Here is a 115,343-nt window from a genome sequence, read left to right as displayed (position 1 = left end):
GGATGAACTGAATCAACATGGAAGACCAAAATTGAAATCGTGTGTCTCGCTCGTCATTTACAAATGTAAGATTCCAGAACCTTCTATATGCTTCTCCCATTTAACCCACCTCTTTTTGTTGTATTAACAATATTATACAATGCCTTAAAAAAAAGTAAATATTATTGTCAGAAAATACAGAAAAAAACTAATAAAAAAGACGCACTTTCGCACGCCCTTCATCACAGAAACTATAAATCAAGTATCTCTTCGAGTACTTTTGCGATACCATCATTATTATTATCATCAGTTACAATATCAGCAACCTGCTTTAAATCTGGATGCGCATTTCCCATGGCAACACCGATACCTGCATCTCTAACCATTTCCATGTCATTTAGTTGATCGCCAAATGCAATGACATTGTCTTTAGCAATATTTAATCCTTCGCAAATATGGTCGAGTGCACTGGATTTATTTACACCTTTAGCAGTAATCTCTAAATAAAATGGTGTTGACCGTATTGCACCAAAGGTATCCCCACAGATCGATAATATCTCTTCATCAATTTCATCTATACGGTCAGGATCTGCTGTAAGTAAAATCTTCATCGGATCAAAATCAAGTCTTTCATGTAAATCATGTGTGAGATTAAAATTAAGTCCATGATCACGATATTCATGAATGACATATTGATTATCTGCATCGTTTGCATATAAATCTGTACCGTTATCAACGATGTGGATAATGTTTAAATGCGCAATCGCTTTTAAGAAATCTTTAGCGTCCTGATTCGTTAATGACTGTTTATATTTCACTTCATTCGTTTCAATATCTATGACCATACCACCATTGTAAGCGCCGATTATGCCATGATGTTTATCAAGCGCTAACTGTTCTATCTCAAACTTAAATCCTGTTCTCGGGCGTCCTGATACAAGTGCTACCTTAATTCCTTTTTCCTGCGCTTTCATCAGCACTTTTTTCGTTCTTTCTGTAATTGTTCTATCGTCAGCTATTAAAGTTCCATCACAATCTAAAGCAATTAATTTAATTTCTTTAGCCATAAATACACACTCCTATTTGAAAATAAGGACTTTGACAAATGTCAAAATCCTTATTGTTTTAATTATAGTTCTTCACCATTTGTAGCAATAACGTTTTTGTACCAGTCGAATGATTTCTTCTTACTACGTTTCATTGTGCCTTTACCTTCGTTGTCACGATCAACATAGATCATTCCGTAACGTTTTTTCATTTCACCTGTCGTAAATGATACAACATCGATAATACCCCAAGGTGTGTATCCTAGTAAGTCTACACCATCTTCTAATACAGCATCTTTAACCGCTTCAATATGTGAACGGAAGTACTCGATACGCGTATCATCATTGATTGAACCATCTGCTTCAACCGCATCAATGGCACCAAATCCATTTTCAACGATAAATAATGGAATTTGATATCTGTTATAAAGTGTATTTAATACATATCGTAATCCAACAGGATCAATTGCCCACCCCCAGTCAGATGACTTAATATGTGGATTTTCTACACCATTCGATAATCCCCCATTAACAATATCACCGGTATTATCATTGTGAACATCGTGCTTAACCGTTGTAGACATATAATAACTGAATGCTAAATAGTCCACTGTACCCTGAGCTAAGATTTCTTCATCACCAGGTTCAATCGGTAGCGAAACACCTAATCGTTCTAGTTCTTTTAATGCATAGGCTGGATACTTACCTCTTACATGCACATCCGGGAAGAAGAATCTTTCACGGTTAGCAATTTCTGCAGCCATAATATCTTTCGGGTGACATGAGTATGGATAAACAGGTACATGCGAAACCATTGCGCCAATTTTAAAATCAGGGTTGATTTTCTTTCCGATAATCACTGCTTTTGCACTTGCTAATAATTGGTGATGTGCTGATTGATACATCACTGCACGTGCATCTTCTTCTGGTTGTACTTGAATCCCAGCATTCGTCCATAAGAAAAGTGGGTTATTAACGTCCATCTGGTTATTGATTTCGTTAAATGTCATCCAGTACTCAACTTTATCTTTGTATCGATTAAACACAACTTCCGCAAATCGCGCAAAGAAGTCTACTACTTCACGACTTCTGAATCCACCATATTCTTTCGCTAGGTGTAAAGGTATTTCAAAATGACTTAATGTAATAACCGGTTTAATATTATGCTTTAATAATTCATCAAAAACGTCATCATAAAATTGAAGCCCTTCTTCATTCGGCTCTAATTCGTCGCCTTTAGGAAAGATACGTGTCCATCCAATTGAAGTACGTAATACTTTTAGTCCCATTTCAGCAAACATTGCAATATCTTCTTTATAATTTGAATAGAAATCAATCGCCTCATGATTCGGATAAAATTCATTACCTTCTACTTTATCAGTGATTCTACGTGGTACACCATGTGCACCTGCTGTTAATACATCAACAACCGATGGACCTTTGCCACCTTTGTTCCAGCCACCTTCAAATTGATGTGCGGCAAGTGCGCCACCCCATAAAAAATCTTTGCTTAGTTTCGTCATTTTAAAATCCTCCTATTTAATAATTGTTATCATTCTATTTGAATTTGAAACCGACGTATTTGTATTGTCAATAATGACATCATTGTAGTTCATTGTATTTGTCACAACAACTGGAGTTACAGTTGAATAACCTTTTGATTCAATTGCTTTTTTATCAAAATGAATTAATGGTTGTCCAATTGAAACTTTATCACCTTCGTTTACTAAAAGATCAAAATGTTCACCTTTTAATTCAACAGTATCTAAACCAACATGTATTAAAACTTCAACACCATCATTACTCTTTATACCTATTGCATGTTTTGACGGTGTTGTCATAACAATCGAACCTTCAACTGGCGAAGATACAATACCTTCTGAAGGGTCTATCGCAAAACCTTTACCCATTGCACCACTATTAAATACCGGGTCTTTAACTTCATTCAATGGAATAAATTTACCTGATAACGGAGAAACAACCACTTGTTCTAATGATTCAGTAGTAATAATGTTATCCTCATCGTCAATATCTTCTGGTGTATCTAATTTCGTATCAACAGCTTTAGCTGTATCTTCACCATAACCAAACATCATAATTAATACAATCGGTAAAATAATTGCAATTGCAACGCCAATACATATTCCGATAAACGATGATGGGTTATCTTTACTGATACCATTTACAATTGTTAACGGTCCAGGCAATCCAGCATAAACGTAATAGTATGGATTAAAGAAACTTGCTACTACCGCACCAACAGCTCCTGATATACAACCTATAATAAAAGGTTTTTTAAATCTCAAGTTAATACCATAAATAGAAGGTTCAGTGATACCAAAAATACCAGTAATACCTGCTGATAATGCAACTGATTTTGTTTCCTGAACTTTTGATTTTAAGAATACACCCAATACAGCACCAACTTGTGCTATAACAGCGATTGTTTGATAAGCTTGGAAAGAGTCACGACCATAGTTATCGAAGTTAGCAAGGACAACAGGTGTAATACCCCAGTGAACACCAAAGATAACAAACACCTGCCAAAATGCACCAATAATAATTGCAGCTACTATTGGTAAATTCTCTGCTAAATAGTTATAGCCATCAGCTACACCATTTGCAAATAATGTTGATAATGGCCCGATTAATAATATTGTTAAAGGAACCATAATTACCATACACATTAACGGAACAAATAAAGATCTTACAACCTCTGGGAAAACTTTATTAAAGAACCTTTCAACATAAGATAAAATCCAAACTAAGAATAATGGAGGTAATACTGAAGAAGTATACACTGTTTGTGAAAGTGCAATTCCCATAAATGTTATCTTCTCTCCTTCAGCAATACGTCCTGCAATTTCAGCCCAAGTAGGACTTACTAAAGCCATAGCACAAACAACAGCAATATAAGTGTTGACTTTAAAATGTTTAGAAGCAGTTAAAGCAATGAAAATTGGTAAGAATGTGAATGGTGACCATGAAATGAAGCTAAATACTTCATAAGTTCCCGTCTTCGCAAAAGCTGGCCATGCTAAGTTAATTAATATTAAGATACCTTGTAAAATCCCCGCTGCTGCTAAGATATAGATGAAAGGTGCAAATACTGCAGACATTGTAGCAATGACTCTGTTAAGAATCGATCCTTTTTGCATGTTTTCCTCTGTATTATCTTCAACATTTGTAATGTTAGTAAATGCATCATATACTTCACCAACATGTTGTCCGATTACGATTTGAAATTGTCCGCCGTTCTCAACTACCGTTATAACTCCAGGCATTTCTGACACTTTCTTTTTAAATTCAGGATTCGAACGTTTTAATACCAATCTTAAACGTGTAGCACATCTTGCTACATTAACAATGTTTTCTTCTCCACCCACTGCCCCTAAAATATCATGAGCGAGTTGTTCATAGTTTCTCACTTGTTTTGCCATAATATCATCTCCATTGATTACGTTCTAATTTATTATACATTTTCATTTTAATTGAACCGGTTTAATTAAACAAGTGCGAAATAATATAAATAATGTATAATTAGTGACAAGTAGATATTTAGGAGTGTTAAATTTGAACAAATATGAAATTATCGCAGAAACTATTCAACAAAGTATATATGACCAGAAATTAGAACAGGGGACTAAATTACCAAACGTTGAATCACTCATGAAACAGCATAACGTTTCAAAAAGCACCATCACGAAAGCGCTCGATACACTTGAGAAACGTGGTGCAATATTTCAGCAGCGCGGAAGCGGGATATTTGTGAGACGTCAACGTCGTGAAGGATATGTCAGTTTGCTGACGAATAGAGGATTTACTGCAGATTTAAAGGAATTCAATATCACATCTGAAGTTCTGAAATTAGAAAGAATGAACGCAGATGACGAAGTAAAGATGAATCTGCATCTGGAAGAGAATGAAGAAGTTTATTACGTAGAACGTTTGCGAAGAATTGATAACGATATTTTATGTATTGAAGTATCTTACTTTCCGGTTAAACTTGTTCCATATTTGAACAATGAAATTGCTGAAGGATCCATCTTTAATTACTTAACAGATGCTTTAAAGTTTAATATTAGTTTTGCTGATATTTATATGCATATTGATGAACTCAATGACATCGATGCTAAGAAACTTGAACTGAAACAAGGTAATCCTGCTCTGTTTTTAGAACAAGTTGTCTACCTTGCAACAGGTGAGCCATTTGATTTCTCAAAGATTACGTACCACTATAAACATTCGAAGTTTTTTGTACAGGCTACAAACTATTAAATATACATTTTATGTTATAATGGAATAAAAATGTAGAAGGTGGTAATGTTATGGCTTGGTTTGAAGCATTGGTATCCATCGTAATTAGTCTTGTTCCTATTCTCATAGTCTTTCTTATCCTAATGGATGGTTACAGAACGAAATTAAATTCAGAGAAGATCATTGCACAAAACGAAGAAATCATCGCTTTGTTGAAGCAAAATAATAAAGGTGGAGGACAAACATTATGATGAGTATAACAGGATTAGTCTTTTCCTTGTTAACAATTCTTCTCCCTATAGTATGTATTATCCTAATTGTGAAGTACATCTATAAAAATTATCAGAATACATCACAGTTAATTAAACAAAACGAAGAAATCATCGCTCTATTGAAGCAAAACAGAAAGGATGATTTCTAATGGAATGGATTGGAGTATCTGTAATGTCCATCCTATACATCCTTATGTATTTGTTGCCTGCGCTTATCATCGGCTTCGTATTATCACATATTTACAACACACGCCAGAATACGAAATATATCATCAGACAAAATCAAGAAATGATTGAACTGCTTAAAGACATCAAAAATCAATCAAATATAAAATAAACACGCACAACCATCATGGTTGTGCGTGTCTTTATTATTGATATTTTTTCATAATTGCTTTCAGTTTAGATTGTGCTGCTTTATCTTTTGAAACAATCATATTGTAACCTTTACCTGGTGTGAATGTTCCGCCATATCCGTTATCATTATATTCACCAAAACCAGCTGAGAAACTCATATGTTCACGTTTTTTCTTCAGTTCATAAACTACGCCGTTATCACCCAGTACATATTTTGTAACATAAGTCTTAGGTTTAGCAATGTTAAAATAGCCCTCAGCTGTATACGTGTTATATCCGTCTTTAGAGTAACCATACTGATTATCTTTAGGACTATAGAAAGCTACGCCTCCGATAGCGTGTAACCCAAATGCATAATAGCCTGGATTATTAAAATCCTGCACCTGCATATGACCATGAGGTGTTCCAGCATACCAATCTCCTTTTCCTGCAGCTCCGTGATCAAAGAATTTAGTCGTCACAGCTTTACGTTCTTTCTTTGCCTTAACCGATGCCCATTTCACGAAGTCATTAGTAATTGCGTAACGTTCTGCTAAAGTAAATTTCTTCACTGCTAATTGCTTTTTCTTTTTATAGTTACCCGTTACAGTTACTTTCGTTTCGGGACTTTTTGTACCTTTAGCTGTCTTATAGAATACGCGTAGCACAGTACCTTTTTTCTGAGGTTGAATCGAAACATTAGCACTACCATATTTACCGACTTTCCCTTTACCTAAAGATTTTCCACCTTTATAAATATAAACCGTACTATTCTTTGCTGCATCTACATCCACAAACCCAGCAGTATTACTTACTTTCCAAACTATTTCAGGCTTCTTTAAAGCGGCATTTGTTTCTCCACCAATTAAGGATGACACTAGCGTTGCACCAAGCACTACAGGTAATAATTTTTTCATGATTTAAACCTCCAAGGTTAATTTTGTATTCGGTTTCATTATACACAAATTATTTCTTTATTACGCTCAGTCCGAAGGTTTATTTACAAAATATTTACAAATGAGTTGATATTAATATTCGCTGCCCTTTTTAAATGAAAATATACATAACATATAAAAGAAATAAATAATCGGCAGCAGTATAATAACGTAAAATATTATTTCTATCCATATCACATCTCCAGGTAAACCTTGCCCCATAATCGCAAATAATAAAATATAGAATGTATAACATACTGGAAAAAATCCAATTAGCATCGCATGAATACCCTCAATCTTTAAATCATTACATCTACGCATCATTAATGAGATGAGCGGAATTAAAAATACGACTACAATCAAAAGATGATATAACTGCCAGTTTAAATCGAATAACATCTCAAACAAAGGTGTCTTCAAATTAAATCCCAGTTTCGGTAATCCAAGCATCGGACCAATCGTAAATACTAAGATGATACATAAGATGTGTGGCCAGAACCCCATATTAAATTCTGTTCTGTTTGAACGACCTTTGAAGTTAAATGCATTTTTCCAGAAGTTGATATAAGCATCCATTGTATCACTCCTTTTATATTATTCTAGCATTATATATACTCATCTAAACCTTAAATTTACCTTAAATTTCAAATGATTCTCTATATTTTTACAGTTTTTCTTCTTATACTAAAAGAAAAAAAGGAAGAGGGGATAATTTATGAAAAATTTATTAAAAGTCGGAATTGCTTCAACACTTCTACTTGGTCTAACACCTGCTGTCGCTGATGCTAAGATACCTGTGAAGTCCTCAACGAAGACTGTTGCACCTTATTACAAATGGAATGGTTACACAGGTTACAGCCACAAATTCGTACTGGATAAAGATTTCAAACGTGCGTTACTGAACTCAAACGTAACGGTAAATGGTATGAAAGTAACTAAGAGTGTCACTGCTAAACAAGCTGATCCTGCGCTGATGGCATTAGCAAAATACAATGAACATAAAAAGTTCAACAGCAAATTATTAACTAAGAAATATGACACACTTGGTCTTAAAGCTGGTAAAGAGTATTTCGTTATTCAGATGCCAGTACAAAAAGGAAAAGTTTCATTAGCACAAATTAAGAAGTTGTATGGAAAATATGAAATTGAAGAAGGTCAACTAAAAGATAGTAAGACTAAAAAATTCTATACTGAATCTTATGTTATCAGAACAAAATCTGGTTCAGCAGAATTCCATTTCGATAAAAATGAAAAATTAAATAAAGTATATATCCTTTCTACAACTACGATTACTTTTGGATATTAATTTTTTAACAGCTGCTATTTACATAGAAAGTTACTATAGTTTACAGTGCTCACTGCTTCATTTGTGTTAGGAATTTTTCTTTATCAACTTGAACATTATTATGGCTTTGGACAAGTTACACATGCTTTCGTTGCAATCATTTTAGCTCTTATTAATATCTATGAAATAATTAAATTTTTCAAAGCACAGCACCGATATAGTTAAAAACGCCTATCCTTCTGGATAAGCGTTTTTAATTTATATTCTAGTTATACGGTGAAGCAAAATTTTTTATTTTTTTTTATTTAATGCTTTCTCTATCTCAATAATCTTATCAATCATCAGCTGTGCCGCTTCTGTATCACTGATATGTTTTGGAATGATGGTTATCTTATCTTTCGGGATTTCACTTTCGTAACCCTGAACATATTGCTCCTCTATAAAAGAATGAGACATAAGCTGCAATGCTTCCTTACTAATAAATAATTTATTGATATATAATACACTTTTACAATCATAATTATTGCCGAAGCTTGCCATACTCTCAATCGTGTCATCTCCCACATTTGAGAAGAATACTAAAGTATCCGTATCATAGGCATCATAAATGTAATCAAGGTCCCAGTCATCTAACGTATATGTATCATAGTCATCAAATTGATTGAAAAAGATATCTTTTTCTGCCAGATAATCTTTAATATCCTGCAAATCCTCGCTATCTTTAAAACGAGTACCTAAGTGAATACGATATCCTTTGTCATTTAAAGGTAACGCAAGCGCAAGTGGCATCGTATTTAAAATTTCAGACATACTGTCGGATGCTAATTTTTCTTTAAATACCTCTCCAATTACGAAAATCATACCATCACTCCTTCTTATGATAATCTTAGCTAAAAATAATTATATTTACACGTTATATAGAGAGAAATAATAAAAAAGAAGCCCACTATAAATAGTGAGCTCAATATTAATTAAAATATTGTCCTTCTGGCCTATTGATAAAAATCGGAACTGTCCCACCTGCATTTCCAATCACTATCTGGAAACCATTATTTTTATTCGTATTATATATTTTCACTGGTCCCAATAAGTCATCATTTACAATTTCAGTTGGTTCACCAAAAACTTTGTTAAATTCAGCATCAGTCATTTCTACACCTGGGGTTATGTAAATTGCACCGACTCTATCATCTTGACCCATCGCTAAAGATATATCACCAACTCTATCTAGCCCACCTTGATGCATATCATAACCTCGGTTCTTTTCAACCGGACCATATAATGCCTCTACTTCTTCTCGAGTCATACCAACCTTTATTCCTGCAAAATCTTCAGTATGCGCTTCATGGAAGAAATACTGTTTAAATGCAGGGTCTTTAATATCAATTTTCCCGTTTTCATCTATAAAGCTGTACTGACTTTTTGTTTTTGTCTTGTTTTCTTTACTTTTTGAAGTAGGTTTAGACACTGATTTACCTGCTAATACTTCTGAAGCAATCTTCTTAATTTCAGGATCAGTTGTTTCTTTAAATTCTGGCATCATATCAGATTCAAATCCCCATGATTCAGTGTATAGCGCAAAATATCCTAATCCTTGATTACCTTTGAAGTGATATTCGTATACTTTACCGTTATTCGCTAATAAATAAATGGTTGTATCAGAATCAGAAGTCATCATACCAGTGATACCTTCAGCTGTAACTGTATCATATGACGCGTCATGTTCCCCTATCGTGCCATCTTTGGCATCGTACATGACAACTCCTGCATCTGCAATAATATCGTGTACATCGGCACCTGGATTAAGCATCGTTTGTAATAAGATTAACCCATCCTCAGTATTGGTGAATATATCTGTCGAGATTCCTCCACCATGGTTTAAGTATCTGCCGGTAACAGCTTTACCTTTATCTTCTGCATAATTAATCATTGCAGATTTAAATTTTTCATATATTGATTTATCAGTTGCAGTATCATCACTTGATTCTTGCATACCTTTACCATCATTAATTTGAGCTAGACCTACTAAATAGTCGTTGTCATCAAAAGCTGCTCGAATTTTGAAACCGTTATTATCGTTATCATTGTATTCTAAAGTATTAAATGGATATACTGGCTCGTCACTAGGATTCGCATATACTCTTATGAATTCACTCTTTGTAATTTTCTTATTAGGATTAATGACAATCTGACGTACTTTATTTTGATTATCATAGTTTACTGCATATACGTCATATAATGCACTCGTCTTTAATCCATAAAGATCATTACCTTTACCAAGTGACGGACCGTAAATTGCTTCAACTTCATCTTTAGTCATACCAAATTTAATCTTATCCACGGCAAATCTATGATCATTTCGCATATACATCGAATGAAAAGACGATGTCATAATATCAGTTTTACCTGTTTTCTTTGCTGAAGACTTTGTAACAATCTTCTTTTCAGATGAATTTTTAGTTTCACTGTTCTTCGTATTCGTAGTATCGTTTGATGCATTATTACTTTCTATTTTTGTCGCACCTTTATCCTGAGTTTTTTCTTCTCCACATGCAGCTAATAATGTCGTTAAAGACAAAGCAATGATTAATGATTTTTTCATACATATCCTCCAGAACGATTTAATTACTTTTATTTTACAATTATTGAGCTATAATATGTAAAAATATCTAGAATTAATGTACATGTTTGAACTATTCTTGATTAGTTTTTACAATTGATAATATTTAAGGAAGATTAATGGCCGATATTTTCATTTTATCGGCCATCATTTTATGAAATCGGCCGAAAAATAAAATTCATGGCCGATATTTTCGTTTTATCGGCCATCATTTATGAAATCGATGGAAATCCAAGATTCATGCCGATAAATTCAATTTATCGGCCATGATTCACTCAATCACTTTATTTAAAATTTTTCAATTATCCGCTGACGGCACGCGCAACAATTCATAACGTTCACTCACTAACTCGTACCCTTGTCTTTGATACATTTCTCTTGGTGAGTCATTACCGTCAGCAATTAAGATAACCCGCTTACCAACTTGTTCTGCATAATGCCATATTGCTTGTTGTAATGCTGTTCCAACGCCCTGCTTACGCATTGCATCCAACACGTAGAAATCATCTAATTCCACATACTGCGCACTTTCCACCGCTTCAACTTTACCAGCTGGAAATCCATGCTGATACCCAACAAACTGCAGGATTTGCGGGTTCAATAAATCACGTCGATGCGTGCGCTCTTTCAGATCAGCAAATTCCTCACCATACTCTAAGTCCCCTTCACGACATATTTGAAGAAAGTCCAGGAATACATCATCATCGTTTAATACTTGAACAACTTCAATCTCTGAATCCTTTGATTTCGGCATCTCTTTCAATAAATAAAGCTCCATCTTTTCAACAATAAATCCTAAAGCCTTTGCTTCCTCCTGCAACGCATCATTCAGCACTTCATTCTCAGGAAATATAAACAGGGCATGTTTTTGTCCACGTTGTTCATGAAATGTCTTTTGCGTTTCATAGTCTGTCATAAAAGTATCAACATCCGGCGTCACTTTATATTGAAAGTAATTGGCATAATATTTAACGAGCTGGCTCGGTGTGTGGTAATGAATATATCTTTCGTTTTCTTCAAATACGTCAGCGTCATTATGCGTATTTGCAAAACTAGGTTGAATGACTGCTTTGTTTATATTTTGATCTCCCATGTTATTCTCCCCTTATCATTTTATATTTATCATACTAAAATGTACTAAAAAAGACCCGTATCATCTGCGATAAGAATCATTTTGTTGATAAGGATTATAGTATCTATCTTGCCTTATTGCTTTCGGATTTGGTCCCCATTTGTTTGTTCCAGGTTCAAAATCTTGAGCACACCACACGATGCACCATATAGTGAGTACTAAATTTACAACAAATGCAATAAGTTGAAAACTATCACTCTTCCTTTTATAACCATTTAAAGATATAATATACATAAAAAGTAAAAGAGGTGCGTTATGACTAAGAAGATTTCTTTAAAAATCCTCATGTTCACATTATTCTATCTCGTCTTAATGATATGGATGATTAATATCGGAATATATAAAGATCTCATATTACTTTCATTTATGATTCTTTATTACTTTACTTCAGTTAGACAATTAATTGCTGAGTATAAAACTAAAATGATAGATCCTGCCAACAAAATAGCAATTCATAAAGCAAATATAGTTAACTTTCGTAATAATATTATAGAAAGTACCATAATCTTTATTATTTACGGAACAATCATTTATTTTAGACATGAACCAGATTTATTTCTCAGTCCATATTTCATGATCATCTTTTATCCTGCAGCTAACATATTCGCTCAAGGTGTGCGCTACTTTATGGAGAAAGAAGAACTTCAAATTGCACTGAACAAAAGAAAAACCACTTCACATTAGAAGTGGTTCACTTTATTTCACAGCGATAATGATATTATCGCTGACTTTTTTATGTTTAAACTTGTCTGCATGTTCGAAATCATCATTGAAAATAATATGATATTCATTACCTTTTACAGCATATTTGAACTCGTAATCGATAATCGATTCATTAAATCCTGCAAGCGTAAATTTATGATAAATACCTGCTGTATTATCCTTTAAAACAGGAATCACCGTATATTCATCTACAGGACCATATTTATTTCTGTAAAAGAAAAAGGTTGCTTCACCATTATTCAACTTTGCAACAAGTTGACCCGTTGTTGACACTTGCTTCAATACCGCATTTGCTGCAGTTTGTGGATCATTATACTTTCTTAAAGATGCGTCAGTACCGATACGATTATTCTCACTATCCAGCCATTCACCGTTATTTCCGATCAACGTCACATCTTTTTTCAGTGTTTTATCCATTAATACCCCGCGCTTACCGTCATCACTCTTCATAAAGAGATGACCTGGATTATCACTTCTATCAATAGCACCAGATTGATAATCAAGTTTACCTGCAGGTGTATTAATCGACCAGGTATTATCAATAAATTTGTTATCTTTCATATATTGATGACTGATAACCTTCGGAAACGCCACCTTTGTCTTTCCAGTCTTATCAAATGTTAAGTAACTATTCATAATGTAACCAACTTTGTTTCCCATATATGTTCTTAAATTAAAATAGCTACCATCTTTTAATTTAAAGAAGTCATTACGCATTGATAAATCATCCAATTGTTCCATTGCAAGTTCATCAACATGTAATTTAGCTTCATCGTAATATTGATATGAATCTTTAATCTTTTTAATATCTTTCGTTGCGACAATAGATTGCTCTTTCTGCATATTATGAACTACAAAAAATGCTGCTATCGACAATAAAAATATCACAGCTAAACTGATTAATACACGTTTCATTTCATCACTCATCTCTCATTTACTTCCATCATTATACATTAACTTGATAAATATGTATATTGCCTATAAAAAGAAAACGCCCTATAAAGGACGTCTAAACTTTATTTATCTTGATCTTCTTTACTAACCTTCTTCTCACCAGGCTGTAATTCAAGCTGATCTTTAACCTTTTCGTTCATTTCACCATCAATAACTGATTCTGGCATGACTTCACGTCTGTTACTTGTTGTATCTTTATCAACGTTTGACATCTACATCGCCTCCACATTTTGATAGTTAACTATACCCTCAAATACGTAAAGTATACATAAATAGTATCATTCAAGTTATGCTTTCACTTTAAAATTATCTTCTAAACTTTTTAATATTTCATCTTTAGATTTTCCAATCTTGCTTTCAACAGCAGCTAAAAATGCACCTTCTACGATTGGATAGTGTGCGATTTCAATGTTTGGATAATCTGCTAATTCTAAAGCCATTTCAATGTTCATCTTACTTGATCCGATATCATAGAAACAAAGTGCATCGTCTGTCACACTTTCAAATAACGCATTGATATTATCAATCGAAGTACCAATGTCCCCATCTATACCGCCAGTGACTTTAATTGCAACACCATCAGCCATCTGTTCAAGCAATGCTTTAATACCTTGTGCGATTTCATGACTATGACTCACTATTAGTATTTCCATTAACGTACCTCCTCAAGTAATGCGTCTAAAATATACACTGCACTTTGAGCGCCTGGATCGACGACACCTTTTGATTTTTCTTTAAAGTAAGCTGCACGGCCTTTCGTCGCTTCAATATCTTTCGTATCTTCAGCAAATTGTTGTAACTCAGCACTTGTCGGAATATTACCAGCTTGAATTGCTTCACTAACGGGTTTCAATACGTCATACATTGTCTTTTCGCCGCCTTCAACTTTTCCGCGTGCTTTCACCGCTTCAGCAAATTCATTGATTAATTTTCCGATATTTTCTTTTGTAATTTCCTCTTCTGCAACTTGAGACATCTTTACAAATGAAAATCCGTATAATGGTCCTGATGCACCACCAACAGCACTCATCAATGTCATACCACATGATTTTAATATATCCGGTACTGTATCTCCAGTTAACTTCTCATCTACAGCTTTAAATCCTCGCAACATATTAACACCGTGATCTCCGTCACCTATCTCACGGTCTAAATTAGTTAACTTCGTCTCATTTTTTTCAAATTGAGATAATAATCCTTTTAATACTTCAGTCAATCTTTGTGCATCCATCATTCCCACTCCTAGTTAAAATATTTACTCTCTGTTTCACTTTCTAGAGCTGATAATAGCGCTTCATCGTATTTCAGTACTGTAATAGAAAATCCCTGCATATCGAGTGCAGTCATAAAGTTACCTACATAAAGTTTCTTAATCGCTTTTCCTTGTGCTTCAAAGTATTGATTTAAATAATATGCAGTAACACTCAGCTCGCTATCCGGTGTACCGCCCATACCATTAAGCATAACAATTGAATCATTAAAATCTAACTGACCTTCTATCTCTTTCATCATTCTTGCGATAATCAAATCAATTGATTCAATTTTTTCACGATAAATACCTTTCTCACCGTGAATACCAATACCAATTTCCATTTCATCATCAGCGAGATCAAATCCATATTGCCCAGTTGTTGGTACCATACAAGGTTCTATTGCCATACCTATCGTCGCCATATTTGATAATATCGCTTCTACTTTTTCTTTAACTTCTTCTAACGCCAATCCTTGATCAGCATAATAACCTGCAACTTTATGCACAAATACTGTACCAGCTACACCGCGACGTTGCTCTTTATTATCGATTGCAATATCATCTGCTACTATCACACGATCTACTTTAATGCCTTCCATTTCAGCAAGTTCCATAGCCATTTCGAAGTTCATAACGTCACCGGCATAATTTTTTACAATCAGTAGCACACCTTCATCCGTTGCAACTGCTTTAATCGCCTCTAAAATCTTATCTGGTGTAGGGGAAGTAAATATTTCGCCACATACTGCTGCATCTAACATCCCTTCAGCAACATAACCCGCATGTGCAGGTTCATGACCGCTTCCTCCTCCTGAAACTAATGCAACACCTTTTTCTTTACGTTCTTTCCTTACGATAACTGAATCAGCAATTACTTCATGTGCTTTGTCAGCAAGTGCTATTCCTTTTAACATGTCACTTACAAATTGCGTTTTATCTTTCATTAACTTCTTCATATTTTATCGCCTCCATTTAATTACATTATAAACCTGTTCAAATGATAACGCTAACAATAGCAGTGCCAACACTTCGCTAACAAATTCAAATATCACAAATGTTATAATATGAATATCATTAACTACGGAGGTCACCTCAATGGATTTTAAACAGCGCGCGGTAGAGATGTTACATGAAACATACGGAGCTGAAGCTAACTTTCGAGAAGGTCAACTGGAAGCGATATTAGCGGTAGTAAATAAACAGAAGACGCTGGTGATTCAAAAGACTGGCTGGGGGAAATCGATTGTATACTTCATCGCTACTAAGTTATTAAGAGAAAATGGTAGCGGTCCTGCTGTTATCATCAGTCCTTTACTTGCATTAATGCACAATCAAATTGATGCTGCTGCTAAACTTGGTTTAGATGTCGTAACGATCAATAGCAATAACAAAGATGAATGGGATGATATTTATGCACGGCTTAGTGCGGTTGATGCCATTATTGTTTCTCCTGAGAAATTATCTGATGCAAGATTTATTGAAGCATTATCACAAGTGAATGATATCGAGCTTATTGTAGTAGACGAAGCACACTCTATTTCAGATTGGGGTCATGACTTCAGACCTGATTATCAGCGTATTGTGAACCTCGTTAAAGATTTACCAGATTCAATCGCAATTCTTGGCACAACTGCAACAGCAAACGATCGTGTCATTGAAGATATTAAATCGCAACTCGGAAATCTCCAGGTATTTCGTGGTGATTTAATCCGTTCAAATATTTCGATTCAAGTGAACCCAGCACAATCGAAGGCAGAACGACTTGCTTTCTTAGCGGCATCTCTCACAGAGCATCCTTTTTTGAACAAAGAACAAGGTATCATCTATTGTCTTACGAAGAAAGAGTGTATTTCTGTAGCACAGTTCTTAATTGAACAAGGTATCTCGGCCGCACCTTATTATTCAGGTATGCAGAACGAATATGGCGAAGATACTAGCGTAACTACGCTTGAAGCATTTCATAACGGGGAAGTACGTGTAATTGTTGCAACAGTGAAGCTTGGTATGGGGTACGATAAATCAAATATCGGTTTCGTTATTCATTTCCAGCTGCCACAAAACTTAATTTCATATTATCAGCAGATTGGACGTGCAGGACGTAACGGTAAACCAGCGCTTGCAATGCTACTTCATGGTGATGAAGATGAAGCGATCATCAACGCATTTATAGAAAGTGCGAATAAAGACCCGAAATTATTATCAGAAATATTAACGCGCATTAGCCAGCATCCTGAAGGTATGACCAGAAACGATATTCTGCCTCACTTCAATATGAATGTCACAAAGCTTGGGTCGGTACTTAAATACTTATTCGTCCATGAATACATATTGATGGATAAGCGAAAGTACGTCATCAATCCAGATAAACCCTTTAATGCTGAAGAGAATGCACAATTACAGCAGCAGTTAAACGTAACGCGTTTACAGGAACTCGAGCATTTAAAGCGATTTATCAATTACGACGGTTGTTATATGAAATATATCGCTGACGAACTTGATGCACCAGATAAACAGGAAAAGTGTGGTATTTGTGCACATTGTAGAAATCGTGAATTCATAACGATAGATAAAAATCATCCAATGCTATCTATCGCAAGCCAGTATAAGAATAAATTACACGGGGAAATCTCACCGCGTAAACGCTGGTCGAATAATAAAAAGATTGATGAATCATTACAATTTAAGACAGGATGGACGTATACAACAGATGCCTATTCACCTGTCGGCCATAAATTTATGTATGAACGCGACAATCTTCATTTCTCAGAACAGACGACTTTACAGATCAGCCAATTCCTTAAAGACATGATACAAGAACATCAGATTGACGCTATCGTAGCAGTTCCAAGTTTGAGACGACCTAAGCTCACTAACAAACTTGCACAAGCTGTAGCTGAGTATAACCATATCGAATATATCGATGCAGTCGTAAAAATAAAGCCTGGTTACAAACAAAGCGAGATGCATAACTCAATCATGCAGGAAAGAAATATCCAGGAAACCATTGCTATTCAAAACGAAGATTTAATAGAAGACAAACACATACTACTCATTGACGATACCGTCAATTCCCGCTGGACAATGACAGTCGTCGCATCAAAACTTTTAGTTCATGCAAAAGCGGTATATCCATTCGCACTTGTGAATACGGGTGCCGGAGAATAAAAAAACTGCCTTTTTTAATACATTATATTAGTATTATTATATAAAATTCAGCAATATATTTAACAAATATATCCTATTTTGATTTATCCTCCAAAATTAAACAGTTATAATATAGAAAAATTATAAGGGGATAGATAGTATGATTCATTGGTATATACTATCTACTACTTATTCCCTTATTCGTATATGTGGATACAATTACTCAAATTAAACGTCGCTTCGAAAATGTGAATGCCCAAAAGCAGCTCATCAGTGAATGGTTATTATAAGATGCAGCAACATATTCAGGCTTTATTATCTTTGTCGTTATTACTGGGTACTTTGTCATTCACTTCTCGCCATATCACATCCCAGGATTAAATGCATTAATTGGCTTTCTTATTACATATACGCTTATCGCAATCGGAAAGTGGTTGAGATGTTTAGAAGATTATTTAGATAGAAAGCGTGGCAATCTTCAATGAAAAACAGTGCGCTGAATGTTTCAGCGCACTGTTTCTTCAGTTTCTTTTATTTATAGTTTAATGCGATATTGACAAACATTTCAAATGCTACTTTAAAGCTTGATTCATCTATTCCAAATTTAGGGTGGTGATGCGGATAATCAAATCCTTCACTGCCGCTTCCTATAAAGATATATACGCATGGCGCTACTTGTTGATACGCACTGAAATCTTCGCCTCCCATCATCGTTGGCTCAGAGACAACTTTTCCCGGGTAATTACATTCTGCAATTTCTCTTACCCATTGTGTATGTGCTTCATCATTATAAACTGCATCATATCCTATCGTATAATCTATTTTATGGGTTGCACCATTTGCCAGACATAGATGTTCTATTGTCTTTTCAATTTGTGATTTACATATTTCTCTATTTTCAGCTGTTGTTGTCCTCACTGACCCTGCCAATGTAACTTTATCCGGAATAACATTAGCACCATTAACATTGCCTGCTAAAAATACTGTATTCGATACGACTACGGGTTCAAATGGATCTACTTTTCTTGATACAATGCTTTGAATTTCATTGACGAAGTGACTACCTATCAGCAGCGGATCTATCGTTTTATTCGGCTGACTGGCATGTCCACCTCTACCTTGAATTTCAATTTGGTATAAGTCTGAATTGGCGCTTGCAGGACCTGATTTTATATCAATATACCCAAGTGGCAATGTTGCCCATATATGATGTCCATATATAAAGTCAAATCCTTCAAAATAGCCTGTTTCAACTAATTCACGTGCACCACCAGGAATTAATTCCTCAGCATGCTGAAAGATACAATGTATCTCATTTGTCAGTTCATGTGCATGATCATTAAAGTAATGTGCAGCACCGAGTAAGACTGCTGTATGCACGTCATGTCCACATGCATGCATAAGGCCATCATGTTGTGACATAAAGTCTAAATCAGTACGTTCTTCCTGTATCGGAAGTGCATCAATGTCTGCACGCAAACCAATTTTTTTATTACCACCTTTATTAAAAACACCGATAGTTCCCGTTTCAGTTAATTCAATTACTTCACAGTGTTCTAAACTACGAAGCACATCCCTTATATATTTTGTCGTTTCGTATTCTTTAAATGACGGTTCTGGATTCTGGTGTAAATGTCTGCGATATTGTATTACTTTATCTTCGTATTCCTGATAATCTATCATATTAATTTCCTCCTAAATGAATCGGTCCACCTGGTCCCACTGGAATGCCTAAGTAAAACCATACAAGTAATAGAATCGTCCAGAAGATACCGAATGCAACAGAATACGGCATTAATGCTGCAATCATCGTTCCTAAGCCGATATCCTTTTGATACTTCTGAGCATACGATAATAGCAATGGTAGATATGGCATCATCGGTGTAATCGGATTTGTTATCGAATCCCCTACTCGGTAAATAACTTGTGTAAATGCAGGGTGAATACCTAAAAGCATCAGCATCGGAACTAAAATTGGTGCGAGTATTGCCCATTTCGCTGAGGCACTACCTATCAACATGTTTATAAATCCAGACAAAATTAGTATACCTAGTATTAATACGATACCATTCTGCCCTTTTAGTAATTCAGCACCTTTAATTGCGATAATTGTTCCTAAATTACTCCACGTAAAGAATGCCAGCATCTGTGCAGCAAAGAATACGATCACAATAAAGCCACCCATCGAGCTCATTGATTCTGCAAGCATTTCAGAGAACTTACGTGTTGAACGCATCGTTCCAGCAACAATTCCATAAACCAATCCTGGAACTAAGAATAGAACTGTAATAATTGGTACAATCCCATTCATTAACGGTGAATCATCAATTAATGAACCTGTCTTTGCATTGCGTAATAAACCACTTTCAGGTATCGCTAAAAGTGCTACAACTGCCATTGCAACAAGTACACTAATATTGGCAAATAACATTGCTTTACGCTCTCTATCTGATACGTGATTCTCTTCGGCACCTTCCTCAATATGTCCTGTGTACTTACCAAACCTCGGAATAACTATCTTTGACGTTACAAACCATGCTACAAATAATAACAAGACCGTTGATGCACATAAGAAATAATAATTCATTGCAGCATTCACTTTCACACTGCCATCTATAAGTTTTGTTGCAGGTTCTGTAAATGACACAGCTAGTGCATCAGTCATACCTATTACTAAACTTGCAGAGAATCCACCAAGCGCAGCTGCATATGCCATTACAAGTCCCGCAATTGGGTGATAACCAAGCTTTATAAACACTAATGCTGCAATAGGCGGTAAGACGATTGTTGCTGCATCTCCTGCAGCATTTCCCATAATACCTACAAATATAATAATCGGAATTATAATTTTGCGTGGTGTCTTCTCAATCGTATATTTCATTAACGTTTCAAAGTATCCTGTCTTCTCAGCAATACCAACACCTATCATCACGACAAGTACTAATCCTAAAGGTGGAAAGGCAGCGAAATTCGGGACCGCTTCTGAAATAATTTTCGCAATACCATCAGGCGTTAATAAGTTAACTGCTTTCACTACTTTTCCATCGGTAGGATTCTTTGCTGATAGACCAAAGAAACTCGCTATTGTTGATGCCACTAAGATAATGGCACAAAGACTAATAAAGATAACAACTGGATCAGGTAATCTATTACCGGCTTTTTCAATCATGTCTAAAAACTTGTCCATCATACTTTTCTTTTTTACATTCTCACTCATTACATCTCCTCCATTTAATTATTAGAAAATTCAGTTAAGGATAACTTAATTACTATAATATCGATAATATTTAGTGATTTCAAATCATTTAATACGATATCGTACTAAAGAGTATTAAATGATTGCTGTCACTTAAGTTAAAAAAACCGAACAAAGTATCTTTGTCCGGTAGTTATGCGATGACTGCACCTTGTTCTGCATCAAAGTATTTAATTTTATCTTGTTTAATACGAACATGAATGACATCTCCAATATTCAATGGTAATTGCTCATTGAATTTGGCGATACATTTCTCATCGCTAATATTAAAGTTCACAATTGTCGTATCACCTAATATTTCACATGCGGTAACTGTTACTGCAGTTCCATTTTGATCAATGTACACATCTTCAGGTCTAAACCCTACATCAATCGTTTGATGATTAATCGTTGCAGGGAGACTGAAATCACCAAACTTAATCGCGTTATCAATTAAATGTCCTCTAACAATATTCATTGCTGGACTTCCCATAAAGTTTGCTACAAATTTATTGGCGGGATTATTGTATATTTCTAACGGTGTACCGATTTGTTGAATATGACCGTCATTTAAGACCATAATGCGATCACTCATCGTCATTGCTTCGACTTGATCATGTGTAACATAAATCATCGTCATCCCCAGTCGTTGCTGTAACTGACGTAGTTCTACACGCATTTGGCCTCTCAGCTTTGCATCTAAGTTAGATAATGGTTCATCCATCAGACATATCTTTGATTCACTTACAATTGCACGAGCAAGTGCTACACGTTGACGTTGTCCTCCTGACAGTTCACCTGGCTTCTTCTTTAAATAACTTTCTAATCCAACAAGCTTTGCCGCTTCCATCATCTTTTGCTGACGATCACTTTTAGGCACTTTTCTATTTTCCAGGGTAAATAATATATTCTTCTCTACCGTCATATGAGGATAAAGCGCATAGTTTTGAACTACCATCGATAGACTTCTATCTTTCGGATGTAAATGATTTGCTAACGTATCATTTATAAATAACTTACCTTCAGTAATATCTTCTAATCCTGCAATCATCTTAAGCAGAGTACTTTTCCCGCAACCACTAGGTCCTACAAGTACAAAGAACTCACCAGCAGCTACTTCAAAGTTAATATCTTTTAAAACCCATTGCTCTTTGTGATATCTTTTATTTATATTTTCTACTTTCAGCATTAAAATCCCTCTTCCCAAATCAATTGGTCGTCTTTAATTAATTCTGTCACATCATTTAATATAATATCTGCTTCGTGCAAATGTTCATGCTTACTCGTCCCACTTAATACACCTATCGTAAGTCCAATATTGCCATTCTTACCTAACTGCATATCGATAGGTGTATCACCAACCATAATCATTTCATTCGTCTTAATTTGATATTTTGCTATAAGTGAATCCAGTATTAAATGATTAGGTTTTTGCACAGGGACTCTGTCACTTGTGATAATTTCATTAAAGTAATGGCGAATATCAAACTTTGTTAAGAAATTATCGGTACTAATATAATCATCCGCTGTAATAACTGCTAACAGGTAACCTTTTTCCTGTAATTTTTTCAGTACAACGTCCGTGCCTTTAATCATTTCAAGCTGATGTTCATATTGATTGGCGAGTGCGTCCATATTTTTGCGCGTCCATGTTTCAACTCTTGCATCATTAGTGTAACCTTTAAACACCTTGATAATGTCGTTTGTTGTGCCACTTGATAATATGCCAGCAGGTTCGATGTAATCTGCACCTAAGCCTAATGCTTGTAATATATCTTCTTTATCAACTTGAACATCATACGAATTTATAAAGCTGTCTACAATATTATGACCAATTTTTACCCATACTGATTCGAATCTAAGCAGGGTACCATCTTTATCGAATATGACTAACTTATACTTCATACATCAATGCCTTCACTTCTTTATATGTTGTTGTAGTACGTTCGATTACACCTTGATAAATTGGATTTGTAAATGCTATTAGCTCTTCGTTCCTTAGTTCAAATCTAAAGAAATCATTAGGCTCAACTTCAATATTAAATGTAGCAACATTATTTTCTAAAGCAGCAACATAGCGTTTATCTTTCGTAAATAGCGTTACTTCTGCCGTTATAGGTTCTCCTTTAACTTCAAATGACACTAGTAAGTTACCACTTGTATTCATTGTCTCACCAAACATTACTGCTTTATCATTTACAGTAACGCTGAATGCTTCAACATCCATAAATCTCGTTACGAATACATGGCCATTTCGGATACTTTGGAGTAAATTGTCTTTATTTAGTCCATCACAATATACATGTGTTGTCGGATCATTTAATGCATTTGTTCTATTGTTATCTTTCACATCAATTAGATGATGGAAATCACTACCTCCAACTGCTGTAATGCGATGCCCCGTTACAAGTGATGCGTGCCAGAACTTTAAAGCATCTTCTGTTGCCTGAGGATTATCCTTATAACTTGGATCATTCCATAATTCAAGACTATCAATCTTCGTTAAATCCAGTTCATCATGTAACCATGACCAAATTGTCAAGAATGGATGGTTAATGCTCACTAACGTACCTTTATCACGCATTCTATCCATCAAACGATGCGTGCCTTCAATAGATTCAATATTATAGTCATCTGAATACATATCGATGGTATCCTGAAGGTTTAATGCATTCCAATGCCCTGTATTACCTGTAAACTCAACACCTGGAAGTACTAACAGATCACTCTCTGGCCATATTGTATGGTAAAAGTTATGATCTGTAATAAAGAAGAAATCTAAGCCCACTTCCTTTGCATGTGCAACCAATTCACCTGGTGTTAAACTACCATCAGTAAGGTTCGTATGCGCATGCAAGTCGCCTTTATAAAAACGTTTGTCTGTTATACTTTTATCTGTCATACTCTGAATAATATGATGATGCTCTTCGATATGCGCAGGCTTACCATCAGTTACTTCAACATTAACAATCGGCATCGTAAACTTCTGCACGTCCATTACGACGTAAGTAAGATCGCTATCATCAAATAATTGTGATTGCCCATAAGATACATCTGCTAAATCAACCACTAATTCAGCATCTCTACCGATATATTGATACACTAATGTATCACCCTGATACAAACGGACATAAGTCCAGAATTCACATTGTATATTAAAAGTAATAAGAGGATATTGGAATCCTCTTATTGAAATTGTACCTATAGCTTTGTTCATTTGACTGGCCCCTTACTATTTAGCACTATTATCTAAAGCTGCTTGTGCTTCTTTTTGTGCTTCATCTAATACTTCTTTCGCTGACTTACCTTCAATTTCCATTTTGTCAGCTGCTTTTTTGATTGCATCTTGTATCTTGCCGCCAGTTGGATCGATAAATAAGCTTGAAGCATGTTCTGCCTGCTCAATAGGCTTTAAGATTTGTGGATGTTTCTTAGCGTAAGCTTTAAATTTTGCATCATCTTTTGCTGAACTTCTCACTGCGATATAACCAGTATTCATTGACCAGTCTGCAGTATTTTCTGCCTTCTCAAAGAATTTGATAAATTCAAATGCCGCTGCTTTTTGTTTCGCTTCAGCTTTAGATGGAATCGCTAACTGTTGACTTGATGCAACCGGTGCACCTTTCTTACCATTAAATCCAGGTTGCTCAGCAGCTGCTAATATTTTGAAGTCAAGATCTCCCTGGTCACCTGATGAACCGATATAACCTGCAGATTTTCCTTGCATTACTTCATCAATCGTTTTATACCAATATTCCCAACCTTGGCCACCTGAATTGATTTTCATCGTCTTATCCTTGTTAATACCGCGATCAATAATTGACCATGCTTCTACCCACTCTTTAGAGTTGATCATTACTTTCTTACCTGATTCGTCAATTACTTTCCCACCGTTAGAGAAAGCCATATCCATTAAGTTGTCAGCACCCCACATTGGCGACCAACCATAACGTTCAACTTTATTGCCAGATTTCTTAGTTAATTTCTTTGCTGCTGCTTCAAATTTCGTCCAGTCTTTAAAGATATCTTCAGTTAATCCCGCTTCCTTTAAAGCATCTTTACGGTAATACATTAATTGTGTTGTACCGTATGCTGGTAACGTGAATTGCTTATCTTCAAACTGTCCATCCTTTAAGAATGTCTCAATAATATCTTTCGTTTCATAATCATCTTTTACATCAATGTATGGCGTTAACTCTGTTAAAATCTTTTTCTTTGCCATAATCTTACCAGTGTCCGTTGTTGTTAAAATTAAAGCAGGTGTCTTACCACTTGCGACAGCAGCTTGTAATTTCTTATAAGTTTCATCATAATCTGCTTGCTGAACACCTTTTACTACAACTTTATCTTGTGATTTATTAAAGGCCTCGATTTTCTCCTTCATTTGATCGCCTAATTTACCACCTAGACCATACCAGAACTCGATTTCTACCTTGTCACCTTTTTTTAACTCTACAACCTTACCATTAGATCCACCATTTGAAGTACCACCGCAACCTGCTAATGTTGTTGCTAATACAATAGAAGATAAACCTGCATAAATAAACTTTTTCATTTTTTCTTTCTCCCTTAGTTTATGATTAATAATTTATTTAATACCATTGTCTGAAATACCACTTACAAATACCTTTTGAATCGCAAAGAACAAGATGAGTAACGGTAAGATAGTAAACGTTGAAGCTGCCATTACTTCCGGCCACTTCACACCGTATGCTCCACCTTCAATAAAGAATTGTCTTAAACCATTCGTTATCAACATCTTATCTTGAGATTGCAAGATTAACGAAGGCCATAGATAACTGTTGTAATTCTGTACAAAGCTGATCAACATAAACGTAACAAATGTCGGTTTCGTTAACGGAAACATAATTCTAAATAAAATCTTAAAGTGACTCGCACCATCAATCAGTGCAGCTTGAATCACCTCTTTAGAAATCTGTTTGAATGCCTGTCTGAATAAAAACACACCGTAAACACTCGCTGCACTCGAAATAATTAATCCGATATGACTGTCAATTAAATTTAATTTACTCAAAATAATATAGCTCGGTACGTAAGTTGCCGCAGCAGGTAACATATACGTTCCCATGACAATCGAGAACAACGTATGTTTACCTTTCCATTGCATTTGAGTCAGTGCATAAGCAAATAATGCTGAAGTCACTGTTTGAATTAATACAATCGCAATAGACGTGTACGTACTATTCCATATGTATGTTGCAAACGGTGCTGAATGAAAAGCTTCATTAAATGTCTGCCATTTCGGTGATGCAGGAAACAATTTAAATGGCACCTGGAATATCTCATCTTTCGTCTTTAACGCGCTGAGAATCATCCATAGAAACGGAAAGAACATCAGGAAACTTGCAAGCGCTAATATTACATGTCTAATCGTTAAATTGAATTTCCTCATTGATAATGCACCCACTTCTTAGAAACATAGAACTGTATTGCTGAAAGTATCGCTGTAATTACAATTAATATCGTTGCAAGTGCTGTCGCACGACCCATATTGTATTCTTCAAAGGCCATCTGATAATACATGTACAGTATCGTTCTAGTAGAACCTGCCGGACCTCCTTGCGTTAATATCTGGAACTGGTCATAAGCTTGCAGGGCATCAATTGCCAGAATAATCACTAAGAAAAATGTCGTAGGTGAGATCATAGGTAATGTAATCTTCATTAACTGTCTAAATGGTGGTGTACCATCAATTGATGCAGCCTGATAAAGTTCTTTCGGCACTTTCTTTAAAGCATCTAAATAAAAAATCATCGCCCAGCCAATACCTTTCCAAACTGTGACAATAATAACGGCAACCATCGCCCACTGTGATGATTGTAGCCATCCAGGTTGTCCTAAATGAAGCATCCCTAACACTTGATTGAGAATACCTATTTTTGGTTCAAAGATCCATGACCAGACAATTGACACAGCAACCATCGGCGTAATCCACGGCGAGAATAATAATGTTCTGTATATGCCACCGAGATGAATCTTCTTCACAACAAGCAACGCGAAACATAACCCCAATACTAAAGTAGGAATTGTCGTTCCAACGACAAAGTAAAATGTATTCCATAGTACTTTGTAAAATTGCTCATCAGTTAAAATACTTTGATAATTACCTAATGCAACCATATTGTATTCTTCACTCATAAAATCCCAATCTGTAAAGCTGATATAAAAGCTATAGAACATCGGAAAAATCCAGAATGCTGTTAATGGAATTAAACAAGGCAGAATAAAACATAATAAAGTCAGCCAATTGCTTTTTAATAACTTCTTATTCTTGTTCATGTTGATCTCCTTTCAATGCTAATATACAAGGTAATTATGTATTCAATGTTAATAATATGTAAATTATGTGTAAACACATAAAAAACACACAAATTAATTTGTGTGTTTAATCCATCCATCTATATAATTTTATATTTACTCGCATATTTCTCTTTTATATTTTCAGCCAATCGCTCATCACTAATTATTACATCACATAATTGATCATCTCCCAGATGTATAAGGGATACATTATCAAACTTACTATGATCAGCAACAGCCACAACAGTTTGCGCACGAGAATGAAATGCTTTCTTGATCTTTACCTCTTCCATACCGTAATCTGTAAAACCTTTGTGCATATCAATACCACTTAAACTCATGAAGAATAAATCAATATTATATTTGCTAATATGCTCAATCGCAACATCCCCAATAATACAACGTTCCTGATTATATAACACGCCACCTGGCACAATAACTGTGAAAGTTGTTATTTTAGCAACAATCTCTATGATGGGAAGACTGTTGGTAATAATGGTTAAGCGGTTAAACTTCCTGGCAAGACATCTCGCAATCGCTGTATTTGTCGTACTCACATCTAATGCAATGGACATTCCCTCTTTTACAAACTGCGTTGCCTTTCTGGCAATCTCTTTCTTCTCTTCTGCATATAAATTCTCACGCTCTATGAAATTCTTCTCCACATCCGACTTCGGTTCAATATATTCAGCACCACCATGTACTCGCTTTAACTTCCCTTGCAATTCTAATGCTTCAAAATCACGGCGTATCGTTTCGAAAGACACATTCAATAAATGTGCAGTTTCTTTAGAGCGAAGTTTCTTATGCTTTAACAATAAATTTAAAATTTCATTATATCTCTCATCAACAGTCACAATACACACTCCTTTTTGTGCATTTACACAGTAATACTTATACATTCCCACAAATCCAAATATTATGCAATAATATTAAATTTTAATGTAGATGGGGATAAGTGCTGATGATCATGATAATACTCTGTAATAATCTAACAAAAAAACAAAAAGCCCAGAAAAAAATTCTGAGCTTTTACATATTTGTATTAACTGAATAAATTTATTGTCATAATAATGATTGGTACTGAAAATACATCAATTAAAAATGCACCTACAACAGGTACGATTAAAAATGCTCTTTGTGAAGGTCCGAATAATTTTGTAACGGAGTCCATATTGGCCATAGCGTTAGGTGTTGCACCTAATCCGTGAGCTAAGAATCCGTCTACCATCACTGCACTGTCATACCATCAACTCCAGCTGCTCCTTTGTTTGCCTTAACTCTTTTTATTGCCTCATTGAGATTCTCATCATTTACAACAAGCTCCATCAGAGATGCAGAACTTAAAGTTAATGCACTAATAGCAATTTTTTTCATTTCATTTTCCTCCAATGCGATTTACCTAAATCATACTATCATTTACAGAAAACAACAATCTATTTCGAATATTAATTATGCATAAGTTGACGTAGTGTTTCATACTCAGCGTTCTCCAAATGCACACCATTCACACCGACCACTTTACTCGATACTAGATTTGCAAAATCAATGGCTTCATGTAGTGTTTTCTCGGCGCTTAATGCTGCCATTACGCCACCAGTATGACTATCTCCAGCGCCTATTGTATCAACGACCTCAGCTTTATATCCTGTTACACTGTGCAGCTTACCATCATAATAAATTACACCCTCTGTACCAGTCGTCACAATGACTGTATTATGTGTCCAGTCATACATTTTTTGTACCGCTTCTTCTATATTTTCTATCCCGGTTAATTCTTTTATTTCCTGTTCATTTAAATGAATGATCGGAGACAACGCGTAAAGTGCTTCCATTTTCCTCTGTTCAATTAATTTACCTCGAGGACCCGGACAGAAGATAATCTGACCTGAAACTTCTTTCAACATTTCTATAATCTTATCGCCATCTGTTTCTTCAATCTCCAATCCACACACATAAATATAATCAAATGAAGTCATATCTAAATCCGTTACCCATTCTGGATTAAATGAATACTCCACGCCGTGATGGGACAAGAATGTTCTATCACCATTTTCTTCAACGAAACAATAACAACATCCATTCGCACCACTTAGATGTATTTCACTTTGTATACCTAGACGATTCAATTCTTTCTTCACAAAATCACCATACATACCTGTTCCTACTGGTGATATAAAAGTATAATCTACACCCATCTGATGCAATACATTCACAACGTTAAACGCACACCCACCTACTGCCATCATCTGCTTTTTAATATGTTCATCACCTTGACTCGTCGGTAATCTATCCATGTAAATCATAATATCAGCAACAGTTGATCCAATCACTAAACACTTCATAAGCACACCTACCTTTATTAAATTCATTTTATAACAGTTTCATCAATTAATCATAAAATTTTCTAGAAAAAATATACCATTTTCTTCAACTTTCCTAATTTGTGGTTTATAATGAGTATATTGAACAAAAGGGGTGGCGACATGATATCGTGGTATATTAAACACAATAAAAAATTTTATATTACGAGTATGGTTGGTCTTATCATTGTAGCTTGTGCATTTATCTTTATATACTATCCGAAGTATACTTTATTCGCGGTATATGCATTTACAATGATGCTATTGATTTGCTATGCAGATACGATTACACAAATTAAAAGATACCTGGAAACCAACAAAGCTAAAGAATGGCTCGTTGCACAATGGTATTTAAAGGACTGCATTACATACAGCATTGTATTATCTATTATTATTGGTCTCGGCTATATTGTAATCCATCTCTCACCACCAAACATTCCAGGAAGCAATATGCACTACACGACTATAATTATGTTTATTTTGTATGTCCTATTTAAATGGCTGCGCTACTATGAGTTACGTCGTGAAATGAAAGAAGAAAAGACGATTTGAAGCAATATTTAGTAAAATATTATATTTACTTCTCTATTTTCACCGCATTTTTGTTATATCTATTTTTAACGGGTAATGGTCATCTTCATCCACTAGAAATTATTTTTATTTCATTATTAATGTTTGGTTATCTCCTATTCATTTGGCCGGAAGCAAAAATTAAATACGGTGATTTTGATAATGAAAGTCAAAAATATTCATATCGATTAAAGTATCAAAAAGTCAGTTTAGTTTTCGCAGTTTGCTTGTTGTTAATAAACCTTTTTTCAAGTATCTATTTATATTTCCAGCACTATGATATATTTCTAATGATTCTTATAGGCCTTATTTGGAGTGTATTTACGATTGGGATGATTAGAACAAATATGAAATTTAAAAAAGAATACGCAGCGTTTATTGAACGACAAAACACCAGTGAAAGATAATCATTTACTTTCACTGGTGTTTTTTATTTTCATTTTATTTCATGTCTATAAGGCATACCACCTTGTGCACCTAATCCTCCCACTGAAAGAGCGGCTGCCTGATTCGCAAATTGTACAGCATCATTCAATGACATACCTTCACTTATGCCTACAGCAAGTGCACCGTTGAATGTATCACCTGCACCTGTCGTATCTATAACTTCTGCTTTCATACCTGGAATATTAATCAACTCACTATCGAAATACGTCGCTCCTTGTTCTCCAAGCGTCACGATCATTTGTTTTGGGTATTTTTCAATCACATCGTTAAATTCCTCACCAAACATCGCCTTTACTTCAGTTTCATTCGGTGTAAAGTACGTCACTTTCTTCAGTAATTCAGGATTGATTTCAATGAACGGAGCTGGATTATAGATTGTCGTTATCTTCTTTTTATAACTTTCTTCAATAACGTATTCAATGATGGATTTCGGAATTTCATTTTGTAGTAGTATAATACTATCTTGATCCATACTATTTAGTGCTTCATCTACTAATTCAATTGAAACTTCACTATTTGCACTAGGTACAACAATAATTGAATTATCATTATCCGCTAATGTAATATGCGCAGTGCCACTTGCACAGTCATCAATCTTCTCTATATATTCAACGTTAACTTTATTCGCTTTCATATTCGTTACAATCATCTCACCGAAATTATCATCCCCAACACAACCTACCATATAAACATTTGCACCAAGGCGTGCAGCACTGACAGCTTGATTTGCACCTTTACCACCCTCTGTCATAAAGAAAGCATCTCCTAGGATTGTTTCACCTTTCTTTGGTAACCTGTTTGCCTGCACAACTAAATCTACAGACATACTTCCGATAACATATATCATATACTCACCTCTTAAAATTATCATAACGAAATACATAGAAAATAACACGTTACATACATAATTTATTTGTTATACTATCAAAAATGAGGTGATTAAATGGATACAGTGATATTAAGAGAAGAAGACAAAGCAACGCTGAGAAAATATAATATAGATCCGGAAAAGTTTGAAGAAGATTTTGAAGATATTTTTAGAATGATCGGCTATGAATATGATGAACTATTATTTAGTGAATTTGGCTATGAATTCGATCCTGATGAGATAGAACAAATCCCCAGAATTGCAGCAATGAAAAAAGATTTCCTACAAATTTACGACCATATTGCGAAGGATGAAGGCTATTTGAATTATAACCATCATTACGTATCATCTTATAGTGATGTATCGTGCGAAATAAAGTTAAAAGACGGAACGATCATCAAAGGCAAAAGTACAGATACGCATTGGGAGAATAAAGAAATCAATATAGAAGTAAAACATCTATTCAGTAAACAAATCGTGAAAATCAATCTAGATGAAATAGAATACATTAACATAAAAAACAGCACAATTTAAATGTGCTGTTTTTTGTGTGCTATGCTTTTTTCCAGACAGATCCTTTTAAATACATGATAGTCCATTGATCGCCACCGTATTTTTTATCGATGTTACGCCATTTCTTCAATGTTTTTAAATCATTTGCTTTGATTAAAGCAATGCGGTCAACAACGACGTTCGTTAATTTTGTATGATCTTTGTTATATCGTTCGCTTGAAATGATTTTTATATTTTTATAAAAATCTACATATCCCATTTCTGAATGGATACCGATACGGATAGAATACAGCGGTTTACCATAAACTTGATGAATCTTCTTACGAGACACTGCTTTAATATTATCTGCGTTCACCTGCGTAATCGTACGTTTCATAAATGGTACGTTCTCCTGGAAGTTTGTAAATGCTAATGCATTTGGTGATCGTACTGAATCATAACCCGGTTTGTTACCCACTAAGAAGTCTTCATAGTGAACACCTTTTTTATTCTTATAGTAACTCACCTTTTGCCCAGCTTTTAACCCATTGATTGTCAATTTACCGCTCTTTGCTTTGTTCGCAAAAGCTTCTGTTGCGATATTGATCTTCTTAGGTGTCGCTGCTTCTGCTTGTACATTTACTGATGTTAATACTAATCCAGCTGCAAGTCCTGTTACGAGTAATTTTTTCATCATCAATCACTCCTTTAGGTATTATTATCATCAATCAAATTATAACATAAGTGTTTTTTAGAGTACATTTATACGAAATATTCTATAATTTGGCGCAATTAAATTTAGAAAAAGAACCGTATCGTAGATGATACGGTTCTTGATTGCCTTGATATTCATTAGGACCAGGTTGTGAGTCTTGTACACACCGAATGATCGTCCAGACAAAAAATACAAGAGAAGTAATAACAATAATCAAATTAATTACAAGATAGATACCCATTAAATCTGTATCGCCACCAGAGTATTTAGTAAAAGAAATAACATAATATAAAATATTCGGTACACCAATTCATAAAATAGCCCATTTACCACTCTTACCAATGTCATGCAAACGACGTAAAAGTAAAGAAATGTTAGGTATTAACAAGATTAAACTAATCAAACATAGAAATACAATCATTACAGCAATTGAAATAGTAGTAAATGCAAAAGCCTCATGATTACCATCAGTTGAAGATGTGTCTATCGCAGATAACCCTGATATCATAATAAAAAGATAAATCACTACACTAATAATATAAAATAAGACTTGTGTGAATACCGGTACCCAAAATTCTTTTCTTCGTGAACGTCCACTAAAATCAAATGCTCTCGTCCAAAATAACTACGTTGCTTCCCAAAAAGACATTGATCTATTCTGCATAAGCCCTCCACGGTGTGTAATTTGTTACTTTGATTATAAAAAATTTTTATGCTTTGTATAACAAAAGCACGGGAGAATCATTAATAATTACTCTCCCGCGCTAGACATTTTGTACCAATTCGATGCTTCATTTTATGAATGAATATTTCCTTTCCCTAAGTTTAAAGCTATAGCAGGGATTCTGAAAGTTTTTATCTATTCTTTCGGCCATGGATTGATAAAATCATCTTTAAACTCAAGTGCTCTTTCATCATATTTACCTAATCTATCATACACTTTTTCAGCAGCTGCTCTCACATCTGGATAACCTGAAAAACTACCTGGAGAAGAACCTCTAATCATTAAATTCCACGCAATCGTTTGAGATTCTGTGTCAGATGGATTTTTTTCAAAATCATCTAAACATTTATTTGCGATAGCTATTGTGCGTAATTTTTGTTGTCTTTCATTTGATACTTCCGGAGAATTATCATAACTACAAGATACCTCACTTTTATTAGCTTGTGTTTCGTTTGCACTCGGAGCATCATCATCACTTACGATCAATTCTCCAGTCATTTGATATGTTTCTGGTTGTTGTTCCATTGCGATAAAATTATCATTCTTATCAAAGTGGAGAATAAGCTGGAATCCGTTTGAATGATTATTGTTATAAACTAATGAAATCACTTCTCCATCATCACTTTTCCAAACTTCAGTAGCAACACCGTATTTAGCAAGAATTTCTTCCCGCGTATGAGGCGTTGATGAATTAATATAAATCTGAGAAACTTTATAATCTGTATTTTCTATCGCAATATCACCAAAACGCTCATGATTACTACTTATTCTGCTCTTACCATCATGAGTTGGTTTACCATACATCTTTTCAACTTCAGTAACCTCCATACCCTGCGTTATACCTGCAAACTCTGAAATACGGTTTTGTCTCGTGTATGCATTGATAAACGCATCAGACAAAATATCGATATGGCCATCTTCATCCATGTAAGGATATTTACCACTCAAGTTTTTCTCTTCCGTAGAATCTTTTTTCTCTACTATTTTTTTTGTCTCTTTCGCTTTTTCTTCAGTGCTTACTTCTTTCTTCTCTTCAGTAGATGCAGATGTTTCAGTTTCTACTTTTGACGCACCTTTTTCTTTCGTTTCTTCTTCATTGCCACATGCCGCCATCAACATTGCTGTCATAGATAATAGTAATAACTTTTTCATAGTAAGCCCCTTTAAAATTTATTCATTACTTCTATTATCTACTAATTTTGTGTATGAATAAATATTATTTTTAATAATTTACTTATTTTTAATATAAAAAATCCGCATATGTAATTACATATACGGAGAATTATACTACATAATTATTTTAACTCGTCTTCAGTCATCCATTTATGATCTTTAACAGTCTTACCTGTTTTTGTATCTTTATAATCCACAACATAGACATCTGTCTTATGAACATCATCAATTGTTGCATCTGCACCCTTCATACCATCCATATGATTAGCAGTCATCTCAGCTTTATCGCCTTTTTTCAAGCCGGACTTCGGTGCATCTTTTAACTCTTCGTTTACCACCCATTTATGATGACTTACTTTTTTATCACCATTCTTCGGTTGATAACTCACTTCATACACATAAGTTGTATAAACCTCTTTTACAACACCCTCTGCATCCTTCATACCTGGCATATGACCTTCAGTTAATGTGACTTTGTCACCTTTTTTATATTTCGGATTCTCTGCAACTTTCATGTTTGCTGGCGTAGCTTCACTATTGTGATTCATATGTGCATGCTCGTCATGTTTCGCTTCTTCATTTGCACCACACCCACTTAACAAAATACCTGCACTCGCAACAACTGCAATTATTCTTCTCATGTGTTCCACTCCTTCAGGTTTATTAATTCTACTTCATTTTATACCCTATAGGGGTATAAGTCAAACTTTAAAGTTTTATATCCTCACAAGTAAATATCCATTTAATATATGTATTATAAGTTAAAACAAAAAAGAGACTCTAGCCTAAGCCAGAATCTCTATGTGGTACCTATTTACTTAAATAAAAAATTACTTCTTAATCTCTTCTTTAATAATATACTTTACATTTCCTTTAAAACTATCTAACCCGACATGCACTTTATAACCATAGTCTGATTTATCATAAGATAAGATGTGCTCTAATACTGTTTTATTTGAGAATGCTGTTTCTTTCGGTTGACCGTATTTACTGATAATTTGAGCATACGTCACAGTTTTATTTGGCACATAAATTAATTTATTTACTTTACCAGTTTTCTCATCCACAGAGAAACCTGCGTTTCTTCCATACTGGAATACACCTACGTATGTTACCATAGCATCACTAACTTTATAATCTTTATTAACATCAGTCGCTTTTTCTCCGACTTTATGACCACGAACAATATTATTTTTATTATTAATAAAGTCACTAATAAATTGATCCGATAAAATATCAACCTTCGCTGTATCTTTCGGCTGCGGATTCAATTTAATTTTCGGCATTTTACGTTTAACCCATTCAGCATAAGTGATTAGGTCACGACCCTCACTGGTAATAGATACATTTTGACCGACTAAGCTTAGTAACATCATGTTTTCTTTGCCGTTCATCCAGTTTTGATAATCTTTATCTAATACTGTTAAGAAAGATTTATATTGTTTCGCATATTTTTTCTTAGCGCTTTGTTTCAGTAAATATTTCGCACGGTTTGTTAAATGTGCTTTATCATAATCAATATTTGACTTTAATGCCTCATTGATTTCAATTAAACTATCGTCTGCAGGAATATAACGATTACCTTTGAGCACTAAGAAATTATAACCTTTAACTAACTTATGCTTTGTAACAACAACTTTCGTACCAGCTTTTAATTGTGTCTTCTGTTTACTTGCAGATAAATTGTAAGTTTCACGGTTAAAAGCTACAGTATCCTTTAATATCGTTGCGTTATAATCCTGGTTACCAACCTTTAATTCTGAAACTTTCGTTGCCGCTTGAGCATTTGCTGTTGGTAATAACATTCCTAAAGCTAGTAAAGCTAATCCAGTCTTTTTCATAATTTACCTCTTTTACAGTTTTTTCTTTTAGTTTAATAGTTTTAAATAGGAAATACAATCTAAATAAAATAAAGATAATATTTATTCGATTAATTGGTGATACTTTAGGTTATCATAATATTTTGTTTAATAATAAATAATTGTCAGCTTATCTATTAATATTTACAATTATAAAAAAGAAAGCAAGGTGATAATATGGAACCAAAATTTATTGCGTACCGCGAGAAAGATCGTGACTTTTTAAATGAACATGATATTTATAACTTAAAAGATTTAATCGGAGAAGACTTATATTTAGCTAAAAATACGCTGGACTATAACTTTGAACATATACTCGAAGAACAATTTGGCTATGAATATGATTTAGAAACATTACTTAAAATAGACTGGGTGAATCATCTTTATACAAATATCAAACGCATCCAACATAATATCGATATCGATTATAGCGTAGACGAGAATCATATTTCGCTCTGGCATCATGGAGACAGTCTTGTAAAAGTCACAGTAGCACATGACAAAGAATTCATCGGTCGCATGCATGATTTTAATGAAGAAGATCCGTCATATCCATGGCTAACATTGAAATTAATGGATGGAAAATTAGAAGTGATAGATTATAACAAGATTTCAAAAGTCGTGAAAACAAGTGTATCAAAAATAATCAAAAAACCTCACATAGCAATAAAAATTATTAATGCTATACGAGGTTTTCATAAATTGTAGATAAAATATTTCATCAGTATTCTGCCCTTCTCATCTAAAATGACGACACAATTTTCAAAAGTAATATTGCGATTCAGTTCTATCGGTTTGTTGATTAGGACATATTCATCACTAATATAAATTTTCCCAAATTTTAATGCGATCGCTTCATCTAAATCATATGTTTTATTATAAATTGCAGTTTGAATGCCTGAATAAACTTTCTTCATTTTAATCCCCTCCTATTTGATTAGAGTATATCAAACGGAGTGGACAAAAAATGGTTAGTAAATGTGAAGATAAATTGTTACTACTCACTAATGCTTATTTAAATCCTTTATCCATCTTATTGCCTTGTGGATCTATTTTCACTACTCCTGAATTTTCTAACTTATATGTAGCTACTTTTTCTAAATCTTGATTTCTTAAATTAAGCGTGAACTCCCCTGTATTTTCATTTACTCTTACATCATCCGATATCAGCCCTAAATCTTCAAAATACTCAACACCTTCAAATGCTAATACTTCATTAATCATATTTTGCTTAGCTGTTAACATAGCAGTTGCACTTTCATGTAAATCAAACTCTGATTTTGTTGCTTCATTTTCCATAGGATTTAAATCCGTAATTTCAATTTTTTCAGCCAATTCTTTTAACGCCGAGTTATTCTTATACTTTTCATACAAATCTTTCGTGCTGACTAAGACTCCATTTGATGGATTATGAATATCAATAATATTAATATCATTTTGAGTACCAGCAACAAAAATTTCTTCATCACTAATTCCTACAACAGATTTAAACATTCCCTTACTCGGATATACAGTATAAAACTTCATGCCGTTAGCATCACTCGGACCTTGTTCTTCTCTTAATAATATTCTATAAACTCGTTTAGCTTCTTCACCCTGTGGGCCTTGCTTTACGTATTTTCCAGTGAGTAGCTCTTCAGCATTTAAACTATAATTTTCAATACCATCAGCAAAGAAAGCTAAGGCGATCTTAGTTTTTTCATCTAAATTTATATCATCTTCAGCATCTATTGCCTTATCTTCCACTTTCACTGCACTATTACTATTTTCTGTTGATTCCACTTTTTCTTCAGTTTCTGTACTGTTATCTGTCACTTCTTTCTTTTCAACACTAGACTTCTCTTCTGTTTTTTCAAATTTCGGTTTAGTATCTTCATTTTTTTTAGCTTAATCAGCTGATTCATTTGAACAACCTGCTAATAGAATAAAAGTACTCACTGCAATACTCACGATTTTCTTCATGTCTATACTCCTATAGTTTAATTTGTATTTAAATGTAATACACGTTTATATATAAAATTATATCAATTAAAGTAAAAATGTTACATATTATATTTTTATTAATTAACTTTTTTTACAGAAAAAAGCCCATCAAACGGGCTTTATTTAAGGTATTTAAAATCCTCAGTAGAAATTGGATATGAGAAAGAAAAATTGTTATTAAAAGTAGATCGTATATATTTCTTAAACATTACATTATCTTTACTATTCATTTTATAAAACAATACACATCGTAGATAAGCACGGTTGCTATCATGCTCTCTATCATATACAAATACTACATTCTTATATACGTCTGCATATACATCTACACTTCTAAAAGTTTGAATTGGTTTACCATAAATCCTTCTCATTTTTTTCATCTCAAATTTATTTTTATCATCAGCCTTATTATCAAACACCCTGGTAATTTTTGGATTTTCCAATCCGTCATAGCGGTCTGCAATTGCTATGTCAACCCTACTGTTATAAAGTCTCACTTGACCTTCAAAACCTTCTTCATAATCAGGATCATTTAAATATGTTTCTAATCTCCCACCTAATTTGAATCCGTCAAATACATACGTACCTGCTTTTACTTTCTTTACTACAGCTGAATTATAGTAATTTGGTCTAGATTTACTCGTTTTCGCATTCGCTTCGTTAATTGTGATACCTGATGTTAAAATAATCGTACCTGCAATGATAGTTTTAATTAATTTATTCACTATAAAATCTCCTTTGTTAAATATTTTTAATCTGTAAAAACTACTCATTTTATTATTGATAAATTTTTACCTTTAATGTGTATTTACTATAAATAACATGTAATTCTTGAAACATACCATTTCTAATTCTAGAATTAACTCACCTCCTTAACAGTTTCAACTGCCATTTGAATATCAGTTCCATCAGAGGTGATGTGAATATGTTTGCCTTTTTGTAATTGGCCATTAATCAGTAAGCTTGATAATTTATTTTGTATTGATTTCGTTATACCACGCTTAATCGGTCGTGATCCGTTTGTCGGATCATAATAAGTATCGGCAATATACTGGACCGCAGTATCATCAAAGTAAGCAGTGTAGCCTGCTGCTTCTATTTTCTCTATCTCTTTCTCCACTAATAATTTTGTAATTGTAAATATTTCTTTTTTACCGAAGGGTTTGAAAGTAATGATTTCATCGATCCTGTTTAAAAATTCTGGTCTGAAGAATTCTTGTGCTGCTTCTTTAGATTTCGTTTGAACAACCTGATAATCTAATTCAGAAGGCTCAACAGCACCAAACCCAACATGTTTTTCTTTACGTATTGAACTAGCCCCTAAATTAGAAGTTAATATAATAATTGTTTCAGTAAAATCTACCGTCTTACCTTGCCCATCTGTCAAACGACCATCATCAAATACTTGAAGCAACGTATCAAATACTTTTTCATTTGCTTTTTCAACTTCATCGAAAAGAATGATGGCTTTTGGATTCTTTTTAACAGCATTTGTTAATAAACCACCACTACCGTATCCAATATAACCTGGTGGTGCTCCAATCAATTTAGATACTTCATGTGGCATTTGATATTCTGACATATCAAATCTCACAATTTCTTCATCATCACCGTACAGCAACTCTGCTAGTACTTTTGCCGTTTCTGTCTTACCAACACCTGTAGTGCCTAAGAACATAAACACACCGGCTGGTTTTGTATTATCTCTAAACCCTGTTTTACTTCGAATAACAGCTTGTGCCACCGCCTCCACTGCTTCAGGTTGACCAATAACGCTTTTATTCATTTTACCTACAAGTGATTTCAAGTTGTTAAACACCTGATGTTCACGTGCAACATAATCTAGTAAATCAAATTCACGAACAGTCTTCTCAGACTTGTATTCAATCGCTTCTTTCAAGTGGTCTTTTGTTAAGATTAATTCATAGTCTCCCTCAACGTTAGCGTTTCGTGCTTTATTATATTCAGATTGAAGAATTTCAATCTTCTCACGTACCACTTCAATTGCTAATTCGTTGAACTCGATTTGTTTAGAAGCTTCAAGTTCGCCTTTTAATTCATTTAAATTGTCAATATATTCTTTATCCATTTGACTAACAATTCCCGCCTCTAGCTTACAAATCGTGCTGGCGTTATCTATCAGCGTAAACACACTATCTGGCATATTTTCATGTTCCAAATATTTGTGTGCCAAATGAACACTCGTTTCAATAATATCGCTATTAATTTTTACACGATGATAATGTTCATAAGTATGAATCGTATTACTTACAATTTCAATTGTTGCTTCAATTGACGGTTCATCCACTTCTACAATTTCAAACCGTCTCACAAGTGCACTATCACTACCGATATACATGGCCCATTCATTCGGTGTCGTGGCACCAATAACTCTAAAATCACCACGTGCCATCATAGGTTTTAAAGTATCTGTCAGCCACTTATTGTTACCCAACATATGAATTTCATCTATGAATAGAATCACATCTCGTTCGCGTTTCATCTCTTCCATAAAACGAAGTGTAATTTCTGAATTCGTTGTATATGAACCAGTTATATGATTAAAATCTGTCATACTAAATTGTAAAATTCGCTTATTTTGAAGAGAAGGCATTTCTCCATTTACAATCTTTACTGCTAATCCTTCGGCAATTGCAGATTTACCTACACCACCAGGTCCAATTAAAGCAATGTTATTTTTATTGCGTCGAGACAAAACGAATTCTATTTGTTTTAGCTCATCTTCTCGACCTATAACTTTAGGCAGTTCACCCTTTCGTGCAAGCTCAGTGATATCTGCTGCTAAGTCATTTAATAATGAATAATCAGGATTTTGTAGTTTATGGTTCATACGATTCTGTTTATTTTTTTCTTCTTCAATTGTATCCGCCATTTTCCCATCACGGCGCTCGCTATAAAAGCCAATTCTTGCACTGAAATGATTTTCAAGTCCTTCTACCGTTAATTGCGCCTTAGTGATCATCAGTTTGTTGATTATCGCAAAAGCATTGCATTGATTATTTTGAGCTAAACCCATTAATAACCAATACGTATCTATGCCTCTCAGCGGATCGTTTTGTGTTCGCATATCTTCAGCATACAAGAATGCATCTAATACATATTTGGAAACTTGTATATCAATACCATTAATCTTTACGTCTGAAATTCCTTCATCACATATTTGAGCAGGCTGTTTTTTTACAGCATCTTCATATCTTCTTTTTGCACCAAAAGTATTTTCAGGTTCTTCTATGACGATTGGTAATCTTTCATTGCATCTAGTTGCTGAATCAATAACGTCTTTAATCATTGACTTGGTTATTGAATGTTTACCTAATGCATAACCAGCTCCAGTATCTAGCGTTTCAACCATAGCTAATAATAAATCTTGAGTTTGAATTAATTTTAAATCTTTGTTTTCTTTAAGCTTGTTGAACACTTCATTACACTGTCTCGTAACTTTAAAGGACATACTTTCACAAAATCCAACTAAATCTTTAGCCATTAAACATCACCTCGTTTATTTTTCTATTATTATAAATTTATTATAAAATTAATGAGAATATGAATATCTTTTCGTAAAACCAGTAATTTTTTCTATAATTTTATTTATTGATATAGGAGTGTATTCAATTAATTCCACACTGACATTTATTGATTGAGGCCCAAGGATAGATTCGTATGATATATTATCATGAATATGTCCATATAGATGAATTGATCCATAGTGTTTTCTATTCCAATCAATGACAGGATAGTGACATAAGAAGAAGTGATAACCTTCATAGTTGAATTCAATAATATCTTTGATTGTTTTAAAGTGATGTTTATTAAATTCTTTTCTTTTTAAGTAGTGTTTATCATGATTTCCAATCACTAAGTGTTTTGTACCATTCAAATTATTTAATATTTCATTGGCTTGTTCAATAGTCGCACGATAGAATAAGTCACCTAAAATGTAAACTTCGTCGTCTTCATTAACGATATTGTTCCAATTATTAATCATTAGCGTATTCATTTCTTCTACAGTTAATCCTCGTGATTCAGCTATATTCTTATGATAAAAGTGGGTGTCAGAAATAAAATAAATTATGATAAATCCTCCTCTAAATAAGAAAAGCTATTTGATGGTTAATCTATACCATCAAATATTTCGCCTTTCTCTTCTTCAGTATAATTACAAAGCTCTTCGTTTTCCCAAAAATCTGCAGCTTCAGGATCGAACAATCCATGCTTTTCTCGGTATTCTGCCTCCTCTTCTTCCTTTTTCAATAGTGCTTCCAGTTCTTCAGTTTCATTGTACATAATTATTACCTCCATTTTGAGAATAATGTTATTATTTACGTCCTTGTGATAATATTTTATCACAAAAGATAACTTTTGCAACTAAATATAGTTAATATAATATTAGGACATCGGAAAAAACAATGACTATTCAGCAATGTATGGATTAATCATTCCATTTAATCGATAGAATAAAGGATAATTAATTCAATAAGCTTTAATGAAATTAGGTGAGTTAATGATTTTAGGTGAATTGGTGGATGTGATGCCTGGCACGAATTTATCTCGTGTCAAGGGAGGTGCTTATCATACTTATGCTTTATTATTTTTACAAGGTGTATCGAGTGAAAACATCAAACTTCGCAAATTTCAAAGTGATAAATGGCTTAAAAAAGTAGTGGAAGGTGAAACAGTGGATACAATTATTTCATCTTTTGATACCCAGATGTCATGGAATCCGGCAAAAGAATTACTGAATGATAATCGATTTAGTGAACCAGGTAAATTAGTTACCCAACATAGAGGTGAATGGGCATATATTCAAAATGGATTATCACAGTTAGATGAAAATGGCTTGATGGTAATTTGTATGGGACAAGGACCTTTGTATAGAATGATAAATGAAGCGGTAGTTAGACAATATTTAGTGGAAACAGAAAATGTGATAGATACAATTATCGCACTTCCTAAAAACGTAGGATCTACCTTTAGACATCAATCATGTCTCGTAATATTTAAAAAGAATAGACAGCAAAATGATATTTTATTTATAGATAGTTCAACTTTTATTGAAAATTACATTAATGGCTCTACTACATTAAATCAATTGAAGCAAAAAGTGAATGATATCATAAATGATAGAGTAAATATCGAAAAGATAAGTTATGTTGCTTCACTTGATGAAATTGATAGTAATAACTTTAATTTAAATATTGCTAAGTATATTAAAAATGATGAGTTAGAAAATATAGACGGAATAAAAGAAGTGCAAATAGAAGATATTAGAGATGAAATTGCTCAGTTAGAGAACCAAATTGATAATAAAATGAGATTACTCAATAGAATTATTAATTAATATGCAAGTCAGATAAGCCTTTAAAAGTGAGAGCTTATTTTTTTTTGAAAATAATACTTAAAAATAAACTTCTTTGTAAAGTGGCACTATTTATAATACACTTAAGACATGAATTACGTTATAAGGATGATATAAATGGACTACTTTCAAGTAAGAATTTCAATAGAAACACATGAATACTTCCGATTATTGAAAGAAAAATATGAAGAAGAATCAAAAACAAATATGACACAAGCAATGGTGATTTCAAAAGCAATTGAAGATATTGCTGCAATAAGTAACTGGAAGAAAGTTATCGATGATAATTCAATCAAATTAAGGTATATTCAACCTGAAGAAGTCAAAGAACTTCGATTAAGAGTACAAATAAGTGATGAGTTACAAAAATCAATAGATAGCTATAAACACCTCTTACCTAAATTCACAAATACTAGAAGTGTCACAAAAGGTGTCACTTTAAAATTTATATTCAAAGGCGCATTACTATTAAAAAGTAAACCCGAACTTGGTGAAGATGTACTAAATATCGATAGTATCTTTAATAACTTTAAAGACGAACTGGATCGATTTATCGCACCTGCTAATCAAGAAGAATTTAATCTCCTATTGGATAGGATAAAAATCCAATTAAAAAATTGTAACTGCATTTGCAGTTACAATTTTTTAATACCCAAAAACCTCATTTAATTTCTTTTCTGCCTCTTCAACATTTATTAAATCTATCAAAATCGCTACTAAAATTTGATTGATGTCCATATAAAAACTTATGGGTGTATCTATTAACTCATTCATCATTCTTTCTTTATTATTATTAAAAAAGTCATACGGAATACGTAGTGAATATGCTATGTCATTGTACTCATCTAAATAAAATCTTCCAAAGCTTTTTATTATTCTATTCACATAATTCAAGAATAACTTTATATCTTCTACCTTTTCATCAGTCACTATGCAAGGTGTCGGAAACATTAGTAAATCCAAATATTTTTCATGGAACTGAATATTAGTCTGGATTTTTACGAAGTTGGGATTTATCTCATAAATGATGTCGATACTATCCTTCTGGCACAAATCAATTATTCCATTCTCACTATCACTTAACAGTAATTTACTGTACGAGAATCTTTGTTGTTTTAAATTACGTAAAATATACATTCTCACTGCATTTTTCATCACTTTTTAACCACCTTTTAGAATGACTTACAATTATATTATAAAATATTTTTTAAAATTTTCAACAGTTTTATGTTTACACTTTTAATTTTCGTGGTACAATATTATCGTGATAGAACAAGTAATTATAATCTATCCAATGATTATTAAGAAAGGAATTCTTTTGATCAAGTACTACAACATGAAAAAAGGTGGGATTTGTATGAGTAAATTATATGCAATAAGTGATATCCACGGACACTATCAAGAATTTCTGGAAGCCTTAGACAAAATCGATCTATCTGTTCCTGATAACAAACTATTACTTTTGGGAGATTACATCGACAATGGATCACAATCACTTGAAGTTATCGAAAAAATAATATCTTTAGAACAAGAGTATCCTAATCAAATTATCACGCTGCTTGGTAATCATGATGAACTTCTGATTGATTGGTTATTCAAATTTGAACCTTGCTTAATCGATGAACAATCATTGCTCAGTTTTTTTGGAAAACTTGATGATTCAGTTTTAATAAATGGTGATTTAAAAAAAGTTTTTATTGAAAAATATCCCCTTATTACGAATTGGTTAAAAAGAAAAAACAATGAAAAAAGATATTATGAAACTGATAATCAAATCTTTGTCCATGCTGGTATATGGGAAACTAAAGAAGATCAAGAGTATTGGAAATCATATACTTGTGAAAATTTATATACTCATAAATATCCCGCAGAAACAGGACGCTTTTACAAAGATATAATCGCTGGACATATATACGCTCACGAAATCGCTAATAATAAAGAATACTTAGGAAGAATTTATCATGATAATGAAAGCCATTACTACATTGATGGTGATGTACAAAAAAGTGGCTATCTCCCAATCTTGGTATATGATACTGAGAAAAAATTATATACATTCATTGAAAAAGAAAATTATTAATTTCATCAAGGAGGAATTCAATGATTTTAAGTTTAAACGTTAATAAATTTGGTGGAAACAAGGGAAATGCTGAAGGTCATGATTGGTCACATGATTACATTGATTCAATTATCGAATTTATAAATGAGCAACATATTACTTCTAATGACTGCATTATCTTACAAGAAGTAAATATGAAATTAGAACCATTTACTTACTTCATCAAACAGTTACCAACAAATCTGATAGTTCATCCACCATCAAATATCAAAATAAAAAAACCTTTGGGTTGTACTATTGCTATCACCACTAAATATAGTCCCTGGACTCAAAAAGATTCTATTGATGATGGTATTAATTTCTACAATAAAACCATTCATTTACAAAATGTTGAAACTAATCTTTCAGTAATGGGTGTGCATATGCCATCAGCAGATACATCAAATGATGAACTAGGTAAAAAATTATGGGATAACTTAATCGAATTTAGTGAGACAAATAATAAGTTCTTAATTATCGGAGACTTTAATGTGTATAAAGAAGGTGATGAAAATTACGAAGTATTTAATAAGCTATCAAAGAATTACGAATTAGATGCCTGGATACAATCTGGTAACGATAAAAGCACAAGAACTTTTGTAGGAAATACTAGAATTGATTACGCACTAACAAATGTATCATTCAAAACAATTGATATTACGAATCATTTAATAGATAACGACATCTCAGATCACGAAGCTATTATGATTAATTATTAAAGGAGACATGCTTATTGAATACAATCTTCGTTGGAGATTTACATCTTAAAAGTCGTATCATACTTCCTCTCATTGATAATATTATCGAAAGATTTGAAGTTAATAGCGTTATATTTCTCGGAGATTACACTGATTTTCCTGGACAGGAAAACAACATTAAACTTTATGCTAATGACTTGATATTCTTATCAGAATGGAAACAAAAATACAGAATAAAAGGTATTGAAATAATTAATCTTATTGGCAATCATGATATCTATTACTATCTTGGTACAAAGGCTGAGTTTTCTATAAAAGACGAAGAAGCTTTTTGGGCAATTGGTGATTTTCTAGAAGAATTGTCATTACAAGTAGCTTATCAACTTGATGAATATATTATTAGTCATGCAGGATACAATCAATACTTTAATCCAGAACCATGGCACTTTAAACCTTTAACATTAGATAACAGTACAGCCTTAGAACGACTTGCGAATACAATTGGACCAGAACGTGGTGGTACATCGAAAGGTGGATCACCCGTATGGGCTGATTATAGTGAGCTGTTAACTAAACCAAATAAAACAATTTCTAAACAAATCGTTGGCCATACCCCTATGCAAAGTATCGATATTTCAAAAGATATTATTGCTGTAGATACATTTGCAGTCGATAACAAATTAAGATTCTTTGGAAATGGTGATATATTATTCTATAATAAGTGCAATAAGTTTCAAATAATAAAAACTGAATGGAAATCGCAAGTAACATTAGAAAGACTTAAAAGCTTAATATATTCATAAAGTAACAATGATTTTAAAAATAGATAATAGCTAAATGGAGGAATTCAATGATACCAACTTATGACAAAGCAAAAGAGCAAAAAGATTTACTGGATTTTGATACAGCACAAACTATTTATACAAAATTACTTTCAGAAAACAATCATAATGATAGTGAATTAAAAGAGTACTGGGACGACTTTATAACTGAGTGCATGAATTATAGTAATTTCAGAAGTTTGTGGCTAACTTTATCACGTGAAGAAAAAAACGAAAATGATTTTGATGCTAAACGAACAAGTGTACACAATGAGTTAATACGAAGTTTAAAAGTAATTAAACGCTATTTAGAATTAGAAGATAAAGATACAAGTTGGTATGAAGAAATAACTGATAACAGAAAACGTATAGGTGATTTCGCAAATTATATTGCTTATGTATATGCGTTGAATGCAAGGTAAATTTTAGATCATTAATATTTATTAAAAATTTTAATTTTAATGGGGGAATAAAAATGGGGAAACGATTAGAGTTTGAGGAAAGATTTACACAAGCAAAAGAAGAAATTAAATCATACAATGAAAAGAACTATAGCTTTGAAAAAATGACAAAAATACTTAAAGAATATATTTTCGAATTTATTAGTGATATTAACAACAAACAAGTCATTTCATTAAATGCAGTATATGAATATAATTTAGCAGAATTATATCACCTTAATAGTAATAATCAAGATTATCATATCAATGAATTTTTAATGACTAAATTACTTCCTAACTATAATCCATTAGAAATTTTATCAAATGATTCACTTCACTATGTATATGTAGTCCAAAGATTTGACGGTATGGTATGTGTCGTTGGAAGATCACAATTTAGTACCAGCTCTAAAATCAATGTTCAAAATGCAATTAATAAAGATAGTAAATTAAGTACATTCAATATTGAGATAGAATCATCGATAGATAAGATAGGAGATTTATTTATGACTATTGTGCCTAGTTCACCTTTAAATTTAACAGGTACTCAAAAATTAATATATAAATTATTAAATCAATCAGAAAAAGATTTTGAATCTATAACAAAAGACATGAAAAACTATTATGCTCAAGCATTTGTCATCCCGGTTAAAGGTGGAAAAAATATGGCGGATACAATTGAAAGTTTATTAGGTGAATATTTATTGTCTAAAAGTATTAATATTTTAAATATCGATTCTCATTTATGGTAATTTTATTTTTGTAAATATATTTACTCCAACTTTTTAAGTGATAAAGTTTTAAGTACTAAATATGATAATATAATACAAATTAAGATATTTAGTGAGATTTCAACAATAACCGATTATGATATCAATAATTATTAAAGTATTATTTAATATACTGAAACTAAGTTTTATTTTCACACCATTATTTATCATTTAAAGTATTAATTATTAAACCAAATTAACTTCAGAATAGCACAATAACCAATTTAATAATAAAAAGTATATTATAAAAAATGTAGACCAAAAAAGCATGTGCCTAATGTTCAACCAAGCACATGCTTACTTTATATGATGAATTAATTGTTATTTAATTATTCATACCCTACAAATTCAATCGATATATTCTTTCTTACTTCTATATCAATAATATTATTATTAAAGTGTTTTGCTATATCCGTCATATTCATTTTTTTATATTTATCATTTTCCCCGACTTTTTGTACATAAAATTTAATTATCTTCGATACATCACCATATGTTAAATTTTCTTCCGATTTAGCAAGCTTAGGAATTATGAGCTTTGCCATCAAATCATTTGTTTTCGTTATCTCTTCAACTGCTCCACCATTTGCTGTCATCTGAACTGTAACAACTGGCTGATCTGATACTTTAAAGATTATCTTCTTCATGATATTCCTCCCATAGCTCACTAATCATCTCATTTTGTAACCTACTTAAAACCATACCTGCTTTAATTTTTGCAAACTCAAATAATTCTGGTTTTAGTATTTTGATTCTTTCGCAAGAGGCTTCTAAATCCGTCTGAAGTCGTTTAACATTAATTTTAATTCTCTTCAACCCGTTTTCTTGAAGGAATTCGATGTTTTCTTTCATATTCAAACCAGCTGAGATCAATCCATCTTTACCAGTTTCATTTATTGATAATTCTCGAATCTTTTCGTTCCATTTTTCCTCACTCATACTTTCATACATTTCATTATCTTCTAAATTGAAAGTAAATGGTAATGCTCTACCATAATCGATATTTACCGGTATTGTTTGTTCTGAATTTACTAAGAATATAGTGTTCGTACTATTAATACGTCTGTCTTTATTTGAAATCAAGATATCAAATGCTGCTTGCTGTATTATAAATTCTTTTGCAGTAGCTTCATCTACACCAACTTGTTTGTAGTAATCTAATAAGTCTTCAAATATAGATAGATTATCAACTCCGTCAACAATTTTACGTTCGTACAATTTATGATTTATAGGAAAGTAATAGTTTTCTTCATCGTAATGTTCATTATCTTCTGCTCTTGGGTTATGTTTTGCTAAAATCGCTTCTAAAAACCCATTTGCTATAAAGTTATTTGAAGTTGTACCACTCACTTTGTTTCCTTTCATATCAAACATATTGAATTGATAAGTAAGTGAGTTCATATTTCCATCGTCAACAAAGTTATCAATAAGTCTTGATATTATTTCTTCAGTTACTGATGAATAACTTTCATCAAATGTATTAAGTAGGCTTCCTTGTCTTTCTATGTTCACTTCATCCATTTTCACAAACTTTTCTTGAAATATATTGTCATGCTTAGTTTTAATATAAATAAATCCTTTCCTTTGCAATCCTAGCAATTTTGGATCTGAGAATTTTTTTCCACTTAACTCGATATACCTATCTTTTACCTCACCAATTGTAATGTCTCCATAGTCACTCACGTCTACCAAAATATCTGACTCGTTATCAATTATTTTCTCATACATTTTTATACCATCTCCCAATGTAAAACGTTGTATAGGGATAATGTTTATTCCCTAATTTGAGTATAATATAATTACAATTATTTGTATACAATTAACGTCCATGTGATAATAAAGTGTTTTTATCTACCACTATAATTCTCACCAAATATCGCAATACCATTTACTAACCCTTCACCGTTGTCGTAAACTTCTACATAGAATCCATTCGTCTTATTATTATCAAAACGGATGTGATGCTCATCTTCAAAATCAGGTGAAGAATCCCATTGTCCTGCAAGACTCACGAATTCAGGATATTGATCCGTCGGTTGCATAATATAGCTAAATACTTTGCCATCTTTAATCGATACTTCAAAGTTATCGTATACATAAGTATGGCTGCCGCTTCTTCCTGCTTTCTCCTCTACTGTGTCACCTAACTGTTCAATTAAATCTCCCGCATCGTCACCGACTTTATAACCTAATATTTCAAAATTATTGGTACAAAATTGATATCCAAATTTAAATGTCGTAATATCCGGAAGATTATAATGCGCTATACCATCTACCATGTCGATATTGGCATCATCTACAACATTTTCAGAACTACTTGCATCTCCTGAAGAATCACTAGAACTTTCTGAGTAGTCATCTGAATATACTCCTACTTCCTGAACGATACCGTTGCTATCACTTATCGCTTTCGTAACATATCCGTCATCAGGTTGAACGTCATATATCGTTACGATTTGATCGCCGTCTTTCTCTTCAGTATATTTGCTTCCCCAGAACTCACGTAATTGTTCAATATTGATTTTATCTCCACTAATATCCATAGCAACCTTCGTTACTATGTCTCCATCTTCATCAACCGAGTATTTACCAATTTCTTTACTGCCATTTCCGATTAATTCAGTAACTGCAGACGCATCGCTACCTACTTTTACATTCTCAATACTAAAGAAGTTACTGATCAATCCTTCTGCAACATTACGATGCATTACATTTAATGTTAAATCTGTATCACTAACTGTATAACTTGAACGTAATGCTTCGATATATTGTTCTTTAGTCAACTTTCGTACGCCTGAGTATTCTCCTCTGCCGATTTCAACTTCCGTATAGGTACCATCTGGATTTTCATAATACTTTAAGAATATGCCACCAACCCAAAAACCAGTATGCTTAGGTGTTCCCCATACTGGCTCTATATCTTCCATGGGAATTAATGTACCATTTTGATTAAAGTAAATTGTTGATATTTTTTCATTATCACTTGGTACACCTTCTGAACCATCACCAAAAATAATTTCTATGTTAGGATATTCTTGAAATACGACACCATGATTTTTGTAATAAAGATTCTTAATTTCAAAATCACCCATTGCAGCTTTAACTTCTTTAAAAGTTAAACCTTTAACTAATCCTTTATATCCAATCTGGTTATTACTTTCAAACTCATTTTTAAAATCGTCTGAGAGTGTATCTATATTCTTTAATGCTTCTGTATCAATCGAACTCTTAATGTCATCTTGTTTTTCTTCAGTTGCTGTTGATGTCTTATTATCAGTTTTATTTGCAGATTTTTTATCAGTTGATTGTTCTTCTGTTTTAACCGTTTCTTCTTTTTTCTCTGTATTACACGCAGCTAATAATAAGGTTGGAATAATCATAGCACCAATTGTTAAGTTTCTTTTCATCATAATATACGCTCCCATTATATAGTAATTTATTAAATTATAGGTATTATTCTATATCTTAAGTATATCATTAGATTAATATAAATTAATTAAATATTTAATATACTTATTTAATTTATATACAAAAACCCTCCCAATAAAGGAAGGTCTACTCTCTTATAAACTTCGCATCACGCTCTCCTAATTCATCCGATACATAGCGCTCTACTTTCATACGTAAATCATATTTCTCTCGCAGCTCTGTTATTTCTGCCATCATTTCAGAAGCATGATGTTTATCAATTGCTTCTTGATTCTCCCAGCTATCAATTAATAAGATTGTTTCAGGATCATCAACTGGTATAAAATATTCATAACGCGTATTCCCTGGTTGTGCTTTAATTCTGTCTACTATCCCTGTACGCTTCATTTCCTCAGCAAACTTTCGTGCATTGCCGTTAATTCCTGTATAATAAATATTTACTGTGATCACATTATCACTCCTTTTATTTATTTTATCAGATATTAAACCTCATCTTAAAGATAATAGAACTGCATTCTTTCGTGAGATCATCATAATAATATATAACTATATTTGTTAGTAAAATAAATTTTTTTAATATTAAGTGCTTAAGAAATTTATTACAGGTTATATATAAATTGAATATAATTTTTGGGAGGTTTCGACATGTGGACAATGAAAGATTATCCTAATAGCTGGAAGAACTTTGATGAACTCGAGCGTAAGAAAGCCATCGATATCGGTAACGCAATGTTGAAACAAGGTTACAAAGAAGAAGATTTAATCCCTATCGCCACGAAACAAGCTCAAGACTGGTATAAAGATGCGACAAAAGACGAACTGGATGAATTAAAAAATAAAAAGATCACTCAGCATAAAAAAGACGATTCAGTGAATGTTGATTTAATGGATAATGATGTTGAAGTGTATTACGAAGATGAATCATGGAAAGTGAAGACAAAAGGTTCTAAACGTGCATCTCAAACATTCGATACGAAAAAAGAGGCAGTTGCCCGTGCTAAAGAGATTGCTGAGAATAAAGGTAGTAAGGTGAATGAGCATAAGAAGGGTGAATAACTTTTATAATATATAGTAAAAATCCCTTGAAAACTCAAGGGATTTTCTTTATTTCACATAATATACTCTTGTTTCGAATGGTTTCAATGATAATGATGTGTCATTGTGTGCTTCAATTGCATAGTTATTTAATACGATATCTTCTGAGTTATACTGAATATTTTCTGATTGTAATGTCACTTCCTGATCAGATAAATTTCCTATAACATATAACTTTTCATTATCTAACGTTCGCAGATATGCAAATACATGTTCATTTTCTGCATAAACTAATTTGAAGTCACCGTAAGTAACGATATCATGTGATTTTTTAAACTGAATCATTTTTTTGTAAAAGTTTAATACTGAATGCTCATTTCTTTCTTCTTCCTGCACGTTAATCATAGTATAGTTCGGATTAACTTTCATCCATGGTGTACCTTCTGTAAATCCAGCATTTTCACTATTGTCCCATTGCATCGGTGTTCTTGAATTATCTCTAGAATTGAGTTGCAAGTCGGCAATAATGTCATCTGATTCTCTACCGGAAGCAAGATCCATATTATAGATATTTTTCGCATGTACATCATCAAATTCAGTAATATCAGTAAACGGATAATTCGTCATGCCAATTTCCTGACCCTGGTAAATAAAAGGTGTTCCTTGCTGAAGGAAGTATACTGCACCATGAGCAGTTGCACTTTCCATACGATAGTCTTCAGAACCCCATGTAGAGGGTATTCTTGGTCTATCATGATTTTCTATGAACAGCGCATTCCATCCTCTGTTATGAAGTCCAACTTGCCAGTTATTCAATACATTTTTATATTTTAAGATGTTGAGTTTCTTGTCATGAATCTCCCAAAGTTTAAGATGTTCGAACTGGAAGACCATATTAAACTTGCCATCTTCTTCTCCAACCCACTCATTTGAGTCTTCAATTGTAACTCCATTTGCTTCACCAACAGTCATTATGTCGTACTTCTCAAATGTTTCTCTCTTTAATTCTTCAAGGTACGTCTGTATACCAGGCTGATTCATATGTCTTGTAAAGGATTGAACATATTCTAATCCTTCTGGGTTTTCAATATCACCTTTATCAAATGATTTCTTAATATGACTGATAGCATCTACTCTGAACCCGTCAATTCCTTTATCCAGCCACCAGTTAATCATATTATAAATTGCATGACGCATCTCTTGATTATCCCAGTTTAAATCGGGTTGTTTTCTACTGAACGTATGGAAATAATATTGTTCAGATACCGGGTCATATTCCCATGCAGATCCTTCAAAGATACTTGCCCAGTTATTCGGTTCTTTTCCATCTTTACTATCCTGCCAGATATACCAGTCTCTGTACTCTGAGTGTTCAGATGTCTTTGCTTCTATAAACCAAGGATGTTCATCACTTGTATGATTAACCACAAGATCCATAATAAGTTTCATACCACGTTGGTGCGTTTCTTGTAATAATCGATCAAAGTCTTCCATCGTACCGAAGTCACTCATAATATTTTGATAATCACTAATATCGTAACCATTATCATCGTTTGGTGAATCATAAATTGGAGATACCCAGATGACATCAATACCTAATGCTTTTAAGTAATCTAACTTTTCAGTAATGCCGTTAATATCACCAATACCGTCTCCATTTGAATCTTTAAAACTTCTTGGATAAACCTGATAACAAACCGCTTCTTTCCACCACTGTCTTTTCATCGCTTTCTCCTTCGTGCACTTTTACTCGTTTACATTTTTAATTCTTTCTGTTGTTTCTTCATCAAAGAAATGTGCTTTGTTCATATCAAATGCTAATGTAATCTTATCTCCTGCATATAAATCATTACGTGCATCTACTTTAGAAATAAATTCCTGTCCTTCTAATTGAGAATAGATCATCACTTCAGAACCAAGTAACTCACTTACTGTCACTGTTGAATCAAATGAAGTTTTTAATGAAGCATTGATAAATAAAGTCTCATCATGAATATCTTCTGGTCTGATACCAAATTTGATATTTTTCCCCACGTATCCACGAGATTTTAATGATTTCATAATACCACCTGGAACTTCAAATGTTTTATTACCAATGACTACACCATTTTCAGTAAGTGTTGCATCAAAGATATTCATTGGTGGGGAGCCGATAAACTCCGCTACAAATATATTTTCAGGATGATCATACACTTCACGCGGTGTTCCAACCTGCATAATATCTCCATCTTTTAATACGACAATACGTGATGCCATCGTTAACGCTTCTGTCTGGTCATGTGTTACATAGATAGTCGTTGTCTGAATTCTTTCATGTAATTTTGAAATCTCCGCTCTCATTTGGACACGTAATTTAGCATCCAGGTTAGATAATGGTTCATCCATTAAGAACACTTTTGCATCACGGACAATTGCACGACCTAGTGCAACCCTTTGACGTTGTCCACCAGATAATGCTTTTGGTTTACGATTTAAATATTCTGTAAGTCCTAATATTTCAGCTGCTTCATGTACACGGCGCTTAATCTCATCTTTCGGTAATTTTCTTAATTTTAAACCGAATGCCATATTATCAAATACCGTCATATGTGGATATAACGCATAATTTTGGAATACCATTGCGATATCACGATTCTTCGGTGCAACGTCATTCATTCTTACACCATCAATTGTAAATTCACCTGAAGTAATATCTTCAAGTCCTGCAATCATTCTTAATGTTGTTGATTTCCCACACCCTGAAGGTCCAACGAATACGATGAATTCTTTATCCTGGATCTCAAGATTGAAATCTTTAACGACTGTATTGCCACCTGGATATGTCTTTTTAATATGTTCTAATTTAATATTTGCCATGATATCACTCCTATGCCCACCACATGTTTGCAGGCGTTTCTTTTATTAGTACTTCTTTTAAGTTCTTAACTGCTGTGCTAAAACCTTCATCAACACTCATTAATGGATCTTCATGTTCAATGCTGACTACATAATCATAGCCATAAGTTCTTAATGCACTCATCATATTTGACCAGACGAATTTGTCATGTCCACAACCCACACTTCTAAACGTCCAGCTGCGTGTTAGAACATCTCCATACGGCTGCATATCTAACAAACCATGCATATTGACATTATCCTGATCAATATATGTATCTTTAGCATGGAAATGATGAATCGCATGCTCTTTACCTAAAATTTTAATTGCTGCTACGGGATCAATACCTTGCCACCACATATGACTCGGATCTAAATTTGCACCAATATATTCATTTGTAGCTTCACGTAATTTCAGCATAGTATAAGGTGAATGCACTAAGAATCCACCATGTAACTCAATGCCAATCTTTACATTATGCTCTTTTGCAAGTTCCGCTATTTCTTTCCAATATGGAATAAGTTTTTGTTCCCATTGCCATTCATAAATATCTTTATACTCGGTTGGCCATGCTACTACCGGCCAATTTGGATATTTACTATTATCATCTGCACCACTTGTACCACTAAAGCAGTTCACAACTTGAACATTCATCAATGATGCTAGTTTAATTGATTTTCTTAAAGCATTGTCTGAATCAACGCGTTCAGCTTCATTTGGTGAAATCGGATTACCGTGACAACTAAATGCACTGATCATCAATCCTCTTTTTGAGAATTCTGCTAAATATTCTTCACGTGCACTTTCTGATGCCAGCAATAAATCTACATCAATATGTGCACTACCAGGATTTCCTCCTGTTCCTACTTCAACCGCTTCTAAACCTGCTTTATGTGCATAATCTAACATTTCTGTAAATGATAAATCATTAAATAAAGGATTGAATACGCCTAATTTCATCGTGATCTTCTCCTAACTATTTTGAATTTTTATCGCTTTGTTTTGTGCACTGCTTAAGTAAATTGCTTCAATTATTTTAGATACGTTACGTGCTTCAACAGATTTCACTTTTAATACTGAATCATGCAAGATTGTTCTAATAAAATTGCTAGCCTGTAAATACTCGAAAGTATTTTTCTCCTGCACGTAATCTATCGTGGTTGTCGTCATCAAACCTTCTGAAGCTGTATTATATTTCATATCAAATACATTAATGCCGCCTTTAGTACCTGCTATACTAATGAATTCTTCATCATGTTCAATATTTGCTGACCAACTTGTTTCAAATAACATTGAAGCCTGATTATCAAACTTAACATATGCTGTAACATGGTCATCTACTTCAAAAGTGGATGCATCAAAATTTCCCCATTCATTGACGATGTCATGGTTGTCTTTACTTAAACGATTATATGTCGTTCCATTTACTTCAATAGGTTTAATATCTCCTGCTAGCCACATCGCTAAATCTAGTAGATGACATCCATAATCAATCAATGAACCGCCACCTTGCAGATCTTTATTCGTAAACACTCCCCAACCAGGTACTTTACGACGTCGCATTGCTTTAACGTTAATTACAAGAGGTTCACCGATACCGCCTTGATCAATGATTTGTTTAGCTGCTATTGCTTCTTTCATGAAACGATAATGATATGCGATATGTAATACGCCTTCACTACGTTCCTCTGCTTCAATCATCGCATCACACTCTTCACTCGTTAATGCCATCGGTTTTTCACACATCACATGGACATCTCGATTGAGTGCCTGGATTGTATAAGGTGCATGAAACTTGTTCGGAGTAGTAATGATTACTGCGTCTACTGCTTCAAGCATTTCTTCATACGTATCACAAACATGTTCTATACCAAACTCAGTTGCCACAATCTTTGCTTTCTCAGCATCGATATCATAAATATGACTTACACTAACTTCCTGGAACTGCTGGAATGTAGGGATGTGTCTACCTGTTGCGATTCCTCCTGCTCCAACGATACCAATCTTTACTTGTTCCATTTAAATCTTCACCACTTTTTTCTCTTGTGCTGATTGTAAAGCTTTTACGATTACATTTAATGATGCTAATCCATCCTGCCCATCTACTGGTACTGGTTGACCACCTTGAATCGCTTCAATAAATCGCTCTATCGTACCTGTTGACGTTTGTGCGTCATTTGTTTGTATCTTACCTAATTTATATGCTTCTTTATTGCCTTCTTCATCAATAAAGATATAGTTAAATTCAGAATCTGTGTTAAGTTTTAATATGCCTTTTTCACCATAAATAATTGTACTGTTATCTTCTTCACCCTTGTACACCCATGCAGCACTCATTGTTCCTATAGCACCACTTTTAGTTTTCAAAATAAAGACTGCATTATCATCAACAGTACCTTCTTTTTCACTTCTTTCGATCATAGCACCAACTTCAGTGAACGTTTCATTCAATAAATAATGCATTAAGTCAATTTTATGAACACCTAGATCTCCCATAGCTCCAATAAAAGCGCGTCTTTTGTCAAAGAACCAGCTATTTGCACCGTCCACACTCCATGACTCTGGACCAGCATGTCCAAAAGTTGTTTTGAATGAATAAATTTTACCTAGCTTACCTTGTGAAAGTGTTTCGCGAGCTAGTTCATGTGCTTCTGTAAATCGTTGATTTTGAGCAATCATTAATTGTTTTCCTGAGTTTGTTGCTGCTTCGATCATACGCTCTGCATCTTCAATCGTTGTTGACATCGGTTTTTCACATAAGACATGCTTTCCAGCTGTTAAAGCTTCTATCGCAATCTCAGCATGTAAATAGTTTGGTGTACAGATACTAACTGCATCAATTGAATCATCTTGTAGTAATGCTTTATAGTTATCGTAACTTTTGCCACCAAATTGTTCTGCATATTCAGAAGCACGCTCCTGTACAATATCACAATATGCAACGATATTTACATCTTCTAAAAGCTGATATTCAGGGATATGTCTATGTGTAGCAATGCTACCTACTCCAATAATACCTACATTTAATTGTGCCATATTATTCACCTTTCTGTAACGATTCTATCGGTTGATGATTACCATACGTTGGATATGTTGATTGAGTTGGTTTCACCCAATTCACTGCATTTTTAATGACTTTTTGAACATATTCGTTATGGTATGTCGGATACGTTTCATGACCAGGTCTGAAGTAGAAAATCTTGCCATTACCACGTGTAAAAGTAGCACCACTTCTAAATACTTCTCCACCTTCAAACCAACTTAAGAATAATAATTCATCTGGTGCCGGAATATCAAAGTGTTCACCGTACATCTCTTCTTCTTCAAGTTCAAAGTATTCTGGCAGACCCTCGGCGATAGGATGTGCAGGGTTGATTACCCAGATTCTTTCTTTTTCTGCTGCTTCTCTCCACTTTAAATCACAGCCTGTACCCATGAGTTTCTTAAATACTTTTGAGAAATGCGCACTATGCAAGGCAATAAACCCCATACCTTCTAAAATTCTTTGATGCACTTTCTCAACAATTTCATCACTGACTTCATCATGTGCTTTATGTCCCCACCAAATTAATACATCTGTTCGATTTAAGACTTCTTCTGTTAAACCATGTTCAGGCATATCAAGTGTTGCGGTCGTTACATCACCTTCCAGAAAGTCTGCAATAACTTTATGAATCCCTTCTGGATAATGAAGTCTCACTTTTTCTGATTCTTTTTCGTGTCTATATTCATTCCATACTGTAATATTCATCTGCTCGCTCCAATCATTTGTGTTGAGTTTCTTTCAATTATTGTTGTAGGAATAATCACGTTATATATTGGAAATGCTTTATCTGATAATAGTTCAATTAAATTCGTTGCTGCTACTTTGCCCAGTGATTCCGGATAAATATTGACGACAGTTTGTGATGGACATGCAGTTTCACTTAAAAATGAGTCATTAAATGTTGCGGTCTGTATTGTTTCAGGTACATTGATTTTCATCTGATAAAGTATATTTAATACTAACAAATTCATCATACTGTCTGATGTAATCAAACCACTAAATCTTTCAATATTAATTTCTTTAAATATAGATTCAGCTTCTTTTAATTCAAGCGTGCCTTCTAATACTTCATAATCAATACCGTGTTTTCTGCAAACATTGATGAATCCCCATTCTCTATCTTTACTTACCTCATAATCACCTTGTTCACGAATAAATAGTAGGTTTTTGTGACCAAGTTCTACCATATATTCCGTTAACTGTTCGCTTGCCTTTACGTTATCATTATCGATATACATAACAGGATAATTATCATCAAGCGCTTTACCGATCACTACAAACGGGAAAGATTTTGACTTTAGATAATCTGTTACTTTGTCTTGTTTTGAGTATAGTAAAATAACACCGTCAATCATACGACTATCTAAATAATTCTTAACTTCTTTAAATAGTGCTTGCTCATCGATACTTGTTGTCGTAATCGTTGAATATCCATTCTCTTTACAGACCTTTGAAACACTGATTAATACGTCAGTGAAAAAGGGGTTCTGTCTCATTTCAATCGAAGCAGTCTTTAACACGAGTAATATTGTTTTTGTCTGTTTCGTTACAAGATAACGTGCAGATAAATTTGGTGTATAACCTATTTCGTCCATTACTTTCTGTACTTTCTTCTTTGTTTCACTACTGATACCGCTATGATTACTAATCACACGCGATACAGTAGAAGGTGATACACTCGCTCTTTTAGCTACATCCTTGATTGTTACCAACTATTTCACAGCCCCATCCGATACGCCTTTAATAATATGTTTCTGTGCAAAGAAGTAACCGATAATAACCGGTATGATTGATAAAGTTAATCCTGCTAAAGCTAAGTGCCACTGTTTCGTATATTGTCCAAAGAAGAAGAATAATTTAAGTGGAATCGTTTCCTGACCAGCACCTAATACTAAACTTGGTAATAGGTAGTCATTCCAAATCCAAATAATATTTAAAATACCTACTGTAACTGAAATTGGTTTTAACATCGGGAATATGATATACCAGAAAACCTGCCATTTACTTGCACCATCAATCATAGCTGCTTCATCTAATGATTTCGGGATACTTTGTAATGCACCGTGGTATAGGAAAATAGATAAACTTGCACCGAAACCTAAGTACATAAAGATTAATCCACTGATATTTAAGCTTTGTAAATCACCAAATATCTTAACAAGTGGAATCATTACTGATTGGAAAGGTATCAGCATCGCTGCAACGAATAAGAAGAATATGATGCCTGAAACCTTACTTTTATTACGATTTAAAGCGTATGCTGCCATACTTGAGAAAATAATAATTAATGTTACTGCTATCACTGATACAAGCACTGAATTAAAGAATGTACGTAAAAAAGATAACTGTTCAAAAGCATCTTTAAAATTCTGGAAAGTAACGTTTGCCGGAAGTTTTAAAGTATTATCAAAGATTTCTAACTTTGTCTTAAAAGCATTTACAATCATCAGGTAAAACGGTGATAACCAAATTAAACCTAAAATAATTGCTAATATTTCCAATCCCCATCTTCTGACTTTAGCCATTACATTTCCACCTCACGTTTCTTGTTATAGTATACTTGCGTTAAACTAATCACTGTTACGATAAGGAAGAATACAACCGCTTTCGCTTGTGCTTCACCCATGTGATTCATCTTAAATGCTGTATCTACAATATCCATCGCTAACATTTTCGTTGAGTTACCTGGGCCACCATTTGTTAAAGATAAGTTCTGATCATAAATTTTAAATGCACCTGATAACGTTAAGAACATACATACTGTAAATGCAGGTGCTACCATTGGGAAGGTAATATTTTTGAAACGTTGCCAAGCATTCGCACCATCAATTTCCGCCGCTTCCAGTAAATCATCTGGTACATTTTCTAAATATGCGATGTAGATAATCATAATGTAACCTGCCATTTGCCATGTTGAAAGGATGACCATTCCCCAGAAACCTGTATGTGTATCACTTAACCAACCTTGCAGCGCAGTAGAACCGATTGCTTCACCGATCATTGCAAATACTTTCGTAAAGATAAACTGCCAGATAAACCCTAGAATTAATCCCCCGATTAAGTTGGGCATGAAAAATACTGTTCTTAGTAAATTCTTTGATTTAATCTTACTTGTTACAATTAATGCTAAACTTAAACCGATAAAGTTAATGACGAAAATCGCCGCAATCGAATATTTAAATGTAAACATTAATGCATTGATAAATGTATCGTCTTTTAATAAATCAACATAGTTCTGAAACCCTACAAATCCAGGTGTTTGACTAACGTCTCCATTCCAATTGGTAAATGAATAGTAAATACCATATATAAACGGAATAATAATTACCATAAATAAAGCTACTAATACAGGTAATAAAAATAACCAGAAAGCTAAACTTTTCGTCTTCATATGCTCACTCCTTTGTTTAAAAAAGGGAGAACCACCGAAGCGTTCTCCCTTAAGTTTTTATTTACGTGCTTTTGCCCAAGCATCTTGTGATTTTTTAATTGCTTCATCAAATGTTAATTTACCAGTTAAATAATCTTGTAAATAAGCACCTAAAGCGTCATCAGTGTATCCAGTTGGATAACCTTTAAATACCCAGGCAGAAGTTTTACCCTCTTGTGAATATTTGTAGATTTCTTTTGATAATGGATCAGCAATCTTATCAGTATCATAGTCTTTATAAGCAGGAATAAATTTGAAATCTTCTACAACGATTTTCTTACCTTCTTCAGAAGTATATAACCAGTCTAAGAAATCTTTTGCTGCTTTTTGAACTTTTTCATCTGATTTTTTGTTAACTGCCCAGTTGTTTGCAACCCCTACTGGCATTGTAACTTCTTTATCACCAGTTGGAACTGCGATTAAACCAATATTTTTCGCAAGTTCTGGGTTTACACCTTCAACTGTAGGATATGCCCAGTTACCTTGTTGAATCATTGCAACTTTACCAGTTGAGAATAATTCTTCAACTTGTTGAGAGTAATCTAAAGATGCAACAGGTTGTTTTGAATATTTGTTTTGAATATCTAAGTATTGTTTTAATTGATCAGCTTTAGAGAATGTTAACGTTTTTGCTTCAGAAGCTTTTTTAATATCATTATCAAAGTCAGTTGCTAAGAACATGCTTGAAGCATGGTCACTTAACACCCATTTCTCTTTTGCAGGTAAAGCGAATACGCCAGAAAGTTTTAACTCTGATTTTTTAGCATCGATTTTTTCCGCAACTTTTTCTAGATCATCTAAAGTTTTAATATCTTCAGCTTTAACACCAGCTTTTTCGAAGATTTCTTTGTTGTAGATTAAACCATATCCTTCCTGGTTCATTGGGATACCGTAAGATTTGCCATCTTTTTGAACAGGTGCTAATAAATCTTCGTTAATTACTGCTTTAGTAGCTTTCATATCTGATAAATCAGCTAAACGATTTTTGTGAACTTCTAAATCTTCAGGACCACCGATATTGAAAATATCTGGTTCATTTTTTGAAGCGATTTTTGCTTTTAAAGCTTGACCGTAGTCGTTACCACCACCAACAGTGTCGATATTGATTTGAACATCAGGATGTTCAGCCATGTATTTTTTGGCCATATCTTCAAACTGTTGTTTGAATTCTACTTTGAACTGGAATACATTTACTGTTGTTTTGTCTCCATCTTTTGCAGTACCTCCGCCTGAGCCTGAGTTACCACAAGCCGCTAATACAAGTGTTAATACAATTAATGCTACCCACGATAAATACGTCTTTTTCTTCATCGTCAATCTCCTTTTGTTTAGTTTATAGGAAAACGTTTTCATTTAATACAACTAAAGATTATCACATTATTTTTGATAGTGCAATATTTTTTTGCAAACGATTGCATAACTTTTTTATCTAACACTTTTTCAATACTTTTTAAGTGCAATAACCTCATAGAAATATCAGTTTAATTTTCTAATAATTCTTAAAAATTTAATTGTTAGAAAATTCTTTTAATAATAAGATGATTTAAGTACTGTTTAATTTCATGCACAACATAGGGGAGAAATGTATGGAGAAAAAATTAGAAAAGAAAGTTTTAGGGGTTATTGAAGTAAGGAATATAAAGACGATTAATCTCTATAATAGAACTTATGAGAAAGCGAAAGACTTTAAACAAAAGCTTGAAGACTTTGTTGTTACAAGTGACATTCAAGTGTTCGAGAATGTAACAGAAGCTGTTAAAAATGCCGATATCATAAACTGTGCCACACGCTCAGAAGAAAGTGTCTTTGACCATAAAGACCTCCAAGCAAGCGTACACATTAATGGTGTCGGATCATACTTACCTGAAATGCGAGAAATCGATACAATATCAATCAAGCACGCTGACACAATTGTCCTGGATGATTTACACGGTGCACAGCATGAAGCAGGAGAATTCATTCAGGCTGAACAAGACGGGCATTTCGATTTCAACCAGGCAACGTTATTAAAAGATTTAACTGACAAAAATGAAACAGAAGGCGTAACCATCTTTAAATCAGTTGGCGCCGCATATTATGACCTGGCAGTAACAGCCGGGGCGTATGAATTGCTAAATGCATAACAAAACCCGACAGTGGATGGCACTGTCGGGTTTTATTTAGAAAAAATGTTACTCACTTTCCTCATACATCATATATAGACCCTTCATCTTGTTCTTAAATGAATTTACATACTCAACAGGTTCTAATATCTTTACACGTGGGAACACACGATAACACAGAAAATAAACATCCTCTTCTGTCATATTCACTGCAATTTTATAGTTCCCGTTTGGTAATCTTAAATACTCACGCTTAATCACAGGATTCTCTTCTTTAAACGTCTGAAAATATGAAGCATCAATTTCTAAAATAAGCTTTGATTTCGTATCAAATTCTCTTTCCGCTTCCTTCATACCATATTGCTTCACCTGTATGATGTCGATCATCTTTAAGGTATTCACTTCACCTTTATAGAAATAATGTAAATAGAAGTGATAATACTGGTATGAAATACGAATCGGCGTGATACCACGCTCAGTTATCTCATTACCAACCTCATCATAATAAGTCACACTCATCTTAACGTTATTATTTATCATTTCCTGAATTTCTAATAGATGTAGCGGGAACACTTCCTGATCCATTTCAAAATCTTTCATAAACGCATGGATATAATGCTGCTTAATATTATGTGTCTTATACGTACTCTTAACAAATTCTATCGTTTCTTTAGACAAATACGGCGTTAAGCTTTTAATCTGAATCAACATACTTAATAACGCCGCAGTATGATCATCCACTTGAGGAGAGACTAATGTATACGCACCTTTATGTCTTAAATAATCAATCTTACTTAAATCAGCGTGCTCATCTAACTCACGTTCACTTGCATTAATAAAGTTTTCTAACCCTTTCACATAACGTAATACTGAACGTTCTCCCCTGCCATATCGTTGTTTTAAATACTCTAAAGAAACGTATTTATTATTATTCAGCAAGAAATATAAATCTAGTATTGCTGATGACTTATTATCAAAATGCTGGCTCATCCCAGTTACCTCATAAAATGTATTTTTCTATATTATATGATATTTAATATAATTGAACATCATGACAATTTTTGTCCGATTCAGAGCAAAATAAAAACGAGTAAAATAAAATTACTCGTTTTACTAATATTTAAGCTAATGATTTTGATTTCACTTTTTCAAACTCTTCTTCTGAAATTATACCTTTTTCTTTTAGTTCAAAAGCTTTTTCCAGACTCATAAAATCAGTTTGTTGATTCTCAGGTTGAATATAATTTTTAACTGAATTTAATTTAAAATACGCAAGTATCGCTAAAATTCCACCTAAGAGGCTAGTTACTAAAAATATTAAACCAAAGATTAAAATCCCGTTTGATTTTGTAGCAAATTTCTCATCAGAAAAACCTTTTGATCGTATTAGTAAAATACCGCCTATTATATCGAGCCATGACCATAGTAAACCTACCATCGTAAAACTCCAGATAATACCCGCAATAATCGCAACAACACCAGCAGCCATCGCTAAAGTTTTTGCGTTATCTATCTCTTTTCTAACTATTTGTCTATCCATTATAATTAACTCCTTAAATTATTAGTAACTTGACCACTCTGATGATGTAATATATTCATTCATCATGTTACCATCTGATCCAGCATCATTTGCAGCATAATAATACCACTTCTCTAAATCTTTATTATTTTTGTTATGGAAAATTACAGTACTTTCAAGTTTAGGTGCTTCATTATACCCAACTCTATATGTATAAAAGAAAGTTATATTCTTATACACATCAACAATTTTTGAGTCATCATTTTCATAAGAAGCTACAGTTGTCTGCGTACGTAATGGTTTCCCATAAACTTTTAACATCTTTGTTCTTGGTATAATCCTTTTTTCGTCAATATTTTTATCAACTATTCTTGTAATCTTTTTATTTTTTAAGCTAACTTTCTTGGAAGACTGAAAATCTGCAAATGCAATATCATATTCTTTATGAAACCAATAAACATTATTTTCTTTCAACCAGAATTTACGAGCAGCTTCATTATAATATTTTTTTGTTTTATAATATGTTCCTACTTTGGCTCCGATGACAAAACCGTCCATCGATAATTTACCTGCTTTAGCCTTTTTTGCAACACTTGGATTTGAATAATCAATATTCGCTTTTGCTGCTTCCGCTTCATTTGTACCTACCAAACCACTTACTAACAAACTTGCTGCAACACTCGAAACTAATAATTTCTTCATCGTCATTCTCCTTTTATATAATCACTGCTTGTTTATTCTAATTGTTGCACATGACAGAATTTGTCTTATTCATATAGTATTTTGATAGTTGATATTTTAAGTAATATATCTATTATCACTACTTACTCCTACCATTCACTTTTATGTAAAATCATTGGTCCTCCAGAGAACACCCCATATTTCTTATCAATACGTTTCCAACCATTTACTTTACTCATAGTTGGACTTTTAGTTAACTGAACTTGAAATAACTTATAACCAGACTTTACTTTTCCTGTTCTGTAGTCAACATCTCTCAAATATTGAAATCGAACGTTTTTATAGTAATCCACCGTTAATTCTAATGAGCCGTCAAATGTTCTACCATAATGCATTGTCGTAAGTGGTTTGCCGTAGTATTTTCGAATCGTTGTAGGACTATATTTTTCGCCTTTCATTGCTGAATACGTTAATTGAGTAATGTATCGTTTATTAATTGGTCGATGTGATGTAAAATGAGCAAAACCACCGCCCATTTTCCCATATATTAATGCTTCAGCGGACTTATAATTTTTTGAATTTGTTAAATCATTAATTGTATATCCTTTCTTACCTTTGTAATATCCAATAGATTTCCCTAATTGAAGACCACTTAGAGTAAGCTTACCAGCTTTAGCCTTACTGATTGTCGACTTGCTTAATAAGTTTAATTTTGTACCCGCTTCTGCATCATGTGTTCCTGTTAATCCTACTAACATCGACCCTGCAAGAATAACTGTTAACATTTTTTTCATTGCCATTCACCTCTATGTATTTTGTTTAAGTATTATGTACTTAATAAATTATATATTCATTCTCAGACAAATTTTGTCTTACTGACTTAACTTTTTACCACAAAAAAAGCCCAGATTTTCATCTGGACTTCAGTCTTTACTTCCATTCACTTTTCTTAATTGCTGGATAGTATTCTTTGGTCTTAAGTACTTTGCTGAATTTCTTAATCTCAGCAGTTGTTTTAAAGTTATTTAAATGTACACTAATCAGTTTCTTATCAAACTTCGTATATACAAACGTTGCAAACTTATAATGGTCCTGAACAATATCAATCCCACCCATATTTGATCTGCTCGTAACTGATAGAACGGGTTTCTTATAGACCTTACGGATCGCATTCATATTTGTATTATAATAATTTGATAATACAATACGTTTCACCTTACGATTTCCAAAAGAAATATGCTCTTGTAAGTCTGAAAATCCTGTTGCACCAACTGTACTTACTTCATCTATTAATCTTGTCGGTGGATTTGGTGGTGAATAACCTCCATGAGTAGATTGCATTAATGTATATGCTTTCTTGAAACGATATTCTTTAAGTTTCTTACCGATTTTAATACCGTTTGGAGCTAACGTACTATGTTTAATCTTATTTACAACCGTCTTTGATGTTAAATTATATTTCGTTGCTGCACTTGCTTCATTAAAAGAACAACATGACAATAACAACCCAGCAGCAAGTGTCGATACTAAAACTTTTTTCATCTGTTAACCCCCTTTGTTTATATTATCACTTAACTGTAATGTAGTATGTAATCCATCTTTTAGCAATCACTTTTGAATGATTATTTTGGGGATATTTATATGCCTCAGATAGTGACTATTATTGCTCCTTTCCATCTTTAAATCCTTTATATCCTTTGAAGAAGGTATGACCATCTTCATAATAAAATACTCCGCCCCATCTACCGACTCTTATCTTCTTGCATTTAGGTACTTTCACCCATGCATTCTCATCACAAGAAAAAGTATATGTATCTTTGTCTGTCGCGACATTTACTTCATATAAATACGAGTCTTTCGGCCGTGTAAAACGTGACATAGCAGGTTCAATCGCATAAATTGTCTCTTCACGCGCAATCTTCTTATAATCCGGACTATTAATTGTCTTTACAACCATTTCACCCAGTCTTTTAGAATCTTCATCAGTCGGACTATACCAATAATTCCACATTTCTTTATAAATCAATATTGTAAGTAATGGCAGTAGTACGATTACCATTAAAGCTGTATAAATCGTTTGTAACTTTAGTCTTTCTTTAATCAAAAAATGCAGTAACTTGGCGAATACTAAAATGAGCATGCTACATATAAAAATACCTACCATAATTAGAATATATCCCATAATATCCCTCCTAATCATACGCTCATCATATCATGATCCTTGTGATAAATATTAGATCTGTAAGATTATTAAGATAAATTTAAGGTTATAGAAAAATTCAATAAAAAAAGAGATGATTCAATCTCCTATCATCTCTTTCACTAACATATTTAAGTTAACCTTGTGATGGATCAACACCGTATTCCTGAAGCCATGCTTTATTCATAATTTCAGTTGCCTCTTGTAATCGTTGTTGATATTCAGTTTCAGTAATTAAACCTGATTCTAAATCTGTCATTGCCTGTCTTTCAATTGCCCCTTTCTTATTCCCTGCTTCAATGATTGCTGGTGTTCTACAAGCTTCAGGAATACCACCACGAATACCTTTACAGAAATCGATTCTTTGTTGTTCCGTCGGTTGATTATTTTGCGATTGCTCTATTGTTGCAGGTTGTTGAGTAACAACTTCCTGGGTTGCCTGTTCGGTTGTTACGATATTTTGTTCTATTGATTGGGATTCAGTGGATGGTGTTTGAATAGATTCTTCAGTAGAACTTTTTTCTCTATTAACTTTCTTCTTGTTTTGTTCAATTTTTTCTTTTGCTTGCTCTGCCTTACTTTTTTCATCTTTCTTTTGAGACATTTCTTTTTTAGGTGAATCTGCTTGTTTAGTTTCCTCTTGATTACCGCATCCTGTTAATAATACTGTAAGTGTAACAAAAATAGATAAATATTTTTTCATCTAAACATCTCCAATACACAAAATTTTATTCAATTTAATTTTAACATATTATAGTCAATTAAACAGTATTATAATAATTCTACCAATGAGTAATAAATTGTTGTTTCTCAATAGATATCGTATTTATCATATTGTCGTATCTTAACTCAAAAAACAGAAGTCCTAATTGGAACTTCTGTTTAAATTATCAATTGAAAATCTCTTATAACTAGACCTCAGTTATATAATAAGTCATCTCATATTTCAGAATCTTGCTCTGTATATTAAAATCCCGAAAACTTATAAATCGTTTTATATTCTAGCTTACCATCAATTAAAGGTGGATGATTTGAATTTACACTATTCGGCTCAAATTGTGTTTCTAAACACACACCAGCATGTTTGTTATAAACCGTACCATTCTTGCCATGTACATCATCCAGACCATTTCCCGTATAAAGCTGGATACATGGACTATTTGTATAAACATCCATTTGTATTCCAGTAACATCACCAATAAGCGTTGCAGCTTTCTGATGAATATCACTACTATTTAAAATAAAGTTATCATCATATTCATCCGACTTATCTTCTGAAATCATTCTTAAATTAGTAAAGTCCATGTTCGTATCCGTCACTTCTAACTGTTTACCAGTTGGAATACTTTCATCATTTAATTCACTGTATTTATCACTATTCAGCCATAACTTGTGATGTAGAACGTCGCCACTATCATGCCCATTTAAATTAAAATAACTATGGTTCGTCGGATTAAATACAGTTAATCTGTCACTTTGACCTTTATAAGTCACTTCTAACGCATTATCGTCAATAAGTGCGTATGTTACTTCCATCTTTAATTTCCCAGGAAATCCTTGATCTAAGTGAGGACTAAGTAATGAAAAAGTGATGCTATGTTCATTATGAGATACAACGTCCCATATTCTAGTATGAAACCCGCTGGAACCACTATGAAGATTATTATCACCTTCATTTGATTCTAATTGATACTTGTGTCCTTCTAAAATAAACTCACTCTCTTCTATTCTGTTGGCATTACGACCAATTACAGCACCAAAATAAGTTGAATCATTTTCGAAGTAATCCTGCTCTTTATCAAATCCAAGAACAATATCTATTTCTTTTTTATTATATTGAACTAAAATTCTTTTCATAATTGCGCCGAGATTTGTTAATTCAATTGTTATATTGTCACTGGAAATTGTATAGGTTTTGTATTCTTTATTGTTCAATGTGGTCACACCTTAATTTTAATATTTTAATATGCTAATATAAGATAAATATTATTATTTTATCGTTTACCCTTTTGGGAGGCTCATAAGTAAGTTTTAACAATAAAAAGTATGCCATCAGCTATCAGTTTAAGTTGTTGAAAACACTATTAATTATGAATGAGGAGAAGAGAACAGTATATGCGAAAAATACTATTACCTACACTTACACTTACTATTTTGTTATCTGGATGTAGTTCTGATAAAGAAAAAGAGCATAATAAAGATTCAAAGGGAAATATTAATATATCTGAAAAGAAAATTACTAAGAAAAAAGAAACGACTGAAAAGTCTACAACAGAAAAACCAACGACTGAATCATCTACTACAGAAATTACAACGAGCGAAATTGTTACTACAGAAGCCATTAGTACTGAAGGAACATCTACAGAAATACAATCCACTCAAACTGCTAAAATAGATGTTAATAATGTTCAATCACAGCAACAATTAGAAGCAATTATTTACAGTAATAATTATAGTGAAAGAGAAAAGACTTTAGCTTACCAATCAGCTGTTGATAAAGGATTAATTCCTATGGCACCAGCGACCGAATTATATGCTGCTGAGCGTTACAGAGATTCTGTGAACATGCAAAATGGCATGTCTGAAAAGGATATTATGAGACAAAAGTATGAATCCTGGATTGAAGCTGGAATCTTCACTGAAGAACAAATGGAAGAGGAACTCGCTAAGTTTGATTATTAATACAAATAATAATAAACAAAACACCCTCCAATCTGATTGAAGGGTGTTTATCTATATTATGGCATAATTATATAATTAATGTATCCTCCACTCCAGGGCGGCTACGATTACACGTAGCTTATGGTCGCAATCATACGAATGCGGGTCACGCTTGCTGAAGAATTACGAGTGATAGAAATATTATAGCATATTTTATTACGTTAATTTTCTATAACAATCAATTAAAACGGTAGATCTTCATCCATCTCTCCCTCTAAGTCACGTAAAAATTTTGAAATAAATGATTATTAGCATATTTTTCCTGAATTAAATCATATTTTAATGACACATCAACGTATTCTTCAACTTCACCGAAAGACATTGCAAGATTTACAAGCAACATTTCAATATTCTCTAATCGTTTTTCAATACGCTCCTGATTTTCTAAAATTTGATTCAACTTTTTTCAGTCATATGAACACCTCATTTATCACTTATATCTATAAATATAAATTGTTTTCAAGAAATTAAACATAATTTTACTAGCATACTCAAATAGATAAATAATTCCATAATGTAAAAAAATGTATTATAATAAAATAGAAATAACATTATAGGGTTTAAAAAACGCCAGAAAAGAGGGATTTATAATGAAGAAAGCGATATTAAGTTTAGGGATTGCAACAACTTTACTGATGACTATGAACGGTGTGCAAACCGTTGATGCTAAGACAACAACTGCTAAATCAGTTAAGCCTTATTACAAATGGAACGGTTACACTGGAGATAGCTATCAATTTGTAACAGATAAACATTTCATTAATGCTGTGAAACAAAGTAATGTAACAATTAATGGATGGAAAGTAACAACACAGCTCGGGAAAACAAACCTAAAACCAGTAATTAAGGCGTATCATGATTTTAAGTATAAGAAAAAGTTTGATAAGAAATATTTAGTGAAAAAACACGATACTGTTGCATTTAAAAAAGACGGAAAAATTATCGGCATATATTTACCAGTTAAAAAAGGTAAAATTTCAATACAGACAATTGAGAAAGCATACCTTGGTCAGGTAGCTACAAAAACTCAATCAGACGACTCACAAATTACAGGCTTAGCTGTGCCTACAAAGTACGGCGAAATATCATTCTCTTTCGATCAAAAAGGTAAAGTGACGGATATCTTCCTCTTTGCTAGTAACAGTGATAAAGTAGATTATTAAATAGATTCAGCGAAAAACCATTAATTCTTCTCCTCTCGTATAACCAATAGAAAGGCTTGTGTACGAGTGGATTATATTTTATAAAAAACGCTGCAAGTGGGGTGAGTATATCTACCCGAACTTGCAGCGTTTCTTGTTTTTAAATGCTCAATGAATCAGGATTTATTTGGTATACTTTAATATTTATCAGCTATATATTGATCTACTTAACGGCATTTGTATTATTTAAATACGGTCTATACTCCTTATAAATTTTTGCCCATTTTTTCGTTACATCTTTGTTTGGGTTATTTAATATATGAATCTCAACCAATTTATAAGATTTCCACTCAATATTCCTAAAATATACCAATGCATAATTTTTGTAAAATTCTGCATATGCGTATCCATCATCAGCTTTTAAATTTTTGACTGTTAGTAATGGTTTTCCATAGTATTTTCTTATACTGTTCTTAGAAGAATTTTTCCATACTTGGTTTCTAATAACTGAAATCTTTTTGCTATTTAATGGTTTATTCATTTGAAAATATGCATAAGCTTGACTACCTTCTGTTGAGATAATTCCAGCTTCTTTATTGATAAAATAATTTTTCTTTCCATCATAAGCACTAAATTTTTGACCTATTTTCATACCATTTGGTGCAAATGTACCAGCTTTTACTTTTGAAGAAACAGATTTACTAAACCAATTAATCTCAGCTGCTTTAACTTCTTGTACTGAAATTCCACTAACTACAAATGAACTTAGTACAAACGTAGTAATCAATTTTTTCATATCAAGTCCCCTTTTAATATTATTCATTAACAACTATAATATAGTGTATAATCCATCATTTAGCAATTGATAAAAAGATTAACCAACAAAAAATTCCAGAACTTAATCTGGAATTTTTTCATTTATTCTTAGTAATCAATATTTCAATCATTTGTTTCTCACGGTCTTTTTCTGCATTAACTAAATCAACTTTAGAATAATCATAAAATCCTTTGCCTGTCTTTGTTCCTAATTCATTAAGCTTATTTTTCTCTATGAGCTTTTCTGGCGTATCTTGTCTGTTACTTAGGTCGGGGAATAAATTTGAAACGACTTTATCCCAAGTATCTAAACCACCGAAATCTGCAATTTCAAACGGTCCGTTTAATGCCCATCTTAACCCCGGACCAAATTTAACGGCTTTATCAATGTCTTCAAATGAGGCAATATTATTTTCTACCAGATTAAATGCTTCTCTTAGTAGTGCTGCTTGTAATCTATTTACTACAAATCCATCGATATCCTGATTTAAAAGAATAACTTCTTTCCCGCTTTTCTCTAATAATGTTTTTACAAAACTAATATCTTGTTCTGTCATTGAATTTGTCACAACTTCTACTAATGGTACAAGATGTGCTGGATTGAAGTAATGCGTAATACATATTTTATCTTTATAATGATAGAGTTTTTGCAATTTCTCTAGACTAAATGTAGATGTGTTAGAAGCTACGATAATATCTTCTGTCAACAGATCACTCAATTTACTATACAATGCTTCCTTAATTTTTAATACTTCAGGAACCGCTTCAATAATAAATTCACTTTCTTTAACAGCTTCTTCAAGATTATCTACAAAATCGATATGACTCATAATCTTTGTTTCGTCATCTACTAAATTGTATTCTTTTTGTATTTCTAAATGTTCTAGTATCTTCTTTTGAGCAAGCTCTAAACTTTCGTTTGTTACATCATATAAATTCACATCAATATTCGCTAGTGCAAAGGACAATGCTATCGTTCTACCCATTATCCCTGCACCTAATATTGTGACTGTCATTTAATCACCTCATTATTATTGCACTGTATAACCGCCGTCTATGATTATACTTTGCCCTGTTACTGCTGTCGTTGTTTCTTTACTTAGGAAAATACAATAATCACAAATCTCCTTTATATCAATTAATTTCTTTTGAGGTACTAACGGGAAGATCACTTCATCTAAAACTTGTTCTACTGAGACATTTCTCGTCTTCGCGAGATCTTCCATTTGCCCTCTTACTAATGGTGTATCAATGTATCCTGGGCAAATTGCATTTACAGTGATACCATTTGTCGCTAATTCTAAAGCTGCGACTTTTGTTAAACCGATCAGTCCATGCTTAGCTGAATTATAAGCACTTTTTCCGCTAAATCCGATAACACCATTTATTGAACTCATATTTAATATTCTGCCATAGTTCTGTTTCTTCATGATAGGTGAAACGTATTTTATAAATTTAAATGGTGCAACGAGCATAATATTGATCATCATTTCAAACTTCTCACTCGGGAAGTCTTCTATCATGCTCACATGCTGTAATCCTGCATTATTGATTAATACATCGATTGAATCAAAGTGAGACAAAGTTGAATCCACAACATTTTTTATGTCCTCTTCTTTCGTGACATCACATTTGATTGTTAATACTTGATCTTGATTAAAGTTTGCTGATTCACTTTTAAGTTTTTCTTCATTAATGTCCACCATTACTACATTATAACCTTCGTTAATATAAGCTTTCGTTAATTCCAAACCTATACCTGAAGCAGCACCTGTAATTATTGCAGTCTGCATTTTTTCCTCCTCCTATACTAATCCTGTTAAACTATAAATACCGATAATAAAGAATACAGCTAAAGTTTTAATTATTGTTACTGCAAATATGTCTTTATATGATTGCTTATGTGTTAATCCTGTTACTGCAAGCAATGTGATTACTGCACCATTATGTGGTAAAGTATCCATACCTCCAGATGCCATCGAGATGACTCTGTGCATTACTTCCGGTGATATATTTGCCGCTTCAATCATCTTTACATATGATTCTCCCATTACACCTAATGCAATACTCATCCCACCTGAGGCACTTCCCGTTACCCCCGCTAGAACTGTAGTCGTAACTGCACCATTTATTAATGGGTTATCAATAGCACTAGAAATGCCATTACTTATCATTTTAAATCCTGGTAAAGCTGCGATCACACCACCAAATCCATATTCAGCACCTGTGTTCATAACAGCTAATAAACTACCTGCGATTGCTGCATTTACACCAACTTTAAACTGAGAAGTTACACGTTTGAAGTTAAATAGTATTGCCGCTAGGATACCAAGTAATAAAGCGGATTCAAGTGACCATATTGCTATTACAGTCTTAATTTCAATGGGTGGTGTATCTTTCACACCTGTACCATCAAATTTAAATTGTTCCCCATATATTTTTGGTAGATACGTTGTTAAGACTCTATTTGTCACAGCAACTAAAACTAATGGTAAAAACGCTAATAACACTTTTAAACCTTTAACATCTTCACCGTATTCCACATTCTCTTCGTTTTCTTCAATTTCATTATTAATACCGTAATAACCTTCACCATTTTTAATTGATTTTCTTTTACTCCACTCAAGATACGTTAAACCGAGTATCAATACAAACATACTTCCCAATACCCCTAAAATTGGTGCAGCATATATATCGGTTTTAAAGAACGGTGTTGGAATAACATTCTGAATTTGAGGTGTTCCAGGTAAAGCATCCATTGTAAAACTAAATGCACCTAATGCTATTGTCCCAGGTATAAGTCGTTTTGTGATATTTGCCTCCTGGAATAATTTCTTTGCAAATGGATATACTGCAAATACTACGACGAATAAACTTACACCACTATAAGTTAATACTGCACATAATAGAACTATAGCAGCGATCGCATTTTTAGCACCAATTACCCTTACAATAAATTTAGCAATTATCTCTGCAATTCCTGATAGCTCAATGACCTTACCAAATATAGCCCCCAATAAGAATACTGCAAAATAACTTTTAATAAAGCCTGACATCTTCAACATGAATACTTCTGAGAAAAACGGAAGCATATGATGAGGATTAGTTAATAACACTGCTAATAATGCACATAGTGGTGCAAATAATATTACTGAATAACCTTTATATGCTACAAACATTAATAAACCAAGTGCTAATAAAACAATAATTAAATCCATATATTCCCACCTTAACTTTTGCAAGCCCCTTTGCTTTAATCAACTTACTTAAAATTTATTTCATATGATGCTTCTGTATGTTCCTTTAAATATTCTTCCGTTGTTCCGTTAAGCAATTCTGTTAAATACATTTTTCCATCCACAAATTCAAATACAGCTAAATCAGTAATGAGTTTATTGACGACTTGTTTACCTGTTAAAGGAAGACTGCACTCTTTTTTAACTTTAGATTCACCATGCTTATTCATATGTTCCATGACAACAATAACTTCTTTAGCACCGTGAACTAAATCCATCGCACCACCCATCCCTTTAACTAATTTCTTAGGTATCATCCAGTTCGCTAAATCTCCAGATTGACTCACTTCCATACCGCCTAAAATTGCTAAATCAATATGCCCACCACGAATCATTCCGAAACTCTCTGCAGAATCAAAATATACCGCTCCTTTTGCTGCTGTAACCGTTTCTTTACCTGCATTAATTAAATCTGCATCCACTTCTTCTTCAGTAGGGTATGGCCCAATTCCTAATAAACCATTTTCTGATTGATAGAATACATTTTCTACACGATCATTTGCTTCGTTTGCTACTAATGTAGGCATTCCTATCCCTAAATTAATATACATATTGCTTTTTATTTCCTCAGCTGCACGTTTAATAATTACACTTCTATCTGCCATTTATTTCTCCCCCTTTAATACCGTACGTTCAATACGTTTCTCAAAATTGTCACCTAAATAAACATGCTGAACATAAATACCAGGTGTATGGATTTGATCTGGATCTAGTTCTCCAACCTCAACAATTTCTTCAACTTCCGCAATAGTGATTTTACCTGCAGTCGCACACAGCGGATTAAAGTTTCTTGCTGTTTTTCGGTATATAAGATTCCCTAACTTATCAGCTTTCCAAGCTTTAACTAAGGCATAATCACCAACGATTGATTCTTCTAATAAATATTCTTCATCATTAAATACTTTTGTTTCTTTTCCTTCAGCAATCGGTGTTCCAACACCTGTCTTAGTATAGAAACCAGGAATACCCGCACCACCAGCTCTTAACTTCTCTGCAAGTGTACCTTGTGGTGTAAGTTCAACTTCTAATTCGCCACTCAAATATTGGCTTTCAAAAGTTTTGTTTTCTCCTACATAAGAACTAATCATCTTTTTAACTTGTTTATCGTGAAGTAACAAACCTAATCCAAAATCATCAACACCACAGTTATTACTCACAACTGTTAAATCTTTAGTACCTTTATCTTTGATTGCTTTTATTGAATGTTCAGGTATACCACATAAACCAAATCCTCCGACTACTAATGTCATTCCATCCTTTAAATCTTTAATACCTTCATTGATATCATTGATTACTTTGCTCATTCGAATTTCCTCCTTTTATTATCGAGATACAATGATAGAGATTCCTTGTCCACCACCGATACAAAGTGTTGCCAGGCCTTTTTTACTATCTCTTTTCTTCATTTCATGTAATAACGTAACTAGAATTCTTGCTCCGGATGCACCAATCGGATGACCTAATGCAATTGCTCCACCATTTACATTTACTTTATCGAAATCATAATTGAGTTCTTTTCCAACAGCTAAACTTTGTGCTGCAAATGCTTCATTACTCTCTATCAAGTCTATTTCTTCAAATGGAATATTTGTTTTATTCAACACTGATTTAACTGCTTCGACCGGGCCAATCCCCATGATTTCAGGATCAACACCACTCTTACCAAACCCTTCAATTGTCGCTAAAATATCAAGCCCTTTTTCTTTTGCTTTAGATTCAGTCATTAAACAAAGAATTGCTGCACCGTCATTTATTCCTGAAGAAGTTCCTGCAGTAACAGTTCCATCTTTTTTAAATGCCGGACGAAGCTTATTTAAACTTTCAATTGTAAGCCCAGCTCTCGGGAACTCATCAACTTCAAAAACAATAGGATCCCCTTTACGGACTGGTATTTCTATCGGGATAATTTCATCTTTAAATTTATTGTCTGCAATCGCTCTATTTGCTTTTTCTTGAGAGGCTAGTGCAAATTCATCTTGTTCATCCCTTGTAATACTATATTTTTCCGCTAAATTTTCAGCTGTAATACCCATATGATATTGATTAAAATAATCTGTTAAACCATCATAAATCATAGTATCTTTTAACTTTTGATCACCCATCTTAAAACCAAATCTACCACCTTCTAATACATGTGGTGATAAAGACATATTCTCCATTCCACCTACAATGACAATAGCGTTATCACCAAGTAGAATAGATTGATAGCCGAGCTCTACTGCTTTCAAACCAGATCCACAAACTTTATTGATAGTCATGGCAGATGTTGACTGATTTAAACCACCGTTAATCGTTGCAATACGTGCAGGATTTTGTCCTTGACCTGCCTGCAATACATTGCCTAAAATAACTTCATCCACTTCGTTTGCATCTAAATTAAGTTGTTTTACCGTAGCTTCAATTAATTTTGAACCCATTTCATGAGCGGGGACATCTTTTAAAGTCCCTCCAAAAGAGCCAATAGCTGTTCTTAAAGCAGAAACGATAACTACCTTTTCCATTTAAATTCCTCCTATAAAGAAATAATTAAAAACATTCCAGTAATAATAACGCCAGATAGAATTAAAACAAATAAACAAAAGCCCATAATATCTTTAGCTTTTAAACCTGCAATAGCGAGTGCCGGTAACGCCCAGAAAGGCTGAATCATATTTGTCCATGCATCTCCCCAGGCAATTGCCATAGACATAACTGCTTTACTCACGCCAAGCTCTTTAGCTGCTTCAATCATAATTGGCCCTTGAACAGCCCATTGCCCTCCACCACTAGGCACAAAGAAATTTACTACTCCAGCACTTAAAAAGGCTAATGCTGGAAAAGTATGCTCATTTGAAATACTTAAGAAAGTATCAGTTATGTTCTTCGCAACGCCAGATTGAGTCATCATTCCCATTAAACCTGCATAGAACGGGAACTGAATAAGAATTGAACCTACTCCTTTAGCTGCTTCATTCACAGCATTAATATAATTTCTAGGTGTTCCATGAAGTATTAATCCTACAAACAAGAAGATAAAATTCACAATATCAAGATTTATATTGAAGCCATTCTTGCTGAAGAAATAAACAATATACACTAATCCAATGAGACCGATTAAGTAATTTAAAATCACACTATGCTCTAATCTTTCTGCTGGAGTTAAATCTTTCTTATCAATTACTTCCTCTGTATTTTCGACCAATAAAGCTTTTTCAATAATGAAACGATCCTCTTTTTTCGGGAGCATAAAATAATTTAAAACGGGAATTGAAATCATAAGTATTGCAACTAAAAGTAAATTCCACGTTGAGAAAATAGTTTCACTTACAGGTACAAGTCCCATTTGTTTTTCAAACGGATGACCAGCTGTAGCAATAGTTAGTGGAATCGACCCTGACAATCCACCGTGCCAGATTAAGAAACCAGAATAACTACTAGCAATCAGCAATCTATAGTCTGTATCATCTCTTACTCTTGCTACTTCTTTTGCAAATAAAACACCAAGTACTAATCCGAACCCCCAGTTGATAAAACAAGCAAGAGCAGCAACAAAAGAAACCATAAGGATTGCTTGTCCAGCAGAACGTGGCAATCTCGCTAATTTCTCTAAAAGTTTGCTAAATGGTTTACTCATCGCCATAACGTGACCTAATAAAAGAATTAATGCCATTTGAATTGTAAAAGTCAGTAAAGCCCAGAAACCATCACCCCAGAAAGTAACCATTTCGAGTGGACCAGTTTTAGTCGTGAATATACCAGTGACATAAACAAAGAGTGTTAACAAAACTACAATGACAAGCGGATCAGGTAAAAACCTTTCCATTAACCGCGTAGAAAAACGTGTTAAAGCTTTCATCTAAGCATCCCCTTTAGACTGATTATTTAGTTTTGCCATGATTTTGAATACGTATTCAAAAACGAGTAAAAAATATATCATTTTGAATACGTATTCAAAAATACTTAAAATATTAAACTGTACCCCTATCGTAAACTTGAATCGGTAACGTGATTTGACAATTTAAATCTTCATTACTCTCTATAGCATCAATCAACTTTGTAATCGCAACTTGTGCCATCGTTTCGTCTGTACTTACACCAATGGATGTTAAGTTAAAATGCCTGTGCTGCATCGCCTCAGTATTATCAATACTTATTAATGCAAAATCATCCGGAATAGCGTATCCATATTTACTTAAAATATCAAAAACAAATAATGCGATCATATCTGTCGTTGCAAAAATAGCAGTAGGTTTCTTTTCTCTATTAAAAACATCTAAAAGTATCGGTTCAATTGAATCATATGTCTCTTGTGTCACAATAATATTCTCATCAACGATAGGCATGTTTTGCGCAGTTAGCTCATCCTTGTAACCACGTAATCGATCCATAAACGTAGATTTATTTAGTAAACCACCTAAATATAATATATTGTCATGCCCTTTAGACTTTAAAAATTTTACCGCTTCTCTACCCGCATTATAGTTATCCATTTCAACGTAATTACCGCCATTTTTATGTCTACGGTTATACATGATGTAAGGCACATTTAAATACTCAAAATCCTCGAAATGGTCACTTTCATAATACATCGAAGACAGTATGATCCCATCAGTCGTGTTTGAAAATACATTGTCATAAACATTCTTCATCTTTGATTCTTCTTCAAAATATACATTGACGTTATAACCATGTGCACTAGCATAATCAACAATATATTTCGTAGATTCAACAAAGAATGGACTGTTTAAAGTACCTGAAATTAAAGCAATTTGATTTGTTTTATTGCTGATTAGTGAGCGAGCGATAGAATTCGGTCTATATTTTAATTCTTTCATGACCTTTTCTACTCTATCACGTTTGTCTTTTCTGACTGATTTTGGATTGTTTATTACTCTTGAAACTGTTGATTGTGAAACTCCTGCTAATCTTGCGACTTCTTTTGACGAAACCATTCTACACCTCTTTAAAGTAAACGTTTACATTTATAAGTTAATCATTATCTGATAATTCTGTCAATGAAATAAATAAAATTAACTGATATTTTCTTTCTAAAAAAATCCTCAAAAATAAAATTTTTGAGGACAATAAGCCATAATATTTAATTTCCAAACATATTCATAGTTGTAATAATAATCGGTACTGCAAATATATCAATTAAAAATGCACCTACGACTGGTACAATTAAAAACGCTTTTCTTGAAGGACCAAACTGTTTAGTAACAGAATCCATATTTGCCATCGCATTAGGAGTAGCTCCTAATCCATGTCCTAAAAACCCTGCTATCATAATTGCGCTATCGAATGATTTACCTAATAAATTAAATAATACAAATCGACCGAACAATACAATAAATAGTACTTGAGCGATAAGTGTGACAAAAATTGGTACTACGTTTCCTGAGATTTCAGCAAAATTAATACTCATTAACGCCATTGATAAGAACACAGCAAGTGTTATATCGCCAATCATACTATTAATTTTGAGGTTAATAATTTCAGGTTTAATCCCTTCAATAACATTTCTTACAATAACCGCTAAAAACATAGCTCCTACATAACCAGGTAATGCAAATCCTGTTACATTAGTAAACCACTCTCCGAGTAATGAACCAATCGCCATACAAAATGCAATAACAGCTGAGGTCATGATAAATTGACTTGAATCAATACTTTCGTGTCTTTCATAATGGGTATTCAATTCTGTACTTTCTTCAGTTGGCTTTAAATTAAACTTTCTGATCATACTTTGTACAACTGGACCACCAACTAGCCCACCAGAAATTAAACCTAATGTAGCTGAAGCTAAACCAATTGATAATGCGCCGGTAGCTCCCATTTCTTCAATTGTTGAACCGTAAGCCGTAACTGCACCATGTCCTCCTTCCATAGATGCTGCACCCATAACTACTCCCATTAAAGGTTGCATTCCGAACATCGATGCAATGCTCACACCAATAACGTTCTGCATTAATGCTAGGAAGCCACATGCTAACCAATAGATCACTAATAATCTTCCACCTAATTTAATTAATGAAAAACTAGCGCCTAATCCAATCGTCGTAAAGAAGGCAAGCATAAATAAAGTCTGAAAGTCAGTATTTAATTTAAACGTTAGTATATTCATACTCGATAATATCCATGCTATTACAGCAAACAGTAATCCCCCAATTACTGGCGCTGGTATCGCAAAACGATATAAAAATTTTAATTTTTTTATTAAAAACTCTCCAACCAAATATACAATAAAAGCAAGCAAAACTGTTGTAATATCATTTAATGTTATTGTCATATTTATTACCCCTTTGTTGGTTTTAATTAAAAAATAGTACGATGCATTATTTGAGCAATTAACTTAGCAGTTCGTTGATCATTATCATACTCAGGATTCATTTCAGCAATACTAAAATTATTTACTTTTTCACTTTTCATAACAGTTTGTAAAATAGTATTAACCTGGAAAGGAGTTAATCCAAAAACAGCTGGAGCACTGACACCTGGAGCATATGCACTGTCAATAACATCCATACATAAAGTTAGTAAAATATGATCATATTGCTCAATGAATGAATCAATTTTTTCTATCACACTGTTCATATTACCTTGAAGATCATCAGCTAGAACATAATCAATATTCTTTTGTTCAGCATATTCAAATAATGCTTTAGTGTTACCCGCTCTCTGAATCCCTAATACTAAATAACCGTTATTATGTCCATCTTCAAGAATGTATGAAAAACTTGTTCCTGATGTAGGATATTCTTCATGTCTCGTATCAAAATGAGCATCAATATTAATAACACCAATGCTATCATTTGGATATAATTTTCTCATACCAAGATACTGGGCATACGCAATATCATGTCCCCCACCAATAAGAAAAGTCATCTTATGTTTATGAAGAATATCCGCAACTTTATCACCAAATTGTTTCTGAACATCTAGTAAAGATTCGTCCTCACAATAATAATTACCATAGTCAATAAACTGTCGATCACTTAAATTAGGTAAGTTAGCAAATGCTCTACGGATAGCTTCCAGACCCTGTTTAGCTCCAATACGTCCTTTATTGAGTCTAACACCTTCGTCAATTGCGTAACCTAATATCGCATAATCTGAAGCTATATCAGGATTGTTATGTATACTTTGAAATATCCTGAAATGACTATTATCTGATTCATGATCTAATCTTCCTTGCCATATACTCATATCCGTTTGACGGAACATGCAAATCCCTCCTTCTAAAATTTAAAAGCCTTGTATTTAATTCTAATATAAGTCTCACAAAATAATAAGATTATATTTAAATTTTCTGAAAATAATTTTAACTTTATTAATTTCATGATGAGGAATAACTTATACTACATCTTAATTAATAGTATTTTTGGAGTTTAGTCAATAATCATTCTACTTCGAAAGTTATTTCTATAATAGAAAAAGGCCTAAAACGATGAATATTCATTCATACGTTCTAGAGCCTATTTACATTTCCTTAATCATCCCCATTAGCTATTTTCTTAATTTAAGTATTTATATTCAATAAATATCCATATCTAATGGTTACTTGCTAGGATATTTCTCACCGTTCTTTTTAATCTTCATTCTAATAATCTCTTCTATGTCAAATCCCATTTCTTCTGCTAATTGTATGCCATATATAAAAACATCCGCTAATTCTTCTGCAATATTATCTCTATTCTTTTCTACCGCTTCTTCACTTGATATCCATTGAAAGTTTTCAAGAAGTTCAGCCGCTTCTATACTTAATGACAATGATAAATCTTTAGGATTGTGATATTTATTCCAGTTTCGTTCTTCTCTAAACTTATTAATTAAATCAATGATTTCCTGATTCAATCGGAAGACCCCCATTCAGTAATACTTTTCTAAGTTCTTCATTACTTGCATAAATATATAATCCTTTTACTCCTCTTTTTAACAGCACATTCATCGAATTTAATATAATTTGCTCTTTCATTTTTAATAATTCTTCTTTAGTTCTAATCTCTTCAGAAGATTGTCTGAATGCTTCAGTATCTCTATACTTTGAAACATCAATTTTTAAACGATGATTTTCTTTATCATATCCGATAGATGGGCCAAGTATTACTCCGACATAATTCAAATCAAATCCTTGTATCGTATATATTGATCCAACTTCTTTAATTGTCTGTGGCTCTTCAGCCCAAGTACTTTTATAATCAGTCCTGTTCCAGGCTAGCGAAAAGTCAGGCTCATTTACAAAATAATCATTACCATCTTTCTTATGAATATAATCAAAAGTAGAAACAACCCTAGATAATTTATACTCTTTATTCTTTTCAATTATAGCATTATGCATTTCCCCAGCATTACCGTATATTTTAAATTCAAATTCATCACTATTAGAATAAGGTATTCTTTTTATATCCTTGTTCACGAAAGCATCTAACCAGTTAATTACATCTTGATTAGCCTGCATTCTAAATTGACTATCTAATCTGAATTGTTCGCTATTAGTTCCTTTTAATAATCTGTTTAATAAATTTTCAGTCCATGAAGATTTAATCTTTAAATATTGTCTTTCGTCATATACGATTATTGTTACTTTACTATACTTAATAATTTCTTCTAACTGATTATTTTCTTTAAATGCGTTAAAGTTATCTGATCTTGTTAATAATAAATGTGCTTCATCAACTAATGTAATATCTGCTGATATTTTTCCAGATTTACTTTTATTTATGAATGGTGTTGGCTTTAAGAAATTACTCTTCTTTAAATTTGGTAAACTTTCAGAAATAGTTTCATAAGTTTTAAGCATCTCATTGTGATTTACAAGTAAATAGTTTTTCGTTTTATATAAATTATTCTCAAGAGTATTTTCTAAATAAAGAAAATCTTTATTTTTAGCTAGGTCTTGAAGTGTATTGAATGTCGAGCTTAGAACCACACTTTTTCCAGTGCCTACATCTCCTTTGATTAAAAATACAGCTTTTGTATCATCATTGATATGATTATTACAGAATTCAATTATTTTAGTTTTGAGGTCCATTTGAGCTTCAGACAATTCCTTAAATGGTGAAAGTTTAAAAACATCTCTATTACGAATATCTTCAATTGTATGTTTCACGATACCATCTTGTCTTAGTTTATCCCATATATCATCAAAAATTACAGAATGATAATAAGATTTATCATAATAATTATGTGTTATTTGCTGTGCAGTCTGACTTTTGTTCTGTAACTTATATTTTTCATCAGCGATGAAATGATTAATAAGATTTGTTTCTATATCATAAGTTGCGGATTGATTAAATTTATCGTGTCCTATTAGAATCATTTTATCCAGTTTCTTTCTATCTTTATTCTTTAAATGATTTTTCATTCTACTTTTTACTTGAACAGTTTGACCAATGTAAGCTTCGGGATTAGCTGAATTATTATTTAATATGTATACAATTGGATATCCATCTAATACTGGATCATTTATATTTGGTAATACGTTTGTGTTAAAGTCATAATAATTAATTTTTACTTTCTCCACGGATGTACTCCTTTACGTTAAAATGTTGTCTATCTTCATTTGATATCATATCGCTTTAGTATACTTCCTTCTACTATTATAACTAATATAAAATTTTTCTATTTTACATTTAACCAATCAATTAGATTTTCATACTATTTTCTTGTAGTAATTTACTAAATCATCAAATAAATATTCGGAATATCTTTAATTGGTTTTATGCAATTATTTTTTATTTTTTATATTGATTATACATTCCAGCATTTACTTCCGCTTTACGTCTTTTCAACTCTTCATAAACTTCTTCAGCATCATCTCCATCATAGTAGCCTTGTTCTATAGCATACATCGTTTGTATTTCACCCGATGATAAACCACCATTATATTTTTTTCTAAGTGCATTAATATATTCATCTTTTGTTTTTGCATTATTAATTTCAGCATTAACATCTCGAGTTGTATTTGATTGTTCAACGTTATTTTGATTATATCCTAATTTTTCAGCTCCACTTTCCACTCGTAAAGAACTTTCATAGGCATCTACTGTTAATCCATCTATGACATTTCCTTGCGGTAATATTCCATTTGCTAAAGCACTGTTATATGCCGTTCTTTTTTCATATTCATTATAATTATTATTGTAAATTATACTATGCAATATATTTCGATCTACTACATTATTTAAATTTATATAAGGTTTTGTTACTTCTTCTGAAGATTTCGTAGAAACATTTTTTTCTAAATTTTTTTCTTCTTCAGAAGCATCTTCAACTGTACTGGTAATATTCTTTTTATCGTTTATTGTACTAATCTCTTTTTTATTTTTAGCCTTACTAGTATCTTTCTTAGTTTCACTCTTTAAGTCTTCATTTTCTTTTTGAGAATCAGTACTATTATCACAACCAGTTATGAATACAACGAATATTAAAAATAAGCACATTATTTTTTTCATCTATATTCTCCTTTTGAATTAACTAATGAAATTATTATATTATCTTCAATCTTCTTAGTATATAGAAGACTTAGTATTTTTTTACATATGTTTAAAAATAGAAACCAGCCAAAGCTGGTTTCCACCAATTATTAATTATTCAATTATTTATACTGCACTTCTGTCACATGCCATGCACCTTTATAATACTGACCTATTGCAATTAAATGACCGTAAGTGTTTGTTCTTGTTTTCACTTTAATTTCTTTATTGCCAACATACGTAGTATCCATTTTACCATTCACAGTTCGATCCGCTTTACCTACTAAGCTTTCAATCTTACTAAAAGTTAGACCACGCTTATCATAATCAAATATCATTTGATTAAGCACTGGTGATGAAGCACAATCTTTAGATTGATATCTTAAATGCACTGATCCAAACGCAAATTCCTGAAATACATCTGTTCCTTTTGGCGTCATAATCGTTCGATCTTCAAGCGCCTGTCCTATTGCTTTCGTTGCAGCAGCCGGTGTCATATTCAACTTCGCACCTTTTAACGCAAACGTTCCTTTAGCCATGTTTTTAATATCCGAATTCGTAATTGTATACTCGCCATTATGGGCTATTTTTGTCTTTTTATTATTCTTTGCCATAGTATTTTCATCAATTACAGGTTCATTTTTTGTCATTAGATCCATAGAATTGAGTAACCATGATTTACCTGATTTCTTATACTTTAAGTAGTAGTTATTGTAATTCACATCTTTATCATTTACACCAGTTGTAATATCTTCAGCTTTACCATACTTAGATTGCAATTGTTTTATATCAAATCTATTTTCTTTCGGAAAGTTATATGTAATGCCAATCACTTTCACTGTATTTGTCTTCGCGTAGCGGTCGTTAGAGAATAAAGAAAGTGTCAATTGATTGTATTTCAAAGTAACCATCTTCCCAAATTGATTCTGCTGTATCATTTTCATCTTTGGTTTACCTAAAGCTTTCTTCACTGCTGAATAAGTCATATCTAATTTAATACTACCAAAGCTGTATTGCCCTGACTTTATTGCATTAATCGTCTTACGCTCTAACATATTTGGTGTTTTAACTTGTACTTTGCTTGCTGTGTAACATGGCTTAACTTCTCCCTGTGCATCTGCGATATTGACCTGACCCACAAGACCTGCTAACAATACTGCTGATAATAATGCTTTCTTCATCACAACAACCTCCTTGTATTTATTTACAATTATAGCATTATATTTATAAATAAATACAAATTTCTTATATATCTGCCCACTTCTTCTGTAGCTTTCTATTTAAGTATGTCATCGCAAACAGATTCTTTTCTTTATCAAACCATAACCACGCATGTCCATATCGATATGTGTACGTATCAAATTCTCCTTCATCATCCCAATCGAAAGAATTTTTCTTTTTCTTATCAGGTTTTCCCCATGCTTTTCTAATATCTTTCGCTTTCAAATCATAAAATTGGTCTAAATGATTATAATCAATCGTGATTAACTTTAATTTATTCTTCTTCCATTTAGGTTTTCCAGCAAAGCTAAAACTTATCACTTCGGGGTATGCTTTCGCGTCATATATTTTACTACCAGGGTAATCAGAGCTTGGCTTATCATTCAGTCCATCACCTAATCTGTCCTTGATCTGTTTATACGACATCGTAAGCTTCGCACCATTATAATGAAATTTCCCTTTCTTTAATCGTTTAATTATCTTTTTATCTAAAATATCCGGCATCGTTATCACGAGAAACACCTCTTTATATTTATTTTTTTCTATAACTCCTCAAACACTTCTATCGTCTTATCAATCAGTTTCACATAATTTGTTGTACTAAATATCATGTTATTACAAAAGTCCATAAGTTCCGCCCTTAATAAGTCGTGGTATTCAAATGTTTCAGCTGCCATAATTTGCTGAGTTACAACACCGGTTATATTTCTCTTATGACCTTTACCTATAAGTATTTCATTCACATTATCCATATATCGTTCTATTTTGTCTGGCGCTATGCCACAACTCATAAGTATTTTAAAGATTCTATCACGAATTAAATGATCCAGATATTTCTTGCTTTCAGCATTCACATCCTGAATTACAATTGTAAGTAATGTTAAATCATTTACAAGAATCAATATCTTCTTACGATTCACTGTATAATAATTTGCGTGCCATGAATAAATTGGGTTTTCATTGCAGTATACTTTTGCATCTTCAATGTCTTTAACTTTCGGTATTGCACTAAATAACGGCATCGCCTTTACTGTTGGGTTGATTATCATAATATTTTCCTCCGTATATTAATTTAACAAAAATATTCATCCAAAAACGTCTCACTCTTCACGCCTTTAGGTGATAAATAGAGTTTCCCAAATTCATCAAGCAAGCCGTGAAATTCCTGCGCATGTTCTGGTGTAAATTCTGCTGGTAATTCAACTGCTTCCTGCAATCCTTTATAACTATCACTTCCAGCGTGACCTAATAATTTAAACAAACGACGTGTATACGTATCTGGAATAAACACGACCTTATCAAACACATAGACGAGCAATACATCTGCGGTCTCTGGTCCGATGCCTGGTAAGGCTAATAACTCACTACGTAGTCTTTCAACATACATTGCATCAATCGCTTTAAAGTCATAATCATGTTCTTTTAGCCACTGAAAGATACTATGCACTGCTCTTGATTTATTCTTATAGAACCCGCTTGGTTGAATACAAGTTTGTAACGTTTCTAGATCTAACGCCAATATTTTATCCGGATCAAACTGCGTCTTCTCTCGTAAATTATTTAAAGAACGCTCTACATTGCGCCAGTTTGTGTTCTGCACAAGAATCGCACCAACAATAATCTCATACGGATTATCAGCTGGCCACCATCCTTGTGGTCCTAGATTGTCATACAATTTATCATATAACTCCTGAATCGTTAATTTCATTACGCTCACTCCAATACACTATTACAAATCTTTACCCTCAAAATGAAATTCCAACTCAGAGAACCTTCATTCAATGTTATAATACAAGAAAGCATTGAAAGGCAGGAAATTATGAATAACAAACTATTCTTCTATGTATATTTATTTTTAGTAGCATTTTTATCGATTAACGTCTTTAAACATATATCTCAAGGTGCACCGCCTGCTGATTATTTAATCTATGCGATTATTGCACTAACATTTTTAGGCTTAATCAATAACGATTTAATCGAATTATTTTACGGGAAATCATCTCTAATTATTTCAACTATCTTTGATATTATCATCTATATTGGCATATTCATCTTAAGTATCTTTGCGATGAAATATGCAGAAAACACGCTTGATACGATCCTTTACTTTTTATTTATCATCATCAGTGTACTGATGATCGTTGTAACAATCGTTAAGTATAGAAGAAATAGTATCGCGAAACCATAAGAAGCTTATCTACACGATAAGCTTCTTTTATGTTTAAAAATTGTGTGAAACGGAAATATACACAAAGGAGAAGACGATAATGTTAATTGTAATCTTAATTACACTTGCAGCATTAATAATCTTAGCAGCCTTTTCAACGTATATGACACATCGAAATTACGGAAACGATAACCCAGACCAAGATAAAAATGTACCTGATGAGCTATTTAAAGTATGGCATCCAGGTAATCTATAAATAAAAAGAAAAAAGGAACCGAAAAACGGTTCCTTTTCTCTTTTATAATAAGTTTATTTAAACTACTCTTACAAATTAATCAAGGCTTATCCGATTAAAATCCTATCCATTCATAATATTCTATAGGATATGAAGCAGCTCCTCTGAATAAAGGTTTATTTTTTACAAAATTATAGTTTTTCCATTTAGATATATTATTTTTTATTGATTTTCCATGATGAATAACTAATTGTAATTTTGTTACATTATTATAATAATCAAAATAGAAAGTAGCATTAGGATATATCATCACATACTCTGATGGAACTAAAAAAAGAAACCAACATGATGTTGATTTCTTTAATAATTGTTATCTCACATACTGAATATCTAATACATTCCACTTACCATTAATCTTTTCAGCGTTTAATGCTAAGTGACCATATTCATTCATTACTGTAGGAATTCTTTTACCCTTCACACCGTTCTCTTCTTCAACATAGCTACCTTTTTCAGAACGATCTGGTTTACCGACTACTTTTTCAATATCAGTTAATGATTGTTTCGCAAAATCATAATCGACCATAAAGTTAGAAATTTTGTATGTCTTACCACAATCGTTAGAACGGTAATCTACACTTAAGAAATCATCCTTACCGTATGTTTGTGTCATTAAATAATCTTTACCAATACGTGTCGTTGAAGTTTCATTCGCTCCTCCAACAGCTTTCTTTGCCGCTTCTGGTGTCATCCATAACTTCAAGCCATAGAAATTATACTTTCCATCTCTGATTGCAAGTAATTCTTTCGCTGTAAATTTATGTGGCTTTTGATTTTTAATGCGTGATGTATTGTTCTCTTTATATTTTGAGTTAATCCTAGACAAATCCGTCATTGCCATTTCAATGATTTCAGATCTTTTATTAATGATTTTATAAGAAATTGAGAAATCGTTATAAACTTCTAATAAACTATATTTCTCTTTCATTGTATCTGTCGGTTTACCTAACATCGCCTTAATGTCATCGCGTGTTGTACGTTGATCACCCTGGTTTATAAATTCAAGACTATAAACTTTTGCCTGATTATATCCACCCTTACCAGTTTGATTAATCGCACTAATCATAACACTTCCAAATTGCGCAGTAACTTCTTTACCCGCTTCAGATGAACTATAACTTATCGTTTCCGGTGCACCTAACTTCTTAAGTACTTCTGCATAAGTTGTACCGATGCCAACACCTTTATACTTATATGTTAAATGCTTTAATGCATCGATCGTCTTTTGATTTTTAATGTTTGGAAACTTATGGTCAACAGACTTTTCAATTTTACATGTCGGCTGTGACTTTGCTTCAGCAGCATGTCCTCCACCGATTAATGTTGATAATACTAATGCTGATGCTATAATTTTTTTCATGTTAATTCCTCCAGTATTTTTCTTTCATTGTATCATGTAATATATATCTTGTATGTAAATTTATTGAAGTATTTAACAAGTTATTACTTTAGTGTATTAACTTTATATGTAGAATAATTCAATTGATTTGGGGTAATATTAAACTAAAGGAGTGATAACATGTTAATGATGACAATGTCGTTGGCGATAATCTTATTTCTAATGGTTATCTTCGGTATCATCGCGTGGGTAGTAATTATGCTGATTAACTCATCGAAAAATGCAGCGAAACAAAATACTTCAGCAATTGACAACAAACTTGATGCAGTTGAACGAGAGCATCATCGTAAAAATTCATAAGTCTGAAAACTAAAAAACCGTGAGCAAATCGCTCACGGTCTTCTATTTTGTATACGAAACAACAGCTACATAATAATCTTTACCAACTTTTTCATACGTCAGACTCAAATTGTCATAGTCAACTGTCTTCTCTTTTACAAGTTTTCCTTGTTCGTTTTCATATGTATCAACACCATATGTGTCATCAGGTTTACCAAACAATGCTTTTATACGCTTTTCTGAGAGCTTCTTTTGTTCATAAGCAAATGAAATATTATATAATTTATATTTGCCATCACACTTTTCTGAATCATAAGAAAGCATCATCCAATCATTCACGCCGTATGTTTGATCCAATGTCATCCCTTCTTCATCAATAAAGAATGATTCTGTATTAGATGCACCAACTTTTTTGTAAACATCCGTTGATAACATTCCTGGTTTAATCCCTTTATAACTATACTTACCATTTTTCATTGCCTTTAATTCTGTAATAGTCGGTAATTTTTCTGCTACATTTTTCAATTGATTCTTTTTAAAGTTACCTTTATAGAATATGCGTGAATGATTATCGTATTTCGGATGATACATCGCAACACTTTCAGCTAAATAACCTTTTGAAATCTCTGTATATTTCGCATGTAAATAGTTGAAGCTTTCTTCTAATGCATAGTCCTCATCGTGGAACTTACCTGTTGGTTCACCTAAAGTTGCAATGATATCACGACGTAACATACGTGCTTTATCGTTTAAATACATTTCGATAGAGATTAGTTTTAAACTATCACGTGTAATATAACGTTTCGGTGAATAGAATCCAAATTCATAGTCACCATATCCTACATACATCATCGTTCCTTCTTTATCTTTCTCAATTTCCAGCGTTTCAGGTTGCCCTAGTTTTGATTTCACATATTTGTATGACTGATTTAATTTGACACCGCGTGCCTGATACGTACCGTTTTGTAATGCTTTTAAATTCTGCGCACTATCTACAGGTTTCGAATCATAATATTTGCCTGGTATTTCACATTGATTCACTGCTGCTTTTGCACCAGTTGTCGGTAATAATGCTGAAATGATAAGTGTTGCTGCTAATAATTTCTTCATTGTTTTCTCCTCAAGTAAATTAGTTTGTTAATATAAATTTTACTATATTGAAGAAATAATAAAAGTATTATTTTATTTAGTTTGTATTTAAAAAAAATATAATTATGGTGTATTCTTTAACAAGATTTTTATCCTTCAAATACAATCGTATTCATCTGTGCAGGTGCGACAATGACCGGCCAGTAGAAAGGTCCACCGCGCCATCCTTCATTCTCATTTCCGTTTTGTCTGAGCAGCATTACAGTTGGATGTGTCGTACCAAGCTGATAACTTTGTTTAAGTTCATCCTGTCCGTTATCTGGTCGATCTGCAAACCTTACGCCATCTTGACGGTAGCGTGATATATTACGGTTTTCACGTGTAACAATCCAGACATATCCTGTATTGTTTCCTGGTAGTCTTGATAAATAATTGAGTATAGCGCTATAAGTTTCAACGTTCCACTCATACCCTTCTTCCATGATGAGACATTCTGTTATTTCTTTAAGTATCGGAATTACTTTCTGAACAGGTACGAGTATATGACGTGCGTCTTTGTTATTTTGATCGATGGCAAACTTACGTAAATCTTGTATCATCGTATCCAGCTTCTTTGTACGACGTATCATCTCGCTACGACTTTTCGTCTGAAATCCAACCGGTAAGAAACGTTTCTTTCCTTTAATCGTAATCACTTTCGACAACAGAATTTTATTAGGGTTACATGGTACAATGTCTTTCTTTGTATCATGCATCATAAAGATAACTTCTCCCGCATTACGTCCAGTTTCAAATGCCTTCCTTAAATCTTCATCAAACGCATGCATACGTTCCATCACGTCATAGATTCTGTGTGTTGTATAAAATCTCGTCACAGACAAATCTTCTTTTGGTCGTGCCCCGTACATACGCGAATGCTGGAGAACAGTATCTTGCTGAAACTTCTTCGGATCTCGTCCGTAATAGAAACCAATTAAATTGCTGATTGTGATGCCGCGATCAAGAATTTGACCACCGATAAAGAAGTTAAGTGGTGCTCGAAGTTTCAGTTCTCCTCGTTTATCCAGCAGTTGATTCACATCTTGTTCTGAATTAACGATGGTAATCAACAGTTCTTCATCAAGAAATGCTGATTTTACCGCTTCATAAACGTCTTTTGCCTCTGGAAAATAATTTGATTCTGAAGATAATTTAAACCCTTCATATGCTTCCATAATAAGTGATTTAAATGCAGCTTCGTTTTCTTCAATCAGTTGTGTGAGCTTCTGTTCTATCTTCAACACAACTTGGTATTGCCACATATGTGCGCGTTTTGTCGTAATGGTATGCATAATAAAAGCATACTTTTTAGGTCGTTCCTGTTGAGCTATTTGTTGAAGGTTACGAATCTTACCACCGACTACAAAGTTAATCAGTGCATTGCGCAAACCGGTTAATTGTTTAGTAGTGAGTACATAAGCATCTTTTACACGTCGGTTATCTTCTTTACGTAACAGCTCCAGTTCAGTTTCACTTACCGGTTGATAGACGTGACTTGCAGAACCTTCATATTTAGAATGTTCGAAATAGAACTTTCCTCCTACATACGACTGATATGTCGGCACAAGCACTGTAAAAGCTGGTCGTTTCGGTTAATAACCACGTGCAGATAACACTTCACTGTCCGGCTGTAAATATAGTGAATACGGTGTCGCAGTTACTTGTAAGTAGGCTGCTGTAGGAGTTTCTCTTTTGATTTGATCGAGTTGGGATGCAATGACCTTGAGTTCCGTTAAGTTCTTATCCTTATCTTTATCATAAACAACTGACGCATAATCTGCTTCATCATCGATAATCATCATCTGACGCTTTCTAAGTACCGGATACATTTCAAATAAAGCTTTCGTTAATCGTTCCACATTCTTCTTTTCTTTCTTAACGACAATGACGATTTTCTTATTTAGTTCAAACTTACGTAAATCATCAGGTAGACTCATGATGTCATAGGCTGACATATAGTCCAGATCAATCAATTCCTCATATTCTTTATGCAGCCGTTCATACGTTTGTCGCGCAAGTGCGTTAGCGTTCTTAGTTAAGATAATCACTACTTCAAAGCCATTATCAAAGCCAAGTGCCATCGAACCCATAAAGCTACGTGTCTTCCCAGACTGTATACGCCCAAGAAGCATACCCGGCTTATTTTCTGATGTAGATATTTCTATTAAGTTATTTACAGTATCATGCATTGCTTTTAATTCATCTACTGAATAATTGTTTTTATGTTGAAGTGTTTTAATAAACACACCCTGATTTAAATCCATAATCTTCTCCTAAACTTAACAATAAAAAGAAACCAGCAGTCAGCTGATTTCTCTATTTTTATGGTGAAAGCGGCTGTAAATTATAAATACAGCCGCTTCCGCAACATTTCCCATTCATCCAAACTCCCCTACGGCTGCACTGGTAATCCCGTATTCGGATCTACTGTTGGTGCGGCTGTTGGCGTTTCTGTCGTAGATTGTGCTCCTGTACGTTCTACTTGTAATGCACTTTCAAATGCAGCGGCTGGTGATGAAGTATTTGTGCCTTGCGGAATCACACCATTGGCTACACCACTTTGATATGCTGCCATTTTCTCATCATATGTATAATCGTTACTATATATAATTTGGCTTAATGTATTTCTATTCGTTATATTATTAACATTCTCTTTGACAACTTCTTCTGTCGTCACTGCTTCTGTAGTATTCACTTCTTCAGTCGTAGCTGCAGTTTCAGTTGTTTCTGTTTCAGTCGTATTTGAATCATTTTTATTTGATTTATGTTTTTCACGACTCGCTTTAATTTTCTTTCTAGCGATATCTGCAGCACTTTCTTTTTGCTCAGTCTTCACTTTTTCTTTCGGTGCAGTATCTTCTTTACCACATGCTACAAGTATAATTGCTGCCGATAATAAAATACTCATCTTTTTTACGTTCATGTGTTCATCTCCGTTCTAAATTTCACCCAAATTCTATGATACTACAAATTCACAATATACGGTAAATTTTCTATGCTATACTAGTGGTAAAATTATATGGAGGCGACATTATGAATTTCAATCAAAGTATATCGCTATCTAAAAAATCTCCGAGCAATATTCCATGGTACGCGACGCTACTTATTGCATTTGCAATCTTCTTTATCGTTCAAATCATTGCTGGATTAATATTAGTGCCCATTATTCTCGCATTCAATCCAACGGCAACACTTACTGAATTACAAGAAGAACCGCTCAGTACGCTCATCAGTTTGTTAATCTTTCCTTTCTTGCTCGTTGCATGTCTGATCATCAATAAATTTGCATATCGTCATCCTGTCCAGGCATTGGGTTTCTTTAAAGAAAAAGTATTTTCTAAATATGGATTCGGATTGCTTCTAGGGATGGCAATCATCATTATCGTCTACCTCATCAATCTATTATTCGGTGCAATGCAGAGCACGGTTAACGCTAGTATTCCTTGGTTTACTTTAACATGGGTGATTGGACTATTTATGATACAAGGTTTAACTGAAGAAGTGATTGCCAGAGGTTTCTTGATGAACAAAATCAGCTATCAAATCGGTGTGCCTGCTGGTATCATCATCAATTCAGCATTCTTCTCATTTCTGCATTTCTTAAATCCGAATACGAGTATCCTTAGCTTTGTTAACTTATTCCTGGCAGGTATCGTATTCTCACTATTATTCTACTGGTCTGATAATATTTGGCTGACAGGCGCTGCACATAGCTTCTGGAACATAACACTTGGTGTATTTTTAGGCAATGAAGTAAGTGGGCAGGCTTTACCAGCAACCATCTTAAATACTGAATCGAATATGGATAAAGCTATTATAAATGGTGGGAATTTCGGGTTAGAAGGTGGGCTTGTTGTCACTAGCATCTCAATTCTCGTGATCGCTTTATTACTAAAATTAAGTCTTAAAAAATACGGTACACAAAAAAGAGCCTAGCCGGCTCTTTTTGTTTTAAACAGTTATTTCAATAATCTTCCTATATTCCTACATGCATTCCTAATTAATCTTTCAGCATTATCTATTGCATCATCAAGCGACATCGGTCCATCAGTAATTGAATGGATACTTAAGAAATTGTCATAAAGTGTTTCGTAATTTGTACCTAAACCACCTGACACAAGTATTGTTCTTACGCCCGCTTCATTCCCTCTATTTGCAACACATACCGGTAGCTTTCCGTACTGTGTCTGAAAGTCACTTTTCCCTTCACCAGTAAAGATATAATCGAATGTCTTTAAATCAAGATCCTTCAATACAATATCAGCAATATATTCAGCCCCACTATGCATCACAGCACCAGCACATAATAATCCATATCCTATACCACCAGCAGCACCGGCACCTTCAATATGATGACATTGTACATTTAAATGTTGTTCTAATTTAACAGCAAAGGAGGCTATACTTTCATCAAAAGCTTTCATCTCTTCTTCTTCTATTCCCTTTTGTTTACCATAAGTATATGTTGCACCATGCTCACCGGTTAAAGGGTTAGTTACATCACAAATTAAATGAAGTTCAATTTCTTTTAGCGCAGGTATCAGTTGGCCTTTTATCGCTCTAATCTCAGATAAGTTTCCACCATTAATTACGAGCTTTTCACTCTTTTCATCAAGAAATTCTAAACCAAGTGCCTCTAATAAACCTGCACCGCCATCATTCGTTAAACTACCACCTAAACCGATAAATATTTTCTTATATCCACGTTCAATTAACTGACGAATCACATCGCCAACACCAAAGCTTGAAGCAAGATAAGGATTACGCGCTCGTGTTACTTCCATTCCGATAATATTAGCCACTTCAATCACTGCAGTTGTGTCATTCAGCTTGCCATAATAAGTCGTCAACGGTCGTCTGTACATATCTACAGTATGTATCTCTTCTTTCTCACCTTGCATTCCATAGATTAATGCATCAACCGTACCTTCTCCGCCATCTGCCATCGGACGAAGCATCACTTCAGCACCTTGTATTGAAGATTGTAGTCCTTCAGCCATGCATTCTGCCACACGCATCGCACTTAAACATTCTTTGTAAGAATCAGGGGCTATTAATATTCTCATCTCAATCACTCCTGTTTATTTATATACTATTACTCATAGATTAATATATAAATGAAAAAGGTAAAAAAAGAAACCCCCGAAGAGGTTTCAAAATAAATCTTATTTTACCGCATAATAATATTTCCAGTTTTCATAAGTCATATTGTCATAAACAGCACTTAACATATTATCTTTATGCTCGACAAAATTAAAATATTTCCATTTTGATAAATTATTTTTAATGTTATTCCCATGGAATACAACATACTCTAAATGGGTTCTATTACTATAATCATAATCAAAATAGAATGTATAATTCTTATAGATCATTACATAATCATCTTTATATCTTCTGTAACTATCTTCATATGAAGTTCTTGCATAAAGTGGTTTGCCATATAATTTGCGGATGGCAGTTGCAGTCATTTTATCATTATTATAATCGTATGCAACATTGTCAACTAAACGTGTGATTAAAGGGTCACCGAAATGATCTGTGAAATCAAAAAGCGCCTCATTATTACTACTCACATCATTCAAATCCATATCCGAAGAATATTCACTTACACTATATTGAATATTCGGGATATATTTTGAACGTTTTGTATTCAACTTCATACCATCTAATGATGTAATCTTTCCAGCTTTCATTTTATAAGCCGTTGTTTTACTTAAATAGTTGATTTTTGTTTCAGTGATTTTCTTTGCAGCTTCAGCTTTTTCAAAACCTGCTCCAGTAACTAGTAGAGAGGCTGCAACAGTTGATACTATTAACTTTTTCATGTAAATTCTCCTTCGATATAAAATTTTATATTTACACTATTATTATAAATCAACGATATATAAAAAAGAATGAAATTTTCAAATTTTATACAAGGTTATATTATAATTAAATTATTTTAGTTATTTTTTATTAATTTAAATTAATATAAATTTTTTGTCTTTCTCTTCTCGATAATACGATACTTAAAATTAACTTCAGAAAAATAAGTTACTTATTACAAGTGTATTTTCATTTTACATCAAATTATATATAATATTGTAATACATAATATTTTAAAGGGGAGTTATTCATAAAGAAAATTTGGAGTTTAGTCATTGTATTATCATTAGTATTTGCAATCTTTTCACCAATCGCTGATGCAAAACGCCCTCCTGTACCAACGCCTTTCCCAAACATTTCAAGTAAATCTGTCGCACAAAAAGTTAAATCTGGTACTTACAATTATTACGGTGTTAAACTAGGTAATTCATTTGCTACTGTGAAGAAACAATGGGGTACACCTACTACTAAGAAAGTTTATCGTTCGTCAATCACTATCCCGGAATACAACTATGGACCTTTAGGCAATTTAAAGATCAAAGGTCAGGCAAATGGTAGTGTTGCTGAAAGTAAAGCTAAAGTGGATCAAATTTTAATTGCAACAAAATCCCATACAAAACATGAATATAAGAAAGTAATGAAAACTTTGGTCCTTCAAAAGATATTCGTACGAGTGGTAACATTAAAATGGTTTCATGGACGAAAGGTCATTCACACACAATTATTTACTTAAAAAAAGTTGGTTCTAAGTGGTACGCTTATTCATTCTCTAACGGATTAGTTGGCGTGAGATAATTGTTATTATTCAAAGACGCTTCGGCGTCTTTTTTTATTTCCAGTGTATTACGGGATTCATCTTCCAGATTATGTTATCATTATAATTATCTATTCTTTATAATATTTTAAAAGGAGTACATGATGAAGTTCGGTAATATTTTAATTGGGTTTTTTGCATTATTATTTTTTATGGCACAAATTTTTAATTTATATGATGGGATTACACATAATGATCCGAATAGAGTCGTCAATGCGCTCTATTTAATATCCATTGGGTTATTTATGCTATTTAATTTATACAATGCAATGCTTACGCAGTCTGGTAAAGTTGTGACGACTGCCATGGTTAAACAACAGCTTATAGCAGCAATTCTGCTATTTATATTCGGGTTAATTGTGTTAATCGGTATATTTGTTTATGATTTAGGCATATTAACGAAAATCGTTGAATTCATGCTTATTTTATCTGTATTTTTCGAAATACGTACACGTATTAATCAGTTAAATGGAAAAAACAAGCAGTAGCTCATATGCTATCGCTTGTTTTTTATTCCGGCACGATATCCTGAATCAACATTTGCCAGTCTTTTTTGCGTGTCTCTTTTAACAGACCTTTCATGTTGAGAATATCTTTCTTACGATACGTATCATAACGCAATACTTCGTTTGGGTGTAATGAAGGTTGCTTATAATTTGTAAACACGAATAACTTGTCGTATTGAGCAAGTTCCGGGATATGAGCAAACCACCTTGTTCTATCCGTACTTCTCGCGATTAAGCTCATTCCTTTAGCCATCGCTTCTCTTACCGTTTCTACAGCTGCAACCTGACTAGGCAATAGTTCGTTATAGAATGTTACATCATCTCTTGAGTATGATGGATATGGATAATATTGCAATGTGAACAATTGATTAGGATGGAAGTAACCAATTTCTTGTTCTATGTATTGGTACATATAATGATAATGCCAGTTTAATGAATTCGCTTTATTTAACTTACCATCTGTAAATTCATAGGGTGAATAATTAGGTAAGTCGAGATGCAGATTATCAAACTTAACACGTTTTTCATATTCTGATGGGTGATATTTCGGATCAAACGAAGGATTGACAAGCATAATCAATAACTTTGCCTGTTCTAAATTACCTGTATATGGCTCTGGTGCCCATATATGAATATGTTCTTCGTCTTTCACCATTTTATTTTTATGGTCTAATTTATACATCCCATTTACCTGTAGTAGATGTCTTTCAAATTTCAAACGTTCCTGCAGCTTTCTACTATTTAATTGTGTGATTTCATCGAAAAAATGGGGATAATGTTCTTTGAAAAATTCAAGGTCAAATGGATGAAAAGCTGCATAATTCGATACATGTTCTGGTGTATTTTCCGGAAACGTTGTATAGTGTTTCCAGAAGCGTTGCACGCTACTCACTTAACTTATAACCTCGTCTATGATAACGCCTTAATGAAATTTTTGGTGTTTCTCTGGAGTCTTCAATTTTTCTTATCGCAGTACCATTTTTATCTTGAATATAATGGACATAACAGTTAATCATGCCGCTTTGATTTTTACTTTTTTGTTGTAGCCATTCCTGAATTTCCTGCTGACTTAATAATAAATATTCGATACCTGATGGATTATCTGTAATGTATTCTGAACGTTCATCAACTTTAACCATTAAGGCGTAATAATCATGGTCACTGAAGATCTGCTCATCACCTTTATGCCATGCAGCAACGCGTTTCTTAATGATCAACTCTTCATCTCTGAGAAACTCATAATCTCTTGAAGTACTCACATAGATCGTAAAGTAGCGTTCCCCTATTTGACATGTTAACACATTATATTTTAAACTGATAAATTCGATATCAGGATTTTCAGTTCGTAATTCCTGCTTTAAAAACTCTACCATATCCAAACGTTTAAAGCTTCTTGGTTTAGTAAGTTCTGCTTTCTTATGACGACGATCATCCACTCGACCAGACATTAGCGGAATTTGAGAGGTCATTATCTTTTGATATACATCTAGAATAGATTGTTTATCTTGTCCTGTAATATATTCGACAGAATCCAGTGCATAATTGGTGTAGATTAGCGTCCTTAAAATGAGTTGGTCTGCGTCATTTAGTTTTAATTCCGGATATTTTTTATTCATATCATCTAATACTAAATACATATCAATCGTATTTAATAAAATAACCTCCTTTTGTATATCTATATAATTTAATTATATCAAATTATACACAATATTTTATTGAAGCATTGACATTAAATTCTAATTTTGAAAATAATAAAACTAACATCAAAATAACTAAATAAAAATAAAACTAACGTAGAATAATATTTTTTTGAAATTAGTTATGACTAACAACATTTTTAAGTGATAGCACAAACTAATCAACTTTAATAATGTAAATAACCACCAATAATTGCATATTATTGGTGGTTACGAATGTTTACAATATTTAATTTTTAAAATGCAAATTTTCTTAGTATTTCTTTAATGTCTTCGGGATGTAATTGTGCAACATAAGCAATACTTCCATTCACATCAAATGATAATAATGTATTACCCTGAATGTAATTAATCGTACCTGCCTGTGGATAATAAAGATCGCCTTCTCCCCAATATTTATTCATATCACTCACTGTAAAGTATTGCGGAATACCTGCAAAACTAATTGAACGCAGACGATACTGCTCCGGTTTATCACCACGTTTACCTGTAAAGTAAAGAATCGTATTATCACCACGTTCTGTCATATAGTGATATTCAAAATCATAACGTTGATAAAGTGACGTCACCTTAAAAGAAGGTTTCACCCATTTTTGCTTCACATAGCCGTACGTGTTACCGATTTTAATACCGTTTAATTTATAATTCCCTTTTTTCATCGCCTGAACAACCGTCTTATTCTTTAAGTTAGGAACAGAGGGTTTCTTTAATGCCGCATTCGCATCGATTGTTAATGTGAAAAGGAGTAGCATTGCCAGACAACATGTTAATAGTTTTTTCATATTCATCATCCTCTCATCAGTTCCATTATATAACAAATCAATATAAATAAGTGAATAATAATAAAGAATTTTAAAGAATTAAATTTTAATAAAATACTTTCGTTAATTATGATTAATTTGAACAAATTAACGTTATTATCTATTATTACAAACTTATAATTAATCAGTAATTATTCATTTTTTGGTATATTGTTCAAAAACATGTAATCCATTAAACTATGATTATTAAGCTAAAGGAGGATACATATGAAGTGTACAGCATGTGGGTTTCCAATTGAACCGGGAGATCGCTTTTGTGGTGAATGTGGACATCCAGTAGAACAACCAAACGAAAAAGTCGTTTATACCCCACCAGTTCAAGAGGTGAAAAATGATGAAGTAATACCTCAATCAGAACCAGTGATTAATAACCGTGAGCCTATTATCAATCAGCAAGATGTAATAACAGAAGAACCTCAACTGACAAAGGTTGATGAACCGAAAGAAAAATCATTTACTGAAACTGAAAAAGTTGAAAACAGCGGAGCGACACATATGAAGTCTGAACCTGTGAGAAAAGAGTATCCAAAGATTGAAATAGATACTGAAAAACTAGCGAATCAATCACAACAAGTAGCAAAGGAAAGCTATGGCTTTGTCAGCAGTGCATTGAAGGAACATGATTCAATATTAGATAGTGATAAGAAGTTCTCCTATGGTTTAATCCTGGGATTAATCGGTGCAGGGATTTTCTTAATCTTCTTAGGAACGCTAATTAATTTACCGGATGCTACTGAAATGATAGGACAAAGTAAGTCATCTATCGCATTTAAATTTGCTTTTGGTGTTTTATTGTTACTTGCCATTTCTATTGGTATTACTTATGGTGCAATTGTTATGACTGTAACTTCAAAAGTAGATTTTCATAAATTCCTATCGGATTACGTCCTACTCAATACTGTATCCATCGCGCTAATCGTTGCAGGATTTATTATAACCTGGATTGATCTACGCATAGCACCGATGTTTTTATTTATTTTAGGCATTACATCAATATTTATCTCATCTGTTTATCTAATTGCGCGTTATGCTGTTCATAGACCTTCTCGAATGGCAAGTTTTTATGGTGTATTAGTGTATATTATCGTGCTAATTATTGCCTACTACATCGTATTTGATAGCATGTTAAAAGATGCACTAGGTGCAATTGATGGCATGCTAGGAAGTTTAATGAACATCTTATAAAAATATTAATAGGAGGTACTTATGATCTGTCCAAATTGTAAAATTCACGTAAATGCAGGAGACGTCTATTGCGGACAATGTGGCACTCGTATTGACGGAACTTCAAATACTCGAGTAACTTTAGCAGCGATACAGGAAAGTAAATTAGCTGGTGAAGGTCGTGGTTTCTTTAAAAATGTGTTTTTATCACATGATGAGGAAATTCTCAGTAAACATAAATACAGTTACTTATTAACAATTTCACTTATTAGTATTACACTCATCATTATTTCACTGCTCATATTAAAAATAACGAGTGAATTTCCTGACGGTTACATACCAGTCTGGTCATTAATCAAGAAAATTGTCATCCTTACATTCATGATAATCGGTGGTACAACTGGTTTAATATATGCATTGATGAATTTATTCTCGAAAGCAAAAATTAGCTTTCAAAAAGTATTGTCTGACTATATTTTGTTGAATACATTTTCTATGATCAGTATCGTATTAGCGATTTTATTCGCTGTTATGGAAGCTTATAAAATTTCTGGATTCTTTATTTTCTTATTTTACTTAGTATTTTTAGTTTCACCACTTTATATTTTAACTAAGTACTTAACACAACATAAAACGAGTATAGCAAGTTACTATATCATATTAGCTTTTATTGTTTGTCAAACTTTGCTAACAATGATGATTATCGAATCGATTACAGTATTCCTTCAACAATTCGCTGTAGATTCATTTTTTAACATTTTATCTAGTTTTTAAATGTAATAACATGATATCCAGTATAGAAAAAATATACCCCCTCCCATGCATGAATACATAGGAGGGGTATATTTTTGTTAAAACGCCTAATTCAAAATAAGATAAATATCCTTAATAATTAAATACACTCATTTTAATGATTTTTAATACAAAAAAGTGCCCAAACAATAATGTTTAGACACTATACATATTCATATTATTCTACTGTAACTGATTTTGCTAAGTTACGTGGTTTATCCACGTCTGCACCTCTGTGTAAAGCTGCATAGTAAGAAATTAATTGTAATGTAATAACTGATACTAATGGTGTTAACATATCATGAACCGCTGGAATGACATATGCATCTCCATCTTGTTCTAATCCTGACATAGAAATGATACATGGGTTTGCTCCACGAGCTACTACTTCTTTCACATTACCACGAATAGAAAGGTTTACTTTATCTTGAGTAGCTAATGCAATTACTGGCGTACCTTCTTCGATTAATGCGATCGTTCCGTGTTTTAACTCTCCGCCGGCAAATCCTTCAGCCTGGATGTAAGAAATTTCTTTTAATTTTAAAGCGCCTTCAAGACCTACATAGAAATCCATTGTACGGCCGATAAAGAATGCGTTACGTGTTGTAGATAAGAATTGACGTGCTAAATCTTCCATTTTATTTGCATCATCAACAATCGATACGATTGCAGAAGTAACTTTAGCAAGTTCAGGCAATAAGTCAACACCTGTGTCAATTCCAGAATCCTTAGCTACAACTTGAGCTAAAATAGCAAGTACCGCAATCTGAGCTGTGTAAGCTTTTGTTGATGCTACAGCAATTTCTGGTCCAGCATGTAAGATTAATGTATGGTCAGCTTCACGTGATAAAGTTGATCCAGGCACGTTAGTTACTGTTAACGCCGGGTAACCTAATTTTTTTACTTCAACTAATACTGCACGACTATCTGCTGTTTCACCTGATTGTGAAATGAAGATAAATAATGGTTTCTTAGAAAGTAATGGCATATTGTAAACGAACTCAGAGGCAACATGCACTTCTGTAGGAACACCTGACCATTTTTCTAAATATTCTTTACCAACTAAACCTGCATGGTAAGAAGTACCACAAGCTACAATATAGATACGATCTGCTTTACGTACTGCTTTTACAATGTCTTTATCGATGACTAAGTTACCTTTATCATCTTGATATTTTTGAATAATTTTACGCATTACAGCCGGTTGTTCATGAATTTCTTTTAACATATAATGAGCGAATGTGCCTTTTTCGATATCACTTGCATCAATTTCAGCTTTGTAAGGTTTACGTTTAATTTCTTTACCGTCTAAATCTTTAATTGTTACTTTTTCTTTTTCAACAAGAACGATTTCGCCGTCAGTTAATTCAACGTAAGTGTCTGTTACTTGTAACATTGCCATCGCATCAGATGCGATAACGTTAAATCCATCACCTAAACCTACTAATAATGGAGATTTGTTTTTTGCAACATAAATAACATCTGGGTTTTCGCTATCTAATAATCCTAATGCATATGATCCGTGTAATAATTTGATTACTTCAGTGAAAGCTTTCTCAGTATCTAAACCTTGTTTTGAGAAGTGTTCTACTAATTGAACGATAATTTCAGTATCTGTATCAGATTTAAAAGTTACTCCTGATAAGAATTCTTCTTTTAATTGTTCATAATTTTCAATAACACCGTTATGTACTAAAGTGAAACGACCACTTTCAGATTGATGTGGATGAGAGTTTTCACGATTTGGTACACCGTGAGTTGCCCAACGTGTATGACCAATCCCAGTCGTTGATTCAAACGTTGAATCTACTGCTTTACGTAATTCAGCAATACGACCTTTTTCTTTATACACACGTACATCTTCACCATTACGTACGGCAATACCTGCTGAATCGTAACCACGGTATTCTAATTTTTCTAAACCTTTTAATAAAATTTCTTTTGCATCTTGTGTTCCAATATAACCTACGATACCACACATAATAAGTTCCTCCTGAGCGCATTGGCGCATTTAAAATAAGTTAATTTAAATAGATTGTTTATTTGTGCTATGTTGATGTCTTTTGTTCACTCAGTTGCCCAAGTGGTTTGTTACATCAACTATCGAATAGCTACTATCCGTGATGGCATCCGCCGAATTTTCGATAACCATCTTCCTCGTCAACAGTTTCCTGTTCTGGCGCTGTATATTCAGTTTTTAACAACCCTCGCTTTCAGTTAAACTTCTGTAATTGTACTATATTTCATATAAATTAGACAAGTATTAGAAGCTTATATCTTTCGGAAATAGAACTATTAATACAACTTGTCTTATATATCAAAACAATACAAGCTTCAGATTTTATATTATTATACTATAAATATGAGTTAAATTATTTTTTTATTGTCATTATTTGCAAGATTCTTTCGAAATTATTGTAGTTAACAACCATAAAAAAAGACCAAATCAGAAGATTTGGCCCTTATATAATTTTATTCTATCCCCATATGTTCACGTACAACATCAGAGATACTGTTTACAAAACGTTCAGCATCTTCATCAGTTTTTGCTTCAACCATTACACGTACTAATGGTTCAGTGCCAGATGGACGTACTAATACGCGTCCTTCACCGTTCATTTCTGCTTCAACTTTTGCAATTGATTCAGCGACTGCTGAGTTCTCTTCAACAGCATGTTTATCTGAAACGCGGATATTTACTAAACGTTGTGGATATTTCTTCATTTGTCCTGCTAACTCACTTAATGTCTTACCAGATTTCTTAATGATGCTCGCTAAATGAACACCTGTTAATAATCCGTCACCAGTTGTATTGTAATCCATCATTACGATATGTCCAGACTGTTCTCCACCTAGGTTGTACTTACCGTTTCTCATTTCTTCAACAACGTAACGGTCGCCTACTTTCGTTTTATTTGATTTAATATCAAATGCATCTAATGCTTTATAGAATCCTAAGTTACTCATTACAGTTGATACAACCATGTTGTCCTTTAAAGTACCTTCATTATGCATACTTTGCGCTAAAATAAACATAATTTGGTCGCCATCAACGATTTGACCTTTTTCATCTACTGCAATAATACGGTCTCCATCACCATCAAAAGCTAAACCAAAGTCACTACCAGAGTCCACTACTAATTCAGCCAATCCTTCTGGATGCGTTGAACCTACACCATCATTGATGTTATTACCATCTGGATTACAGCCGATTGTTACTGTATCAGCTTCTAAATCACCGAATAAATAAGGCGCTAATGAATATGTTGAACCATGTGCACCATCTAATGCGATCTTTAATCCATCTAAATCACCGTCAATCGTTGATTTAATAAAGCTTAAATACTTTTGTCCACCTTCAAAGTAATCTGAAGTATGACCTAAATCAACGCCTGTTGGACGTGGTAAAGTATCTTCTTTCGCATCTAATAAAGCTTCGATTTCCGCTTCTTGTGCATCACTTAATTTATAACCATCTGATCCGAAGAATTTAATACCATTATCTTGTACTGGATTATGACTTGCAGAAATCATAACGCCTGCTTGTGCATTTAATTCTCTCGTTAAATAAGCAACACCTGGTGTAGAAATAACACCTAAACGCATTACTTCGGCACCTGTAGATAATAATCCTGCTACAAGTGCTGACTCTAACATAATACCAGAAACACGTGTGTCACGACCTACAACTACTGTTGGTTTAGCCGTTCCGCCGTGTGCTAATACATAACCACCGTATCGCCCTAATTCAAAAGCTAATTCTGGTGTTAACTCACTATTAGCTACACCTCTTACACCGTCTGTCCCAAAATATTTACCCATTTTTTAAACTCCTTTTATTCATATCGTTATTTTTTAGATACATCTATCATAATTTCTACTTGCTTTGGATTGGCACTTGATACGTCTTTCGGTAAAGGAATATTTTCCTTAACGACTGTATCTTTTGTTACTTTCGATAAATCCACTTCAATCGCTAAACTACCGATACCATCTAGCACCGAACGCTTTCCAAATAGTTCTACTTCAGATTCAGATAGTTCCAGACTGTTTAGTTTTAGGTTTGAAGGTAATTGTCCTGATTTCTTTGCACTAATCGCTACCGTCTTTGAAGTCGGTGCAATCTTGATGTTAACTTTTACTTTAGCAGGTTTTACGGATACATCAAGTTTATTAAGATTAGAATCAAATACATTAACTTCTGCTTCTTCACTTGTTGTCTTAGATAATTTCGTATTATCCTGCAATGTTGCTTTCACATAAGCAATCTTATTAATTTCGTCTTCTCCACCTGTAATGGTTACTTGTGACGGATCAACTTCTTTACCTGTCAGTTCATAGCCGGTAGCTATACGTGAATTGCTTACTTCCGCTTCTACTTGTCTTGTATCTTTAATTTTTTCTGATAAAGTGATATTCGCAAATTTCGGAATCACTTCATAATTTAATTTATCAGAAATACCTTTTACTTTGAACTTCTTTTTATATTCTCCAACTTTAGAGCTGGACAAGTCAAGCGTTACCGTGAAGTCTAACATACTCTCAGTCTTCTTTACGATAGACTGCGGACCGCTGACACGTACATTTACGGTCTTTGGTGCACCTGTTAAATACAAGTTTTTGTCATCATACACAATCTTAACCGGGACATCTTCAATGACCGTCTGATCATTCTGGTTGAATTGATTATCACCAAAAAGTGCGAAGACATCGTTAACTGATAAAAATAAAAACAAAGCGAGTACAAATGCAACAAATCTCAGTCCCCATTTATTCTCAAGCATTATTCTTCAACACCTTTCTTCGTGACATGTGTACTAAACCAATGTTCCGTAAGCAAGGCTTCAAACACTTCTAATGATACATCTTTACGTAATCTGCCGTTATACGTCACTGAAATATCGCCGGTTTCTTCAGAAACAACTACAGTAAAAGCATCTGACACTTCAGAAATACCCACTGCGGCACGGTGACGTGTTCCTAAACTCTTTTGAATCTTAGCACTATCTGATAAAGGAAGATAACTTGCTGCAACAGCAATCTTATCACCTTGTACAATCATCGCCCCATCATGTAATGGCGTATTAGGAATAAATATATTAATTAATAATTCAGATGATATATCTGCATTGATGGGTATACCAGTTTCTATGTAATCCTGTAATCCTGTTTCTTTTTCAAAGACGATTAACGCACCAATACGACGTTTCGCCATATACTGTACTGATTTTACCATGGCATCTGTAAGCTTTGCCTGGTTAACCTTTAAATTTGCTGCATTACGTTTAAATAAACTACCTCGTCCGAGCTGTTCTAAAGCTCTTCTTAATTCTGGTTGAAAGATAACAATGATGGCTAAGAAACCCCATTCCATAACCATATCAAACATTTTCGTCGTTGTTGTTAAATCCAGCTGATTACTCAGTGTTCTACCAATCAGAATAAAGAAGATACCTTTTAATAATTGGATGGCTTTCGTGCCTTTAATTGCATTGATTAACAAATAAATAACATACCATACAATCAGCAAGTCTAAGATGCCCGTAATGATCTTAATAGTACTTAAATTATCAAGTACACTAAAGAGCTGCATTGTATCTCCTCCATATTCATGCTAAAAATAATTATACCATGTATGGCAGGGAATCTTCGTATAGATTGATGCATTTTTTATAATATTCATTGGATTGTTCTAAATCTCCAAGTTTCACATAAATTTCTGCAATCTTTTTCGAAATTCTACCAAAATAGTACACATGCTCATTACCATTTAACGCAATTTTGTAGTAAGTTAATGCACCTTGATAGTTCTCCAGTTGATATTCGAGGTCACCCATCAACTCTTCACCATATCCAGTATCATCATTTTTAATATTTTCAGCAATAATTGCTCTCGCTTCTTCGTACATACCTTTACGTATCATTACCTCTGCTAAGTGCAGACGAATATTAACTGCATAAGGATGATCAAATCGATAGTTATCAATCATTTTATTACATTTTAAAATGATTTCATATGCTTCATCTGAACGATTCAGCTCCATTAAGAGCATCGCGAGATTACTCAAACTACCTATTAGATCAAATGAGACTGGGCGCAGTTCAGCATAACTAATTGCTCGACGATAATGATATTCAGCCTGTTCAAAATCTTTCGTTGCATGATAAGAACGGCCTAATGTGTTCTCGATATTTAATGCCATATGATACGTATTAAGCTTCATATTTAAATCAATTGCTTCTTCACACAGTTTAATTGCAACGTAAAATTCACCGACACGTGAATAATATTGTCCTAAATAGTAAAGAATAGAGACACGTGTAATATTTACAACATTCTCAACGATTGTAATATTATTTGCTTTAGTTAATTGATTAATGGCTTCCATGACATTGCCAACTTCATATTCAATTCGACCTAATAATTCTAATGAACGTAAATAAATAGTTACATCTCGCATCTTTTTAACGATCGCTATCGCCTTCTCTACATACTTACGGGCATTATCATAGTCTTTTTGGTGAAAATAATAACTGGCTGTTACCCAGCTGATAGCTCCACGCTCAGCTTCTGTTATACTCTCAAGCGTTTCGTAATTCTTATTGATAAAGGCACCAAGTTTTTTGAAATCATTCATCAATACATGATTCTCAGCCCATTTAATCTCTTTTTTAATCTCTAATAAACTTAAATTACGATCTTCAGATGTATTTGTAAAATCCTCCAATGTACAATTTAAACGCACACTCAATTTCTTTAGGACATTGGTAGAAGGATGTACCGAATTCTTTTCTATTAAACTTAAATATGTTCTTGAAATAATACCATCAGCTAATTCCTGTTGTGTTAAATTTGCCTGATTACGTAATTCTTTTATTCTTTGACCAACCACGAGATTCACCTCTTTTTCATATAATATCATCATAAACGAAATAAAGTTAACATTCCATAAGTAACTTACTATTTACATTGATAATATTCGATAATGTTAAGAAAATAGAACTGAATAATAGACGTTACTTTCAATATCCCACAATAAAAAAATATGAAATACAACATTATTTACATCTATTATAAATATGTTAAGAAAATACAAATAATATTAATAATATGAACTTATGATTTTTATCTTTTTAACAGAAATTAAATATCAAAGATTATTCAAAGCGTATCTAAAAGATAGAAAAAAGGTAGGGAAAACATAGTGAAAACATAATGCTAATAATAAAATTAAACGATTAGTGTAATTCGTTGACATTATTGAAGTTAACAAGGATAATATAATTATCTAAATAAAATAAGTAATAAGACTAAGGAGAAGCGTAATGTTAGATATTTTAGTAATCGAAAACCTTGCTCAGTTAAAGTGCGTAAGTGACCCATTTCGTATTAAATTATTAGAATTACTTGCAGTTGAAGCGAAAACTGGCCAACAGCTTGCGGATGAATTAGAAATTCCACGCGCAAAAATTCATTACCACTTAGCAGAACTTGAAAAACAAGGCATTATAGAATTAGTGAAAACAGAACAAAAGCATAGTATTATTCAAAAATTTTATGCACCTGTTGCAAAACAGCTTGTTCCTAAACTAGATTTACTGAAATATGCAGAGGAAGATAGCAAGAAAGATAATCTATCATTTAAGCTTCAAATCAACGAAAAAGAATTTCCTGAATTTAAAAAAGACCTTAAGAAGTATGTTAAGAAAGCTTCATCTAAAAATGGTGATTCAAATTACCAAATAAAAATATTCCCTGACCAAAATTAATTGGCAGGGAATATTATTTATTTATTTTTTTATTTTTTTATTTATAACAATTTTTCTCCAAAGAAAGATCCTACTAAACCAACAGCTTGCTCAGCTGTTTTATTATAAATGTCGATCAATGGATTTACTTCTACGATTTCAAATGAAGTTATTTTATCACTATCATTTAATAATTCTAAAGCAAAGTGACTTTCACGATATGTGATACCACCTGGCACTGTCGTTCCTGTTCCTGGTGTTTCTACAGGATCTAAAGCATCGACATCTAATGATAAATGGATGCCATCACATTTATCTAAATAAGCTAATGTTTCCTCGATCACTGTACCAATACCTAAACGATCGATATCAGCCATCGTATATGTTTTAATACCTACTTCTTTTATGTATGCTTTCTCGCCTTCATCAAGGTCACGCATACCGATTAACACGATATTCTCTATTTTCACTTTATTCTTATATCCACCAATATTAACTAAATCTTCATGACCATCTCCGATTAAAGCTCTTAGTGGCATGCCATGAATGTTCCCAGACGGTGAAGTTTCATCGATATTTAAATCACCATGCGCATCATACCAGATTACACCTAAATTTTCATAATGCTTAGCGATACCGCTGATAGTACCCATTGCAATTGAATGGTCTCCACCAATGACAACAGGATAATTACCTTTTTGTACTACTCCATCAACTTTTTCACAAAGTGATTCACAGAATGTTGTAACCTCTTCTAAATTACGAAGACCACCTTGTTCTGATTTATATTTCTTCATATCAATCGCTGGTGATTCCACGTTTCCCTGGTCAATAACTGTATGACCAATACTTTCTAACCTTTCAATTAATCCCGCATAGCGCATAGCATCTGGTCCCATATTCACCCCTAATTTACGTTGACCAAAAGCACTTGGCGCTCCAATAATCTCGATTGTCTTATTCATTATGTTTTCCCCTTATTCCATAAATTTTTAAATAATCTGACTACTTTAATTTTATACAACTCTGAACGAATATACAATATTTTTATGCATAAATGAATAAAATGGATATTTATGTATAATAACGGTAAGCTATACATTGATACGATTGAATTTATGTCAAAAAAGAGCACAAAAAAAGCACCCTATACAGGATGCTAAATGATGAGCCATAGAGGATTCGAACCTCTGACCCTTTGATTAAAAGTCAAATGCTCTACCAACTGAGCTAATGGCTCAAAAAAAATGGCTGGGCTAGCTGGATTCGAACCAACGAGTGACGGAGTCAAAGTCCGTTGCCTTACCGCTTGGCTATAGCCCAATAAGATGGTGGAGGGGGGCAGATTCGAACTGCCGAACCCGAAGGAGCGGATTTACAGTCCGCCGCGTTTAGCCACTTCGCTACCCCTCCGTATATGTAATTCAATAGTTTCCAAAAATGGTGGAGGATGACGGGCTCGAACCGCCGACCCTCTGCTTGTAAGGCAGATGCTCTCCCAGCTGAGCTAATCCTCCAAATGGTGACCCCTACGGGATTCGAACCCGTGTTACCGCCGTGAAAGGGCGGTGTCTTAACCGCTTGACCAAGGGGCCTAAATGGCTCCACAGGTAGGACTCGAACCTACGACCGATCGGTTAACAGCCGATAGCTCTACCACTGAGCTACTGTGGATAAATATAAAAATTGCCCGGCAACGTCCTACTCTCGCGGATCGTAAGACCAACTACCATCGGCGCTAGAGAGCTTAACTTCTGTGTTCGGTATGGGAACAGGTGTGACCTCTCTGCCATCGTCACCAGACAAAT

The 115,343-nt window shown here is 33.3% G+C and carries 123 protein-coding genes, 6 tRNA genes, 1 rRNA gene and 2 pseudogenes (1 of these 132 running past the window's edge); 29 read left to right on the top strand and 103 right to left on the bottom strand.

All coding sequences use genetic code 11. From position 1 onward, the window contains the following. The 4 genes from BHU61_RS00710 to BHU61_RS00695 all read right to left on the bottom strand — a co-directional run. Window positions 1–100 carry the beginning of a hypothetical protein gene (locus tag BHU61_RS00710; protein WP_111714167.1) on the bottom strand. It extends 383 nt beyond the left edge of the window, so 100 of the gene's 483 nt are visible here — the first part of the coding sequence; its start codon is at window positions 98–100; its stop codon lies beyond the left edge, outside the window. Between the two features lie 130 nt (window positions 101–230). Next, complete coding sequence (locus BHU61_RS00705; protein ID WP_111714166.1) at window positions 231–1,046, bottom strand: Cof-type HAD-IIB family hydrolase; 816 nt, start codon at window positions 1,044–1,046, stop codon at window positions 231–233. 62 nt (window positions 1,047–1,108) lie between these two features. Next, window positions 1,109–2,548: a 6-phospho-beta-glucosidase gene (locus BHU61_RS00700; RefSeq protein WP_111714165.1), complete on the bottom strand. Its 1,440-nt coding sequence runs from the start codon at window positions 2,546–2,548 to the stop codon at window positions 1,109–1,111. Window positions 2,549–2,560: 12 nt separating this feature from the next. Continuing rightward, window positions 2,561–4,465 (bottom strand): beta-glucoside-specific PTS transporter subunit IIABC, encoded by a 1,905-nt coding sequence (locus BHU61_RS00695; RefSeq protein ID WP_111714164.1) that lies wholly within the window; start codon window positions 4,463–4,465, stop codon window positions 2,561–2,563. Window positions 4,466–4,589: 124 nt separating this feature from the next. Here BHU61_RS00695 and BHU61_RS00690 point away from each other — a divergent pair, with 124 nt between their 5' ends. The 3 genes from BHU61_RS00690 (at window position 4,590) to BHU61_RS00680 (ending at window position 5,891) form a co-directional block, all read left to right on the top strand. Beyond that, window positions 4,590–5,303 carry a GntR family transcriptional regulator gene (locus tag BHU61_RS00690; protein ID WP_338066906.1) on the top strand — a complete coding sequence of 238 codons (714 nt, stop codon included), beginning with the start codon at window positions 4,590–4,592 and terminating at the stop codon, window positions 5,301–5,303. Between the two features lie 50 nt (window positions 5,304–5,353). Then, window positions 5,354–5,533, top strand: coding sequence for a hypothetical protein (locus BHU61_RS00685; protein ID WP_099581244.1), 180 nt, complete (start codon window positions 5,354–5,356; stop codon window positions 5,531–5,533). Window positions 5,534–5,702: 169 nt separating this feature from the next. Continuing rightward, complete coding sequence (locus BHU61_RS00680; RefSeq protein ID WP_111714162.1) at window positions 5,703–5,891, top strand: hypothetical protein; 189 nt, start codon at window positions 5,703–5,705, stop codon at window positions 5,889–5,891. 34 nt (window positions 5,892–5,925) lie between these two features. Here the strand turns inward: BHU61_RS00680 and BHU61_RS00675 are convergent, their stop codons facing one another. Beyond that, window positions 5,926–6,807, bottom strand: coding sequence for an Ig-like domain-containing protein (locus BHU61_RS00675; protein WP_111714161.1), 882 nt, complete (start codon window positions 6,805–6,807; stop codon window positions 5,926–5,928). A gap of 111 nt (window positions 6,808–6,918) precedes the next feature. Next, the gene (locus BHU61_RS00670; RefSeq protein WP_111714160.1) at window positions 6,919–7,401 is read right to left on the bottom strand and encodes a DUF805 domain-containing protein; all 483 of its coding nucleotides are present in this window, start codon (window positions 7,399–7,401) and stop codon (window positions 6,919–6,921) included. A 139-nt stretch (window positions 7,402–7,540) separates the two neighbouring features. On the opposite strand from BHU61_RS00670, the gene isaB (BHU61_RS00665) reads away from it, so the two are divergent. Then, window positions 7,541–8,131, top strand: coding sequence for an immunodominant staphylococcal antigen IsaB family protein (gene isaB / locus BHU61_RS00665; protein WP_111714159.1), 591 nt, complete (start codon window positions 7,541–7,543; stop codon window positions 8,129–8,131). A gap of 270 nt (window positions 8,132–8,401) precedes the next feature. On the opposite strand, the gene BHU61_RS00660 is transcribed toward isaB (BHU61_RS00665), so the two are convergent. From BHU61_RS00660 to BHU61_RS00650, 3 genes are all read right to left on the bottom strand, one after another. Beyond that, window positions 8,402–8,971: a hypothetical protein gene (locus BHU61_RS00660; RefSeq protein ID WP_111714158.1), complete on the bottom strand. Its 570-nt coding sequence runs from the start codon at window positions 8,969–8,971 to the stop codon at window positions 8,402–8,404. Window positions 8,972–9,077: 106 nt separating this feature from the next. After that, window positions 9,078–10,712, bottom strand: a complete 1,635-nt coding sequence (locus tag BHU61_RS00655; RefSeq protein ID WP_111714157.1) for a hypothetical protein — start codon at window positions 10,710–10,712, stop codon at window positions 9,078–9,080. Between the two features lie 316 nt (window positions 10,713–11,028). Then, window positions 11,029–11,823 carry a GNAT family N-acetyltransferase gene (locus BHU61_RS00650; protein WP_111714156.1) on the bottom strand — a complete coding sequence of 265 codons (795 nt, stop codon included), beginning with the start codon at window positions 11,821–11,823 and terminating at the stop codon, window positions 11,029–11,031. A gap of 294 nt (window positions 11,824–12,117) precedes the next feature. On the opposite strand from BHU61_RS00650, the gene BHU61_RS00645 reads away from it, so the two are divergent. Then, window positions 12,118–12,546, top strand: coding sequence for a hypothetical protein (locus BHU61_RS00645; RefSeq protein WP_111714155.1), 429 nt, complete (start codon window positions 12,118–12,120; stop codon window positions 12,544–12,546). Between the two features lie 12 nt (window positions 12,547–12,558). Here BHU61_RS00645 and BHU61_RS00640 read toward each other — a convergent pair whose 3' ends face one another. From BHU61_RS00640 to dhaK, 5 genes are all read right to left on the bottom strand, one after another. Then, window positions 12,559–13,500, bottom strand: a complete 942-nt coding sequence (locus BHU61_RS00640) for a hypothetical protein (protein WP_146608853.1) — start codon at window positions 13,498–13,500, stop codon at window positions 12,559–12,561. Between the two features lie 101 nt (window positions 13,501–13,601). Continuing rightward, on the bottom strand, window positions 13,602–13,751 hold the full coding sequence (locus tag BHU61_RS13335; protein ID WP_157742209.1) for a hypothetical protein: 150 nt from the start codon (window positions 13,749–13,751) through the stop codon (window positions 13,602–13,604). A 75-nt stretch (window positions 13,752–13,826) separates the two neighbouring features. Next, the gene (dhaM, locus tag BHU61_RS00635; protein WP_111714153.1) at window positions 13,827–14,192 is read right to left on the bottom strand and encodes a dihydroxyacetone kinase phosphoryl donor subunit DhaM; all 366 of its coding nucleotides are present in this window, start codon (window positions 14,190–14,192) and stop codon (window positions 13,827–13,829) included. Beyond that, on the bottom strand, window positions 14,192–14,770 hold the full coding sequence (gene dhaL, locus BHU61_RS00630) for a dihydroxyacetone kinase subunit DhaL (RefSeq protein WP_111714152.1): 579 nt from the start codon (window positions 14,768–14,770) through the stop codon (window positions 14,192–14,194). The genes dhaM and dhaL overlap by 1 nt, the downstream gene beginning before the upstream one ends. An 11-nt stretch (window positions 14,771–14,781) precedes the next feature. Then, a complete protein-coding gene (dhaK, locus tag BHU61_RS00625) occupies window positions 14,782–15,747 on the bottom strand; it encodes a dihydroxyacetone kinase subunit DhaK (protein WP_111714151.1) in 966 nt (321 codons plus the stop codon). Window positions 15,748–15,886: 139 nt separating this feature from the next. Here dhaK and BHU61_RS00620 point away from each other — a divergent pair, with 139 nt between their 5' ends. Continuing rightward, entirely contained in the window at window positions 15,887–17,956 is a 2,070-nt protein-coding gene (locus BHU61_RS00620; RefSeq protein WP_111714150.1) for a RecQ family ATP-dependent DNA helicase, read from the top strand. Window positions 17,957–18,466: 510 nt separating this feature from the next. On the opposite strand, the gene BHU61_RS00615 is transcribed toward BHU61_RS00620, so the two are convergent. The 12 genes and pseudogenes from BHU61_RS00615 to BHU61_RS00560 form a co-directional block, all read right to left on the bottom strand. Further along, window positions 18,467–19,618: a M20 metallopeptidase family protein gene (locus BHU61_RS00615; RefSeq protein WP_111714149.1), complete on the bottom strand. Its 1,152-nt coding sequence runs from the start codon at window positions 19,616–19,618 to the stop codon at window positions 18,467–18,469. A gap of 1 nt (window position 19,619) precedes the next feature. Next, window positions 19,620–21,152 carry an AbgT family transporter gene (locus tag BHU61_RS00610; RefSeq protein WP_111714148.1) on the bottom strand — a complete coding sequence of 511 codons (1,533 nt, stop codon included), beginning with the start codon at window positions 21,150–21,152 and terminating at the stop codon, window positions 19,620–19,622. Between the two features lie 172 nt (window positions 21,153–21,324). Then, window positions 21,325–22,359 carry an ABC transporter ATP-binding protein gene (locus BHU61_RS00605; RefSeq protein WP_111714147.1) on the bottom strand — a complete coding sequence of 345 codons (1,035 nt, stop codon included), beginning with the start codon at window positions 22,357–22,359 and terminating at the stop codon, window positions 21,325–21,327. Beyond that, window positions 22,359–23,075, bottom strand: a complete 717-nt coding sequence (locus tag BHU61_RS00600; protein ID WP_111714146.1) for an HAD family hydrolase — start codon at window positions 23,073–23,075, stop codon at window positions 22,359–22,361. The genes BHU61_RS00605 and BHU61_RS00600 overlap by 1 nt, the downstream gene beginning before the upstream one ends. Continuing rightward, window positions 23,065–24,387, bottom strand: a complete 1,323-nt coding sequence (locus BHU61_RS00595) for a CehA/McbA family metallohydrolase (protein WP_111714145.1) — start codon at window positions 24,385–24,387, stop codon at window positions 23,065–23,067. Before BHU61_RS00595 ends, BHU61_RS00600 begins: the two co-directional genes overlap by 11 nt. A 15-nt stretch (window positions 24,388–24,402) precedes the next feature. After that, the gene (locus BHU61_RS00590) at window positions 24,403–25,725 is read right to left on the bottom strand and encodes an ABC transporter substrate-binding protein (protein ID WP_111714144.1); all 1,323 of its coding nucleotides are present in this window, start codon (window positions 25,723–25,725) and stop codon (window positions 24,403–24,405) included. Between the two features lie 33 nt (window positions 25,726–25,758). Continuing rightward, window positions 25,759–26,583, bottom strand: coding sequence for a carbohydrate ABC transporter permease (locus BHU61_RS00585; RefSeq protein ID WP_111714143.1), 825 nt, complete (start codon window positions 26,581–26,583; stop codon window positions 25,759–25,761). After that, complete coding sequence (locus BHU61_RS00580; protein ID WP_111714142.1) at window positions 26,580–27,470, bottom strand: carbohydrate ABC transporter permease; 891 nt, start codon at window positions 27,468–27,470, stop codon at window positions 26,580–26,582. Before BHU61_RS00580 ends, BHU61_RS00585 begins: the two co-directional genes overlap by 4 nt. Before the next feature lie 119 nt (window positions 27,471–27,589). Beyond that, window positions 27,590–28,348: a DeoR/GlpR family DNA-binding transcription regulator gene (locus tag BHU61_RS00575; RefSeq protein WP_111714141.1), complete on the bottom strand. Its 759-nt coding sequence runs from the start codon at window positions 28,346–28,348 to the stop codon at window positions 27,590–27,592. 188 nt (window positions 28,349–28,536) lie between these two features. Further along, window positions 28,537–28,737, bottom strand: a pseudogene (locus tag BHU61_RS00570) (sodium/glutamate symporter); the annotation flags it as partial. Beyond that, window positions 28,722–28,868, bottom strand: a complete 147-nt coding sequence (locus BHU61_RS00565; protein WP_199798203.1) for a hypothetical protein — start codon at window positions 28,866–28,868, stop codon at window positions 28,722–28,724. The pseudogene BHU61_RS00570 and the gene BHU61_RS00565, both read right to left, overlap by 16 nt. A gap of 71 nt (window positions 28,869–28,939) precedes the next feature. Beyond that, complete coding sequence (locus BHU61_RS00560) at window positions 28,940–29,836, bottom strand: carbohydrate kinase family protein (RefSeq protein ID WP_199798202.1); 897 nt, start codon at window positions 29,834–29,836, stop codon at window positions 28,940–28,942. A gap of 141 nt (window positions 29,837–29,977) precedes the next feature. Here BHU61_RS00560 and BHU61_RS00555 point away from each other — a divergent pair, with 141 nt between their 5' ends. Continuing rightward, window positions 29,978–30,406: a hypothetical protein gene (locus BHU61_RS00555; protein WP_111714138.1), complete on the top strand. Its 429-nt coding sequence runs from the start codon at window positions 29,978–29,980 to the stop codon at window positions 30,404–30,406. A 454-nt stretch (window positions 30,407–30,860) separates the two neighbouring features. Here the strand turns inward: BHU61_RS00555 and rbsK are convergent, their stop codons facing one another. Further along, entirely contained in the window at window positions 30,861–31,718 is an 858-nt protein-coding gene (rbsK, locus tag BHU61_RS00545; RefSeq protein WP_111714136.1) for a ribokinase, read from the bottom strand. A gap of 96 nt (window positions 31,719–31,814) precedes the next feature. Here rbsK and BHU61_RS00540 point away from each other — a divergent pair, with 96 nt between their 5' ends. Beyond that, the gene (locus tag BHU61_RS00540; protein WP_111714135.1) at window positions 31,815–32,273 is read left to right on the top strand and encodes a hypothetical protein; all 459 of its coding nucleotides are present in this window, start codon (window positions 31,815–31,817) and stop codon (window positions 32,271–32,273) included. Between the two features lie 19 nt (window positions 32,274–32,292). On the opposite strand, the gene BHU61_RS00535 is transcribed toward BHU61_RS00540, so the two are convergent. From BHU61_RS00535 to BHU61_RS00515, 5 genes and pseudogenes are all read right to left on the bottom strand, one after another. Beyond that, on the bottom strand, window positions 32,293–32,925 hold the full coding sequence (locus BHU61_RS00535; RefSeq protein ID WP_146608852.1) for a hypothetical protein: 633 nt from the start codon (window positions 32,923–32,925) through the stop codon (window positions 32,293–32,295). Between the two features lie 331 nt (window positions 32,926–33,256). Then, window positions 33,257–33,541, bottom strand: a pseudogene (locus tag BHU61_RS13730) (DUF805 domain-containing protein); the annotation flags it as partial. 264 nt (window positions 33,542–33,805) lie between these two features. Next, the gene (locus tag BHU61_RS00525) at window positions 33,806–34,822 is read right to left on the bottom strand and encodes a hypothetical protein (protein WP_111714132.1); all 1,017 of its coding nucleotides are present in this window, start codon (window positions 34,820–34,822) and stop codon (window positions 33,806–33,808) included. A gap of 143 nt (window positions 34,823–34,965) precedes the next feature. Next, entirely contained in the window at window positions 34,966–35,484 is a 519-nt protein-coding gene (locus BHU61_RS00520; protein WP_111714131.1) for a YdhK family protein, read from the bottom strand. Between the two features lie 189 nt (window positions 35,485–35,673). Beyond that, entirely contained in the window at window positions 35,674–36,684 is a 1,011-nt protein-coding gene (locus BHU61_RS00515; RefSeq protein ID WP_111714130.1) for a hypothetical protein, read from the bottom strand. Between the two features lie 195 nt (window positions 36,685–36,879). Between BHU61_RS00515 and BHU61_RS00510 the strand changes: the two genes are divergently transcribed. Continuing rightward, window positions 36,880–37,410: a hypothetical protein gene (locus BHU61_RS00510; RefSeq protein ID WP_111714129.1), complete on the top strand. Its 531-nt coding sequence runs from the start codon at window positions 36,880–36,882 to the stop codon at window positions 37,408–37,410. On the opposite strand, the gene BHU61_RS00505 is transcribed toward BHU61_RS00510, so the two are convergent. From BHU61_RS00505 to BHU61_RS13330, 6 genes are all read right to left on the bottom strand, one after another. Beyond that, on the bottom strand, window positions 37,398–37,619 hold the full coding sequence (locus BHU61_RS00505) for a hypothetical protein (protein ID WP_111714128.1): 222 nt from the start codon (window positions 37,617–37,619) through the stop codon (window positions 37,398–37,400). The two genes, BHU61_RS00510 and BHU61_RS00505, sit on opposite strands and share 13 nt — an antisense overlap. A gap of 94 nt (window positions 37,620–37,713) precedes the next feature. Further along, window positions 37,714–38,517, bottom strand: coding sequence for a hypothetical protein (locus tag BHU61_RS00500; protein ID WP_111714127.1), 804 nt, complete (start codon window positions 38,515–38,517; stop codon window positions 37,714–37,716). 287 nt (window positions 38,518–38,804) lie between these two features. After that, complete coding sequence (locus tag BHU61_RS00495; protein WP_111714126.1) at window positions 38,805–39,410, bottom strand: hypothetical protein; 606 nt, start codon at window positions 39,408–39,410, stop codon at window positions 38,805–38,807. Window positions 39,411–39,544: 134 nt separating this feature from the next. Then, on the bottom strand, window positions 39,545–42,190 hold the full coding sequence (locus BHU61_RS00490; RefSeq protein ID WP_111714125.1) for an AAA family ATPase: 2,646 nt from the start codon (window positions 42,188–42,190) through the stop codon (window positions 39,545–39,547). A gap of 48 nt (window positions 42,191–42,238) precedes the next feature. Continuing rightward, window positions 42,239–42,766, bottom strand: a complete 528-nt coding sequence (locus BHU61_RS00485) for a metallophosphoesterase family protein (RefSeq protein ID WP_275542450.1) — start codon at window positions 42,764–42,766, stop codon at window positions 42,239–42,241. Between the two features lie 50 nt (window positions 42,767–42,816). Further along, on the bottom strand, window positions 42,817–42,990 hold the full coding sequence (locus BHU61_RS13330; RefSeq protein WP_170122416.1) for a hypothetical protein: 174 nt from the start codon (window positions 42,988–42,990) through the stop codon (window positions 42,817–42,819). A 217-nt stretch (window positions 42,991–43,207) separates the two neighbouring features. Between BHU61_RS13330 and BHU61_RS00480 the strand changes: the two genes are divergently transcribed. After that, entirely contained in the window at window positions 43,208–44,044 is an 837-nt protein-coding gene (locus BHU61_RS00480) for an N-6 DNA methylase (protein ID WP_170122415.1), read from the top strand. Window positions 44,045–44,179: 135 nt separating this feature from the next. After that, complete coding sequence (locus BHU61_RS00475; RefSeq protein WP_111714122.1) at window positions 44,180–44,731, top strand: hypothetical protein; 552 nt, start codon at window positions 44,180–44,182, stop codon at window positions 44,729–44,731. Here BHU61_RS00475 and BHU61_RS00470 read toward each other — a convergent pair. Then, window positions 44,708–45,220 (bottom strand): hypothetical protein, encoded by a 513-nt coding sequence (locus tag BHU61_RS00470; protein WP_111714121.1) that lies wholly within the window; start codon window positions 45,218–45,220, stop codon window positions 44,708–44,710. The genes BHU61_RS00475 and BHU61_RS00470 overlap by 24 nt on opposite strands. Window positions 45,221–45,419: 199 nt before the next feature. On the opposite strand from BHU61_RS00470, the gene BHU61_RS00465 reads away from it, so the two are divergent. The 5 genes from BHU61_RS00465 to BHU61_RS00445 are packed head-to-tail and all read left to right on the top strand — an operon-like array spanning window position 45,420 to window position 48,871. Further along, window positions 45,420–46,142, top strand: a complete 723-nt coding sequence (locus tag BHU61_RS00465; RefSeq protein ID WP_111714120.1) for a metallophosphoesterase family protein — start codon at window positions 45,420–45,422, stop codon at window positions 46,140–46,142. A gap of 20 nt (window positions 46,143–46,162) precedes the next feature. After that, a complete protein-coding gene (locus BHU61_RS00460) occupies window positions 46,163–46,879 on the top strand; it encodes an endonuclease/exonuclease/phosphatase family protein (RefSeq protein ID WP_111714119.1) in 717 nt (238 codons plus the stop codon). A gap of 14 nt (window positions 46,880–46,893) precedes the next feature. Then, window positions 46,894–47,661: a metallophosphoesterase family protein gene (locus tag BHU61_RS00455; protein ID WP_111714118.1), complete on the top strand. Its 768-nt coding sequence runs from the start codon at window positions 46,894–46,896 to the stop codon at window positions 47,659–47,661. Between the two features lie 47 nt (window positions 47,662–47,708). Beyond that, on the top strand, window positions 47,709–48,101 hold the full coding sequence (locus BHU61_RS00450; RefSeq protein ID WP_111714117.1) for a DUF3232 domain-containing protein: 393 nt from the start codon (window positions 47,709–47,711) through the stop codon (window positions 48,099–48,101). 53 nt (window positions 48,102–48,154) lie between these two features. Then, complete coding sequence (locus BHU61_RS00445) at window positions 48,155–48,871, top strand: hypothetical protein (RefSeq protein WP_111714116.1); 717 nt, start codon at window positions 48,155–48,157, stop codon at window positions 48,869–48,871. Between the two features lie 347 nt (window positions 48,872–49,218). Here the strand turns inward: BHU61_RS00445 and BHU61_RS00440 are convergent, their stop codons facing one another. From BHU61_RS00440 to BHU61_RS00425, 4 genes are all read right to left on the bottom strand, one after another. Continuing rightward, a complete protein-coding gene (locus BHU61_RS00440; RefSeq protein ID WP_111714115.1) occupies window positions 49,219–49,536 on the bottom strand; it encodes a hypothetical protein in 318 nt (105 codons plus the stop codon). Then, on the bottom strand, window positions 49,517–50,581 hold the full coding sequence (locus BHU61_RS00435) for a hypothetical protein (RefSeq protein WP_146608851.1): 1,065 nt from the start codon (window positions 50,579–50,581) through the stop codon (window positions 49,517–49,519). The genes BHU61_RS00440 and BHU61_RS00435 overlap by 20 nt, the downstream gene beginning before the upstream one ends. 155 nt (window positions 50,582–50,736) lie before the next feature. Then, window positions 50,737–52,299 (bottom strand): hypothetical protein, encoded by a 1,563-nt coding sequence (locus BHU61_RS00430; protein ID WP_111714113.1) that lies wholly within the window; start codon window positions 52,297–52,299, stop codon window positions 50,737–50,739. Window positions 52,300–52,444: 145 nt separating this feature from the next. Further along, window positions 52,445–52,768 carry an antibiotic biosynthesis monooxygenase family protein gene (locus BHU61_RS00425; RefSeq protein ID WP_111714112.1) on the bottom strand — a complete coding sequence of 108 codons (324 nt, stop codon included), beginning with the start codon at window positions 52,766–52,768 and terminating at the stop codon, window positions 52,445–52,447. A 195-nt stretch (window positions 52,769–52,963) separates the two neighbouring features. On the opposite strand from BHU61_RS00425, the gene BHU61_RS00420 reads away from it, so the two are divergent. Further along, complete coding sequence (locus BHU61_RS00420) at window positions 52,964–53,374, top strand: DUF2188 domain-containing protein (RefSeq protein WP_111714111.1); 411 nt, start codon at window positions 52,964–52,966, stop codon at window positions 53,372–53,374. A 48-nt stretch (window positions 53,375–53,422) separates the two neighbouring features. Here BHU61_RS00420 and BHU61_RS00415 read toward each other — a convergent pair whose 3' ends face one another. From BHU61_RS00415 to BHU61_RS00370, 10 genes are read right to left on the bottom strand one after another with little or no spacing between them, the layout of a single operon-like run. Then, window positions 53,423–55,078, bottom strand: coding sequence for a glycoside hydrolase family 13 protein (locus tag BHU61_RS00415; RefSeq protein ID WP_111714110.1), 1,656 nt, complete (start codon window positions 55,076–55,078; stop codon window positions 53,423–53,425). Between the two features lie 21 nt (window positions 55,079–55,099). Next, window positions 55,100–56,209 carry an ABC transporter ATP-binding protein gene (locus BHU61_RS00410; protein ID WP_111714109.1) on the bottom strand — a complete coding sequence of 370 codons (1,110 nt, stop codon included), beginning with the start codon at window positions 56,207–56,209 and terminating at the stop codon, window positions 55,100–55,102. 10 nt (window positions 56,210–56,219) lie between these two features. Next, a complete protein-coding gene (locus BHU61_RS00405; RefSeq protein ID WP_111714108.1) occupies window positions 56,220–57,188 on the bottom strand; it encodes a sugar phosphate isomerase/epimerase family protein in 969 nt (322 codons plus the stop codon). Window positions 57,189–57,200: 12 nt separating this feature from the next. Beyond that, a complete protein-coding gene (locus BHU61_RS00400) occupies window positions 57,201–58,247 on the bottom strand; it encodes a Gfo/Idh/MocA family protein (protein ID WP_111714107.1) in 1,047 nt (348 codons plus the stop codon). After that, entirely contained in the window at window positions 58,248–59,264 is a 1,017-nt protein-coding gene (locus BHU61_RS00395) for a Gfo/Idh/MocA family protein (RefSeq protein ID WP_111714106.1), read from the bottom strand. It lies immediately after the preceding gene. Window position 59,265: 1 nt separating this feature from the next. Next, window positions 59,266–59,979, bottom strand: a complete 714-nt coding sequence (locus tag BHU61_RS00390) for a ThuA domain-containing protein (protein ID WP_111714105.1) — start codon at window positions 59,977–59,979, stop codon at window positions 59,266–59,268. Then, on the bottom strand, window positions 59,976–60,986 hold the full coding sequence (locus tag BHU61_RS00385) for a LacI family DNA-binding transcriptional regulator (RefSeq protein WP_111714104.1): 1,011 nt from the start codon (window positions 60,984–60,986) through the stop codon (window positions 59,976–59,978). The genes BHU61_RS00390 and BHU61_RS00385 overlap by 4 nt, the downstream gene beginning before the upstream one ends. Next, window positions 60,987–61,799 (bottom strand): carbohydrate ABC transporter permease, encoded by an 813-nt coding sequence (locus BHU61_RS00380; protein WP_099581313.1) that lies wholly within the window; start codon window positions 61,797–61,799, stop codon window positions 60,987–60,989. Further along, window positions 61,799–62,665 (bottom strand): carbohydrate ABC transporter permease, encoded by an 867-nt coding sequence (locus tag BHU61_RS00375; protein WP_099581315.1) that lies wholly within the window; start codon window positions 62,663–62,665, stop codon window positions 61,799–61,801. The genes BHU61_RS00380 and BHU61_RS00375 overlap by 1 nt, the downstream gene beginning before the upstream one ends. 57 nt (window positions 62,666–62,722) lie before the next feature. Beyond that, entirely contained in the window at window positions 62,723–64,015 is a 1,293-nt protein-coding gene (locus BHU61_RS00370; protein ID WP_111714103.1) for an ABC transporter substrate-binding protein, read from the bottom strand. Window positions 64,016–64,290: 275 nt separating this feature from the next. Between BHU61_RS00370 and BHU61_RS00365 the strand changes: the two genes are divergently transcribed. Further along, the gene (locus BHU61_RS00365; RefSeq protein WP_170122414.1) at window positions 64,291–64,827 is read left to right on the top strand and encodes a hypothetical protein; all 537 of its coding nucleotides are present in this window, start codon (window positions 64,291–64,293) and stop codon (window positions 64,825–64,827) included. Between the two features lie 48 nt (window positions 64,828–64,875). Here BHU61_RS00365 and BHU61_RS00360 read toward each other — a convergent pair whose 3' ends face one another. The 8 genes from BHU61_RS00360 to BHU61_RS00325 form a co-directional block, all read right to left on the bottom strand. Continuing rightward, window positions 64,876–65,796, bottom strand: coding sequence for a WYL domain-containing protein (locus BHU61_RS00360; RefSeq protein ID WP_111714101.1), 921 nt, complete (start codon window positions 65,794–65,796; stop codon window positions 64,876–64,878). 130 nt (window positions 65,797–65,926) lie between these two features. Then, the gene (locus tag BHU61_RS00355; RefSeq protein ID WP_111714100.1) at window positions 65,927–66,346 is read right to left on the bottom strand and encodes an SHOCT domain-containing protein; all 420 of its coding nucleotides are present in this window, start codon (window positions 66,344–66,346) and stop codon (window positions 65,927–65,929) included. 21 nt (window positions 66,347–66,367) lie between these two features. Further along, on the bottom strand, window positions 66,368–67,027 hold the full coding sequence (locus tag BHU61_RS00350) for a hypothetical protein (RefSeq protein ID WP_111714099.1): 660 nt from the start codon (window positions 67,025–67,027) through the stop codon (window positions 66,368–66,370). A 128-nt stretch (window positions 67,028–67,155) separates the two neighbouring features. After that, window positions 67,156–67,800 (bottom strand): hypothetical protein, encoded by a 645-nt coding sequence (locus BHU61_RS00345; RefSeq protein WP_111714098.1) that lies wholly within the window; start codon window positions 67,798–67,800, stop codon window positions 67,156–67,158. Between the two features lie 136 nt (window positions 67,801–67,936). Then, on the bottom strand, window positions 67,937–68,548 hold the full coding sequence (locus BHU61_RS00340; RefSeq protein ID WP_111714097.1) for a hypothetical protein: 612 nt from the start codon (window positions 68,546–68,548) through the stop codon (window positions 67,937–67,939). A gap of 118 nt (window positions 68,549–68,666) precedes the next feature. Then, a complete protein-coding gene (locus tag BHU61_RS00335) occupies window positions 68,667–69,188 on the bottom strand; it encodes a hypothetical protein (RefSeq protein ID WP_111714096.1) in 522 nt (173 codons plus the stop codon). 154 nt (window positions 69,189–69,342) lie between these two features. Next, window positions 69,343–69,909 carry a hypothetical protein gene (locus BHU61_RS00330; RefSeq protein ID WP_111714095.1) on the bottom strand — a complete coding sequence of 189 codons (567 nt, stop codon included), beginning with the start codon at window positions 69,907–69,909 and terminating at the stop codon, window positions 69,343–69,345. 263 nt (window positions 69,910–70,172) lie between these two features. Further along, window positions 70,173–71,141, bottom strand: coding sequence for an aldose epimerase family protein (locus BHU61_RS00325; RefSeq protein ID WP_170122413.1), 969 nt, complete (start codon window positions 71,139–71,141; stop codon window positions 70,173–70,175). A gap of 180 nt (window positions 71,142–71,321) precedes the next feature. Between BHU61_RS00325 and BHU61_RS00320 the strand changes: the two genes are divergently transcribed. Then, entirely contained in the window at window positions 71,322–71,888 is a 567-nt protein-coding gene (locus tag BHU61_RS00320) for a hypothetical protein (RefSeq protein WP_111714093.1), read from the top strand. Window positions 71,889–72,141: 253 nt separating this feature from the next. On the opposite strand, the gene BHU61_RS00315 is transcribed toward BHU61_RS00320, so the two are convergent. Next, on the bottom strand, window positions 72,142–72,327 hold the full coding sequence (locus tag BHU61_RS00315) for a hypothetical protein (protein ID WP_111714092.1): 186 nt from the start codon (window positions 72,325–72,327) through the stop codon (window positions 72,142–72,144). Window positions 72,328–72,517: 190 nt separating this feature from the next. Here BHU61_RS00315 and isaB (BHU61_RS00310) point away from each other — a divergent pair, with 190 nt between their 5' ends. Then, window positions 72,518–73,090 carry an immunodominant staphylococcal antigen IsaB family protein gene (gene isaB / locus BHU61_RS00310; protein ID WP_111714091.1) on the top strand — a complete coding sequence of 191 codons (573 nt, stop codon included), beginning with the start codon at window positions 72,518–72,520 and terminating at the stop codon, window positions 73,088–73,090. A 202-nt stretch (window positions 73,091–73,292) separates the two neighbouring features. Here the strand turns inward: isaB (BHU61_RS00310) and BHU61_RS00305 are convergent, their stop codons facing one another. From BHU61_RS00305 to BHU61_RS00220, 18 genes are all read right to left on the bottom strand, one after another. Further along, window positions 73,293–73,865 carry a hypothetical protein gene (locus BHU61_RS00305; RefSeq protein WP_111714090.1) on the bottom strand — a complete coding sequence of 191 codons (573 nt, stop codon included), beginning with the start codon at window positions 73,863–73,865 and terminating at the stop codon, window positions 73,293–73,295. A gap of 118 nt (window positions 73,866–73,983) precedes the next feature. Beyond that, on the bottom strand, window positions 73,984–74,901 hold the full coding sequence (locus BHU61_RS00300) for a 3-hydroxyacyl-CoA dehydrogenase family protein (RefSeq protein ID WP_111714089.1): 918 nt from the start codon (window positions 74,899–74,901) through the stop codon (window positions 73,984–73,986). Between the two features lie 15 nt (window positions 74,902–74,916). Next, entirely contained in the window at window positions 74,917–75,678 is a 762-nt protein-coding gene (locus BHU61_RS00295; protein WP_111714088.1) for a 3-hydroxybutyrate dehydrogenase, read from the bottom strand. Window positions 75,679–75,690: 12 nt separating this feature from the next. Continuing rightward, window positions 75,691–77,103: a GntP family permease gene (locus tag BHU61_RS00290; protein WP_111714087.1), complete on the bottom strand. Its 1,413-nt coding sequence runs from the start codon at window positions 77,101–77,103 to the stop codon at window positions 75,691–75,693. A 44-nt stretch (window positions 77,104–77,147) separates the two neighbouring features. Continuing rightward, window positions 77,148–77,786 carry a 3-oxoacid CoA-transferase subunit B gene (locus BHU61_RS00285; RefSeq protein ID WP_111714086.1) on the bottom strand — a complete coding sequence of 213 codons (639 nt, stop codon included), beginning with the start codon at window positions 77,784–77,786 and terminating at the stop codon, window positions 77,148–77,150. After that, window positions 77,787–78,485, bottom strand: coding sequence for a CoA transferase subunit A (locus BHU61_RS00280; protein ID WP_111714085.1), 699 nt, complete (start codon window positions 78,483–78,485; stop codon window positions 77,787–77,789). A gap of 18 nt (window positions 78,486–78,503) precedes the next feature. After that, window positions 78,504–79,682 (bottom strand): acetyl-CoA C-acetyltransferase, encoded by a 1,179-nt coding sequence (locus tag BHU61_RS00275; RefSeq protein WP_111714084.1) that lies wholly within the window; start codon window positions 79,680–79,682, stop codon window positions 78,504–78,506. Between the two features lie 11 nt (window positions 79,683–79,693). Continuing rightward, window positions 79,694–81,016, bottom strand: a complete 1,323-nt coding sequence (locus BHU61_RS00270; RefSeq protein WP_111714083.1) for a short-chain fatty acid transporter — start codon at window positions 81,014–81,016, stop codon at window positions 79,694–79,696. Window positions 81,017–81,128: 112 nt separating this feature from the next. Continuing rightward, window positions 81,129–82,112, bottom strand: a complete 984-nt coding sequence (locus BHU61_RS00265; RefSeq protein WP_111714082.1) for a LacI family DNA-binding transcriptional regulator — start codon at window positions 82,110–82,112, stop codon at window positions 81,129–81,131. A gap of 146 nt (window positions 82,113–82,258) precedes the next feature. Beyond that, on the bottom strand, window positions 82,259–83,449 hold the full coding sequence (gene gltS, locus BHU61_RS00260) for a sodium/glutamate symporter (RefSeq protein ID WP_111714081.1): 1,191 nt from the start codon (window positions 83,447–83,449) through the stop codon (window positions 82,259–82,261). Between the two features lie 26 nt (window positions 83,450–83,475). Next, window positions 83,476–84,384 (bottom strand): formimidoylglutamase, encoded by a 909-nt coding sequence (gene hutG / locus BHU61_RS00255; RefSeq protein ID WP_111714080.1) that lies wholly within the window; start codon window positions 84,382–84,384, stop codon window positions 83,476–83,478. 333 nt (window positions 84,385–84,717) lie between these two features. Further along, complete coding sequence (locus tag BHU61_RS00250) at window positions 84,718–85,029, bottom strand: nucleotide pyrophosphohydrolase (protein WP_111714079.1); 312 nt, start codon at window positions 85,027–85,029, stop codon at window positions 84,718–84,720. Further along, entirely contained in the window at window positions 84,995–86,683 is a 1,689-nt protein-coding gene (locus BHU61_RS00245; RefSeq protein ID WP_111714078.1) for a DUF2075 domain-containing protein, read from the bottom strand. Before BHU61_RS00245 ends, BHU61_RS00250 begins: the two co-directional genes overlap by 35 nt. A 211-nt stretch (window positions 86,684–86,894) precedes the next feature. After that, window positions 86,895–87,614: a hypothetical protein gene (locus BHU61_RS00240; protein ID WP_111714077.1), complete on the bottom strand. Its 720-nt coding sequence runs from the start codon at window positions 87,612–87,614 to the stop codon at window positions 86,895–86,897. A gap of 143 nt (window positions 87,615–87,757) precedes the next feature. Continuing rightward, complete coding sequence (locus BHU61_RS00235; RefSeq protein WP_111714076.1) at window positions 87,758–88,816, bottom strand: ubiquitin family protein; 1,059 nt, start codon at window positions 88,814–88,816, stop codon at window positions 87,758–87,760. Window positions 88,817–88,880: 64 nt separating this feature from the next. After that, complete coding sequence (locus BHU61_RS00230) at window positions 88,881–89,369, bottom strand: hypothetical protein (RefSeq protein ID WP_111714075.1); 489 nt, start codon at window positions 89,367–89,369, stop codon at window positions 88,881–88,883. A 29-nt stretch (window positions 89,370–89,398) separates the two neighbouring features. Next, window positions 89,399–89,905 carry a DUF6933 domain-containing protein gene (locus BHU61_RS00225; protein ID WP_111714074.1) on the bottom strand — a complete coding sequence of 169 codons (507 nt, stop codon included), beginning with the start codon at window positions 89,903–89,905 and terminating at the stop codon, window positions 89,399–89,401. A 23-nt stretch (window positions 89,906–89,928) separates the two neighbouring features. Then, a complete protein-coding gene (locus tag BHU61_RS00220; RefSeq protein ID WP_111714073.1) occupies window positions 89,929–90,564 on the bottom strand; it encodes an endonuclease III domain-containing protein in 636 nt (211 codons plus the stop codon). 111 nt (window positions 90,565–90,675) lie between these two features. On the opposite strand from BHU61_RS00220, the gene BHU61_RS00215 reads away from it, so the two are divergent. Next, entirely contained in the window at window positions 90,676–91,044 is a 369-nt protein-coding gene (locus tag BHU61_RS00215; RefSeq protein ID WP_111714072.1) for a hypothetical protein, read from the top strand. A gap of 79 nt (window positions 91,045–91,123) precedes the next feature. Further along, window positions 91,124–91,279, top strand: a complete 156-nt coding sequence (locus tag BHU61_RS13325) for a hypothetical protein (RefSeq protein ID WP_170122411.1) — start codon at window positions 91,124–91,126, stop codon at window positions 91,277–91,279. Between the two features lie 349 nt (window positions 91,280–91,628). On the opposite strand, the gene BHU61_RS00205 is transcribed toward BHU61_RS13325, so the two are convergent. After that, a complete protein-coding gene (locus BHU61_RS00205; RefSeq protein ID WP_111714070.1) occupies window positions 91,629–92,678 on the bottom strand; it encodes a hypothetical protein in 1,050 nt (349 codons plus the stop codon). 159 nt (window positions 92,679–92,837) lie between these two features. Here BHU61_RS00205 and BHU61_RS00200 point away from each other — a divergent pair, with 159 nt between their 5' ends. Then, the gene (locus tag BHU61_RS00200; RefSeq protein ID WP_111714069.1) at window positions 92,838–93,017 is read left to right on the top strand and encodes a hypothetical protein; all 180 of its coding nucleotides are present in this window, start codon (window positions 92,838–92,840) and stop codon (window positions 93,015–93,017) included. 42 nt (window positions 93,018–93,059) lie between these two features. On the opposite strand, the gene BHU61_RS00195 is transcribed toward BHU61_RS00200, so the two are convergent. The 4 genes from BHU61_RS00195 to BHU61_RS00180 all read right to left on the bottom strand — a co-directional run bounded on the left by BHU61_RS00195 (window position 93,060) and on the right by BHU61_RS00180 (window position 97,047). After that, window positions 93,060–94,106 carry a hypothetical protein gene (locus BHU61_RS00195; RefSeq protein WP_111714068.1) on the bottom strand — a complete coding sequence of 349 codons (1,047 nt, stop codon included), beginning with the start codon at window positions 94,104–94,106 and terminating at the stop codon, window positions 93,060–93,062. Window positions 94,107–94,234: 128 nt separating this feature from the next. Then, window positions 94,235–95,689 carry a Z1 domain-containing protein gene (locus tag BHU61_RS00190; RefSeq protein WP_170122410.1) on the bottom strand — a complete coding sequence of 485 codons (1,455 nt, stop codon included), beginning with the start codon at window positions 95,687–95,689 and terminating at the stop codon, window positions 94,235–94,237. A 27-nt stretch (window positions 95,690–95,716) separates the two neighbouring features. Then, entirely contained in the window at window positions 95,717–96,388 is a 672-nt protein-coding gene (locus BHU61_RS00185; RefSeq protein WP_111714066.1) for a DEAD/DEAH box helicase family protein, read from the bottom strand. A gap of 128 nt (window positions 96,389–96,516) precedes the next feature. Beyond that, entirely contained in the window at window positions 96,517–97,047 is a 531-nt protein-coding gene (locus BHU61_RS00180; RefSeq protein ID WP_111714065.1) for a hypothetical protein, read from the bottom strand. A gap of 110 nt (window positions 97,048–97,157) precedes the next feature. Here BHU61_RS00180 and BHU61_RS00175 point away from each other — a divergent pair, with 110 nt between their 5' ends. Continuing rightward, entirely contained in the window at window positions 97,158–98,060 is a 903-nt protein-coding gene (locus BHU61_RS00175; protein WP_111714064.1) for a CPBP family intramembrane glutamic endopeptidase, read from the top strand. A gap of 23 nt (window positions 98,061–98,083) precedes the next feature. On the opposite strand, the gene BHU61_RS00170 is transcribed toward BHU61_RS00175, so the two are convergent. Both BHU61_RS00170 and BHU61_RS00165 read right to left on the bottom strand, forming a co-directional pair. Then, on the bottom strand, window positions 98,084–99,190 hold the full coding sequence (locus BHU61_RS00170; RefSeq protein WP_111714063.1) for a glycerate kinase: 1,107 nt from the start codon (window positions 99,188–99,190) through the stop codon (window positions 98,084–98,086). Window positions 99,191–99,289: 99 nt separating this feature from the next. Then, window positions 99,290–99,952 carry a hypothetical protein gene (locus BHU61_RS00165; protein WP_111714062.1) on the bottom strand — a complete coding sequence of 221 codons (663 nt, stop codon included), beginning with the start codon at window positions 99,950–99,952 and terminating at the stop codon, window positions 99,290–99,292. Window positions 99,953–100,431: 479 nt separating this feature from the next. Between BHU61_RS00165 and BHU61_RS00160 the strand changes: the two genes are divergently transcribed. Next, window positions 100,432–100,725: a hypothetical protein gene (locus BHU61_RS00160; protein ID WP_111714061.1), complete on the top strand. Its 294-nt coding sequence runs from the start codon at window positions 100,432–100,434 to the stop codon at window positions 100,723–100,725. Window positions 100,726–100,910: 185 nt separating this feature from the next. Further along, window positions 100,911–101,294 carry a hypothetical protein gene (locus tag BHU61_RS00155; RefSeq protein WP_111714060.1) on the top strand — a complete coding sequence of 128 codons (384 nt, stop codon included), beginning with the start codon at window positions 100,911–100,913 and terminating at the stop codon, window positions 101,292–101,294. A gap of 22 nt (window positions 101,295–101,316) precedes the next feature. Here the strand turns inward: BHU61_RS00155 and BHU61_RS00150 are convergent, their stop codons facing one another. The 3 genes from BHU61_RS00150 to BHU61_RS00140 form a co-directional block, all read right to left on the bottom strand. Next, window positions 101,317–102,204 carry a hypothetical protein gene (locus BHU61_RS00150; RefSeq protein WP_146608850.1) on the bottom strand — a complete coding sequence of 296 codons (888 nt, stop codon included), beginning with the start codon at window positions 102,202–102,204 and terminating at the stop codon, window positions 101,317–101,319. Next, a complete protein-coding gene (locus tag BHU61_RS00145) occupies window positions 102,197–102,949 on the bottom strand; it encodes a hypothetical protein (protein WP_111714058.1) in 753 nt (250 codons plus the stop codon). Before BHU61_RS00145 ends, BHU61_RS00150 begins: the two co-directional genes overlap by 8 nt. Window positions 102,950–103,245: 296 nt before the next feature. After that, complete coding sequence (locus tag BHU61_RS00140; protein WP_111714057.1) at window positions 103,246–103,791, bottom strand: hypothetical protein; 546 nt, start codon at window positions 103,789–103,791, stop codon at window positions 103,246–103,248. Window positions 103,792–104,037: 246 nt separating this feature from the next. Between BHU61_RS00140 and BHU61_RS00135 the strand changes: the two genes are divergently transcribed. After that, a complete protein-coding gene (locus tag BHU61_RS00135; protein WP_111714056.1) occupies window positions 104,038–105,015 on the top strand; it encodes a zinc-ribbon domain-containing protein in 978 nt (325 codons plus the stop codon). Between the two features lie 21 nt (window positions 105,016–105,036). Continuing rightward, the gene (locus tag BHU61_RS00130) at window positions 105,037–105,768 is read left to right on the top strand and encodes a zinc ribbon domain-containing protein (protein WP_111714055.1); all 732 of its coding nucleotides are present in this window, start codon (window positions 105,037–105,039) and stop codon (window positions 105,766–105,768) included. Between the two features lie 196 nt (window positions 105,769–105,964). Here BHU61_RS00130 and glmS read toward each other — a convergent pair whose 3' ends face one another. From glmS to BHU61_RS00105, 5 genes are all read right to left on the bottom strand, one after another. Continuing rightward, the gene (glmS, locus tag BHU61_RS00125; RefSeq protein WP_111714054.1) at window positions 105,965–107,767 is read right to left on the bottom strand and encodes a glutamine--fructose-6-phosphate transaminase (isomerizing); all 1,803 of its coding nucleotides are present in this window, start codon (window positions 107,765–107,767) and stop codon (window positions 105,965–105,967) included. 491 nt (window positions 107,768–108,258) lie between these two features. Next, window positions 108,259–109,608, bottom strand: coding sequence for a phosphoglucosamine mutase (gene glmM / locus BHU61_RS00120; protein WP_111714053.1), 1,350 nt, complete (start codon window positions 109,606–109,608; stop codon window positions 108,259–108,261). 26 nt (window positions 109,609–109,634) lie between these two features. Beyond that, complete coding sequence (locus tag BHU61_RS00115) at window positions 109,635–110,570, bottom strand: CdaR family protein (protein WP_111714052.1); 936 nt, start codon at window positions 110,568–110,570, stop codon at window positions 109,635–109,637. Continuing rightward, complete coding sequence (cdaA, locus tag BHU61_RS00110; RefSeq protein ID WP_111714051.1) at window positions 110,570–111,379, bottom strand: diadenylate cyclase CdaA; 810 nt, start codon at window positions 111,377–111,379, stop codon at window positions 110,570–110,572. The genes BHU61_RS00115 and cdaA overlap by 1 nt, the downstream gene beginning before the upstream one ends. A gap of 31 nt (window positions 111,380–111,410) precedes the next feature. Further along, window positions 111,411–112,679 carry a tetratricopeptide repeat protein gene (locus BHU61_RS00105; protein ID WP_170122409.1) on the bottom strand — a complete coding sequence of 423 codons (1,269 nt, stop codon included), beginning with the start codon at window positions 112,677–112,679 and terminating at the stop codon, window positions 111,411–111,413. A 433-nt stretch (window positions 112,680–113,112) separates the two neighbouring features. On the opposite strand from BHU61_RS00105, the gene BHU61_RS00100 reads away from it, so the two are divergent. Next, window positions 113,113–113,556 carry an ArsR/SmtB family transcription factor gene (locus tag BHU61_RS00100; protein ID WP_099577239.1) on the top strand — a complete coding sequence of 148 codons (444 nt, stop codon included), beginning with the start codon at window positions 113,113–113,115 and terminating at the stop codon, window positions 113,554–113,556. 41 nt (window positions 113,557–113,597) lie between these two features. Here the strand turns inward: BHU61_RS00100 and rocF are convergent, their stop codons facing one another. The 8 genes from rocF to rrf all read right to left on the bottom strand — a co-directional run bounded on the left by rocF (window position 113,598) and on the right by rrf (window position 115,338). Continuing rightward, complete coding sequence (rocF, locus tag BHU61_RS00095; RefSeq protein WP_111714049.1) at window positions 113,598–114,500, bottom strand: arginase; 903 nt, start codon at window positions 114,498–114,500, stop codon at window positions 113,598–113,600. A gap of 202 nt (window positions 114,501–114,702) precedes the next feature. Then, window positions 114,703–114,775: transfer RNA gene (locus BHU61_RS00090), tRNA-Lys, on the bottom strand. A gap of 8 nt (window positions 114,776–114,783) precedes the next feature. Further along, a tRNA-Gln gene (locus BHU61_RS00085) sits at window positions 114,784–114,858 on the bottom strand. Between the two features lie 6 nt (window positions 114,859–114,864). After that, window positions 114,865–114,948 (bottom strand) — tRNA-Tyr (locus BHU61_RS00080). A gap of 28 nt (window positions 114,949–114,976) precedes the next feature. Further along, window positions 114,977–115,052, bottom strand: a tRNA-Val gene (locus BHU61_RS00075). 3 nt (window positions 115,053–115,055) lie between these two features. Beyond that, a tRNA-Glu gene (locus BHU61_RS00070) sits at window positions 115,056–115,130 on the bottom strand. A 4-nt stretch (window positions 115,131–115,134) separates the two neighbouring features. Then, window positions 115,135–115,209 (bottom strand) — tRNA-Asn (locus tag BHU61_RS00065). Window positions 115,210–115,223: 14 nt separating this feature from the next. Continuing rightward, window positions 115,224–115,338, bottom strand: a 5S ribosomal RNA gene (rrf, locus tag BHU61_RS00060). Between the last annotated feature and the right edge of the window lie 5 nt (window positions 115,339–115,343).

It is taken from the genome of Macrococcus epidermidis, assembly GCF_003259695.1.
Lineage (GTDB): Bacteria > Bacillota > Bacilli > Staphylococcales > Staphylococcaceae > Macrococcoides > Macrococcoides epidermidis.
The sequence above is the reverse complement of the archived record's forward strand: the minus strand, read 5'-3'. Positions and strand labels throughout refer to the sequence as shown.

What these genes read in the sequence shown, in the direction of transcription:
- BHU61_RS00520 (WP_111714131.1), bottom strand. Translation starts at nt 35,484, where the DNA reads ATGAGAAGAATAATTGCAGTTGTTGCGAGTGCAGGTATTTTGTTAAGT.
- BHU61_RS00430 (WP_111714113.1), bottom strand. Translation starts at nt 52,299, where the DNA reads ATGATGAAAAGAAACTTAACAATTGGTGCTATGATTATTCCAACCTTA.
- BHU61_RS00685 (WP_099581244.1), top strand. Translation starts at nt 5,354, where the DNA reads ATGGCTTGGTTTGAAGCATTGGTATCCATCGTAATTAGTCTTGTTCCT.
- cdaA (WP_111714051.1), bottom strand. Translation starts at nt 111,379, where the DNA reads ATGCAGCTCTTTAGTGTACTTGATAATTTAAGTACTATTAAGATCATT.
- BHU61_RS00585 (WP_111714143.1), bottom strand. Translation starts at nt 26,583, where the DNA reads ATGAGGAAATTCAATTTAACGATTAGACATGTAATATTAGCGCTTGCA.
- BHU61_RS00475 (WP_111714122.1), top strand. Translation starts at nt 44,180, where the DNA reads ATGGACTACTTTCAAGTAAGAATTTCAATAGAAACACATGAATACTTC.
- BHU61_RS13330 (WP_170122416.1), bottom strand. Translation starts at nt 42,990, where the DNA reads ATGTACAATGAAACTGAAGAACTGGAAGCACTATTGAAAAAGGAAGAA.
- BHU61_RS00145 (WP_111714058.1), bottom strand. Translation starts at nt 102,949, where the DNA reads ATGTATTTAGTATTAGATGATATGAATAAAAAATATCCGGAATTAAAA.
- BHU61_RS00175 (WP_111714064.1), top strand. Translation starts at nt 97,158, where the DNA reads ATGAATTTCAATCAAAGTATATCGCTATCTAAAAAATCTCCGAGCAAT.
- BHU61_RS00605 (WP_111714147.1), bottom strand. Translation starts at nt 22,359, where the DNA reads ATGCTGAAAGTAGAAAATATAAATAAAAGATATCACAAAGAGCAATGG.
- BHU61_RS00595 (WP_111714145.1), bottom strand. Translation starts at nt 24,387, where the DNA reads ATGAACAAAGCTATAGGTACAATTTCAATAAGAGGATTCCAATATCCT.
- glmM (WP_111714053.1), bottom strand. Translation starts at nt 109,608, where the DNA reads ATGGGTAAATATTTTGGGACAGACGGTGTAAGAGGTGTAGCTAATAGT.
- BHU61_RS00330 (WP_111714095.1), bottom strand. Translation starts at nt 69,909, where the DNA reads ATGAAAAAATATTTATCTATTTTTGTTACACTTACAGTATTATTAACA.
- BHU61_RS00590 (WP_111714144.1), bottom strand. Translation starts at nt 25,725, where the DNA reads ATGAAAAAGTTTATTTATGCAGGTTTATCTTCTATTGTATTAGCAACA.
- BHU61_RS00335 (WP_111714096.1), bottom strand. Translation starts at nt 69,188, where the DNA reads ATGGGATATATTCTAATTATGGTAGGTATTTTTATATGTAGCATGCTC.
- dhaM (WP_111714153.1), bottom strand. Translation starts at nt 14,192, where the DNA reads ATGGAAATACTAATAGTGAGTCATAGTCATGAAATCGCACAAGGTATT.
- BHU61_RS00640 (WP_146608853.1), bottom strand. Translation starts at nt 13,500, where the DNA reads ATGAAACGTGTATTAATCAGTTTAGCTGTGATATTTTTATTGTCGATA.
- glmS (WP_111714054.1), bottom strand. Translation starts at nt 107,767, where the DNA reads ATGTGTGGTATCGTAGGTTATATTGGAACACAAGATGCAAAAGAAATT.
- BHU61_RS00610 (WP_111714148.1), bottom strand. Translation starts at nt 21,152, where the DNA reads ATGAGTGAGAATGTAAAAAAGAAAAGTATGATGGACAAGTTTTTAGAC.
- BHU61_RS00195 (WP_111714068.1), bottom strand. Translation starts at nt 94,106, where the DNA reads ATGAAGAAATTATTAGCAGCAACACTTATCATTTCAGCATTATTACCG.
- gltS (WP_111714081.1), bottom strand. Translation starts at nt 83,449, where the DNA reads ATGACAATAACATTAAATGATATTACAACAGTTTTGCTTGCTTTTATT.
- BHU61_RS00565 (WP_199798203.1), bottom strand. Translation starts at nt 28,868, where the DNA reads ATGAAAAAAATTGCTATTAGTGCATTAACTTTAAGTTCTGCATCTCTG.
- BHU61_RS00465 (WP_111714120.1), top strand. Translation starts at nt 45,420, where the DNA reads ATGAGTAAATTATATGCAATAAGTGATATCCACGGACACTATCAAGAA.
- BHU61_RS00115 (WP_111714052.1), bottom strand. Translation starts at nt 110,570, where the DNA reads ATGCTTGAGAATAAATGGGGACTGAGATTTGTTGCATTTGTACTCGCT.
- BHU61_RS00295 (WP_111714088.1), bottom strand. Translation starts at nt 75,678, where the DNA reads ATGCAGACTGCAATAATTACAGGTGCTGCTTCAGGTATAGGTTTGGAA.
- BHU61_RS00700 (WP_111714165.1), bottom strand. Translation starts at nt 2,548, where the DNA reads ATGACGAAACTAAGCAAAGATTTTTTATGGGGTGGCGCACTTGCCGCA.
- BHU61_RS00130 (WP_111714055.1), top strand. Translation starts at nt 105,037, where the DNA reads ATGATCTGTCCAAATTGTAAAATTCACGTAAATGCAGGAGACGTCTAT.
- BHU61_RS00490 (WP_111714125.1), bottom strand. Translation starts at nt 42,190, where the DNA reads ATGGCTAAAGATTTAGTTGGATTTTGTGAAAGTATGTCCTTTAAAGTT.
- dhaK (WP_111714151.1), bottom strand. Translation starts at nt 15,747, where the DNA reads ATGAAGAAGTTAATGAAAGATAAAACGCAATTTGTAAGTGACATGTTA.
- BHU61_RS00480 (WP_170122415.1), top strand. Translation starts at nt 43,208, where the DNA reads ATGATTTTAGGTGAATTGGTGGATGTGATGCCTGGCACGAATTTATCT.
- BHU61_RS00135 (WP_111714056.1), top strand. Translation starts at nt 104,038, where the DNA reads ATGAAGTGTACAGCATGTGGGTTTCCAATTGAACCGGGAGATCGCTTT.
- BHU61_RS00370 (WP_111714103.1), bottom strand. Translation starts at nt 64,015, where the DNA reads ATGAAGAAAAAGACGTATTTATCGTGGGTAGCATTAATTGTATTAACA.
- BHU61_RS00420 (WP_111714111.1), top strand. Translation starts at nt 52,964, where the DNA reads ATGTGGACAATGAAAGATTATCCTAATAGCTGGAAGAACTTTGATGAA.
- BHU61_RS00460 (WP_111714119.1), top strand. Translation starts at nt 46,163, where the DNA reads ATGATTTTAAGTTTAAACGTTAATAAATTTGGTGGAAACAAGGGAAAT.
- BHU61_RS00215 (WP_111714072.1), top strand. Translation starts at nt 90,676, where the DNA reads ATGAATAACAAACTATTCTTCTATGTATATTTATTTTTAGTAGCATTT.
- BHU61_RS00380 (WP_099581313.1), bottom strand. Translation starts at nt 61,799, where the DNA reads ATGGCTAAAGTCAGAAGATGGGGATTGGAAATATTAGCAATTATTTTA.
- BHU61_RS00250 (WP_111714079.1), bottom strand. Translation starts at nt 85,029, where the DNA reads ATGGGGGTCTTCCGATTGAATCAGGAAATCATTGATTTAATTAATAAG.
- BHU61_RS00225 (WP_111714074.1), bottom strand. Translation starts at nt 89,905, where the DNA reads ATGATAATCAACCCAACAGTAAAGGCGATGCCGTTATTTAGTGCAATA.
- BHU61_RS00660 (WP_111714158.1), bottom strand. Translation starts at nt 8,971, where the DNA reads ATGATTTTCGTAATTGGAGAGGTATTTAAAGAAAAATTAGCATCCGAC.
- BHU61_RS00655 (WP_111714157.1), bottom strand. Translation starts at nt 10,712, where the DNA reads ATGAAAAAATCATTAATCATTGCTTTGTCTTTAACGACATTATTAGCT.
- BHU61_RS00440 (WP_111714115.1), bottom strand. Translation starts at nt 49,536, where the DNA reads ATGAAGAAGATAATCTTTAAAGTATCAGATCAGCCAGTTGTTACAGTT.
- BHU61_RS00645 (WP_111714155.1), top strand. Translation starts at nt 12,118, where the DNA reads ATGACTAAGAAGATTTCTTTAAAAATCCTCATGTTCACATTATTCTAT.
- BHU61_RS00555 (WP_111714138.1), top strand. Translation starts at nt 29,978, where the DNA reads ATGATATCGTGGTATATTAAACACAATAAAAAATTTTATATTACGAGT.
- BHU61_RS00240 (WP_111714077.1), bottom strand. Translation starts at nt 87,614, where the DNA reads ATGAAAAAAATAATGTGCTTATTTTTAATATTCGTTGTATTCATAACT.
- BHU61_RS00100 (WP_099577239.1), top strand. Translation starts at nt 113,113, where the DNA reads ATGTTAGATATTTTAGTAATCGAAAACCTTGCTCAGTTAAAGTGCGTA.
- BHU61_RS00675 (WP_111714161.1), bottom strand. Translation starts at nt 6,807, where the DNA reads ATGAAAAAATTATTACCTGTAGTGCTTGGTGCAACGCTAGTGTCATCC.
- BHU61_RS00290 (WP_111714087.1), bottom strand. Translation starts at nt 77,103, where the DNA reads ATGGATTTAATTATTGTTTTATTAGCACTTGGTTTATTAATGTTTGTA.
- BHU61_RS00395 (WP_111714106.1), bottom strand. Translation starts at nt 59,264, where the DNA reads ATGGCACAATTAAATGTAGGTATTATTGGAGTAGGTAGCATTGCTACA.
- BHU61_RS00170 (WP_111714063.1), bottom strand. Translation starts at nt 99,190, where the DNA reads ATGAGAATATTAATAGCCCCTGATTCTTACAAAGAATGTTTAAGTGCG.
- BHU61_RS00220 (WP_111714073.1), bottom strand. Translation starts at nt 90,564, where the DNA reads ATGAAATTAACGATTCAGGAGTTATATGATAAATTGTATGACAATCTA.
- BHU61_RS00285 (WP_111714086.1), bottom strand. Translation starts at nt 77,786, where the DNA reads ATGGCAGATAGAAGTGTAATTATTAAACGTGCAGCTGAGGAAATAAAA.
- BHU61_RS00390 (WP_111714105.1), bottom strand. Translation starts at nt 59,979, where the DNA reads ATGAATATTACAGTATGGAATGAATATAGACACGAAAAAGAATCAGAA.
- BHU61_RS00505 (WP_111714128.1), bottom strand. Translation starts at nt 37,619, where the DNA reads ATGAAGAAAGTTTATTCAGGCATTCAAACTGCAATTTATAATAAAACA.
- rbsK (WP_111714136.1), bottom strand. Translation starts at nt 31,718, where the DNA reads ATGATATATGTTATCGGAAGTATGTCTGTAGATTTAGTTGTGCAGGCA.
- BHU61_RS00560 (WP_199798202.1), bottom strand. Translation starts at nt 29,836, where the DNA reads ATGAAGTGTTTAGTGATTGGATCAACTGTTGCTGATATTATGATTTAC.
- BHU61_RS00580 (WP_111714142.1), bottom strand. Translation starts at nt 27,470, where the DNA reads ATGAACAAGAATAAGAAGTTATTAAAAAGCAATTGGCTGACTTTATTA.
- hutG (WP_111714080.1), bottom strand. Translation starts at nt 84,384, where the DNA reads ATGTTCCGTCAAACGGATATGAGTATATGGCAAGGAAGATTAGATCAT.
- BHU61_RS00270 (WP_111714083.1), bottom strand. Translation starts at nt 81,016, where the DNA reads ATGAAAGCTTTAACACGTTTTTCTACGCGGTTAATGGAAAGGTTTTTA.
- BHU61_RS00300 (WP_111714089.1), bottom strand. Translation starts at nt 74,901, where the DNA reads ATGACAGTCACAATATTAGGTGCAGGGATAATGGGTAGAACGATAGCA.
- BHU61_RS00445 (WP_111714116.1), top strand. Translation starts at nt 48,155, where the DNA reads ATGGGGAAACGATTAGAGTTTGAGGAAAGATTTACACAAGCAAAAGAA.
- dhaL (WP_111714152.1), bottom strand. Translation starts at nt 14,770, where the DNA reads ATGGATGCACAAAGATTGACTGAAGTATTAAAAGGATTATTATCTCAA.
- BHU61_RS00680 (WP_111714162.1), top strand. Translation starts at nt 5,703, where the DNA reads ATGGAATGGATTGGAGTATCTGTAATGTCCATCCTATACATCCTTATG.
- BHU61_RS00165 (WP_111714062.1), bottom strand. Translation starts at nt 99,952, where the DNA reads ATGAAAAAGTTAATAGTATCAACTGTTGCAGCCTCTCTACTAGTTACT.
- BHU61_RS00650 (WP_111714156.1), bottom strand. Translation starts at nt 11,823, where the DNA reads ATGGGAGATCAAAATATAAACAAAGCAGTCATTCAACCTAGTTTTGCA.
- BHU61_RS00620 (WP_111714150.1), top strand. Translation starts at nt 15,887, where the DNA reads ATGGATTTTAAACAGCGCGCGGTAGAGATGTTACATGAAACATACGGA.
- BHU61_RS00615 (WP_111714149.1), bottom strand. Translation starts at nt 19,618, where the DNA reads ATGATAGATTATCAGGAATACGAAGATAAAGTAATACAATATCGCAGA.
- BHU61_RS00180 (WP_111714065.1), bottom strand. Translation starts at nt 97,047, where the DNA reads ATGAACGTAAAAAAGATGAGTATTTTATTATCGGCAGCAATTATACTT.
- BHU61_RS00235 (WP_111714076.1), bottom strand. Translation starts at nt 88,816, where the DNA reads ATGAAGAAAGCATTATTATCAGCAGTATTGTTAGCAGGTCTTGTGGGT.
- BHU61_RS00355 (WP_111714100.1), bottom strand. Translation starts at nt 66,346, where the DNA reads ATGGATAGACAAATAGTTAGAAAAGAGATAGATAACGCAAAAACTTTA.
- isaB (WP_111714159.1), top strand. Translation starts at nt 7,541, where the DNA reads ATGAAAAATTTATTAAAAGTCGGAATTGCTTCAACACTTCTACTTGGT.
- BHU61_RS00360 (WP_111714101.1), bottom strand. Translation starts at nt 65,796, where the DNA reads ATGAGCCAGCATTTTGATAATAAGTCATCAGCAATACTAGATTTATAT.
- BHU61_RS00540 (WP_111714135.1), top strand. Translation starts at nt 31,815, where the DNA reads ATGGATACAGTGATATTAAGAGAAGAAGACAAAGCAACGCTGAGAAAA.
- BHU61_RS00415 (WP_111714110.1), bottom strand. Translation starts at nt 55,078, where the DNA reads ATGAAAAGACAGTGGTGGAAAGAAGCGGTTTGTTATCAGGTTTATCCA.
- BHU61_RS00345 (WP_111714098.1), bottom strand. Translation starts at nt 67,800, where the DNA reads ATGAAAAAAATGTTAACAGTTATTCTTGCAGGGTCGATGTTAGTAGGA.
- BHU61_RS00695 (WP_111714164.1), bottom strand. Translation starts at nt 4,465, where the DNA reads ATGGCAAAACAAGTGAGAAACTATGAACAACTCGCTCATGATATTTTA.
- BHU61_RS00205 (WP_111714070.1), bottom strand. Translation starts at nt 92,678, where the DNA reads ATGAAAAAAATTATAGCATCAGCATTAGTATTATCAACATTAATCGGT.
- BHU61_RS00510 (WP_111714129.1), top strand. Translation starts at nt 36,880, where the DNA reads ATGGAACCAAAATTTATTGCGTACCGCGAGAAAGATCGTGACTTTTTA.
- BHU61_RS00140 (WP_111714057.1), bottom strand. Translation starts at nt 103,791, where the DNA reads ATGAAAAAACTATTAACATGTTGTCTGGCAATGCTACTCCTTTTCACA.
- BHU61_RS13335 (WP_157742209.1), bottom strand. Translation starts at nt 13,751, where the DNA reads ATGTCAAACGTTGATAAAGATACAACAAGTAACAGACGTGAAGTCATG.
- BHU61_RS00155 (WP_111714060.1), top strand. Translation starts at nt 100,911, where the DNA reads ATGAAGTTCGGTAATATTTTAATTGGGTTTTTTGCATTATTATTTTTT.
- BHU61_RS00340 (WP_111714097.1), bottom strand. Translation starts at nt 68,548, where the DNA reads ATGAAAAAAGTTTTAGTATCGACACTTGCTGCTGGGTTGTTATTGTCA.
- BHU61_RS13325 (WP_170122411.1), top strand. Translation starts at nt 91,124, where the DNA reads ATGTTAATTGTAATCTTAATTACACTTGCAGCATTAATAATCTTAGCA.
- BHU61_RS00600 (WP_111714146.1), bottom strand. Translation starts at nt 23,075, where the DNA reads ATGAAGTATAAGTTAGTCATATTCGATAAAGATGGTACCCTGCTTAGA.
- BHU61_RS00375 (WP_099581315.1), bottom strand. Translation starts at nt 62,665, where the DNA reads ATGAAGACGAAAAGTTTAGCTTTCTGGTTATTTTTATTACCTGTATTA.
- BHU61_RS00405 (WP_111714108.1), bottom strand. Translation starts at nt 57,188, where the DNA reads ATGAAATTAGGCGTATTCAATCCTTTATTTAATGATTTATCATTTACA.
- BHU61_RS00515 (WP_111714130.1), bottom strand. Translation starts at nt 36,684, where the DNA reads ATGAAAAAGACTGGATTAGCTTTACTAGCTTTAGGAATGTTATTACCA.
- BHU61_RS00365 (WP_170122414.1), top strand. Translation starts at nt 64,291, where the DNA reads ATGGAGAAAAAATTAGAAAAGAAAGTTTTAGGGGTTATTGAAGTAAGG.
- isaB (WP_111714091.1), top strand. Translation starts at nt 72,518, where the DNA reads ATGAAGAAAGCGATATTAAGTTTAGGGATTGCAACAACTTTACTGATG.
- BHU61_RS00185 (WP_111714066.1), bottom strand. Translation starts at nt 96,388, where the DNA reads ATGGATTTAAATCAGGGTGTGTTTATTAAAACACTTCAACATAAAAAC.
- BHU61_RS00280 (WP_111714085.1), bottom strand. Translation starts at nt 78,485, where the DNA reads ATGAGCAAAGTAATCAATGATATCAATGAAGGTATTAAAGATTTAAAG.
- BHU61_RS00410 (WP_111714109.1), bottom strand. Translation starts at nt 56,209, where the DNA reads ATGGCAAATATTAAATTAGAACATATTAAAAAGACATATCCAGGTGGC.
- BHU61_RS00400 (WP_111714107.1), bottom strand. Translation starts at nt 58,247, where the DNA reads ATGGAACAAGTAAAGATTGGTATCGTTGGAGCAGGAGGAATCGCAACA.
- BHU61_RS00350 (WP_111714099.1), bottom strand. Translation starts at nt 67,027, where the DNA reads ATGAAGAAATTATTAGTTTCGAGTGTTGCAGCAAGTTTGTTAGTAAGT.
- rocF (WP_111714049.1), bottom strand. Translation starts at nt 114,500, where the DNA reads ATGAATAAGACAATCGAGATTATTGGAGCGCCAAGTGCTTTTGGTCAA.
- BHU61_RS00275 (WP_111714084.1), bottom strand. Translation starts at nt 79,682, where the DNA reads ATGGAAAAGGTAGTTATCGTTTCTGCTTTAAGAACAGCTATTGGCTCT.
- BHU61_RS00525 (WP_111714132.1), bottom strand. Translation starts at nt 34,822, where the DNA reads ATGAAAAAGTTATTACTATTATCTATGACAGCAATGTTGATGGCGGCA.
- BHU61_RS00200 (WP_111714069.1), top strand. Translation starts at nt 92,838, where the DNA reads ATGTTAATGATGACAATGTCGTTGGCGATAATCTTATTTCTAATGGTT.
- BHU61_RS00450 (WP_111714117.1), top strand. Translation starts at nt 47,709, where the DNA reads ATGATACCAACTTATGACAAAGCAAAAGAGCAAAAAGATTTACTGGAT.
- BHU61_RS00320 (WP_111714093.1), top strand. Translation starts at nt 71,322, where the DNA reads ATGCGAAAAATACTATTACCTACACTTACACTTACTATTTTGTTATCT.
- BHU61_RS00305 (WP_111714090.1), bottom strand. Translation starts at nt 73,865, where the DNA reads ATGAAAAAATTGATTACTACGTTTGTACTAAGTTCATTTGTAGTTAGT.
- BHU61_RS00535 (WP_146608852.1), bottom strand. Translation starts at nt 32,925, where the DNA reads ATGAAAAAATTACTCGTAACAGGACTTGCAGCTGGATTAGTATTAACA.
- BHU61_RS00705 (WP_111714166.1), bottom strand. Translation starts at nt 1,046, where the DNA reads ATGGCTAAAGAAATTAAATTAATTGCTTTAGATTGTGATGGAACTTTA.
- BHU61_RS00265 (WP_111714082.1), bottom strand. Translation starts at nt 82,112, where the DNA reads ATGGTTTCGTCAAAAGAAGTCGCAAGATTAGCAGGAGTTTCACAATCA.
- BHU61_RS00670 (WP_111714160.1), bottom strand. Translation starts at nt 7,401, where the DNA reads ATGGATGCTTATATCAACTTCTGGAAAAATGCATTTAACTTCAAAGGT.